The organism is Marinobacter sp. EVN1, assembly GCF_000475375.1.
GTDB classification, from domain to species: Bacteria; Pseudomonadota; Gammaproteobacteria; order Pseudomonadales; family Oleiphilaceae; genus Marinobacter; species Marinobacter nauticus.
Genome location: NZ_AXCB01000008.1, coordinates 1 through 98,851, shown reverse-complemented (window position 1 = coordinate 98,851; position 98,851 = coordinate 1). Strand labels below are relative to the sequence as shown.

The 98,851-nt window shown below is 57.6% G+C and carries 83 protein-coding genes, 1 tRNA gene and 3 pseudogenes; 29 read left to right on the top strand and 58 right to left on the bottom strand.

The window, feature by feature from the left end; all coding sequences use genetic code 11:
* Positions 1–92 precede the first annotated feature (92 nt).
* Positions 93–1,316 (top strand): sensor domain-containing diguanylate cyclase, encoded by a 1,224-nt coding sequence (locus Q674_RS24420; RefSeq protein ID WP_023008039.1) that lies wholly within the window; start codon positions 93–95, stop codon positions 1,314–1,316.
* Positions 1,317–1,360: 44 nt separating this feature from the next.
* Positions 1,361–2,446 (top strand): annotated as a pseudogene (locus Q674_RS24410) (IS3 family transposase).
* 227 nt (positions 2,447–2,673) lie between these two features.
* On the opposite strand, the gene Q674_RS24405 reads toward Q674_RS24410, so the two are convergent.
* From Q674_RS24405 to Q674_RS24350, 12 genes are all read right to left on the bottom strand, one after another.
* The gene (locus Q674_RS24405) at positions 2,674–3,480 is read right to left on the bottom strand and encodes a hypothetical protein (protein WP_023008034.1); all 807 of its coding nucleotides are present in this window, start codon (positions 3,478–3,480) and stop codon (positions 2,674–2,676) included.
* Between the two features lie 264 nt (positions 3,481–3,744).
* Positions 3,745–4,095, bottom strand: a complete 351-nt coding sequence (locus Q674_RS41280) for an aldehyde dehydrogenase family protein (protein WP_023008033.1) — start codon at positions 4,093–4,095, stop codon at positions 3,745–3,747.
* Positions 4,096–4,271: 176 nt separating this feature from the next.
* Positions 4,272–5,981, bottom strand: a complete 1,710-nt coding sequence (locus tag Q674_RS24395; RefSeq protein WP_023008032.1) for a methyl-accepting chemotaxis protein — start codon at positions 5,979–5,981, stop codon at positions 4,272–4,274.
* A 136-nt stretch (positions 5,982–6,117) separates the two neighbouring features.
* Positions 6,118–6,789, bottom strand: a complete 672-nt coding sequence (locus Q674_RS24390; RefSeq protein WP_023008031.1) for an OmpW/AlkL family protein — start codon at positions 6,787–6,789, stop codon at positions 6,118–6,120.
* 85 nt (positions 6,790–6,874) lie between these two features.
* A complete protein-coding gene (locus tag Q674_RS24385) occupies positions 6,875–8,497 on the bottom strand; it encodes a long-chain fatty acid--CoA ligase (RefSeq protein WP_412535742.1) in 1,623 nt (540 codons plus the stop codon).
* 100 nt (positions 8,498–8,597) lie between these two features.
* Positions 8,598–10,196, bottom strand: coding sequence for a GMC family oxidoreductase (locus tag Q674_RS24380; protein ID WP_023008029.1), 1,599 nt, complete (start codon positions 10,194–10,196; stop codon positions 8,598–8,600).
* A gap of 27 nt (positions 10,197–10,223) precedes the next feature.
* Entirely contained in the window at positions 10,224–11,678 is a 1,455-nt protein-coding gene (locus tag Q674_RS24375) for an aldehyde dehydrogenase family protein (protein ID WP_023008028.1), read from the bottom strand.
* Positions 11,679–11,729: 51 nt separating this feature from the next.
* Positions 11,730–12,248, bottom strand: a complete 519-nt coding sequence (locus Q674_RS41645; protein WP_023008027.1) for a rubredoxin — start codon at positions 12,246–12,248, stop codon at positions 11,730–11,732.
* A 137-nt stretch (positions 12,249–12,385) separates the two neighbouring features.
* Positions 12,386–13,609 carry an alkane 1-monooxygenase gene (locus Q674_RS24365; protein ID WP_023008026.1) on the bottom strand — a complete coding sequence of 408 codons (1,224 nt, stop codon included), beginning with the start codon at positions 13,607–13,609 and terminating at the stop codon, positions 12,386–12,388.
* Positions 13,610–13,913: 304 nt separating this feature from the next.
* On the bottom strand, positions 13,914–15,170 hold the full coding sequence (locus Q674_RS24360; protein WP_023008025.1) for an NAD(P)/FAD-dependent oxidoreductase: 1,257 nt from the start codon (positions 15,168–15,170) through the stop codon (positions 13,914–13,916).
* A gap of 11 nt (positions 15,171–15,181) precedes the next feature.
* Positions 15,182–15,523 (bottom strand): rubredoxin, encoded by a 342-nt coding sequence (locus Q674_RS41640; RefSeq protein ID WP_023008024.1) that lies wholly within the window; start codon positions 15,521–15,523, stop codon positions 15,182–15,184.
* Positions 15,524–15,660: 137 nt separating this feature from the next.
* Positions 15,661–16,881 (bottom strand): alkane 1-monooxygenase, encoded by a 1,221-nt coding sequence (locus tag Q674_RS24350; RefSeq protein WP_200865909.1) that lies wholly within the window; start codon positions 16,879–16,881, stop codon positions 15,661–15,663.
* Between the two features lie 754 nt (positions 16,882–17,635).
* Between Q674_RS24350 and Q674_RS24345 the strand changes: the two genes are divergently transcribed.
* The gene (locus Q674_RS24345) at positions 17,636–19,738 is read left to right on the top strand and encodes a helix-turn-helix transcriptional regulator (protein WP_227501173.1); all 2,103 of its coding nucleotides are present in this window, start codon (positions 17,636–17,638) and stop codon (positions 19,736–19,738) included.
* A gap of 166 nt (positions 19,739–19,904) precedes the next feature.
* On the opposite strand, the gene Q674_RS24340 is transcribed toward Q674_RS24345, so the two are convergent.
* Both Q674_RS24340 and aupA (Q674_RS24335) read right to left on the bottom strand, forming a co-directional pair.
* The gene (locus Q674_RS24340; protein WP_023008021.1) at positions 19,905–23,102 is read right to left on the bottom strand and encodes an Ig-like domain-containing protein; all 3,198 of its coding nucleotides are present in this window, start codon (positions 23,100–23,102) and stop codon (positions 19,905–19,907) included.
* 11 nt (positions 23,103–23,113) lie between these two features.
* On the bottom strand, positions 23,114–24,454 hold the full coding sequence (aupA, locus tag Q674_RS24335) for an alkane uptake protein AupA (protein WP_031209721.1): 1,341 nt from the start codon (positions 24,452–24,454) through the stop codon (positions 23,114–23,116).
* 221 nt (positions 24,455–24,675) lie between these two features.
* Here aupA (Q674_RS24335) and Q674_RS24330 point away from each other — a divergent pair, with 221 nt between their 5' ends.
* Positions 24,676–25,098 carry a TetR/AcrR family transcriptional regulator C-terminal domain-containing protein gene (locus Q674_RS24330; protein ID WP_023008019.1) on the top strand — a complete coding sequence of 141 codons (423 nt, stop codon included), beginning with the start codon at positions 24,676–24,678 and terminating at the stop codon, positions 25,096–25,098.
* A 99-nt stretch (positions 25,099–25,197) separates the two neighbouring features.
* Here Q674_RS24330 and Q674_RS24325 read toward each other — a convergent pair whose 3' ends face one another.
* From Q674_RS24325 to slyA, 4 genes are all read right to left on the bottom strand, one after another.
* Positions 25,198–25,593, bottom strand: coding sequence for an ectoine synthase (locus tag Q674_RS24325; protein WP_011784156.1), 396 nt, complete (start codon positions 25,591–25,593; stop codon positions 25,198–25,200).
* Positions 25,594–25,812: 219 nt separating this feature from the next.
* Entirely contained in the window at positions 25,813–27,444 is a 1,632-nt protein-coding gene (locus tag Q674_RS24320; protein WP_011784157.1) for a DHA2 family efflux MFS transporter permease subunit, read from the bottom strand.
* Complete coding sequence (locus Q674_RS24315) at positions 27,437–28,627, bottom strand: HlyD family secretion protein (RefSeq protein ID WP_198324799.1); 1,191 nt, start codon at positions 28,625–28,627, stop codon at positions 27,437–27,439. The genes Q674_RS24320 and Q674_RS24315 overlap by 8 nt, the downstream gene beginning before the upstream one ends.
* Positions 28,628–28,640: 13 nt before the next feature.
* On the bottom strand, positions 28,641–29,111 hold the full coding sequence (gene slyA, locus Q674_RS24310) for a transcriptional regulator SlyA (protein WP_011784159.1): 471 nt from the start codon (positions 29,109–29,111) through the stop codon (positions 28,641–28,643).
* A 147-nt stretch (positions 29,112–29,258) separates the two neighbouring features.
* Between slyA and Q674_RS24305 the strand changes: the two genes are divergently transcribed.
* A complete protein-coding gene (locus Q674_RS24305; RefSeq protein WP_011784160.1) occupies positions 29,259–29,693 on the top strand; it encodes a universal stress protein in 435 nt (144 codons plus the stop codon).
* A gap of 77 nt (positions 29,694–29,770) precedes the next feature.
* Here Q674_RS24305 and Q674_RS24300 read toward each other — a convergent pair whose 3' ends face one another.
* From Q674_RS24300 to Q674_RS24290, 3 genes and pseudogenes are all read right to left on the bottom strand, one after another.
* On the bottom strand, positions 29,771–30,055 hold the full coding sequence (locus tag Q674_RS24300; protein ID WP_011784161.1) for a type II toxin-antitoxin system RelE/ParE family toxin: 285 nt from the start codon (positions 30,053–30,055) through the stop codon (positions 29,771–29,773).
* A complete protein-coding gene (locus Q674_RS24295) occupies positions 30,048–30,341 on the bottom strand; it encodes a type II toxin-antitoxin system RelB/DinJ family antitoxin (RefSeq protein ID WP_011784162.1) in 294 nt (97 codons plus the stop codon). The genes Q674_RS24300 and Q674_RS24295 overlap by 8 nt, the downstream gene beginning before the upstream one ends.
* 79 nt (positions 30,342–30,420) lie before the next feature.
* Positions 30,421–30,748, bottom strand: a pseudogene (locus tag Q674_RS24290) (helix-turn-helix domain-containing protein); the annotation flags it as partial.
* A gap of 97 nt (positions 30,749–30,845) precedes the next feature.
* Between Q674_RS24290 and Q674_RS24285 the strand changes: the two are divergent.
* Both Q674_RS24285 and Q674_RS24280 read left to right on the top strand, forming a co-directional pair.
* A pseudogene (locus tag Q674_RS24285) lies at positions 30,846–31,258 on the top strand (transposase); the annotation flags it as partial.
* 230 nt (positions 31,259–31,488) lie between these two features.
* The gene (locus Q674_RS24280) at positions 31,489–32,562 is read left to right on the top strand and encodes a phospholipase A (RefSeq protein WP_036149235.1); all 1,074 of its coding nucleotides are present in this window, start codon (positions 31,489–31,491) and stop codon (positions 32,560–32,562) included.
* Positions 32,563–32,608: 46 nt separating this feature from the next.
* Here the strand turns inward: Q674_RS24280 and Q674_RS24275 are convergent, their stop codons facing one another.
* The 4 genes from Q674_RS24275 to Q674_RS24260 all read right to left on the bottom strand — a co-directional run bounded on the left by Q674_RS24275 (position 32,609) and on the right by Q674_RS24260 (position 38,864).
* A complete protein-coding gene (locus Q674_RS24275) occupies positions 32,609–33,730 on the bottom strand; it encodes an ABC transporter permease (protein ID WP_011784164.1) in 1,122 nt (373 codons plus the stop codon).
* 3 nt (positions 33,731–33,733) lie between these two features.
* Positions 33,734–36,517 (bottom strand): ribosome-associated ATPase/putative transporter RbbA, encoded by a 2,784-nt coding sequence (rbbA, locus tag Q674_RS24270; RefSeq protein WP_023008018.1) that lies wholly within the window; start codon positions 36,515–36,517, stop codon positions 33,734–33,736.
* Positions 36,514–37,572, bottom strand: a complete 1,059-nt coding sequence (locus Q674_RS24265; protein ID WP_023011591.1) for an HlyD family secretion protein — start codon at positions 37,570–37,572, stop codon at positions 36,514–36,516. Before Q674_RS24265 ends, rbbA begins: the two co-directional genes overlap by 4 nt.
* Before the next feature lie 413 nt (positions 37,573–37,985).
* Positions 37,986–38,864, bottom strand: a complete 879-nt coding sequence (locus Q674_RS24260; protein ID WP_014420403.1) for a universal stress protein — start codon at positions 38,862–38,864, stop codon at positions 37,986–37,988.
* 146 nt (positions 38,865–39,010) lie between these two features.
* On the opposite strand from Q674_RS24260, the gene gmk reads away from it, so the two are divergent.
* The 4 genes from gmk (at position 39,011) to Q674_RS24240 (ending at position 42,725) form a co-directional block, all read left to right on the top strand.
* On the top strand, positions 39,011–39,643 hold the full coding sequence (gmk, locus tag Q674_RS24255; protein WP_011784167.1) for a guanylate kinase: 633 nt from the start codon (positions 39,011–39,013) through the stop codon (positions 39,641–39,643).
* An 88-nt stretch (positions 39,644–39,731) separates the two neighbouring features.
* Entirely contained in the window at positions 39,732–39,944 is a 213-nt protein-coding gene (gene rpoZ / locus Q674_RS24250) for a DNA-directed RNA polymerase subunit omega (RefSeq protein WP_011784168.1), read from the top strand.
* Positions 39,945–40,119: 175 nt separating this feature from the next.
* Entirely contained in the window at positions 40,120–42,264 is a 2,145-nt protein-coding gene (locus Q674_RS24245) for a RelA/SpoT family protein (RefSeq protein ID WP_031209712.1), read from the top strand.
* Between the two features lie 74 nt (positions 42,265–42,338).
* The gene (locus Q674_RS24240) at positions 42,339–42,725 is read left to right on the top strand and encodes a RidA family protein (protein ID WP_011784170.1); all 387 of its coding nucleotides are present in this window, start codon (positions 42,339–42,341) and stop codon (positions 42,723–42,725) included.
* Positions 42,726–42,728: 3 nt separating this feature from the next.
* On the opposite strand, the gene Q674_RS24235 is transcribed toward Q674_RS24240, so the two are convergent.
* Positions 42,729–43,595, bottom strand: a complete 867-nt coding sequence (locus tag Q674_RS24235; RefSeq protein ID WP_023008015.1) for an NAD-dependent epimerase/dehydratase family protein — start codon at positions 43,593–43,595, stop codon at positions 42,729–42,731.
* Positions 43,596–43,671: 76 nt separating this feature from the next.
* Here Q674_RS24235 and Q674_RS24230 point away from each other — a divergent pair, with 76 nt between their 5' ends.
* From Q674_RS24230 to Q674_RS24220, 3 genes are all read left to right on the top strand, one after another.
* Positions 43,672–44,631 carry a hydrogen peroxide-inducible genes activator gene (locus Q674_RS24230; RefSeq protein WP_011784172.1) on the top strand — a complete coding sequence of 320 codons (960 nt, stop codon included), beginning with the start codon at positions 43,672–43,674 and terminating at the stop codon, positions 44,629–44,631.
* A gap of 7 nt (positions 44,632–44,638) precedes the next feature.
* Positions 44,639–46,714 carry an ATP-dependent DNA helicase RecG gene (gene recG / locus Q674_RS24225; RefSeq protein ID WP_023008014.1) on the top strand — a complete coding sequence of 692 codons (2,076 nt, stop codon included), beginning with the start codon at positions 44,639–44,641 and terminating at the stop codon, positions 46,712–46,714.
* A 116-nt stretch (positions 46,715–46,830) separates the two neighbouring features.
* Entirely contained in the window at positions 46,831–48,201 is a 1,371-nt protein-coding gene (locus tag Q674_RS24220; protein ID WP_014420408.1) for an aminoacyl-tRNA deacylase and HDOD domain-containing protein, read from the top strand.
* Between the two features lie 277 nt (positions 48,202–48,478).
* On the opposite strand, the gene Q674_RS24215 is transcribed toward Q674_RS24220, so the two are convergent.
* The 9 genes from Q674_RS24215 to rpsU all read right to left on the bottom strand — a co-directional run bounded on the left by Q674_RS24215 (position 48,479) and on the right by rpsU (position 61,266).
* The gene (locus tag Q674_RS24215; protein WP_023008013.1) at positions 48,479–48,937 is read right to left on the bottom strand and encodes a DUF2489 domain-containing protein; all 459 of its coding nucleotides are present in this window, start codon (positions 48,935–48,937) and stop codon (positions 48,479–48,481) included.
* A gap of 32 nt (positions 48,938–48,969) precedes the next feature.
* A complete protein-coding gene (locus Q674_RS24210; RefSeq protein ID WP_023008012.1) occupies positions 48,970–51,264 on the bottom strand; it encodes a molybdopterin-dependent oxidoreductase in 2,295 nt (764 codons plus the stop codon).
* A 164-nt stretch (positions 51,265–51,428) separates the two neighbouring features.
* On the bottom strand, positions 51,429–54,620 hold the full coding sequence (gene aupB, locus Q674_RS24205) for an alkane uptake protein AupB (protein WP_023008011.1): 3,192 nt from the start codon (positions 54,618–54,620) through the stop codon (positions 51,429–51,431).
* Between the two features lie 11 nt (positions 54,621–54,631).
* Positions 54,632–55,969 carry an alkane uptake protein AupA gene (aupA, locus tag Q674_RS24200; RefSeq protein ID WP_023008010.1) on the bottom strand — a complete coding sequence of 446 codons (1,338 nt, stop codon included), beginning with the start codon at positions 55,967–55,969 and terminating at the stop codon, positions 54,632–54,634.
* Between the two features lie 298 nt (positions 55,970–56,267).
* The gene (locus tag Q674_RS24195) at positions 56,268–56,822 is read right to left on the bottom strand and encodes a PEP-CTERM sorting domain-containing protein (protein ID WP_022991880.1); all 555 of its coding nucleotides are present in this window, start codon (positions 56,820–56,822) and stop codon (positions 56,268–56,270) included.
* A gap of 210 nt (positions 56,823–57,032) precedes the next feature.
* Positions 57,033–57,109: transfer RNA gene (locus Q674_RS24190), tRNA-Ile, on the bottom strand.
* A 60-nt stretch (positions 57,110–57,169) separates the two neighbouring features.
* Entirely contained in the window at positions 57,170–59,026 is a 1,857-nt protein-coding gene (rpoD, locus tag Q674_RS24185) for an RNA polymerase sigma factor RpoD (protein ID WP_011784189.1), read from the bottom strand.
* A 118-nt stretch (positions 59,027–59,144) separates the two neighbouring features.
* On the bottom strand, positions 59,145–60,896 hold the full coding sequence (gene dnaG, locus Q674_RS24180; RefSeq protein ID WP_023008009.1) for a DNA primase: 1,752 nt from the start codon (positions 60,894–60,896) through the stop codon (positions 59,145–59,147).
* A 154-nt stretch (positions 60,897–61,050) separates the two neighbouring features.
* On the bottom strand, positions 61,051–61,266 hold the full coding sequence (gene rpsU, locus Q674_RS24175; protein WP_007153483.1) for a 30S ribosomal protein S21: 216 nt from the start codon (positions 61,264–61,266) through the stop codon (positions 61,051–61,053).
* Between the two features lie 233 nt (positions 61,267–61,499).
* On the opposite strand from rpsU, the gene tsaD reads away from it, so the two are divergent.
* Positions 61,500–62,555 carry a tRNA (adenosine(37)-N6)-threonylcarbamoyltransferase complex transferase subunit TsaD gene (gene tsaD, locus Q674_RS24170; protein WP_023008008.1) on the top strand — a complete coding sequence of 352 codons (1,056 nt, stop codon included), beginning with the start codon at positions 61,500–61,502 and terminating at the stop codon, positions 62,553–62,555.
* A 12-nt stretch (positions 62,556–62,567) separates the two neighbouring features.
* Here the strand turns inward: tsaD and plsY are convergent, their stop codons facing one another.
* On the bottom strand, positions 62,568–63,161 hold the full coding sequence (gene plsY, locus Q674_RS24165) for a glycerol-3-phosphate 1-O-acyltransferase PlsY (RefSeq protein ID WP_022991893.1): 594 nt from the start codon (positions 63,159–63,161) through the stop codon (positions 62,568–62,570).
* Between the two features lie 141 nt (positions 63,162–63,302).
* On the opposite strand from plsY, the gene folB reads away from it, so the two are divergent.
* Together folB and folK (Q674_RS24155) are read left to right on the top strand one after the other, a co-directional pair.
* The gene (gene folB, locus Q674_RS24160; RefSeq protein ID WP_023008007.1) at positions 63,303–63,674 is read left to right on the top strand and encodes a dihydroneopterin aldolase; all 372 of its coding nucleotides are present in this window, start codon (positions 63,303–63,305) and stop codon (positions 63,672–63,674) included.
* Positions 63,671–64,195 carry a 2-amino-4-hydroxy-6-hydroxymethyldihydropteridine diphosphokinase gene (gene folK, locus Q674_RS24155; RefSeq protein ID WP_023008006.1) on the top strand — a complete coding sequence of 175 codons (525 nt, stop codon included), beginning with the start codon at positions 63,671–63,673 and terminating at the stop codon, positions 64,193–64,195. Before folB ends, folK (Q674_RS24155) begins: the two co-directional genes overlap by 4 nt.
* Here folK (Q674_RS24155) and pgi read toward each other — a convergent pair.
* From pgi to dksA, 11 genes are all read right to left on the bottom strand, one after another.
* Complete coding sequence (gene pgi / locus Q674_RS24150) at positions 64,169–65,830, bottom strand: glucose-6-phosphate isomerase (protein ID WP_023008005.1); 1,662 nt, start codon at positions 65,828–65,830, stop codon at positions 64,169–64,171. The genes folK (Q674_RS24155) and pgi overlap by 27 nt on opposite strands.
* A gap of 47 nt (positions 65,831–65,877) precedes the next feature.
* Positions 65,878–66,726 carry a pantoate--beta-alanine ligase gene (panC, locus tag Q674_RS24145; RefSeq protein WP_011784196.1) on the bottom strand — a complete coding sequence of 283 codons (849 nt, stop codon included), beginning with the start codon at positions 66,724–66,726 and terminating at the stop codon, positions 65,878–65,880.
* Positions 66,723–67,517, bottom strand: coding sequence for a 3-methyl-2-oxobutanoate hydroxymethyltransferase (gene panB, locus Q674_RS24140; protein WP_011784197.1), 795 nt, complete (start codon positions 67,515–67,517; stop codon positions 66,723–66,725). The genes panC and panB overlap by 4 nt, the downstream gene beginning before the upstream one ends.
* A 137-nt stretch (positions 67,518–67,654) precedes the next feature.
* The gene (gene folK / locus Q674_RS24135) at positions 67,655–68,152 is read right to left on the bottom strand and encodes a 2-amino-4-hydroxy-6-hydroxymethyldihydropteridine diphosphokinase (protein ID WP_023008004.1); all 498 of its coding nucleotides are present in this window, start codon (positions 68,150–68,152) and stop codon (positions 67,655–67,657) included.
* Positions 68,149–69,516 carry a polynucleotide adenylyltransferase PcnB gene (pcnB, locus tag Q674_RS24130; RefSeq protein ID WP_014420451.1) on the bottom strand — a complete coding sequence of 456 codons (1,368 nt, stop codon included), beginning with the start codon at positions 69,514–69,516 and terminating at the stop codon, positions 68,149–68,151. Before pcnB ends, folK (Q674_RS24135) begins: the two co-directional genes overlap by 4 nt.
* A 93-nt stretch (positions 69,517–69,609) precedes the next feature.
* The gene (locus tag Q674_RS41275) at positions 69,610–69,897 is read right to left on the bottom strand and encodes a hypothetical protein (protein WP_141068050.1); all 288 of its coding nucleotides are present in this window, start codon (positions 69,895–69,897) and stop codon (positions 69,610–69,612) included.
* A gap of 327 nt (positions 69,898–70,224) precedes the next feature.
* Positions 70,225–71,619 carry a sigma-54-dependent transcriptional regulator gene (locus tag Q674_RS24125; RefSeq protein ID WP_014420452.1) on the bottom strand — a complete coding sequence of 465 codons (1,395 nt, stop codon included), beginning with the start codon at positions 71,617–71,619 and terminating at the stop codon, positions 70,225–70,227.
* 7 nt (positions 71,620–71,626) lie between these two features.
* Entirely contained in the window at positions 71,627–74,590 is a 2,964-nt protein-coding gene (locus Q674_RS24120) for an ATP-binding protein (protein ID WP_023008003.1), read from the bottom strand.
* Positions 74,580–74,756 carry a hypothetical protein gene (locus Q674_RS41270; protein ID WP_011784202.1) on the bottom strand — a complete coding sequence of 59 codons (177 nt, stop codon included), beginning with the start codon at positions 74,754–74,756 and terminating at the stop codon, positions 74,580–74,582. The genes Q674_RS24120 and Q674_RS41270 overlap by 11 nt, the downstream gene beginning before the upstream one ends.
* A 4-nt stretch (positions 74,757–74,760) precedes the next feature.
* Complete coding sequence (gluQRS, locus tag Q674_RS24110; protein WP_023008002.1) at positions 74,761–75,678, bottom strand: tRNA glutamyl-Q(34) synthetase GluQRS; 918 nt, start codon at positions 75,676–75,678, stop codon at positions 74,761–74,763.
* 47 nt (positions 75,679–75,725) lie between these two features.
* The gene (gene dksA, locus Q674_RS24105; RefSeq protein WP_008940629.1) at positions 75,726–76,166 is read right to left on the bottom strand and encodes an RNA polymerase-binding protein DksA; all 441 of its coding nucleotides are present in this window, start codon (positions 76,164–76,166) and stop codon (positions 75,726–75,728) included.
* 172 nt (positions 76,167–76,338) lie between these two features.
* On the opposite strand from dksA, the gene sfsA reads away from it, so the two are divergent.
* Positions 76,339–77,070, top strand: a complete 732-nt coding sequence (sfsA, locus tag Q674_RS24100; RefSeq protein ID WP_023008001.1) for a DNA/RNA nuclease SfsA — start codon at positions 76,339–76,341, stop codon at positions 77,068–77,070.
* On the opposite strand, the gene Q674_RS24095 is transcribed toward sfsA, so the two are convergent.
* From Q674_RS24095 to Q674_RS24085, 3 genes are all read right to left on the bottom strand, one after another.
* Positions 77,054–77,425: a Rieske (2Fe-2S) protein gene (locus Q674_RS24095; protein WP_023008000.1), complete on the bottom strand. Its 372-nt coding sequence runs from the start codon at positions 77,423–77,425 to the stop codon at positions 77,054–77,056. The genes sfsA and Q674_RS24095 overlap by 17 nt on opposite strands.
* On the bottom strand, positions 77,422–77,790 hold the full coding sequence (locus Q674_RS24090) for a pentapeptide repeat-containing protein (protein ID WP_011784207.1): 369 nt from the start codon (positions 77,788–77,790) through the stop codon (positions 77,422–77,424). The genes Q674_RS24095 and Q674_RS24090 overlap by 4 nt, the downstream gene beginning before the upstream one ends.
* Positions 77,791–77,869: 79 nt before the next feature.
* Complete coding sequence (locus Q674_RS24085; protein ID WP_023007999.1) at positions 77,870–79,450, bottom strand: AAA family ATPase; 1,581 nt, start codon at positions 79,448–79,450, stop codon at positions 77,870–77,872.
* A 130-nt stretch (positions 79,451–79,580) separates the two neighbouring features.
* Here Q674_RS24085 and mrcB point away from each other — a divergent pair, with 130 nt between their 5' ends.
* Positions 79,581–81,899, top strand: a complete 2,319-nt coding sequence (gene mrcB / locus Q674_RS24080; protein WP_023007998.1) for a penicillin-binding protein 1B — start codon at positions 79,581–79,583, stop codon at positions 81,897–81,899.
* The gene (locus Q674_RS24075) at positions 81,896–82,477 is read left to right on the top strand and encodes a tetratricopeptide repeat protein (RefSeq protein WP_023007997.1); all 582 of its coding nucleotides are present in this window, start codon (positions 81,896–81,898) and stop codon (positions 82,475–82,477) included. Before mrcB ends, Q674_RS24075 begins: the two co-directional genes overlap by 4 nt.
* A gap of 60 nt (positions 82,478–82,537) precedes the next feature.
* Here the strand turns inward: Q674_RS24075 and Q674_RS24070 are convergent, their stop codons facing one another.
* Entirely contained in the window at positions 82,538–83,476 is a 939-nt protein-coding gene (locus Q674_RS24070; RefSeq protein ID WP_023007996.1) for a DUF4382 domain-containing protein, read from the bottom strand.
* A 197-nt stretch (positions 83,477–83,673) separates the two neighbouring features.
* Between Q674_RS24070 and Q674_RS24065 the strand changes: the two genes are divergently transcribed.
* The 4 genes from Q674_RS24065 (at position 83,674) to Q674_RS24050 (ending at position 86,724) form a co-directional block, all read left to right on the top strand.
* Positions 83,674–84,261: an RNA polymerase sigma factor gene (locus Q674_RS24065; protein ID WP_081698909.1), complete on the top strand. Its 588-nt coding sequence runs from the start codon at positions 83,674–83,676 to the stop codon at positions 84,259–84,261.
* 4 nt (positions 84,262–84,265) lie between these two features.
* Entirely contained in the window at positions 84,266–84,946 is a 681-nt protein-coding gene (locus Q674_RS24060; RefSeq protein WP_031209710.1) for a zf-HC2 domain-containing protein, read from the top strand.
* Entirely contained in the window at positions 84,943–85,338 is a 396-nt protein-coding gene (locus tag Q674_RS24055) for a hypothetical protein (RefSeq protein WP_014420462.1), read from the top strand. Before Q674_RS24060 ends, Q674_RS24055 begins: the two co-directional genes overlap by 4 nt.
* 114 nt (positions 85,339–85,452) lie before the next feature.
* Positions 85,453–86,724: a tetratricopeptide repeat protein gene (locus Q674_RS24050; RefSeq protein WP_227501171.1), complete on the top strand. Its 1,272-nt coding sequence runs from the start codon at positions 85,453–85,455 to the stop codon at positions 86,722–86,724.
* A gap of 46 nt (positions 86,725–86,770) precedes the next feature.
* On the opposite strand, the gene hemL is transcribed toward Q674_RS24050, so the two are convergent.
* From hemL to Q674_RS24025, 5 genes are read right to left on the bottom strand one after another with little or no spacing between them, the layout of a single operon-like run.
* On the bottom strand, positions 86,771–88,051 hold the full coding sequence (gene hemL / locus Q674_RS24045; RefSeq protein ID WP_014420464.1) for a glutamate-1-semialdehyde 2,1-aminomutase: 1,281 nt from the start codon (positions 88,049–88,051) through the stop codon (positions 86,771–86,773).
* A gap of 12 nt (positions 88,052–88,063) precedes the next feature.
* Complete coding sequence (thiE, locus tag Q674_RS24040; protein WP_023007992.1) at positions 88,064–88,732, bottom strand: thiamine phosphate synthase; 669 nt, start codon at positions 88,730–88,732, stop codon at positions 88,064–88,066.
* Positions 88,720–89,481: a bifunctional hydroxymethylpyrimidine kinase/phosphomethylpyrimidine kinase gene (gene thiD / locus Q674_RS24035; protein ID WP_023007991.1), complete on the bottom strand. Its 762-nt coding sequence runs from the start codon at positions 89,479–89,481 to the stop codon at positions 88,720–88,722. Before thiD ends, thiE begins: the two co-directional genes overlap by 13 nt.
* 41 nt (positions 89,482–89,522) lie before the next feature.
* Entirely contained in the window at positions 89,523–89,945 is a 423-nt protein-coding gene (gene hemJ / locus Q674_RS24030) for a protoporphyrinogen oxidase HemJ (protein ID WP_011784219.1), read from the bottom strand.
* 3 nt (positions 89,946–89,948) lie between these two features.
* On the bottom strand, positions 89,949–91,724 hold the full coding sequence (locus Q674_RS24025) for a chloride channel protein (RefSeq protein WP_023007990.1): 1,776 nt from the start codon (positions 91,722–91,724) through the stop codon (positions 89,949–89,951).
* A gap of 154 nt (positions 91,725–91,878) precedes the next feature.
* On the opposite strand from Q674_RS24025, the gene argC reads away from it, so the two are divergent.
* The 4 genes from argC to erpA all read left to right on the top strand — a co-directional run bounded on the left by argC (position 91,879) and on the right by erpA (position 94,530).
* Entirely contained in the window at positions 91,879–92,916 is a 1,038-nt protein-coding gene (argC, locus tag Q674_RS24020; protein ID WP_023007989.1) for an N-acetyl-gamma-glutamyl-phosphate reductase, read from the top strand.
* 9 nt (positions 92,917–92,925) lie between these two features.
* Positions 92,926–93,666: a DUF6776 family protein gene (locus Q674_RS24015; RefSeq protein WP_022991911.1), complete on the top strand. Its 741-nt coding sequence runs from the start codon at positions 92,926–92,928 to the stop codon at positions 93,664–93,666.
* A gap of 1 nt (position 93,667) precedes the next feature.
* The gene (locus Q674_RS24010; RefSeq protein ID WP_023007988.1) at positions 93,668–94,114 is read left to right on the top strand and encodes a bactofilin family protein; all 447 of its coding nucleotides are present in this window, start codon (positions 93,668–93,670) and stop codon (positions 94,112–94,114) included.
* Positions 94,115–94,197: 83 nt separating this feature from the next.
* Entirely contained in the window at positions 94,198–94,530 is a 333-nt protein-coding gene (gene erpA, locus Q674_RS24005) for an iron-sulfur cluster insertion protein ErpA (RefSeq protein ID WP_011784224.1), read from the top strand.
* Between the two features lies 1 nt (position 94,531).
* Here the strand turns inward: erpA and Q674_RS24000 are convergent, their stop codons facing one another.
* Complete coding sequence (locus Q674_RS24000) at positions 94,532–95,632, bottom strand: anhydro-N-acetylmuramic acid kinase (RefSeq protein ID WP_023007987.1); 1,101 nt, start codon at positions 95,630–95,632, stop codon at positions 94,532–94,534.
* 2 nt (positions 95,633–95,634) lie between these two features.
* Entirely contained in the window at positions 95,635–97,014 is a 1,380-nt protein-coding gene (locus Q674_RS23995) for an OapA family protein (RefSeq protein ID WP_023007986.1), read from the bottom strand.
* Positions 97,015–97,318: 304 nt separating this feature from the next.
* Between Q674_RS23995 and tyrS the strand changes: the two genes are divergently transcribed.
* A complete protein-coding gene (gene tyrS / locus Q674_RS23990; protein ID WP_023007985.1) occupies positions 97,319–98,521 on the top strand; it encodes a tyrosine--tRNA ligase in 1,203 nt (400 codons plus the stop codon).
* The last annotated feature ends 330 nt before the right edge of the window (positions 98,522–98,851 follow it).

Here is a 98,851-nt window from a genome sequence, read left to right as displayed (position 1 = left end):
TTTTGCCGTTTAAACCCAAGATGGGCAAATATCAGCAGTTATTCAGACCTTCCCTAGCCTCTTAATGTTAAATTTTTGCCGAAACCCACGCCATGGCGCTTCCCCATTTTACCAGCCACCTCATGAACCTGCGGTGGCCACACCGTGTCCTGGTGGTGACTTCTCTGTCCGTGATCGCCGCCGGAATGATCGCCCCCCCATTGTTCATGTTATTTGGCGGCACCTTGGGCCCGTCAATCCTGGCCACTGCCCTAATCACCGCGGTCTTGGTCGCGTCGCCGGTGGTGTACATCCTAGTGATGGTCGGGAAAATCGCCCAAGAGGCCACGCGCGTCGCTGCGCGTCGTAACGAGATTTTTCAGTCTCTGCTGGAGAGTAGTGCGGTCATGCAGAAAAACGACCGAGTTTCGGCACTGCTGGACGACATGTTGGTGCGACTGCATCAGCTGTGGCCCGACAATCATTTCAGCATCGTTTGGGGCAGCGGCCGGTCGACTATGGTGCGTTTTTTTTCCTCTCACGGCATTTCCAAAGAGGAAAAGCGCATCCTGATTCACAACAATCATCGACTCCTAGAATCAGGCCAGGCCGAGGTGGTGGTGCAGCTCAAGCGGGTATGTGGGAACGAGGGTCGGCACTGGCAATTCTTGCCCCTGCATGGCCGCAAGGGCTTGGTGATCGGCACGCTGGCTGTAAAGGGGCTGTGCCTGTCACGAGCCGACGAAGAAATCATCTCCCTCTTCCTGGATCAGTCGGCGGCGGCCATCCAAAATAGGCTGCTGACTATCGAACTGGAAAAACTTGCCAACATCGACAGTCTTACCGGTGTCTATAACCACAACTATTTCAATAAAGAACTGGAACGCCAGATCGAACTCAAGGAAGGCAATCAGGGTATTGATTTCTCACTTCTGGTGGTGGACGTCAACGGACTCAAGGGGCTGAATGACAACCTCGGACACTTGGCCGGGAATCGCCTGATCAGCGCCGTTGCCGACCTGCTGCTATCGAGTTGTCGTGAAGAGGACTGCGTGGCGCGCATCGGCGGCGATGAATTCGCGGTGATCTGTCCAGGAACCAGACTGGACCAGACACAATGCCTGCTGGAACGGATCAGTCGGTGCAGCCAAGCACAAATACTGGATTTCGACGATCACGAGGACGAGGACTTTCGCCGCGTCCCGATCCAGTTCAGCATCGGCGTGGCCTCTTCTTCGGAAATCCTGAATGCTCGTTCCGTGTTAGGCTTGGCGGATAAACGCATGTACGAGAACAAACGGGCCTTTTATGATAATCCCACCGAAAAACAGCGGTGATCAAAAGTAGACTTTTCCGTAAGCTACACGCAGGGAGATTCTGCATCAAGAAGTCACGTTTTTCCGACAGCCAGTTCCTGTCGATACTCAAGCAAGCCGAGAACGGCGTACCGGTTCCGGAGCTTTGCCGTGAGCACGGCGTGAGCAGCGCCAGCTTTTAAATGGCGCGCCAAATTCGGCGGTATGGATGCGTCCATGATGGCCCGCTTGAAGGAGCTGGAGGACGAGAACCGTCGGCTCAAAAAAATGTACGCCGAGGAGCGGCTTAAGTCGGACATTCTCAAGGAAGCCATCGAAAAAAAGTGGTAAAGCCGTCTCGTCGTCGTGAGATGGCGCAGAAAGCCGTCAATGAGAAGCGTGTTAGCATTCGCCTGGCGTGTTGGATGTTCAGCATCAGTGAAACCTGTTACCGCTACCAGGCTAAGCTCAGCGACGAGAACGCAGAGATTGCCGACTGGCTGATCCGATTGACCCATAACCAGAAAAATTGGGGCTTCGGGTTGTGTTTTTTGCATCTGCGTAACGTTAAGGGTTTTGGCTGGAACCACAAAAGGGTGTACCGGATTTACCGGGAGCTGGAACTGAACCTGCGTATCAAGCCCAAGAAGCGTCTGGTCCGTGAAAAGCCGGAGCCTTTGGCCGTGCCGGAAACGATCAACGACAGTTGGTCGATGGACTTCATGCACGACCAGCTCAATGACGGACGCAGTTACCGGCTGCTGAATGTAATTGATGACTTCAACCGCGAAGGCCTTGGCATCGAGGTGGACTTCTCGCTGCCGGCAGAGCGTGTTATCCGATCACTCGACCAGATCATCGAATGGCGAGGCAAGCCGCGCTCCATTCGCTGTGACAACGGCCCAGAGTACATCAGCGGCAAGCTGTCAGCCTGGGCCGAGAACCGAGAGATCAAGCTGGCGTTTATCCAGCCTGGCAAACCCCAGCAGAATGCCTATATCGAACGTTACAACCGAACCGTGCGTTACGACTGGCTGGCACAGTATCTGTTCGACAGCACCGAAGAAGTCCAGGATTATGCCACTCGTTGGCTCTGGCACTACAATCATGAACGACCCAATATGGGACTTGGAGGGATTACCCCTCAACAGAAGTTGGCCATGATGGCCTGAGGTCTACTTTTGAACCCCGTTAAAAATGGGGGGATTACCAGGGCAATGGCCACCAGCACGGAAAAGCCGGCGATGAGCCGGGCGCGGATGGTTAGGTTGGCGAAAAAGTGCTTCATGGATGACCTCCGTATTCGATGCTAAGCAGTTAGGCCGCAAACAGTCATTCTACGACGAAGTTGACCTGCTTCACGTCACGGAGCGGGCCTTAACTCAGGCGGGACGGGATACTATGCGGTTAATAAGGCGATGGCTTCATGCAGGCTCTTCAAAATACCTCGGGAATAATGATCAATTAAAAAAGGCACATTATTGTCATTGAAGTTGATATAAGAACCGCGGATAAACATCCACTTGGTCTGGACACTGTCTATGGCCTTTTTCAGTTCCCCACTGGAGGGGGTCTTCACAAGCTTTTCAACCAATTGATCAAATTGTTTTGCCTGTTGATCAAGGGCCAGCTCCGAATCGGCGCCCTGAAAGCTTTCGGCAACGGAAGAGTTTGAGCGTGCGGAGTATTTAGACATCATCCGCGCCATCATGACCGCTGCAGAACGTGCAATCTCGACCCTTTCGTCGGGGTTGGCCCCCACGCCCTCACGAGCAAGATCGTACAGTTCTGATGAAATCGTGCTCAGAGTGACTGTTTGGTCGGCCATTTCCGAAAGGAGTCTCAAGTCCGGGTAACCACGCTGGCGCACATCATTGATGTTCTGGCGCATGAGTTCTTTGAACTTGTCGAATTCAGTGACGAGTTGCTGGGTCTGCTCCTCGCTCAAGGCGCTGGACTTGTCTTCAGCAATGGCATTCATCGCACTGTTGGCATTGTTGATTGCTGCAACTATTTCGTTCAGAGTGGTTTTATCACCGCTGGCGCTGTACTGATAATAGGCGCTAAGGGCAATAAAGTTAATAATACGGAAGTCGTGGAGTTGTGACAGAAATCGAGTTTCGTCAGCCTTCACTGTCAGGGAGACGAAAATCAGCGCAATAAGGCCGGCAGTGAGCGACCGGGTTTGGGTTCGAGCGTCTTTCATCGGATGAAAATCTCCTTAATTACAGTTATATTTTTGTATCCAGATCAGTCCGTTGGCGCGACTCGCTAAATTCCGATTCGCGAATCTGCGCTTCCCGAGACGACCTCGCTTCTGATGTTGTCAAAAAGCTCGAAGCCTTGTACGGTGAAGACCCGGACGGCCGCGAGGACGACTGACGCCGCTGGACGAACCGAACGTGCACGGCTCCTGGAGCTGTTTGATGAAGCCTTTGCCGGTGGTGCAGCCCGATACAAGGTCGCAGAGCTAACAGATATCAGCGAGTGCACATTGAAGCGCTGGCGAAGCTCTGACGGTCGGGTTGCTTTTCCGCACATTCCAATCGGCAAACTCCTTTTCGCGCTTCTTTAGTGTCTTTGCAGCCTTTCGGACAATCGCGGCTCTTTCACTAAATGGTATTGCAGCCCACTTCTTTTGTGCTCTCTCGGCCACCTGCGCAGCAGCGACAACATCCTCGCCATTTGCGATGCCCGGAACACTAAGACGATCGCCATTGGACGGATCGATAACATTGGAAACGCCACCCCCTGCCTCTACCCAACCAGAACTAAATATTTTTCCAGCCCAAATATGGACCTCTTTCCTTTCTCGCTGCATCACGCCTCAGGGAATTACTATCCGGTCAGTCCAATCTATATCCTAGACGTGAAAAGCCTGCAATGGTGGAGCTTTGGGCGATATAATGGCACTTCGCACCTATTCACCCAGTCAGTGCTCTCAACTCATGCGTACTTTTACTCGCCAACATTCCCTGGCGGAGCAACTGGTTCTTGCTATTGCTTTGAGCCCCCACTGGCCTTAAACCACTCGAGCAGATCCTTCAGCTCGGCGGCAGTCCTTGCAAGCTGATCTGCCGCCGTATTGATCTGCTGACTGGACTGCTCTGTGTTCGAGGTAATCTGGCTTATACGACTGACCTGGTCCAGTATCAGATGGGCCCGCTTGGCATTTTCCTGGAGAGTTTTTGCGATGTCTTCGTTGTGTGAACGACCGTCACTGGATGAAGCAATGATACCTTGAAACGCCTGTTCCAGCTCTTGAGTGACATCCAGTGCCTCACGGACTTCCGATTGACAGAGTTCCATGGATGTTGTGGCCTGAGAAACCTGCGTCTCGATCGTTTCCAGAGCTTTGGCGGCGTCCTGCGTGGCCTCCTGGGTTCGTGTTGATAACGCCCGCACCTCATCGGCAACCACTGAGAAGCCCCGGCCGTGCTCTCCGGCCCTGGCCGCCTCGATGGCCGCATTCAGTGCCAGCAGATTGGTCTGTTCGGCAATGGCCTGGATTGTGTTGACCACTTCGTGGACACGCGCGCTGGCCTGGGAGAGAGCTTCCGTTGTCTGCGAGGACTGGCTCACCGCCTGTTCTATGCGGCTCATTCCCGCTACCGCCCGGCTGACGCTGTCCCCGCCTGCTCTGGCCAGCGTTTCAGTCCGCATCGATACGTCTCGGGTTTCCCTGGCTTTGTCAGCGACGGTTGCTTCGCTGTCCGACATCTGCTGAACGGAGCCGTTGACCGCTTCGATCCCCCGCGACTGATCCTCGGCGCCCTGAAGCAGGCCGTCTGTCGTTGCCGACAGCTCTTCGGCACTGCTGGCCAGGGTCTGGGAGATGGTATGGCTTTCGCTGACCACACGGCTCAGCTGTTGCTGGAGACAGTTGGTCGCCTCTAGGATCTGCCCCATTTCTCCAGGTGCAGTGTACTGCCTCGAGTCGAGATGACCCTCGGCAAGGCTCTGAATCGTCTCCACCGCCTGATTTACCGAGCGGTTCATGGGACGGACAACCAGCCACGCCACGATACTGAGTACCAGCATCCCCAGGATCAATACGGCAAAGAGAACTGTCGTGGCCAGGGAAATCGCGAACTGCGAGAGATTTCCCGTAAGTTCCGAGAACTGATGCGCCACTTCGTTGACCTGTCTTTCTTTGGCATCGATTTCCTGGATGATCTCCTCCCGCTGCGAGGGATCGGCGGCGTTCCTGAGTTCGGCCGCCAGAGCGAGTATCTGCTCCGATATCTCGGAGGCTTCGCCCGACAGGGAAACCAGACGCTGGGCGATTGGGTTACTCTTCAGGATCCTGAGCCGCAGAATTAGGGCGCGGGCCTGGTCAGGGTACCTCACTTCCTGGAACGTTTGTTGTATCTTTCGTGCGAACTCCGAGGTGCTGCTGGTTTCAAGGAGTTCCGGCGTCGCCGAGAACAAAGCGCTGTAGGCCAGCGCGCGTCTGAGACGATCCTCGAATTTCTGGTAGTCACTCTCATTGTTGGTATTGACGTACTGGTGCAGACTGGAACTCGCCCTGAACACGTTAACCGTATGGGTTCGTTCAGCCCTCGAGATCAAAGTCACCACATCGAGCGTGTTGAACACAAAGAACGACACCGAGCCAGCCAACAGGGTCACCACGACGCCCAGTCCGACAAGGAAATAGACCCGGTGCCGTATCAGTCCGAACCATTGCTTTATAGAGTCAATCATGGGTAACGGTTCTGTTAGTTGATTAAAGAAAACGTCTGCAATCGGAGGTGTTACCACCTGATGCGTATCAACCTCTCGCTCGCATCGACCGATCGCAGGGAAACTTTAGCGGCAAGACCCACCCCAGATTCTTTACTTAGAAGTGGTATGCGACACCGATACCCACGATAGTGGGGTTTACTCTCACTTTCGCCTGAACAGGGGCAGGGCCCAAGTTACCGGTGATATCTGCCTTAAAAGGCGCATATCTTACATCAAAATTTGCCGACCAGTTATTATGCATCTTCCAGCGAAAACCAGCTTGAACGGCAGGGGCCCAAGTATCTTCAACATCAAAGTCGGTTAGTGCGCGATCCTTCTCATCTAAAAAGAGAATCCGTCCTACACCCGCTCCAAAGTACGGAGAGAAGTTGCTACCCGTTAAGACATGATACTGAAGCGAAAGAATTACCGGACCATAATCTGTTTGACCAAGAAAAAGACCGGAGAGAGACTCTTCGCCCTGGAGGTCCGCACTAGCGGGAATGCCGCCAAAAATGTTAAATGCCAGCTGATTACTCAGAAAATACGACACGTCGAATGAAACGGTCGTATCGTTGTTAATAGACAGGTTGGAATTTGGAACGGGGGCACCCCCCGCAGAGGCTGATCGCAAATCTTCATCGGTTAAAACTCTAGTGGCATTCAGTCCAACCACCCAGTCGCCTCTACTGTAAACCGGCTCAGATTGAGCGTTGGCCAGGCTCGCAGCAAGTGAAAGTAAAAGGAACGCCACTAACGAGACTTTACTAATTATTTTAGGTTTCATTTTTTTATTATCCTTTTTGGTATTAAAACAAATTGGCTTTAGGTAAAACTGCAATTTTTCGTAACACAAATGCCACTCATTGATGCTAGCTTGCCGGTTTATTGACTAATACTTCCCCATACTCAGAACGCAGCTTGTTTTTTAATACTTTCCCCGTGGCATTGCGTGGCAATCCTTCCACAAAGATCGCGCGATCCGGGATCTGCCACTTGGCGACTTTCCCCTGATAATGAGCAAGAAGTTCCTCCTCAGTAATATTTGCGTCGGGTATTTTTACTGCCAACAGGATCGGTCGTTCGTCCCATTTATCATGGGAGGCCGCCACTACGGCAGCTTCATTGATGGCAGAATGGCCCATTGCGATTCCCTCCAATTCGACTGTAGATATCCATTCACCACCAGATTTAATAATATCTTTTGAGCGGTCACGTATTGTCATAAATCCATCATCATTGATCGAAGCAACATCACCTGTCTCGAACCAACCGTCTTCCTCAAGAGTCTGATTTGGTTCAACACCGAAGTAATCGGCTACCACCCAATGACCACGGATGCGGAGATTTCCCTGAGCAATGCCATCTTCGGGCAGTTGATGACCGTCTTCTCCTACAATTTTGAGCTGCACCCCGTAGGGAGGCCGTCCCTGGCTTTCACGGATTTTGTTTCTTCCTTCCTCCGAAAGAGTATTGTGTTTCGACAGCAGTGCGTTGACGGTTCCGATCGGTGATGTTTCTGTCATTCCCCATGCATGGACAACTTCTACGCCATACTTACCACGAAACTCCGACATCATTGAGGGCGGACAAGCGCTACCCCCTATCACCGTCCGTTTAAGCGACTGTGCCGAGGAGCCAAGCTCGTCCAAAGCCGAGAGAAGTCCCTGCCAAATCGTAGGCACACCCAGCGCAATCGTTACGCTTTCTGAATCGATCAGCTTGACCAAACTTTGCCCATCCAGGCCAGGACCAGGCAACACCAGTTTGGCTCCAACCATCGCCGTAATGTAGGGTACCCCCCACGCATTTACGTGAAACATAGGAACAACCGGCATCACCACGTCCCGTGCCGATAAATTCAGTGCGTCGGGTTGAGCAGCTACCAGCGCGTGCAGAACGGTGGAGCGGTGTGAATAGAGCACCCCTTTGGGATTTCCGGTGGTGCCCGATGTATAGCAGAGGCTTGAGGCCTGGTTTTCGGCGATTTCAGGCCAATTCGCGTTAGGCGTTCCTCGCTGGAGAAACTCTTCATAAAACAACAAGCCTGGAAATTGCGCTGCAATTTCTTCGTCCGGTTCGGACATCAATACAAATTTCTCAACCGTCTCCAGTCGGTCTCGGATATTTGAAACAATGGTAAGGAACGTTTTGTCAAAGAATATGACTTTGTCTTGAGCATTGTTGATAACGTAAACGAGTTGTTCTGGAAACAGTCGCGGGTTAATGGTGTGACACACCATCCCGCCACCAGAGATGCCAAGATAACATTCCAGGTGCCCCACGTTATTCCAACAAATGGTCGCGCACCGATCCCCCTGGACATAGCCTGCCGTTCGAAGCGCTGACGCAAGTTGTCGCGACCGCTCCGAAACAGTTGCCCAGTCAGATCGACTGGGATTTCCATCCGTTCCTATCGACACAATCTCAGCGTCTCCATGGTAGCGAGCAGCATGGTCGATCAAGGAATTCACGGTGAGCTCCATGTTCATCATTTGGCCAAGCACGTTTATCTCCTGTCGTTTTTGTAGTTGGTTGACGCGAGTATCTGGCGTCATTAAGGTCCAATGTAGAAGGCATAATCCGGGTTTGAACCTAAACATTTCCCAAGAGGATGTCGGCTGCATTTTCGGCAATCATCATGGTGGGTGCGTTGGTGTTACCGGCAACCAAACTGGGCATTATCGAGGCATCGACAACTCTTAGCCCTTCAATCCCTCTGACTTTTAATTCCGGATCAACGACTGAATCCGGATCCGCGCCCATACGACAAGTGCCAACGGGGTGGTAAATAGTCTCTGCATTTTCCCGGATAAAGTCCGCAATCTGATCGTCCGAGGACACAGAGTTTCCGGGCATGACTTCTCGCTTACTATGCAAAGCCATTGTCGGTGCCGCGAGTACTCGTCGCCCGAATTTAACGGCGGAAATCATTGTCTTGATGTCTTCGGGGTCACTCAGATAATTGGGCTGAATCAACGGATCGGCTAATGGATCAGGGCTTTTCAGTCCAATAAAACCCCGGCTTTTGGGCAGCAGATCGCAAATGTGTAAGGTGTAGCCATACCCGGTCATCACTTTTCGCCCATGATCCTTCAAAAAAGTTGGCAAAAAATGGAATTGCACATTCGGTCGTTCACACGAAGGGCTGGATTTAACAAAGCCTCCTGCCTCGGCTACATTACTGGTGAGAAACCCGCGTCGCGCAAAAATATAGGAAAAAAGTGCGCTCACTCCCCGAAGCAGGAAGCTGGGGGCAACACCAATAGGCAAACGTGAGTTCGCCGCGTGCATCAGCGTAATATCCAAATGATCGACCAGATTCTTGCCCACCTCAGGAAGGTGATGGACCAGAGGGATTCCGTGTTTCCGAAGCTCTTCGCGATCACCGATTCCGGAAAGCAAAAGTAGCTGTGGTGAATTAACCGCCCCGCCGGACAAAATGACTTCACCGCCATTATTGAGTCTGAGCTGGCGATATTCGCCCCCTTGGTTCAGTGTCACCCCAACCGCCCGCTGGCCATCCATTACCACCCGGGTTACCCGAGCGTCCGTTAGCACATCGAGGTTAGGCCGTTTCTCTGCGCCACGCAGAAACGCCTGCGCCGAACTCCAGCGCCGACCATTTTTTTGTGTCACCTGGTAGGGGCCCAGTCCCTCTTGCGTTTCGCCATTGAAATCCGTGTTCACCGGGACATCCACATGGGGAGCGGCGCGAACAAAATCCCGACTCAACGGATTGACCGATCTGAGATCGCTTACGCTGAGTTCACCGCCCTTGCCATGGTAAGAATCCGGGCCGAAACGTTCGTTATCTTCCAGCCGACGAAACAATGTTAATGCGCGGTCCCATCCCCAAAGGTCGGTCCCGGCAGCTTGCCCCCAGCGTTCATAATCGGCTTTGTGGCCTCTGATATAGACCATGGCGTTGATAGAAGAGGAGCCGCCAAGTGTCTTTCCCCGCGGCCAGAACAGTCGACGCCCCTTGAGGTGTTCTTGAGGTTCGGTTTCGAAAGCCCAATTCAGCTTCTTGCTATTGGCAAGAAGTGCAATGCCTATGGGCATATGTATGAGCGGGTTCTTATCCCCAGGCCCCGCTTCAAGCAACGCCACTCGCTTCGAAGGATCTGCAGTAAGCCGGTTAGCCAATAAACAGCCAGCTGATCCCGCACCAACAATAATGTAATCGTACATAATACCTCTCTTGTTATTTGATTATGCTCAGCCCAAAATACGAACAGCAGCATCTATGAGCCGCCGGACCCAGCGTGTATAGGGAGGAAAAAGAAGGTGGATAAGAGAATGCTTATCCTCCATCAACGCCTTTTCATGCGAAAAAGCGCGGAAACCGTATTCACCGTGTGCCGCCCCTATCCCGGAATTATTCACTCCACCAAAAGGCAGGTCCGGATGTAGAAAATGCACGACTGTAAGGTTGACCCCTACAGCGCCGGAACTTGTTCGTTCGATAATACTCCTGGCAAAAGACTTGTTTTTGTCGAATATGTAAAGCGCAAGCGGTTTAGGGTTATCGTTGATTTTCTTGATAACCAGATCAATATCGTCGAATTCAATAACGGGTAAGATCGGGCCGAATAACTCCTCACGTGAAATATCCATGTCGCTCGATACATTTGAAATCAACGTCGGAGCAATAAAATTCTCTTCAGCATCTGTAACACCGCCTTCAAAGACTCTTGCACCTTTGTTTTTGGCATCATCTATCAGGTTTGAAACTCGCTGGAAATGACGTCGATTTACAATCCGGCAATAGTCGGCGGTCGATTTCTGGGCTTCTGGTGTTTTTCCATAGACTCGCCCAATTTCCGTTTTAAGTGCTTCATTGAATTGATCTGCGATATTAACGTGCACAAAAACATGATCTGGGGCGATGCAGGTCTGGCCATTATTGGCAAACTTCCCCCAGACAATGTATCGGGCAGCCTTCTTGATGTTGGCATCCGGGCCTACGATGGTCGGGGATTTCCCGCCCAGCTCCAGTGTCACTGAGGAAAGGTTCCTGGCAGCAGCCTCCATGACCAGCTTGCCTACCGCAGGGCTACCAGTGAAGAATATGTGGTCGAAGGGCAGGGCCAACAGTTTCTGGGCTACAGCGGCATCGCCTTCAATCACCGAAACAAGATCGGGGGGGAAGGTTTCGGCGACAATGTTGGCAATCACCTTTGAGGTGTGGGGTGTCATTTCCGAGGGTTTGATGATAGCTCCGTTCCCCGCAGCCAACGCTGAGACGAGAGGTCCGAGCGCAAGATTGAGAGGATAATTCCATGGCGCGATAATTAAACACACACCCTTTGGCTCTGGCCGAACATAAGACCTCGTACCCCAAACACCAATGGATGCAGCCACTCGCTTCGGACGCATCCATTTACGCAAGTGTTTTTTAGTGTGTCGAATTTCCTGAAGCACCGGCAGGAGTTCAGTTAATTTGACTTCTGGAGCGGGTTTTCGAAAGTCCGCCGCGCAAGCCGCAATGATGTTTGATTCGTAGCGTTTAATTGAATCCCGCAGCTGGTCGAGCTGCGCTATTCGAGCCTCTAAGGTAAAACTTCCGCGACGCGCAAGTTGTGCCCGCTTTAGGGCCGCGAACGTTGAATCAATCGTATCGCTGGTTGACACATTGGGCAGCCCAACCTCCGCCAGACTAGCAATCTGCATTATAAAATCACCTCTTTCCGAACGAGACTGTTGTTATTTTAAATCGGATTATTAGTCTTCATAGAGGACATAGTCCTCTTTTGTGGCACCACAGTCCGGACAGCACCAATCGTCTGGAATATCTTCAAAACGTGTGCCGGCAGGGAAGCCTTCGGCTTCATCTCCGAGAGCTTCATCGTAGATATGGCCGCAAGTGATGCAGACCCACTTCCGATAGGTATCTTTTTGAGTCGAGTCTTTGGGCGATTTTGAAGAGGTAGGCTTCGGTTTCGCTTTGGGCTTTGTTTTATTTTTAGCTGAAGGAGTAGATGCGTCCGTTGCTTTCTGCGATGCTCCCTCGGTCTTAGCTTGGCTGGCAGTACGGACCGCTATATTGGTTGCGGACACCGAAAGTTCCGGGTTCGCTTCTTGAAGCGCAACGAAGTCAACCTTATCCCTGACGGCACAGTCTGGACAGGACCAGTCTTCAGGAATTTTTTCCCATGTCGTTCCTGCAGGAAAGCCTTCGTGCGGATCACCAACCACTTCGTCGTATACATAACCACAATCAGGGCATTGATATTTAGCCATTTAGAGCACCTTTCAAACGATATTATTGTCTTTGTTTTGGTAGCGCCCGACGCGCACCCTCTTTCAGGTGCACGTCAGAGGCTCTTTTTCTGCAACGTAAATAAAGTAAACGAGGTATATAAGTTCCGATTAGCCGATCATTTAGCCGCGGCGGTATCGACTGATTCAGAATCAGTCCCACCAAATTTACGCTCATAGAATTCACGCTTGCCGGGTTGAATCTGAATCTTATCGAGATCTCCTTTAGCCCAATCCAGCACCCGGTGGTCCATTATCGAACGAAACCATGAGGGAAACATTGCGGCCAGGAACATCCCGGGATATCCCGATGGTAAGGAAGGCAGGTCTTTGAAGTCGCGAAGCGATTGATAGGACCTTGTAGGATGGGCGTGATGGTCGGAATGTCGTTGCAAATGAAACAGAATCAGGTTCGACATAATATGGTTTGAGTTCCATGAGTGGTGCGGTTGTTGACGCTCATAACGTCCATCCGACATCTTCTCGCGCAGCAATCCGTAATGCTCAATGTAGTTGGCGCTGGTCAGCTGCCACCAGCCAAAGGCCATCTGGATGGGCAGGAAGATCAGCATTAACGGACCAAAAAACGCCAGCAATGCGGCATACAGCACAACCGTCAGAATCATCGGCTGAAGTACTTCGTTCTCCAGGCTCCAGACACTCTTTCCGCAACGGCTGAGGCGCTGTTCCTCCAGAGCCCATGCCCGCTTGAAAGCACCGGGAATTTCACGCAGTGAGAATGAGTAAATGGACTCACCCATGCGGGATGTCGCCGGGTCCATCGGCGTTGCCACATCACGATGATGCCCCTTGTTGTGCTCAATGAAGAAATGACCATATCCGACCACGGCGAGTACAAGTTTGGCCATCCAGCGGTCAAACGTTTCTTTTTTATGGCCGAGTTCGTGGCCTGTGTTCAGAGCCAGACCATTCACGATTCCCAGGGACAGGGCCAATGCGAGGAATTCAAAAACATTCATTGAATGCGTGGCGACCCACCAGCAACTGACAATCAGGGATGCGTAGTGAACGGGCACGGTCAGGTAGGTCAGCACCCGATAGTAACGGTCCTGTTCAAGCCGGGGCACGGCCGACTCGGGTGGATTGGAACGATCCTCTCCGAACATGGCATCAATCAAGGGAACTGCGCCATACCAAAGGACCAACACCAATCCGTACCAGATACTCCATCCAGTCTGGGATACCAGGTAAAGACCAATAAGAGGCGTCGCTGGCCACAGCACAGAAAGGACCCACAGGTGGCGCTTTCTGTCCACATAACCTTCGGCATCAGGCTCTTTCTGAAGAGACTCTGTTGTTAAGACATTTTCTGACATTGACATTAGGATCACCTTGTTGTTATCAGATTCATCATTTTCTACATCTTGTTTTGCATCGCGCGAACACCGAATCATTCAGGTGAACGGGCTGGTTGCGCACGCTTACAGGATTTGCCAGAACTAGAAGTCAAGCAACTACCCGAACGGGTAGGTTTGGTGCCAGATATCTGCCAATATGCTTCATCCCGTAGCGCGCTCACGTTTCGTTACGATCGCTTAAGTCCGACAGGCTAACGCTATCCATGGGCTTGCAGGGTTCACAGCCTCCTCGTTCAAGGCAAGTTTTGGGTATCACTCTGCTCGGTCGTCAAGATAAGGCCTGTGGACTGCTCACCAAGGACTTCAGTTCGATATCCGGATCCCTCAGCATTTCAGGATTGACCTTCCTGCGTTGTTGAACGAGTGTCTTGCCGACCATAAAAGCGATGGGCAGGTTGACCGCGTCAACAGCAATGACACAACCGTCGCGGAGATAGAACACCGCAAATCCCTTATCCTTGTCGGGGCTGCCGCGAACCACACGCTGATCATGACTCTGGGATAAGCCCACCATCTGCAGGCGCACGTCATACTGGTTCGACCAGAACCATGGAGCGCTATTATAGGGCTTCTCCTCGCCCATCAGGGTCGCCGCCGCTGTCCGGGCCTGATCAACCGCGTTGGCGACGGACTCGAGGCGTTGCATCTTCTCGAAGAAAAGATTCCGGTGGCGCGTGCAGTCGCCGATCGCCAGAATGGCGGGATCTTCTGTGCGGGTAAACTCGTCAACAATAATACCGTCGTCACAGGGCAGGCCGGCGGCCTCTGCCAGGGCGGTTTCCGGCACGACACCAACTGAAACGAGCACGATGTCGGCCGGTACAGTACCGCCGTCCGCCAACGTCACGCCAGCCACATGCCCCTGATCGCCCGCTTCGAAACCGGTTACCGCCGTGTTCAGACGCAGATCCACGCCGGCGTTGCTGTGTTTGGTGTAAAAGAACTCGGACATTTCCGGACCCGTCACGCGCTGCATGAGACGCTCGGCGGCTTCGAGCACCGTGACATTAACACCTTTTTTGATCGCGCTGGCTGCCACCTCAAGGCCGATGTAACCCCCACCCACGATGACCAAGCGCTTCCCCGGAACCAGTTGTTCACGCAGGGCATCCGAGTCAGCTATGTCATGCAGGTAATGAATGCCCTTCAAGTCAGCCCCGGGTGCGTTCAGGTGTCGAACGTGTGACCCCGTGGCCAGGACCAGTCGATCGTATTTCAACGTGCTCTGGTCCGACAAGTTGATGGTCTTGTTGTCCCGATCAATTTGTTCGACACGTACACCTAGCCGCAATTGATGGCCTGCGTTCTCATACACCGAGCGCGGCTTCAGGTACAGAGACTCCTGATCAACCTCTCCTGCCAGGTAGTTCTTGGACAGAGGCGGCCGTTGATAGGGTGGGTGTGGTTCTTCGCCGACCAGAACCACTTCATGTTGATATTTCTTTTGCAGCAAGGTTGTCAGGAGCGCACCTGCTGCGTGCCCGCCGCCAACGATGACTGTCGTCTCTTTCTGTTTGTTTGCCATGGCCTGTATCTTTAGTCTTTGGAGGATTTTGAAGAGGCAGGCTTGGATTTCGCCTCAGGCTTTGTTTTATTCTTAGCTGAAGGGGTGGATGCATCCGTTGCTTTCCGGGATGTTTCGTCGGGCTTGGCCTGGCTGGCAGGGCGGGCCGCTGAGGTGCCGGATTCGGACACCGAAGGGTTGGAGTTGGATTCCTGAAGCGCTACGAAGTCAACCCTATCCCGCACCGCACAGTCCGGACAGGACCAGTCTTCAGGAATTTTTTCCCAGGCCGTTCCGGCAGGAAAGCCTTCGTGCGGATCACCAACCGCTTCGTCGTATACATAACCACAATCCGGGCATTGATATTTAGCCATTTAAAGCACCTTTCAAACGATCTTGTTGTCTTTGTTTTGGTAGCGCCCGATGCGCACCCTCTTTCAGGTGCACGTCAGACGCTCTTTTTCTACAACGTAAGTAAAGTAAACGAGGTATATAAGTTCCGGCTACCCGCTCATTTAGCAGCTGCGGTATTGGCCTGTTGATGGCCCGTCACACCAAATTTATGCTCATAGTACTCACGCTTGCCGGGCTGGATCTGAATCTTGTCGAGATCTCCTTCCGCCCATTCCACCACCCGGTGATCCATTATCGAACGGAACCATGCGGGAACCATTGCCGCAAAGAACATTCCAGGGTAGCCCGAAGGTAAGGAAGGAAGGTCTTTGAAATCGCGAAGCGATTGATAGGCCCTTGTCGGATGGGCGTGATGGTCGGAATGCCTCTGCAGATGAAAGAGAATCAGGTTGGACATGATATGGTTCGAGTTCCATGAGTGGTACGGTTGTTGACGCTCGTAACGTCCATCCGGCATCTTCTTCCGCAGCAGGCCATAATGCTCAATATAGTTGGCGCTGGTCAACTGCCACCAGCCAAAGGCCATCTGGATGGGCAAGAAGATCAGCATTAACGGACCAAAAAACGCCAGCAATGCGGCATACAGCACAACCGTCAGAATCATCGGCTGAAGTACTTCGTTCTCCAGGCTCCAGACACTCTTTCCACAACGACTGAGGCGCTGTTCCTCTAAATCCCATGCCCGCTTGAAAGCACCGGGAATTTCACGCAGTGAGAATGCGTAAATGGACTCGCCCATGCGGGATGTCGCCGGGTCCATCGGCGTAGCCACATCACGGTGATGCCCCTTATTGTGCTCAATGAAGAAATGACCATATCCGACCACGGCGAGGACAAGCTTCGCCATCCAACGGTCAAACGTTTCTTTTTTATGGCCAAGTTCGTGGCCTGTGTTCAGAGCCAGGCCATTCACGATTCCCAGGGAAAGGGCCAATGCCAGAAACTCGAAAACACTCATTGGTTGCGTGGATACCCACCAGGCACTGACAATCAAGGCGGCATAGTGAATAGGAACCGTCAAGTAGGTCAGTACCCGATAGTAACGATCCTGTTCAAGCCGAGGCACAGCCGACTCGGGGGGGTTGGAAAAATCCTCTCCAAACATGGCATCAATCAAGGGAACTGCGCCATACCAAAGGATCAACACCAATCCGTACCAGATGCTCCATCCGGTCTGGGCGACCAGATAAAGGCCTATAAGAGGTGTTGCTGGCCACAGCACAGAAAGGATCCACAGGTGGCGCTTTCTGTCCACATAGTTTTCGGCACCAGGGTCCCTTTGAAGGGACTCTGTTAGTACATTTTCTGACATTGACATCAGGATCACCTTATTGTTTTCAGATTCATCATCTTTTTACGTTTTGTTCTGCATCGCGTACACCGGACCACCAGGATGAGCGGGACGGTTGTGCACAGTGACAGGATTGGCTATAAACTGAGGTCAGACAACTACCCGAACGGGTAGGTTTGGGTCAGAGATCTGTCGATATGCGTCATGCCCTGGCGCGGGCGCGTTCCGGGGTGGCAAAGCAGGAGACTTGACTGTCATGACACGCCATAGCCTGGAAGATTGGTGCAGAAAGATGTCCGCCCGGATGTGGGGTCGTCAGCGTTTCATTACTCAAGGCTGTACAGACCGCCAGCGCCTGAGTGCTTCCGCGGTGCCTGGAGCAAAAGTCGTTCTGTACCGGGCTCCGCCGGGCTACGGAAAATCTGTACAGGTAGCCCTGGCAGCGAACATCCGCGATCCGGAACACGAGAGTGCCGTCTATATCAATAGACGATCGTACCCGGACGCACGGGATGTCACTGACAGCCTGTTTGCGGCGTTGGTTTTATATCAGCTTGAAGGACCTGAATCCCGGGGAGCGCTGAAAAGCGACACCGACACCATCGAAGCGCTTCGGGATGCCTTATTCAATGCAAAAAAGACCATAAGAATTTGCCTTGACGGGCCCGGTGAAGGGGCAGATAACGGGGATCTGATTGAGGATCTGATCTGCGAAACACCGGGCAATGTAAAATTTTTTATTGCGCCTGGCAGCACCGGGGCGTTGCCACGTTTGTCGCTGATGACGGGTGTTGTGACCTATGGTGCTGATGAGCTTGCCTTTACAGAAGAGGAGCTGGAGGAGCTTGGTGAGGTAACGGGTATAGATGGCCTCGAAGCAGGCAACATGATACAAGCCACCGGCGGATGGCCCGCACTCGTCAGGCTGATGTGCCAAACCCCGAACCCGGACCTCCCGCCCGCATCCTGGCCGGAAACCCGCTCGTATTTCAGGGACAATCTCTTGTCCGTGCTACCCGATAATGCGCGAAGGTTTGTTTGCAACGCAGCGATGCTCGAGGAGATCAGCGCTGAATGCTATGACTATGTCTATAAAACGCAACAGGCTGATCAGGAAATTTCGTTTCTTAACGAAAAATTTGCACTTTTAGCCCCCACCGCCTCCTCCGGCAAGCGCCTGACCATGCACCCTGTGCTGAGAGAGTATTTGCGCAGTGTGTTTAGCGCCACTCAACGGGAGCGCCGTTCGTATGTACTGAAACGCGTCGCCTTCTGGCATTGGCGCAGGGGGGAGTACCTCCATTCAATCAACGTCGCCCTGGAAGCCAGTGACCATCGCTGGGCGCGCGTGGTCAGTGACAGCATTATTCTGGACGTGGCGCTCCGGCAAGGTGAAATCGAAGTGCTTCGCACATGGTTTGAAAAGGTGCCGGCCCGCACGATAAAAAAAATCGCTTCCTTAAGCATAGGCTATGCCTGGACTCTGTATTTCAGCCAGCAAGCGCGGCAGGCAGAGGAAATGCTGGCGAGTTCCCGCCATCCGATTTCCAGGGGGCTGGGCAGCCTTGATGAGGAAGGGTGGCGGGAACTGGTTAAGGCAATAGGTAAAGCCACACACGATGAATTGCCGGAGAGTCAGGCGCTCTGTGAAAAGTGGATTGACGCCTTTGGCGATCGCAATATGGTCGGTAAAGGCGCGGCCCTTACATGCCAGGCATTCATTGCCTCCAGCGATCGCCGCTTTGAAGAGTTAGAAGAACTATTGCACAGAGCGGCGGTGGCCAACCAGTCATCCAATCAACTCTACGCGTTTATCTGGCTTAAAACGGCGGAAATCCAGACAGAATTGTTCAAAGGCGACATGGTCCGGGCAATGTACCTGTTGCGTCAGGCGAATAAAACCGCAGAAAAGATTGGCGTACCAAAAAGCTTTTTAAACAAGATGCTTGGTGTTCTTGAGTTACAAATTCTGCTCGAACAGGATCATCACCAGGTTTCCCCGGAATCTGCACAGATATCCTTTGATTTCGCCTTGAATTATGGCGTTACCGACATTCTGTGGGGATGTACACAGACCTGCAGCCGTTTGCTGTACCACCAGGGATTCCGGGACAGAGCCATGGCCCTGTTGGAGCAAGCCCGCCTGGCCGCCAGCGAGCGCGAGCTCCCGCGCCTCAATATCCTGACGAAAGTTCAGCTGGCTGAGTTCACTCTCCTGAACAACGAGGAATTGGAGCCACCGATACTTCCCGATGAATCCGAGCTGACATTTACGCCGAATCAAAACCGGGCCATTCAGGCGCACATTGCTTTAGTGCGCTCAATGTACAGGCTAAGGCTTGGGAAGCAGTTTGGTGTGGCCGGGAACTATGCCAGAGAGGCGCTTCAGGCTGCCAGTGCCATCTCAGATGCCAGAACCAGGGTCGCCGCTCAGTATTGCCAGGCCCTGGCAGCCTTTGCCCTCGGTTCCTCAAAACCGGCGAAGCGCATGATGCTTGATGCCAACCTGCATGCGGAGCATCTGAATTGCCACTTTACACCGCTGTGGATAAAAGAAGCGCTGCTTTCCCTGAGTCCCCTTGCCCGGAATCTTTTTGATGACCTGCCGGACACCGCTGAAGCAGCCACTACAAAGGACCCGGAAGTCCGGGCAGGCGACCTCAGCGCTGCACCGGTACCGGGACATACCGACTCCGTTATCACGGTCAGGCAGATTTCCATACTGAAGTGCATAAGTAATGGAATGACCAACAAAGCGATCGCTGAGCGGCTTCTTGTGACCGAGGATGCTGTCAAATGGCATCTGAAGAAGATTTTCAGCGAACTTGGAGTAACCAACCGGGTTCAGGCGGTCACTGAAGCGCGACTGCGCGGACTCTTATAGTGAGACGTAACCGGTGCTCTGCTGGTTGCGGAGCCGGGGTATGGGCAGGGGTGTATGGGCAGGGGTGTATGGGCAGAGAGTGCCACCTTTTCGCGGCGCTGGCAGGCGGCCCGGCTTCGCCGGGCAAACAAAAAGCCCTGGCTGGTAAGCCAGGGCTTTTTGGGGGTTACTGCTGTGTCGTTGGTGAGAGATAGGTGAGAGAAAGCTTACCTTCAGGGATTTCAAGACGGATGACGGTGTTTGCGTTCAGTCCCAGCAAATCGATGAGCGGGTTACAAAGGTTAGGAACCAGACTGCATATACCACCTACATTGTTCGAGTTGAGCTTAATATCTCCCCGCACTTCAACGTCAATCGGGACCTTCTCGACATTAAGCAGTTGGATCTGTATGCGGCCATCCGGGAGAAAGGTCACAGGCCCTCTCAGCGTCAGGCGGTCACCACCCAGGTCGTGAATGGGATAGCTGCGCAGGTTATGGTCAAGATAGGCCGGGCCAATGCTCGGGTTGAGGTAAGGTGCATCCAGATAGACGTCCAGAATGAGCTCGAAGGTAAACTGACCCTGATCGTTGGTATAGAGAAAGCCATTCAGCGGTTCCACATTGCCATTGGCATCCCTTGGGTATCTTATGCGCATCATGAGCGGGCCGGTCGGGATACGTTCGTTGGCCTCAATGCCGGTGTTTGCGATATTGAACTGGGCAAACAAATCCAACAACGTAGTATCTATTTTGGCCCACACATCGGTGGATGTGGTGGCTAACACAGAGGGCAGAATTTCCACCGGTACCCGGCCCTGCTCATCCGGCTGTCCTGCTACGATGGTATCGAGCATGGCTGTCAGATAAATGAACTTGTCTTCCGGGCAGCTTTCCCCGACTTCACATCCAATTCCAGCGTCAACAACAAGAGAATCCTGTTGAGGAGGATCCAGTGAGCTGACCCCATTGGATGCCAGGCCTACCGCGTTGGCAACGCTTTCTCCTGCTTGAGAGCCGGCCTCAAGATCTTTTGTATAGTCCAGATCCGCATTGGCATCGGCCGCCGGCAGGTTTCTCAGCGGCAGGTAGGTGGCATTCTTTTTCTCGATGCCGGTGAAGTAGTTCACCAGCGCCGTGCCGCCCTCGGTTCTGTGGGTTGCCTCCCATTTATCCTGGGTGAGCAGGACGGTTTGCAGAGGCAGCCCCGCGGCTGACTCTATCGCGGAGTCATTGGCATTCAGCGTATAGCGGTAAAGCCTGCCTGTCTCCCACGGAACCAGGGGCGTAATGGTCAGGGACCGTGGCTCGGTGGTGAGGGTGTATTCGGAGATATCAAGTTTTTCCCATTGGCCAGTATCCGTTTGCCTTTCAACGGTCAGACTGTCGCCGGGGATGATGGTTTCCGGGTTCATGTTCTGGGAGAAACGGACGATAATGGGCTTGTCGGTTTCGAGTTGACCAATGGGTAGCAGGTCGTCATCGTCTTTGCCCCCGGTACAACGTCCCTGGTTACCATTACTGACATTCGTATCGGTAATATCTTTGGCACAGGGGAACCCCGGGTGGGTTATCAGGGCAAGCGGTGACTGGTCCGTTGGCGTGCCCGGTTCGGTCGGGCTGAGTTGGAAGGGGAGGGCAACCTGGCTGGCAAAGGTGTTTCCGGCCAGATCCCGCAAACCGGACCCGTTTTGCGACGAGGCACCATCGGGATTGAGCCTGAGAACGTAGGCCGGACCATGCTCCAACGGCTCCACGGGATCAATGACAACACTGCCGCCATTGGCTTTCAGGTTCGCATCAACCGGTACTCCATTCTTTTCCAGCTGAATGTTGTCTGAATGGATGGATGAGGGGAGCAGCGGTTCGTTGAAGTAGACCACCAGATTATCGCCCGGGCGAAGCTTGTCCTGATTATCATCCCCGGGCACCCAGCTCTTGATGAAGGGCGCTTCGGTGTCCGCGAAGCCGGCCTGCAGCGGGGCATCTTCGACGTTGCGGAAGCCGTTCAGCTTGAAGGAGATCAGGCCTGAGGCCGTGTCAATGCCCATCACGTCCGGCTCAATAACGCCAACGGCTTCGATGCTCAGCTTGCCGTCCTCGACGATGGCGGTACCCACCAGCTGCACGTGCATGAGCTGCTGGCCAAGGGCACCGTTGGCAATGGTGTTCCCGGTATTGAGGGCCATATCGACGTAGAGTTCGAGCGATCGGGGTGCATCCACTGCATCGGTGTAGGGATTGGGCATCAGGAAGCCATTGGCGTCCGAGAGAAAGCGAACCTCGACGGCGTCGGATTCAAACCCGGCCGGTACGGCACCGGCGACCTTGACCACTACGGAACTCCCGGTCAGCAGGGTGCCCCGGTCGATCCTCAGGGGAATGCTCTGGCCGGCCGCTTCAAATTTGGGAATAAAACCCAGCTCCGCGAACACGGTGCCGGTGACGGCCGTCGGGTTGTCCGGGCCCAGGAGGGGAGAACTCAGGTTCACCGAGTTGTAATCCTCGCCCGTCAGCGGTAGCTGGCCAGACAGGGTTTCAGCAGCCTGGGCCATAATCTGCCGCTTGCCCGTCGGGGAGCGGGAGTCGATCGGGTTGAAGGTCAGTGTGCGATCTTCGGACAGGGCATCATCGAGCAGAGCGCTTTTGATGCCGGTAGTCACTTTCAGGGTATAGGTTTTGGTGGGGTCCAGGTAGCCTTCCGGGTCCACCGTGACCCGGTGACCCCTGACGTATACTTCGGCATTCACCGGTTCACCGGCCTGGTCCGTCAGGCGGATGGTGTCGCCGTAAACCACCGATTGCGGGTCGACGGGCTCGGTAAACTGAAGCCGGAATGTCGTGAAATCCGTGACGGGGTAGTCGCTTCCTCCGTCCGGAATGGTCCGCGCCAGTTCAAATCCGGTGCCTTCGGTCTGGCTCAGAATCGGGCCGGATGTGGCCGGTGCTGTCCTGAATCGGATGCCATCCGCGGTCAGTGACACCGGTGTGCCGCCAACCTCAAGGCCCTCTGCGGTCAGGGTGTAGCTGGTTCCCGGCGCAAGCGCCGTGTCCGGCTTTGCCGCCAGCCCCATCTTGTCTTCACCAGTGAACATCACGTCGGTGAGGGTAACCTCGTTCCCGGTGGCATCCTTCAGGACCAGGACATCGGGAAGGTCAGTCAGCGGTGTATCGATGGACTTGTTGAAGCGCAGGAAGACCGGTGCTGTTGTGGGGACGGTGGACGTGACACCGGGCTGATCGCCGCCGGGGGACGTACTGTCAGCCGGATAGGTAAATGTCAGCGATCCGGGTGTCGGAGCCCGGGTAACGGTCTGCTTGTCTCCGCTACCCCCGCAGCCTGCGAGTGCTGTGGTGACAATCAATGCAATGGTTGTTTTTTTCATGCCGCACCTCTTCAGAATTTCAGCGTAACCGAACCGCTGAACACGTGAATGTCGCCGTCTGCGGTAACGTCTTCTTCATTGCCGTTATAGTCGACAATGGTGAAATCACGCTCTTGCAGCTTCTGGTACTGGTAACCAAGGTCCACGCGAACGGGGTAGGCCAGAAGACGGGTGCGGTTGAATGTGGCGCTTAAGCCAAGCCCGACAGAAATCTTGTCTGTGTCCAGGTAGTTGATTTCCGGGTTTCGGGTGGTTTTCAGAGGGGATTCTTCATAGGCGACGCCGGCACGCAAACTGAAGTTATCGTTCAGCATAAACTCGCCACCGAGACGGGGAATCAGGGTGTCGTCAAACTGCATGCGGGCAGCAGGGGAGAGGCGGTTCTGATCCTTGATGGTGTCGCTGGCAAATTCATCTTCCAGTTCTGACCAGTTCTGTTGTTCTACGCTGCCCCCGATACGCCAGCCGTCACCCTGATACTGGGTACCAATGACCCAGGTTTCCGGCTGAAAGGAGTCGATCGTGGTGACCGCAAGCGCAAGCCCCGGGTCGGGAATCGTCTGGTCGACAATGACGTTTGCGTCGACACTGGTGGAAGCCGATGATTTTGCGCGGTAAGCCAGGGCCGTTTCCCAGCCGCTCAACCAACAGCCGCTTTCAGAGCAGAAGGTTTTGCCCCAGTCGATGGAGGTACTGAGGATCGACTTTACAGAGGGTTCGGCATTGACTGACAGGCGCTCACGCCGTGTCTCACCGGCCAGGTTCGATATCGTATCGAGCTCGGCCGTGGCTTCGAGGGTGACCCTTGCCGAGATGCCGGCATCAATGCCCCGCCAGATATTGGTGGCACCACCGATATTGAGGAACAGGGGTTCCTTGCCATACTCCATGAACTGGCCGCTTTCCGATGTGTTTGAACCGAAGGCCAGCAGTTCCTTGCCATACTTCTCCACTCCCGCGATGAAGCCAAAGTAGATGGGGTGCTTGAAACGGGTCAAGGAAGTAAGATTTGTTTTCATGCCGATCAGCACATGCTGGCTCGGCGAGTCGGCGAGTACGTCGCCATCCCGCAGGGGGCCATCCACTCTCAGTTCCTGTTCTGCATGAAGCAGGCCTAGGGTCAGCTCTCCCCGGGGATCTTTTGTCAGATAAGCCGGGTTATAGTAAGTGGCAGACACCTGATCGTTGAACATAGACAGGGATTGCGCTGTAGCCACGTCGGCTGCCATTACCCCGTAGGTGGTGCCGATGTTGCCCATGCTGGCCTGAGTGGGAAAAGAACCCCCAGCGGACAGAATTGCGATTGCAAGGCAAGAGGTAGGGCCCTTAGTAAAAAGGGGAGTCTTAGGCATTAATATGCTCCGTTTTCTCGTTATTGTTGTCAGTACATCTATACAGCGCTTGTTGAGGCGGTCAGATGCTGTTCAGCAAAAAAGCTTACTTAAACTGTTTTTTCGGAACATTGGCCCTCTTGACGCCACAGATCGTCTTTAACTCAGCCAGGCTTTTTCGTGAGAAAGGTTTTGAAAGGACGTCGCTCAAGTAGATTGCCGAAGCGCTGCTTGTCGAGCTGATGCGCCGGGGAGTCGACCTGGTTACCGCAGAGGTCGAGTCGGCTTACGCCAGCTCGGACGACCCGGTTGAGCGTTTGCGTCTTTGTATCAACGCACATCTGCGAGCCCTGTTGTTAGGTTCGGATGCGGTTTACGTGCTGTTGTTTGAATGGCGGGCGCTGGGCCCGGAGGCTAGTAAGGAAATCATCGAACTGCGTGACCAGTACGAGTCCCTATGGGCCGGTATCCTCGAAACAATGATTGCGCAGGGCGTGGTCCGGAAGAATGTTGACGGCCGTTTGCTTCGCCTGATCGGCCTTGGGGCGCTCAACTGGGTTGCAACCTGGTTCGACCGGAACGGAGTCCATTCACTCGACGCCATTGGTGATTTTATCTGGCAGATCGCTATGGACGGTGTCATCAATAAAGGTGTCCAGGCATGATCTGGATTCGCCGGCATGGACGTACCAGTCAAAGCAACAGCGCTACCGCCAGCAGTCGCTCTGGCAGTGTCCCAGCGATCAGATCGGCAGTCAGTCGGATCAGTTATCGCTGCTGTCCGACAGGTAGGCGCCGTCCTCGTCATGGACTTCCTGGCCGGTCACCGGCGGGTTGAAGGCGCAGATCAGGCGCATGTCCTCGGTGCCACCGTACAGGGTGTGCTTGTCGTGGTTGTCCAGGGCGTAGAGGGTACCGTCGGTAATCTCGTGAACTTCACCCGTGGCGAGGTCCTTGATGCGCCCGTTACCGGCAACGCAGTAAACGGCTTCCAGGTGGTGCTTGTACCAGAAAGTGTGCTCGGAGCCTGCCTTGATGATGGTTTCGTGGAAGGAAAATCCCATTCCGTCCTTCTTGAGCAGCAGGCGGCGGCTGGTCCACTGCTTGTCGCTGACTTCACGCTCGGTACCAATGATGTCCTGAACTTTAACGATTTTCATGGGCGTATCTCATGGTTGGTTGGTCAGAATCGGGTGAAACAACTTTATAGTATAAACATTAGGCATCTATATATTTCAAGTGGCCCTTTCCTCCTGCCACTGGTCATACCCCTCTAGCGCTTCCCGGCTGTCATTGCCCGGTGTGGCCCGCTCCGCACGCCGCGAGAGGCTTAACGTACGCTATTTTCCGTTTCGTGAGGTGGCCCCTTGACACGTGCGTCACCGACTCTGCTGAATCGCGTTCTGCGACGATGGCGGGTGACGCATGGCCTCGCTGGCCGGCAGCGCCGGAGGCGTGGACCTCCGGCGCATCATCAGCGCCGGAACAAGGGCGGCCAGGAAGATCGCGCCGACGATAAAGAAGCTGTCCCGGTACCCCAGCATGTTGCCCTGGCTGTAGATCACGCGGCCAAGATAGTTCATCGCCCCGGCCTGGCGTATCGCCTCCGGCACGCCAGCCTGTGCAAACAAGCCGGTTACTTCGTGCAGCATAGCGGTCGTTGCACTGTTGCCTGCATGCTGTGCCGCCGTGAAGCTGTCTACGTAGAGCTGAGATCGCCGCTCCAGAGCGATGGAGAGCAGGTTGACACCAAACGCCCCGCCGAGTTGGCGCACGAAGTTGATGGCGCCGGAGCCCTGACTGAGTAGCGTCATGGGGAGCGCCTTGAGGGCGCCGGCGTTCAGGCTCGGCATGATGAAACCAAGGCCGATACGCCCCAGCATGATCCACCAGGCGAACAGCCAGAACGAGGTATTGGTATCCACGTTGCTCATAAGAAACGATGACAACGCGAAAATCACAAGCCCAAACATGACCGTGGCATAGGCGGGTGTCCTGTCAGTCAGCCGCCCCGCGATGGGGAAGACCAGGGCCAGAATCAGCCCCGCCGGCATTAGCAGCAGGCCCGAGCGGGTCGGCGTGTAGCCCTGGATCGTCTGGACGAACAGCGGGATCAGGAAGGTCGAACCGAAGATGCCTGCTCCGAAAATGAAGGCCACGACGGAGGCGCCCGCATAGACCCGGTTCGTGAAGAGCTTGAGATTGAGCATGGGTGCGGACGTGCGCAGCTCCCAGACGATGAAGCCGATGCCCGCGACCAGGGCGATGGCGAAGTCGCGCAGGATGGGGTCGGAGATCCAGCCGTCACGCTGCCCGTTCGACAACCCGTTGAGCAGGGTCACGAGAAACACCGTCATCAGTCCAAAGCCGATCCAGTCGAATTTGCGCGGCGGACCGGAGGTTGCGCGCCCCGGCATCAAGATCGCGGCCATAAACAGGCCGATGAAGCAGAAGGGCACGGCCATGAAGAAGACATAGCGCCAGCTGAAGCTGTCGACCATGATGCCGCCAAGCGTCGGGCCAAGCGCCGGGGCCAGCACCACGCCGATGCCGTAAATTCCCATGGCCGACCCGCGTTTCTCCGGCGGAAAGACCTGGAAGATCGTCTGCATGGCGAGCGGCTGGAGGATGCCGGCCGCGCCGCCTTGTAAAACACGGGCCAGGATCAGCACGCCCTCGGCGGGGGCGAGCCCACCCATGATGGAGGCGGCGATAAAGATGGTTATCGCCAACATAAAGGTCGCGCGCTGGCCGAGGGTATCGACCATCCAGGCATTGAGCAGCATGGTCCCGGTCATCGCGGCGAGGAAGCCGGTGGAGAGAAGTTGCGCCTTGTCCTGGCCCATGCCGAAAGCGCCCATGATATCCGGCAGGGCTACATTGACGATGGTGGCGGTCAGGATAGTGGCGATCGTGCCCATCATGACCGTCGCTGTGACCAGCCAGCGATAGGACGGGCCGAAACGGGCGAATAGCCCCTCGATACTGTCCGGCCGGGGCGCGCTAGTCATCGGCTCTCGCCTCCAGCTCCACCATCATACCCGGCTTGAGTTCGCCGCCGTCCTGCTGCACCGCGATGCGCACTGGCAGGCGCTGGGTGATCTTGGTGAAATTGCCGCTCGGGTTGGGGTTGGGCAGCAGGGCGAACTCGCTGGTGGCGGACTGCCCGACGCGCGTGACCCTGCCCTCAAAGCGCCGCCCCGGCAGGGCATCGACAGTGATCATCACGCTCTTTCCCGGCCGGAAGAAGCGGATGTCGGTCTCCTTGACGTTCGCTTCGACACGCACCCGCTCGGGATCATGCACCATCAGCAGGCGTTGGCCGGGGGTGACATATTCGCCCTTGTCCACAAATACCCGGTCCACCACGCCGTCGAATGGCATGACGATGGTGCGATCTTCCAGGTCGAGTTCGGCCTGGGCTTTTTGTGCACGTAGCCGCTGCTCCTCCGGGCCGAGTTCGGCGAGCTGGGTGCGCAGCACCGTGAGTTCCCCGCGCGCGGCTTCAGCCTCGGCCAGGGCGGCGCGGGCATTTTCCAGGTCCGCCTGGGCGCTCAATGTCTGCTGCTTTGCCGTCTCCAGCGCCGCCCGCGTCTGGTCCAGGCGCGCACGGTTGATGGCACCGCTCGGCGCCAGCTTCTCCGCCCGGTCATTCTCCTGTCTGGCAAGATCGAGTTGCGCTGCCGCTGCTGCCAACCTGGCCTCTGCCGCCCTCACCGCTGCCTGTTTGGCGGTAATGCGGCTCTGTGTCTGACGGTCGGTGAGTGCGATGCGCGCTTCGATCTCCTCGCGGCGGCGGGCAATCCCGGCGAGTTGCGCGTCAAGCGCCTCGACACGGAGACGGCTTTCCCGGTCGTCGATCCGGATCAAAACCCTGCCTCTCTGCGCGGCATCGCCATCGGTCACTTCAAGTACCGTCACCCAACCGGGAACCCGGCTGCTCATGGCAACAATGTCGGCGGCGACACGGGCATCCGTCACAACGACATGGGTGAGCTGCTGATACAGCCACCAGCCGCCACCTCCGAGAACGATCAGCGTCGCCAGGATCGCGCCATACCATCGCCATGGCCGAGGGCGGGCAGGAGGTAAAGCCGTCTCTGACTCAGCCTCCCTCTTCTTGTCGGGGGCGGTGCGTAGATCGGTTTCCTGATCGTCGTCCTGGTGTTCCCGGTGGGTCATATGCTGGTTCACGCTCTAGCTCTCATCAGTTTTTGTCCACAGGCTGCATCGCCCTTGGGGTGCCGCCCAGCTTGTCGGCGATCTTCTCGAAGACCTTCAGACAGGTCGCCACCTCGGCATGGGACAGGTCGGATAAGATTTCCGCCCGCACCGCCGCTGTGGTAGCTTCGATCCGTTCCAGAACAGGGGCAGCCTCCGCACGCAGGTGAACCGATTTGGTGCGCCGGTCGGCGGCTTCCGTGCGGCGTTCGATCAGCCCCTCCGCTTCCAGCCGGTCCAGCGCGCGTACCAGGGTCGGCCCCCGCACCCCGACCGCCTCGGCCAATTCACGCTGGGTTGCCGCCTGGGGCAGGCGAGAGAGATGTAACAGGGTCAACCAGCGGGACTCGGTGAGGCCAAAGGTGGCCAGCCGCCGGTCGATTTCGGCGCGCCACAGCCGGGCGACCAGCCCGAGGCGAAGGCCGAATTGTTCCTGATCGTGAAGTGGCTTCGTCATCTCATTGCCTGCATCATTATGTAGCTGTACTATAATCAATAGATAGCTAAGTATCAAATGGCGAGGGATGTAGCCCCGAAGGCAGCACTGTCTAGAGCAGAGGACCGGGAAAGGCGTTCCATCCCGATCACAGAAAGGAGCACCACGATGTACAGGACGATCCTCCTAGCCTATGACGGCAGCCGGCAAGGCCGTGAGGCGCTGGACCAGGGGGCCGAGCTGGCTTCGCTTTGCCAGGCTCGTGTCTATCTCCTCGCCGTCGTCACCCATGAACTGGGTGTCGCGCTCGCTGAAGCGGCGGCACCCTCAGACCTGCCGGAGCGAGAATATCAGGAAGTGCGCCGCGTGCTGACGGAGGGCGCGGAAGCGCTGCGGCGGGCGGGGCTTTCCGTCGACACGCGCCTCGCTGCGGGCAACCCCGCCGAGGAGATCGGCCGAATGGCGCACGAGGTCGGCGCGGATCTGGTCGTGGTCGGTCACCGTGAACAGAGCGCGATGGCCCGGTGGTGGCACGGCTCCGTCGGCGCTTCGCTGCTCGCCCACGCGCCATGCAGCCTGCTGGTGGCCGTTGCGGACCGGTAGTTGTCAAGGAATATGTCGCAGGGTCTTCATCAAGGTCTTCGCCGGCTAGGCTGAGGAGAAAGCCCTTGATTCAGGTGTTAATCGGTTGGCGGCCACTGCTGCGCAGCATGTAACACGCGCAGTATTCGTACCGTCAAGGCATCCTCCTGGTACACGAGGATATAGTTCGACCAGGCGACGAGTTCCCGGGTCCCTTCAACCCGACCAGGGCGGCCTATTGTGGGGAACTCCGGCAGCTTTTCAGCTTTCATCTCGATATCATCTTTTACGCGCTGTGCTGCATCGGGATTGTCATCAGAGATGTAATCGACAATCCCTAGCAGATCGGTACGAGCCAGTTCCAGCCATTCCAGTTCAGGCACGGCGACGCTTTCTGTCGATCAACGCTTGTGCCTCATCCATTACCTGTTGATGAGGAACGGTAGGTCGGGCATCAGCCAGGGCCTCTTTCACTTTATCGCGGAACCAGGCGTCATGGGCTTCCGGATCAGCCGTTAACCCAACGGGCAATCCGCCCTCTTTGGTTACGCGGGTTAGAAGGATGCGGACGGCATCTGATACCGTCAAGCCGAAGCTGGCGAGCTTTTCCGCTGCATCAGCCTTCAGCTCGTCGTCCACACGAACGTGCAGCATTGAAGTGTGAGCCATGATGAATTCTCCGTTTGTCATGCGTAACTCTACTTTGTATCTCAAATGCGATACAGTCAAGCTGTAGATATTAGCAAAATCACTGCGTTTGGTCAGATGCCAGTATTTTATAGATTGTTGACCGGCCTATCTTTAACCTCCTGGCGATCTCCGTAGCCCCCACTCCCTGGCTGTGCAGGGCACGGACTCTATCCTTGTCCACCCTGGGTTTACGGCCAAACTTGACCCCTTTGGCCTTGGCCTCCAGGCGGCCCTCGTTGGTGCGTTCCAGTATGCGCTGACGCTCGGGCTTGGGCCACGGCCGACAGGATGGTGACTACCATCTTGCCCATGATCCCCTCGGTGCTGATCCCATCGTCGAGGAACCGGATAGCCACACCCATGTTGTCGAACTCTTTGATGAGCTGGCCCGGAGTTGCGTCAATACAAGATCGAATAGCACTGGGATGACATTATTCACATTGCCGGTTCGCTCAAACTGGGGACCGTGCAGGCCTCCGTGGGATGCGCTGGAAGCGTAACTGGAAGCGTTTTACCCCAAAGGCGGTGGGCCGGGGGCGCCCACCCATGGGCCTGGGACGAATGTTGCGGCTGTATGTTAGTGGCCCCAACAGTGCTTTGGCTTCTCGGACCAAGGCATCGAGGATGCGATTTACGACAATCAGGCGATCCGGCGTTTCGTTGGCATTGACCTTGGCCGGGAGTCAGCACCGGATGCGACCACCTTGCTCAAGTGTCGCCGATTGCTGGAGCGCGAAGGGCTCACCGGCAAGCTGTTTGAGGCGATCAACGCTCATCTGGCTGGGCAGGGGCTGATGCTACGCGAGGGCACCGTGGTGGACGCGACGCTGCTTGCCGCATCGCCGTCCACGAAAAACCGGGCCAGAAAACGCGATCCGGAAATGCACCAGGCTCGCAGCCTGCTTCACGGCGAAGAAACAGACGTTATGTACCTGTGCTGGGTTGTGTCAGCCAGCGGTTAAGCTAACATCCGGCACAAGCTGATTTTTCTTCTGCTGGCATTGAGCCTGCTGGGGTCCGGATTTGCAGCATTGCCAACACCTGGATCAGCCTGACCGCTGCCAATTGAGAAGACGCGATGAAAAGATATCCTTACGGTTTTTCAGCAGCCTGGGCGCTTACGCTGATGTTCGCGATGGCCAGCCCCACGGTGGCAGCTCAGGCTGCACCGGATGAACAGAAAGAAACCGTTAACTGTGCGTTGATCCGGGACGGCATCCAGCGACTTGCCTGCTATGACGCCCAGAATGACCCCATTGCCGCCAGAAAAGCGGCGGACGAAGACACGTTACAGCAGGCGGATGAGGAAGCCGCTATTCCGGTGGCTGATGATGCCCGGCGGGAGCAGATCGTCAGCGATGCTCTTGAGGACGACTCAGACACCGGTCTGATGACAGCCCTGGTGGATAATTACCTGACCGCGGAGAAGGCAATTTTTTCATTCACCGGCAGTTTTGTGACCCACCGCCCCAACTACATCCTGCCATTCACCTATGTGGACGACCCTAACCCAAGGCCCACCAGCCCGAGACTGGGCCCCGCCGGCTATGACTTCGCTCTGGAAGAGGAAGAGGCGAAATACCAGATCAGTTTCAAGATTCCACTGCTGACTGGCATTTTTGATGATCGAACCACCTTCTGGTTTGGCTATACCCAGCAGTCCTACTGGCAGGTGTACAACACCAAAGACTCCGCTCCCTTCCGTGAAACCAACTACGAGCCCGAGATTTTCTTCCGGCACCGGCTGGACTGGGATCTTGGGCCTGGCACTCTGAGTGCGGTGTCTCTGAGCTTCAATCACCAGTCTAACGGTCAATCAGAACCCCGGTCGCGCAGCTGGAACCGGATCATGGGCACCGCGGCTTACAGCTATGACCGCTGGCTGTTTATGGTTAACCCCTGGTTCCGGCTGCCGGAGAGTGGCAGCGATGACGACAACTCGGATATCGAGAAGTATCTCGGACATGGTAGTTACCACGCGGTTTACAAGCTGACAGAGGACCGCACGTTCTCGCTGAAGCTTTTGAACAATATGCGTTCTACCAATCGGACGTCGGTGGAGTTCGGGTACAGTTTCCCGATGGGGGATACGATGAAGGGCTTTTTCCAGTACTACAACGGGTATGGGGAGAGTCTGATTGATTATAACGAGCGTATCGAGCGGTTTGGCGTGGGGATTCTGCTGAATAACTGGTTCTAGTCGGAGTGTGCCCGGCGCAACTCCACGCTGCCATGCATCAGGTCCGTCAGGCCATGGTGCTGAGTGTTCGCCGGAAGCGGGTCAGGGCCAAGGCAAAAAGGGTACTCCCGATAACGGCGATGGCCAGGAATTGCGGCCACACGGTGGCGAGGCCCGCGCTACGATACAGAATGGCCTGGGCCAGCATTACAAAGTGGGTGTTGGGCGCGGCGAGCATGATGTACTGGACGGCCTCCGGCATGCTCTCGCGCGGCGTCGAGCCCCCGGAGAGCATCTGCAGCGGCAGCAGCACCAGCATCAGCAGCAAGGCAAACTGCGGCATGGACCGGGCGACGGTGCCCAGGAAGATGCCCATCGAGGTGGTCGCGAACAAATGCAGCGCAGTCCCGACCAGGAACAACGCGAGCGAGCCTTCGATGGGCACGGACAGCCAACCCTGCACCACCGCAGTCAGTGCGAAGGCGGTGGCGGCAAGGACGACCAGCGCCATCGCCCATACCTTGCTGCTCATGATCTCGAAAGGCGTGACCGGCATGACCAGCAGATGCTCGACGGTGCCGTGCTCGCGCTCACGGATGAGCGCCGCGCCGGTGAGGACGATGGAGAGCATGGTCACGTTATTGATGACCTGCATGATGGCGCCGAACCACGACTTGTTGAGCTGGGGATTGAAGCGCATCCGCAGCGCCAGATCGACCGGCAACTCCGGAACCTCGCGATAACGCTGCGCGAAGGCGCGCACCTCGTCGGTGACGATGGTCTGGATATAGCCGCTGCCGGTAAATGCCTGGCTCATGCGCGTGGCATCGACGTTGAGCTGGACCGTGGGCCGCTGCCCTGCCAGCAGGTCACGCTGGAAGTTGGGCGGGATGTCAAGAGCGAAGGTGTCGAGGCCGGCATCCATGCGGGCGTCCATCTCGGCCTGCTCGATCACCTCGGGGAGAACAAAGTACGGCGGGTAAAAGGCGCTGACGATGCGCCAGGACAGCGGCGAGCGATCCTCATTCACCACCGCGATCGGCGCCTTGTTGAGGGTCTCCGGCATGGCCGTGGCCGCCGTGTAGACGGAAACGGTGAAGGCGTAGACGATCAGCACCAGCATGATCGGGTCGCGGACAAGGCTGCGCAGCTCCTTGACACCGAGATGGCAAATATTGGCAAGGCGCATAGACTATCGCTCCTGCTTCTTGAGCAGCGCGGCGGACAGCCCGATCAGGACCGGCACGGCCAGCGCCAGTGGGAGAAAGGCGCCATGCAGGTCGGAGAAGTTGAGGGCCTTCGAGAAGGTGCCGCGCGCGATCGTCAGGAAATGCGTGGTCGGATAGACCTCGCCGATCAGCCGGCCCATCCCTTCCAGGGACGAGACCGGGTCGATCATGCCGGAGAAGTTCGCCGCCGGCAGGATGGTGAGCACTGCCGTGCCGAAGATCGCCGCGATCTGGCTGCGCATGAAGGTGGAGATCAGCAGCCCCACGGCCGTGGCGGCACCAATATAGAGCAGCGCACCCACCGCCAACGTCAGGAAGCTGCCCTTCAGCGGCACGCCGAAGACGGTCACCGCGAGCAGCGTGAGCAGCAGGAAGCTCAGGAAGGACAGGACCACGTAAGGGAACTGCTTGCCGAGCAGGAACTCGAGCCGCGTAGTGGGCGTGACGTAGAAGTTGGTGATCGAGCCGAGCTCCTTCTCGCGCACCACGCTGAGCGCCGCGAGCATGGCCGGGATCAGCATGAGCAGCAGCGGGATCACCGCCGGTACCATTGCCACCAGGCTCTTGACGTCCGGGTTATAGCGGAACCGGGTCTCGATATTGACGAGCCCCGCCAAAGCCTCGCCGTAGCCGGCCTCGCGCGCCTTGGTCGCCAGCCAGTGGGCATGAATCCCCTGCACATAGCCGCGGACGGTCTCGCCCCGTGTCGGCATGGCGCCGTCGATCCAGGCGCCGGTCTCGACCCGCCGGCCCCGGGCAATGTCGCGCGCGAAGCCCGGCGGGATCTCGATCGCCAGACTGATGTCGCCTTCGCGCATTCGCCGGTCAAGATCGGCATAATCGGTGATCGGCGGCCGCTCGACGAAGTACCGGGAGCCGCTGAGGTTGAGCGTATAGTCGCGGCTGACGGTGGTCTGGTCGCGATCCAGCACCGCAAAGGTGAGATCCTCAACATCGAGGCTGATCCCATAGCCCATCACGAACATGAGGATGACGCTGCCGAGCAGCGCCAGCGTCAGCCGGATGGGATCGCGGCGCAGCTCCAACCCTTCACGCCGGGCGTGGCTGATCATGCGCCGGGGATCGAACATGCGCCGCCAGCCCTGGGGTTCGCCATGGCCTGCCGACGCGTTAACCGTATCGAGCGACGCTGTTTGCTCCTCTCCGCCTTCGCCCTCCCCCGACGCCTCCTCCAGATGCGCGACGAATGCCTCTTCCAGGGTCTCTGCGCCCCGCTGCTGTACGATATTCGCCGGCGTGTCGGTGACCAGCACCCGGCCCGCATGCATCAGCGAGATGCGGTCGCAGCGCTCGGCCTCGTTCATGAAGTGGGTGGAGATGAAGATGGTCACGCCGTCGCGGCGCGACAGCTCGACCAGCTGGCGCCAGAAGGCGTCGCGCGCCACCGGGTCGACGCCCGAGGTGGGCTCGTCGAGGATCAGCATCTCGGGCTTGTGGATCATGGCGACCGCCAGCGACAGGCGTTGCCGGTGGCCGAGGGGCAGCTGGCCCGGCAGACTGTCCACCACGGCGGTCAAATCGAAGCGTTCAACCATTTCGTCCACCCGCCCTGAAATCTCGGCAGCGGGCACCTGGAACAGCCGGGCATGCAGCTCCAGGTTCTGCCGCACCGTCAGCTCGGTGTAGAGCGAGAAGAACTGCGACATGAAGCCGACTCGGCGGCGGGTCGCGAGGTCGTGCGGGTCCACCTCGTGTCCGAACAGCCAGGCCCGGCCTTCGCTCGGCGGAAGGAGGCCGGTCAGCATCTTCATGGTCGTGGTCTTGCCGCAGCCGTTGGAGCCGAGAAAACCGAAGATCTCACCCCGGGGGACACGCAGGTTCACATGATCGACCGCGATGAATTCGCCAAAGCGCATGGTCAGATCCCGGGCCTCGATCGCGGGGTCGCCATCGTCTGCCGACCGCGGCGGAATCTCGACCGGCCGATAATTGCGGCGCTTGTCTTCCGGCAGCAGCCGGATGAAGGCCGCCTCCAGCGAATCCGCTCCCGTGCTGTGCAGCAGGCCTTCGGGCGTGTCGCTGGCCAGCACCGCCCCACCGTCCATCGCTGCCAGCCAGTCGAAGCGTGCCGCCTCATCCATATAGGCGGTGGCAACCAGCACGCTCATGCCGGGCCGGGAACGACGGATGCCGGCGATCAGATCCCAGAACTGTCTGCGCGAGAGCGGATCGACACCGGTGGTCGGCTCGTCGAGGATGAGCAGGTCCGGATCGTGGATCAGCGCGCAGCAGAGGCCGAGCTTCTGCTTCATCCCACCGGATAGTTTGCCCGCCGCCCGATCGAGAAACGGCTTGAGCCCGGTGGCCCCGGTCAGCACCTCGATGCGGCGCGCCCGTTCGCCGCCGTCATGCCCAAATAGGCGCCCGAAGAAGTCGAGGTTCTCGAACACCGTGAGTGTCGGATAGAGGTTCCGTCCCAGGCCCTGTGGCATGTAGGCGATACGCGGGCCGACTCTGCGGCGATGGCGCGCATCGGCCATATCGCCGCAGAGCACCTCGACTCGTCCTGTCTGGACCGCGCGGGCGCCTGAGATCAGCGCCAACAGACTGGACTTGCCGACCCCGTCCGGGCCGATCAACCCGGCCATGCAGTTTGCCGGGATGTCGATCGTGACCTCGTCGAGCGCACGCGCCTTGCCGTAGCGCAGGGATACATCGCGCAGGCGGGCAACCGGCACGTCAGCCCCCCCGTCATCCTCGATCAGTGTATCTGCCTCCCGGCTCATTGCGGCAGTCTCGTCTGCAGTTCAGGCGGCCAATCCACCCGCGGGTCGAGCCGCACATAGGCCATGCCCGGCAGGCCGGTCTTGACCTGGAGGAGGTGCTCTCTGAGCAGGTCCGGGGCGATCCGCGCCTTGATGCGGAACATCAGCTTCTGGCGCTCTTCTTGCGTCTCCACCGTCTTGGGTGTGAACTGCGCGACGTCCGCCACGAAGGAGATTTCGGTCGGGACCACGTATTGCGGGGCGGCGTCGAGCACGAGCCGCGCCTCGGCCCCGAGCGCGATCCGCCCGGCCTGTTCTGTCGGCAGGAAGAAGGTCATGTACACATCGGTGAGATCGACCATGTTCAGCACCACGCCGCCCGGGGAGAGAACCTCACCGGGCTGAGCGACACGGTACTGGACACGCCCGTCACGCGGCGATTTCAGCACGCTGTCGTCGATATCCGCCTGAATACGCTGGAGGGTGGCCCGCGCCGCTTCCACCGAGGCCTCCGAAGCAATGACATCCGACCTGGCCCGCCCTATGGCGGCTTGCGCGGCCGCCGCCTGCGCCTCCGCGGCGCCGACCGCAGCCTTCGCCGCCGCAGCCGCGGCACGGTCGTCATCGAGCTGCGCCTCGGAGGCGGCATTTTTTGAGGCGAGCTCCCGGGTGCGGGCAAGCCGTTTTTGCGCGGCGTCGAGCTCGGCCTTCCTCTGGGCTATGAGCGCTTCGGCGGCCTGCTTCTCGGCCTCACGCTGGGTCACCAGGCTTTGCGCGGTCTCGATGCCGATGAGCGCCCGTTGCAACTGCGCCTCGGCCTCCCGGAGCTGCGCCTCCAGAACGGCCGTGTCCATTTTCGCCAAGACCTGGCCGGCGCGGACGAAGTCGCCCTCGTTGACCAGGATCTCCCGGATCCGGCCTGCGGTCCTGGCTGCGATATCGATCTCGACCGCCTCGATCCGGCCGTTTCCGGCGGCGAATCCGTCGGGCAAGTCCTGCGGTTGAAAATGCCACCAAGCCCAAACGCCCAGCCCAATGACAATCGCAGCGGCGACGCCTCGAATACCTGCTTTCATGAATTTTTTCACGTCTTGGATTGCTCCACGCCAGTTGGCTCACTCATTCTTGACCATTGAATTCAGGCTGAGCGCGATCTTTGTAGACCCACATCTTAAGCTGTATCTTACGCACGAACCACAGCAATTAGGCTGATCCACATCATTTTTGTCGACAAACAAATATCCGGGCGAGATTCCCAGTTTCCCTATTATCCCAGTTTATAATCATGGGTAGTAACTACGCGGACTGCTCAGAGATAGAGTTTCTATCCATGGGTAGTAAAATGGGTAGTATTGAGCGGCGATGGCTGTGAAAAATACACCAAGCAACTGTTTATAAATGCTTTTTAATTTTTATTCGTCGAGCAGGTGCAGAATCTGGAGTGAGGTATAAGCCGGGGCGATTGGTGCCTCCCCGGCGTTCGTGCGGTTTACTCCGCCGGCTTGATGGCGAGCAGGTCGGTCCGCAAATGCGTCAGCACCTTTTCGGCCGTGTTGCCGATGACACGGGCGGCCAGGCCGGTTTTACCGGTGGTGCCGATGACGACCATGTCGGCCTTGATCCGGTTGGCAACACTGGGAATGATCTTTTGAGCAGGGCCAGATTCGATGTGGACCTGTTCCGGCATCAGGTGCCAGGTGTTGCACAGGTGTTCAATCTGCGGTTTCAGGGCCGCTTCCCGTTTTCTGGCGTGGGCCAGAGGGTCGATGATGTCCAGGTCGGCCAGAACCACCGAGGTATGAAGTGCGTGCACCAGGTGCAGCTCTGTTTCCAGAGCCTTCGCCAGATGCCAGGCGCGATCAATGATGCGATTGTTCAGGGCTTTCTTCACGGGCTTGTCGGAGCTCAGGTCCACCGCCGCCAGGATTGGCCGAGCCTTGTTCCATTTGTTCTCCGCCACCAGCATCACCGGTGACGGGCACTCGCGAATCAGGTGCCAGTCGGTCGGGGTATACAGGAAGGTTTCTGAGCGATGGCCCGTCTTTACCACGACACCAACGTTCTCTTTCTGGCACTGGGCAATTACCCACAGGTGAATGTGCTTTTCCCAGACCGTTCGGGCATGGATCTTCAGATCATTGCAATCGGCCAGCGCCAGCATCTGTTCCAGCCATTTCTGGCGATGTTCCATGAGCGCCTGTCGGGCCCGTTGTTGTACCTCCGGATCGCCCGGCAGTGCATCCAGATATTCATGCACAAACGCCACGACCTCCACCGCTGCGCCCGTTGCCCGGGCCAGTGCCACGCCACGGGCGAGGGCGGTTTGGTCTTTATGGTGGTGATCCATGATGATCAGGAGTTTTTCCATGGCGGTATCCGTTTACTGTGGGTGTTTGCTGCCATACTAACAGCTGAACCCGGGCCGGGATGCGGAGATAAGTCAAACCCCGTATAATTTGCCGCTTTCTGGCCATGCGTGTTGGCCGCAAACTGTTGTTCAGGAGTCTTCAAGCCATGAAGCAGGCCGGTGGGCAGGGTACTCTGTTTGTGATTTCCGCTCCTTCCGGCGCGGGCAAGACCAGCCTCGTGTCGGAAATGCTCCGTCAGGATTCCCGGTTGGGGGTGTCGGTATCCCACACCACTCGCCCGATGCGCGATGGAGAGCAGGATGGCGTGAACTATCACTTCATCAGCCGGGATGAGTTCGAGGCCATGATTGCCCGGGGTGATTTCCTGGAGCATGCGGATGTTTTCGGCAACTACTATGGCACCTCCCAGGTGTGGGTGCGGGAAACCCTCGCTACCGGGCAGGATGTGATCCTGGAGATTGACTGGCAGGGGGCGGAACAGGTGCGCCGGCTGGTTCCGGAATGTGTGAGCATTTTCATTGTGCCGCCCTCGGCTGAAATCCTGCGCCAGCGGCTTGTTGGCCGTGGTACTGACGCACCGGAAGTCATTGAACGGCGGCTGTCGGAGGCGGAGGAAGAGTGCCGGCACGCGGTCGAGTTTGATTACCTGGTGGTCAACGATGACTTTGCGGTGGCTTTAGCTGATCTGCTGGCCATTGTCCGCAGTCAGCGGCTGAAAATGGCCACCCAGCAGGTTCGCCACGGTGAGTTGCTGCGGGACTTGTCCGCTCACGGGTGATGGTGGTTTTCACTGTATACAAATTGAGCCGGGGCCAGTAAACTACGCGGTCTGCTAAATCAGTGATTCTTTTTGTTCGGGGAAGATAATGGCACGAGTTACCGTTGAAGATTGTCTGGAAAACGTAGATAACCGATTCCAGCTGGTCATGCTGGCCACCAAACGCGCCCGCCAGATCGCCACCAAGGGTGCCGAGCCGATGGTTGCGGAAGAGAATGATAAGCCGACCGTTATTGCCCTGCGTGAGATTGCAGAAGGCAAGGTGACCCGCGATCTTCTGCTGGAAGAAGACGACGACTGAGTTCGTCCGGTCGCCGGCGATGCGTAAAAATACGTGCCGGTAACTGAGAAGCATTGAAATCTGCCTCCGCAGTTTTATAGTGTAACTATAGATCCTGCCAGGAAGGACAACGGAAGCCCGGATGCACGCATTCGGGCTTTTTTGTCCCCGGTACACTGACAACGATGGAGGCGCGGTGGTCGCAGCAGAGGCAACGGTAGAAGAACTGGCCAGAGAGCTCAGTTCCTACCTCGATACCAATCGCATCAATCAGGTGCGACGGGCTTACTATTACGCCGAGCAGGCCCACGAAGGCCAGATGCGTAAAAGCGGCGACCGTTATATTACCCACCCCCTGGCTGTGGCCGGAATTCTTGCCGACCTCCGGCTCGACCATCAGAGCCTGATGGCAGCCATGCTTCACGATGTCATTGAAGATACCGGCATTCCAAAAGATGCGCTGGCGGAACAGTTTGGAGAGGATGTGGCCGAGCTGGTAGATGGTGTCTCCAAGCTGACCCAGATTGAGTTCCGCTCCCGGGCGGAGGCCCAGGCGGAAAACTTCCAGAAGATGACCCTGGCCATGGCCAAGGATATCCGGGTGATTCTGGTGAAGCTGGCGGATCGTCTGCACAACATGCGCACCCTTGGCCCAATGCCGTACGAGAAGCGCCTGCGTATCGCCACTGAAACCCTTGATATCTATGCGCCCATTGCCAATCGCCTGGGCATGCATTCCATCTGTACCGAGCTTGAAGATCTGGGCTTTTCCTCACTCTATCCCATGCGCGCCAAGTACATTTCCAAGGCGGTGGAGAAGCTTCGTGGCAGTCACCGGGAGATCATTGAAGACATCCGGGGAAAGCTGCAGGAAAAGCTGGAGGAGCGTGGGCTTCCGGGCCGCATTCTGGGGCGGGAGAAACACCTGAACTCCATTTATAACAAGATGAAGTTCAAGCAGAAATCCTTCCATGAAATCATGGATGTGTATGCGTTCAGGATTATTACGGATACCGAGGACAACTGTTATCGCATACTTGGCGCCGTACACAGTCTTTACAAACCCCTGCCCGGGCGTTTCAAAGATTACATTGCCATGCCCAAGTCGAATGGCTATCAGTCCATCCATACCACCCTGTTCGGCATGCACGTGAACATCGAGATCCAGATCCGGACCGAGGAAATGGAGCACATTGCCAACAATGGTATTGCTGCCCACTGGATGTACAAAAACGAAGCCTCCGGCGTGACCACCATCAATCAATCCCGGGTAGAGCGGTGGGTGAAGGGGCTCATGGAAATGCGCGAACGCGCGGATGATTCCATGGAGTTCATTGAACACGTCAAGGTTGACCTGTTCCCGGACGAGATCTATGTGTTTACGCCCAAGGGCCGGATCATGGAGCTGCCAAGCGGGGCCACCCCGGTGGACTTCGCCTATGCAATCCATACCGATATCGGCAATGCCTCTGTGGCGTGTCGGATCAATCGCAATCTGGCATCTCTGAGTCAACCGCTGCAAAGCGGGCAGACGGTGGAAATCATCACCGCGCCTGGCGCCCGCCCGAATCCTGCCTGGCTCAGCTTCGTGGTGACCGGCAAAGCCCGAAGCAGTATCCGGCATGTGCTGAAAACCCGTAAGCGGACCGAGTCCATGGAGCTGGGTCGCACCCTGCTCAAACGTTCGCTCAAGGGTTTTGGTGCCAAACTGTCGGATATCAGCGATGCCCAGAAACAGGCGGTGGTTAATCACAACCAGGTCAACAGCTTTGATGATCTGATCAGCGATATTGGTCTGGGTAACCGTATGGCCTATCTGGTGGCCCGTCAGTTGGTGTCCGGCAATGACGTGATGGACGCGCCGGCCAACCTGGAAAACGCCCCGGACAGCAAGCAGGGCGCCGTCACCATACGCGGCACCGAAGGGCTCTTGGTACGCTTTGCCAATTGTTGCAAACCCATTCCCGGGGACCCGGTGGTTGGTGTGATGGACTCCGGCAACGGCATGGTGATTCATTCAGATACCTGTTCCCGCCTGCCGGAGGACGATGAAGGCCGTGCCCGGCTGACCCACCTGAAGTGGGCCAAGGACATTACCGATGAATTCTCGGTGGAGCTTCGGGTTGAACTGGAGCGCCAGCGCGGGGTGATTGCCGAAGTAGCGAACGCCGTTGCCATGGCAGACGGAAACATCGAGCGCATCAGTGTGGAAGACCAGAACGCGCGCTTCGGCATCGTCAGCCTCGTGGTGCATGTGAATGGCCGCAAGCATCTGGCGCGGGTGATGCGCAGGGTCCGGAACATTCGTGCAGTGACCCATATCGGCCGGGTTCGGCACTGAGACCTTTGCGTGGTTGACAGTGGCTACGCCCAAAGGTGACGATTGGCGTTTTGGAAAAGAGGAAATTGCAGGTCATGACCAACAAATCTGTTATCCAGACCGAAAACGCCCCTCAGGCGATTGGTACCTACTCTCAGGCTGTTAAAGCCGGGGACACCGTGTATCTGTCTGGCCAGATTCCGCTGGACCCGGAAACCATGGAAGTGGTGGCGGGCGACTTTGCCGCCAAGACCCGTCAGGTGTTCGAGAACCTGAAAGCCGTGTGTGAAGCGGCCGGTGGCGAGCTGAAGGACATCGTCAAACTGAATATCTACATGACGGACCTGGCCAACTTCGCCACTGTCAACGAGATCATGGCCACCTATTTCCAGGAGCCGTATCCGGCACGCGCCGCCGTCGGTGTAGCCGCGCTGCCGAAAGGCGTTCCGGTGGAAATGGAAGCCGTTATGGTGCTCAGCTAAGCGTCAGAGCTTGCTGATCATCTCCCGGTACCCCGCCCGATAGTCGGGGTACCGGAATTCAAAGCCACTCTGAAGCAGTTTTCGATTACTGCAGCGCTTGCTACCGGCCCGCCCGCCTTTACGGGCGCCTTCCACCGGGGCTTTGCACGGCACCTGAGTCCGCACCCAATCAACCACCTCATCCAGCCGAACCGGCTCGCAATCACTGGCGACGTAAAGTGGCTCCAGGTCCTCACCGTTCAGGGCTTTTTGCGCAAGCCATGCCACAGCGTTGGCGGCATCCACTTCGTGTATGCGATTGCTGAAAGGCGCGGGTGGTTGGGGATTCATGCGGCCTTCCAGGACTTCCTCAAGAAAACGCTGACGGCTGGGGCCATAAATGCCACTGAAGCGAACAACGGTGGCTGGATGCCCGCTGTTCAGGGCGGTACGTTCGCCCTGGAGGATTTGTTGACCAGTGAACCGGTCCGGATCGGCAGGGCTGTTCTCATCGACCCAGCTGTCATCATTCTGCGCAAAGACGCTGGTGCTGCTGATGAAGATCAGCCGTTTGAGGGATTGCTCACCGATGACGTTGAGCAGGTTCTTGAGGCCAGTGACATAGGCTTGATGATAACCCTCTTCGTCATAGCTGGATGGCGTCAGGCAATAGACGACGATGTCCAGGTGTTCCGGAAGCTTGCCAGCCATGGATTCCGGGTGGGTCAGATCTGCCCCGATCCCGGTCACTCCCTGGGGAACCCGATCCGGGTTGCGGCGCAGCCCGTATACATCTCCGGCGCCCAGCAGAACCGTGGCAATGTCACCTCCGAGCTTGCCGCAGCCCGCCACCAGAATTTGTGCCTTTTGCTTGTCATCAGTCATTGCCATAGACAATTTCAATCCTTATCCTTTGGCTGATAAAGTAAGTGAAACTTCGACCTGAGTACGTCAACCGGAGCTCACCATGACCCTCACCGAGTTACGATACGTTGTTACGCTTGCCCGGGAAAGGCATTTTGGCCGTGCCGCAGAGCGCTGTCATGTCAGCCAGCCGACCCTTAGCGTTGCGGTTAAAAAGCTGGAGGATGAGCTCGGTATCCCATTGTTCGAGCGCAGCAAAAGCAGTATTCGGGTGACCGAAGTTGGCCAGCGTATCATTGAGCAGGCCCAGCGGGTTCTGGACCAGGTGGGCGTGATCAAGGATATGGCGCAGGACGGCAAGAATCAGCTCAATTCGCCATTGAAGGTCGGCGCGATTTACACCATCGGACCCTACCTGTTCCCGCATTTATTACCGGAGCTGCGCAGAGCGGCGCCAGACATGCCCCTGTACATAGAAGAGAACTACACCGCCAGCCTGCGCCAGAAGCTGCGGCACTCAGAGTTGGATGCCATCATCATTGCCCTGCCGTTTGAAGAGCCGGAAGTAGTAACCCTGCCGCTTTACGATGAGCCGTTTGTGGTGCTGCTGCCAGCAGATCATCCGCTGACAGAGAAAGAGCAGGTGACGGCCGAAGAGATGGCGAAAGAGCAATTGTTGCTGCTCGGGCCCGGCCACTGTTTCCGGGATCAGGTGCTGGAGTCATGTCCGCCCCTGGTGGATGCCATCACCAAACGGGCGGATAACGGCAGACCGGAGCTGGTGACCGAGGGCAGTTCGCTGGAAACCATCCGGCACATGGTGGCCTCCGGTCTGGGAATCACGGTACTGCCGCTGTCGGCCGCCACTGCCATCAAATACCAGGAAGATATCCTTGCGGTGCGGCCTTTTGCGGCGCCGGTGCCTTTCCGAACCGTGGCGCTAGCCTGGCGTGTAACCTTCCCGCGGCCCAAAGCCATCGATGTACTGTCACTGGCGGCTAGCCAGTGCCGGGTGATAGAAAAAGCCAAAACCGACACACCGGCGGTTGCTGAAAGCGCCTGAGGGCCGTATGACGTCACTGGAGGACATCCCGGTAACCCAGCTCAAGGGCGTAGGAAGCGCCCTGGCGGAAATACTTGCCAGGCTGGGCATCCACTCCATTCAGGATCTCCTGTTCCATCTTCCCTACCGTTATGAAGACCGCACTCGCGTAGTGCCCATGGGCAGCCTGCGTATCGGCGATATTGCTGTGGTGGAAGGTGAGGTCATGAAGGCCGACCTGGTGATGGGCCGCCGGCGCAGCCTGCAGGTGACGTTGCGGGATGACACCGGGTTTCTGGTGATGCGGTTTTTTCACTTCAATGCCGCCCAGAAAAACCAGCTTGCTGAAGGCACGCGAGTACGCTGTTTCGGCGAAGTGCGACCGGGCCGGGCCGGTTACGAATTCTACCATCCGGAGTACCAGACCAATCCACCTCCCATGCCGTCGGCCGAACAGGCGACGCTCACGCCGGTGTATCCGCTGACCGAGGGCATTCAACAGCCCCGGGTCAGGGGGCTGTGTCAGCAGGCCCTGAGCTATCTGGATCGCTACCCCATCAAGGACTGGCTGCCCCCGGCACTGCTGGCGGACTACCAGTTGCCCGGCATAACCGAGGCTGTTCGCCTGGTGCATTTGCCTCCGGCCGGCGCCCCGGTGCATCTGCTGGTAGAGGGAAAGCACCCGGCTCAGCAGCGGCTGGTGATGGAGGAGTTGCTGGCGCATCAGCTTAGCCTGTTGCAGGTCCGGGAGCAGATACAGGCCCGGGAGGCCTTGCCGCTGCTACCAGCGGGAGACCGGGCAGAGCGATTTCTGGAGCAACTGCCGTTTAGTCTGACCGGTGCCCAGCGCCATGTGATGGCCGATATCCGGCAGGATCTGAGCCAGCCGGTGCCGATGCTTCGCCTGGTTCAGGGTGATGTCGGCTCGGGAAAAACCGTGGTCGCCGCTCTGTCGGCCCTGCAAGCCATCGAAGCCGGCGCCCAGGTAGCCTTGATGGCACCTACCGAAATTCTGGCGGAGCAACACTATCAGAACTTCCGTAATTGGCTGGAGCCATTGGGTGTGGAGCTGGTCTGGTTGTCGGGGAAGGTGAAAGGCAAGGCCCGGCAGTCAGCATTGAATGCGGTCGCCGAGGGCCGTGCTCAGATTGCCATTGGTACCCATGCCCTGTTTCAGGATGACGTGGTATTCCAGCGCCTGGCGCTGGTAATTGTCGACGAACAGCACCGGTTTGGCGTGCACCAGCGGCTGGCCCTGAGAGAGAAAGGGGTTGGCGGAACGCTGGCGCCGCACCAGTTGATCATGACGGCGACGCCCATACCGCGAACCCTGGCCATGAGCGCTTACGCCGACCTAGATACCTCCGTGATTGATGAGCTGCCACCAGGGCGTAAGCCCATTGAAACGATTGTGCTGCCGGAGAGTCGCCGGGACGACATCATTGAGCGGGTACGCAAGGCCTGCAGGGAAGGGCGGCAGGCCTACTGGGTATGCACTCTGATTGAGGAATCCGAGGCGCTTCAGTGCCAGGCGGCGGAAGTGACCGCCCAGGAGTTGGTTGAGAGGTTGCCGGACCTGTCCATTGGCCTTGTTCATGGCCGCCTGAAAGCCCAGGAAAAAGCCGCGGTAATGGAGCGTTTCAAAGACGGTGAACTGGACTTGCTGGTAGCTACCACGGTGATCGAGGTCGGCGTGGATGTGCCCAATGCCTCTCTGATTATTATCGAGAACCCGGAGCGGCTCGGGCTGGCGCAGTTACATCAGCTGCGGGGCCGGGTTGGCCGCGGTGAGCAAGCCAGTTTCTGCGTGCTGATGTATCACCCGCCCCTGTCCAATAATGGCAAGGCCAGGTTACAGGCGCTGCGGGACAGTCAGGATGGTTTCTTTATCGCCGAAAAGGATCTTGAGATTCGGGGGCCTGGAGAAGTGCTGGGTACTCGCCAGACTGGCTTGATGCAGTTTCGCCTGGCCGATTTTGAACGCGACAAGGGTTGGATTGAACCCATTCGTGACATGGCTCCGAGCCTGATGAGGGAGCCTCGGGTAGTCTCAGCACTTATCAGACGGTGGCTGGGTGAGAAAATTCGTTATGGCGACGTATAGTGTTGATCATGAATTTCATACCGCCTGTGCTCGTGGCCGATATTGGCCTGTTAATGTCGCGTTAATGACTGCAAAATGCATGAAAACTGATTGATAACCTTTGTCCGGAGAATGCTATGGAACTTCCTGTTGTGGTACAGCAGGCACTTGGTGATAACGCCCCCGGTGTATCGTTCCGGAGCGTAAGCCAGATTGATACCGGCCATTTGCTCCGAATGGTACTGCTCAGCGACGATCAAGGTAATCTGCAGGCCATCTGCCGTCGCAACGATATGCTCGATCTGGAAGCCCTGAACAAGCGTCTGGGGCGGGATCTGAGAATGATGCAGCGGCGCGAGCAGGTTCGGGTCCGCCAGAAAGCCGGGCTTCAGGAGTTGCCGGCGCTGCCATCACTCACCGGTTGGCCGACCGTAGTTGACCGGCGTGTGGATGAACTCGAGGCGGTCGCGCTGGAGTTGGGGGAACAGGACCTGGGCCTGATGATGCCGGGGGAAGATTTCCGCCAGTTGACGGCAAAGGCCGCCCGACACGATTTTGCGGTGGATACCGCGAAAATATCCGTCAATCTTGACAATCACGCCGCCGACCGTGACCAGCTGCATTCCGCCATCAAAAAGTTCACCGGCTTGCGTATTCAGCAGCGACTGGAGGATACACTGGAGCTGCCACCCTTGCCCGAGACCGCTCAGCGCATCATTCATCTGCGGGTAAACCCCAATGCGGTAATGGGGGATCTGGTTGATGTGGTGGAGAGCGACCCAAGCCTGGCAGCCCAGGTCGTGAGTTGGGCATCATCATCGTTCTACGCCGCTGCAGGGCAGGTGCGTTCCGTCCACGATGCGGTGTCCCGGGTACTGGGTTTTGATCTTGTGATGAACCTGGCCATGGGCCTGGCGCTGGGGCGTGCCCTGAAGCACCCGAAGGATCATCCGGACGGTTATGTGGATTACTGGCAGCAGGCCATCTGGCAGGCTCAGTCTGCGGGTATTCTCGCGAGCATGATGCCTCGAGGGCAGCGACCTCTGTTTGGCCTCGCCTACCTGGCGGGTTTGCTCCATAACTTCGGGCATCTGGTACTGGCTCAGGTGTTCCCGCCGCATTTCAAGCTGGTCTGCCGGTCGCTGGAGGTGAACCCGCACATTGATTCCAGTGTCATTGAGCATTACCTGCTGGGGATCACCCGGGAGCAGATTGCGGCGCAGTTGATGGAAAACTGGGGTATGCCGGACGAGGTGACACTGGCTATTCGCTACCAGAAGAATCCTGCCTATGACGGGCCTCACAATGTATATGCCCGTCTTTTGTGGCTGGGGCGGCAGTTGCTGACCGAGCGTGGTGTTGCCTTGGGCGCAGGTGAGCCGGCAACTCAGGCCGTTTATGATGAGCTGGGTCTGGACAGAGAGCTGGTTCAGGAACAGTTTGATGAGCTGGTGCGCCGAAAAGACAGCATTATGGCCATGGCCGGGATGATGAGCCAGGGCGGATAAAAAAGGGCCGGCCTTTGAGGCCGGCAAGTTCACCCGCTTGTTGCAGAGTCGTCCAAACTTGTCAGGAGAAAACAACGGGGAGGCTGTTCCAGTGTGGTGGGAGCGGCCTCCTGTTTTTAAATTTAGACAAGCTCCGGGAAAAGGAAAGGTGACCGAATGCAGATTACATAAATGAGCATGGTGTCAGCTTTCCTTGAGGCTTAAAGCTATTGATTTGCTTTGACATATTTTTGAGGCGGGCGTCCGGTCAGTAACAAAAAGTTACAAAACCCTGGCGTCAGTCAAAACGATGATGCCGGATTGCGGTAGCGGCCCGACGGATTTCATCGGAATACTCCCTTTCCAACGCAAACCGTTCTTTGTCCATTTCCCGGATGGTCGCGGAGTCGGTATTCTTCCTCGCCCGATGGGTGGGCATATGCTGAATCTTGTCGTGCACCGTCTGGAACACCTGAAAGGGTGGTTTTTCCAGCAGTTCCGGGGCCAGGTAATCCAGCAGACCCTTGAATCTCAGACAGGCCTCGGAATACTCCACCTGGTCTTCCTCTACCGCCATGGCGATAATCCGGATACTTTCAATCATTTCGTCCCGACGCCGGGCCTGAAACTCCTCGGTTTTCTTCTGGCGCAGCCGCTGTTCGGACAACAGCCTGGATTGGCGCCAGATATACACCAGTAACACACCGATAATAACCAGCCCGATGGCAATAAAGACCAATTGCAGCCCTCTGGGCATGGTTACACTCCTGTTTGTTCAAGAGGCCGCTATCAGGCCTGTTTCTGTTGAGGTTCGGGTTGCCAGACTCTGACATCAACCGCCTGGCCGTTCAAGACCGAGGTTCCCGAAACCGGATCCACCAGGGCATCATCCAACAGATCGTTGATGCTGACCCCGGCGTGGGACGATGCCACTGATTGGCCGGTGCCTGATCGATGGTGACCCCAACCGTGGGGGATGGACACCACACCCGGCATAATGTCCTCGGTGATTTCCACCGGGATCACCACGTCTCGCCCCTGAACCGAAACCTCGGCATGATCTCCGGGGTTCAACGCTCGTTTGCTGGCATCGTCCGGGTGGATAAGCAGGGTGCAGCGGCCTTTGCCTTTGACCAGGCGCTGGCTGTTGTGCATCCACGAGTTGTTGCTGCGGACATGGCGACGGCCAATCAACAGCAGGCCGTCAGCGGTGGCAGATTCAAGGGTAGCCTGCATGCGCTCCACATCCGCGAGATAGCGGCGAGGTGCCATCTGAATCAGACCATCGCGGGTGAACAGCCGCTCCGGTAACGCCGGTTGCAGGGGGCCGAGGTCGATGCCATGCGGTGCGGCTTTCAGAGCAGAAAGTGATAGGCCTTTAGGTAATTCATCCCAACGTCGATTGAGTGGACTCAGCCGGGCCAGACCTTTGAGAGGGTTACGCTCCGGAAGAATGTCCATCACCAGTTCGATGGCGGTTTGGGCGAATGGGCGCACCGGGCCGGCGTCGGCACCATAGGGGCCTGTTCGCAAGAGCAGATCCAGAATAGGATCTGGTCCCAGTTTTTTGAACGCCCTCCAGCCCATTTCCGAGCGTAGGGGCAGGCGCCCGCCTTTGCGCTGTTTTTCCAGTCGGTGCGCCAACTCCAGCAGAATCTGCCAGTCGTGGCGGGCGTTGGCCGCCGGCGGAAACAGTGCTTCGCTGTATTTGGCCACGTTGCGTACGGCAAACTGACTGAAGATCAGATCATAGTGACTGCGCTCCAGGGCCGCCGTTGGCGGCAGAATGACATCAGCATGGCGGGTGGTCTCGTTCAGGTAGTAATCCACGGACACCATGAAATCCAGCCCCTCCAGGGCCGACTCCAGTCGCTGGCCGTTAGGGCTCGATAGCACAGGGTTGCCGGCGACGGTCACAAAGGCACGGACCTGACCTTCGCCAGGTGTAAGCATTTCATCGGCCATGGTGCTGGCCGGGTACTCTCCCCCAAATTCCGGTAGGCCGCGAACCCGGCTGTGGCGCTTACCGAAATGCCCGCGCTGACCGGACATGGCGCCAAGCGCCACCAGATCCACCGCCGGTTGGGTAAACAGTACGCCACCGGGTATATCCAGCTTGCCGGTCAGGATATTCAGGCAGTAAGCCAGCCACGTGGTGGTACCGCCAAACGCCTGGGTGCTGGTGCCCATTCGGGTATACAGGGCTGCCCGTGGCGTTTTGGCCAGCTGTCGTGCCAGCTGTCGGATGGCCTCAGCCTCAATGCCGGTGTGTCTGGTTACCGCTTCCGGTGAGAACGACAGGGCGGCCAGGCGCAGAAGATCCACGTCTTTCACCAGCCGCTCGGCCGCGCCGGGGTCCACCAGGTTCTCTTCGAACAGAGTGTGTACCATGGCCATCAGCAGGAAGGCATCGGTGCCGGGTCGGATAAAATGGAATCTGTCGGCCAGGCGGGCGGTTTCGGTGCGTCGGGGGTCGATAACGACGAGTTGACCACCGCGTTGCCGCAGTGCTTTAAGGCGGCCCCGGATGTCCGGTACGGTCATCAGGCTGCCGTTCGAGGCCATCGGGTTGCCGCCAATACAGATGAACAGATCGGTATGGTCGATGTCCGGAATCGGAAACAGAATCTGGTGACCAAACATCTCCAGGCTGGCCAACATGTGCGGTAGCTGGTCGTTGGACGTGGCAGAGAAGCGATTCTGGGTGCCGATGGCCCGCAAAAACGGCATGGTGGTCATCAGCGCGCCGTGATTGTGAACATTGGGGTTGCCGAGGTAGACCCCGATACTGTTCCGGCCGTAGGTTTTCCGAATTCCATGAAGCTTCTCGGCAACCAGGTCAAAGGCGTCCTCCCAGGATAGCTCTTCCCAGCCCTGGGCAGTTTTGCGTATCGGCTTCTTCAGGCGCTCCGGGTCTTCATGCAGATCCTGAAGTGCGACGGCTTTGGGGCAGATGTGGCCCAGGCTCAGAGGATCCTGATCGTCGCCCTTGATACTGGTGATTTTGCCGTTGTTGACCTCAATGGCAACGCCACACATGGCTTCGCAGAGGTGACAGGTGCGGTAGTGGACGCCGTTTTCCATGCAGGCTCTCCCGGAATTCTTGTTGTTTGGTTTCATATTGCAACCAGATTATCAGGAAAACGACCCGGAATGAAAAACCGATTGTGATTGTGGCCCCAAAAGGCCCATAAAAAAGGCCAGTCCGGAGACTGGCCTGAGGAGGGTAGACCTGAGTAACCCGTGTTCTATTCGTACTGAGCCGGAATTTCCTTCACCGGGTTGGATATAAAATTCAGGTAGACGCCTTGCTCGGGGATGATCAATGGGATTTCCGTATTGATGATTCCGAGGGCGACAGCCTCTACGTCGATGTGGGGGACATTGAAGTTCCGTTGTTCGATCTGCATCCGGCCGTCATCAAAGAACACCACACGCCCTTCCAGTTCCAGAGTGAAAGGATAGCCAAAGAGGTTGTGAGTCAGTGGCAAGTCTGTGGGAATTCCGAGGATGGACGCGGTTGCCTTCAACCCGGGGGCATCAAGAAACAGCTCGGCTTTGGTTTTGAAAATCGTCTCACCCTGATCATTCTCGGTGATGTAACCCGGAATCAGGCTGTTTCTGGCGCAGGATGCTCCCGTACATTCAGGATCGTCCTTGGCGTAGCGCATTCTTAATACCTGGGGCCCGGTGCTGGAAACCGTGCTCAGCAACGACAGGTGAACGTCGAGAGACGTGGTCGCCAGTTGGGTTGGGTAAAGCAGCACTTTGACGGCGTCTCGCCCGGTGTCGGGATCCACGGTAGGTCCAATAACCTCCGTATTCAGAGCGTAGGTCTGATAGATGAATTTTTTGCGGGGGCAATCGGCACCGTCAACCGCACAACCAACCCGGGCATCCTCGGCATGGTCCTGGGTTACGAGCAGTTTTGCGGCGTTTGCCGAGGGCAAAAAGCCTTCACTATCGCTCCCCTGGTGATTAAATGGCTCAAGACACGATTCGCTGCCGAGGTCATCGCAGTCAATCGCAAGATTCGAATTGGTGTCCCGAATCGGCAGATTCCGCAGCGGTGTGAAGACTGTGGAGCGCGCTTCTGAACCGGTAAATACGATCTCAAGATTATCAGGGCCATTGTTCCCGTCACCGTCATTGAGGCCTTCCAGCAGATCCGTTTTCAGTGGTATGCCGTCCTCGTCGCAAATCGACGTGTACTGTCCAGGAGTGCAAGTGCCGCTCTGCTCTGAGGAGGCCAGAATGTAGCGGTAATGCGCACCGACCTGCCACGGCTGCTCTGGGTAGAACCGGATGCGCTGGTTGTTTTTCTCTAATCGGCCTGCCACCTGTTGGTTCAGGACGGTAACGGTACCGTTTGCTTCCTGTGCAATTTCCTGAACGGTAAAGGTCTCACCGACGATGACTGAATCCAGATCGAGAGACTTGGAAAACACGACCGTGATTGGCCGGTCCGCCGGCATTTTGCTGACGGGTAACACGTCACCGGCGTTGTTGGCGTCGGCGGTCCAGCATTTCCCGAATACGCCGTTTTCCAGATCCAGGGTGTTTTCGTAGTCGGTTTCACATGGGTAGCCAGGGTAGGTCGTCAACGCCAGGGGGAATCCTTTATTTCCCGGGCTACCGTTTTCTTCAATGCTATCGAGCTCAAAGCTTAACGGAGAAACCATCGCGCGGTTGCCCGCCAGGTCTGTAAGTCCGTCGACAGACACGGAATACGGTACGCCATGCTTCAAGCCACCCTGCGGATTAAGCACAAGCGCTGTTCCATCCAACCGAGCCTGAAGGTTAGTTACCGGTGCACCGTTTTCAATGAGTTCGACACCATTCTCGACAGATGCCGGATCAAGCGGCTCATCAAAGAACAGAATGATCGGGTCACCCGGGCGCTGCATGGACTGTCGGGTTGCCGGAACGGCATTCGCAGGGCCGGGCATCCAGCTCACCAGGCTGGGTGGTGTGGCATCCAGTTCCCGCAGGTTCTCGGCATCCAGTACCGAGTCGGCATCGGTTGCGGCCTGCAGATGGAAGGCAATGGTGGAATCGGTGAATTCCTGACCCAGCAGGTTTGGTTCCACCATGCCGATGGCGTCGATGGTCAGAACGCCGTCCCGAACCAGAGCAATGCCGCGCAGTTCAACCCCCATCAGATCCTGGGACAGCGCGGCATTCGGCTGTGCTGCCTCCGTGTTCATGGATACGTCCATAAACAGGGTGATATGCCGCGGGGCATTGATGTCATCGGTGTACTGGTTCGGGCTCATGTAGCCGGATGCATCCGAGAGCATGGTCACTTTGATGGTGCCGGTTTGCTGGTCTTCGCCGGTCGCGGCATCCAGAACCTGTACCTTGCCACCCACGAGTACGTTCAGGCTGGTGCTTTTCAGCACACTGCCCTTGGGAATGCGCAGCGGCAGTGCTTCGTCAGCATCAAACGCCGGGGCGTATGCGAGCTCGGCAAACAGGTCCCCGGTTTGTTGAGAGGGGCCGGCTTCGCCCTGGAGTACCGAGTTGAGCGTTACCGCATTGAGGGCCTGGCCGTTGAGCACAGAGCTCAGCTCACCGTTGCCGGAATCTACGGCGGTTTGTTGCAACACAACCGTTGGGCCGGTCTCTCTCGGGGTAAAGGTGAATTCCCCGGTGAAGCGGTTGTCCTCACTGCTGTCGGTCAGGCTGGCGAGGTTGGTCAAATGCAGGGTATAGGTTTCACCGGTGTCGAGAATATCCTGCTTGCTGCCGCACTGCGACAGTTCGGGGGTTACGCAGGGGTCAACCGTAATGCGGTTGCCTTTAACCAGTACCGTCGCCGGAACCTCTTCACCGCTGGCGTCCTTTAACTGAATACTGCCGCCGAGTGATTGCCATTCAGGATGGACCGGTTGCGTCATGGCAAACCGGAAGGTCGAAAAATTCATGGCCTGGAATGGGCTGTCGCTGGCGGGTACTTGCCAGGCAATGTCGAAAGTGTCTGCGGTGTTGGCCAGCCCCGCGAGACCCGCATAGGCGCCACGGGTTGCGAACTGGATGCCGTCATCACCAGTAGCGTTCGGAGTAGTGATTTGCCGGCCGCCCTCGGCGGCCAGCGGCTCCTGGAAGGTTACGGTGAATTCTTCGCCGGTCGCAAGCGGGTTAGCAGGCTCAAGCTTCAGACTTTTGCCATTATCGATCAAGGTCACGGTAAATGGCTGGGGCTGGTCGTTACTCTGCAGGGTGATCTTGTTCTGCAGGGTCGCTTCATCATCAGTAATCGCATGAGAGAAACGCAGCACGATATCCGCTTTCGGGCTGATATCAGCCTGCCCATCCATCGGGAAGGAATAGACCATCGAACCGGGTCTGGGTTTTTCGTCAATGGACTGTTTGTCGCCACCACCGCAGGCGGCCAGCAAAATGGCCGGAATCAGTGCCAGGGTCTTGTTGTACTTCATGGCAAGCCTCCTCAGAACTTCAGGGTGATGGATCCGCTGAATACGTGGATATCACCATCGGCAGTGACACTGGTTTCGTCACCGTCGTAGTCCACCACGGTGAAGTCGCGCTCCTGCAGTTGCTGGTACTGATAGCCCAGGTCGAGGCGCACCGGGTAGGCGAGCAGGCGGGTGCGGTCGTAAGTGGCACTGATACCAAGGCCAACCACCAGTTTGTCGGTATCCAGGTAGTTGAGCTCCGGATTACGAGTGGTTTTAAGGGGAGACTCTTCGTAGGCAACACCGCCACGAAGGGCGAAGTTCTTGTTCAACTGATATTCGGCGCCGAGGCGAGGAATCAGGATGTCGTCGAAACCGATGCGGTTTCCGGAGGCCACGGAACCCTGATCCTTGATGGAGTCGCCGCTGAATTCGTCTTCCAGTTCCGACCAGTTCTGTTGTTCGATACTGCCGCCAATGCGCCAGCCGTCACCCGAGTATTGGGTACCGATGGCGATTGTTTCAGGCTGGAATGAGTCGATGGTCGTCACAGCCAGGCTGAGCCCGGGATCCGGGATGGTCTGGGTCACGATGATGTTGGAGTCGACCGTGGTTGAGGCCGAGGACTTCGTCCGGTAGGTCAGCGCCGTTTCCCATCCGTTCAGGAAACAGTCAGATTCAGGACAAAATGTGCTGCCCAGATCGATGTTCGTGCCCAGAATGGTCTTCAGAGAAGGCTCGGCATTGACCGCAAGGCGCTCACGGCTGGTTTCGCCGCCCAGCGTCGAGACGGCATCAAGATTAGCGGTCGCTTCGAGCGTTACCCGAACCGAAGCACCGGCGGAAATACCGCGCCAGATCGGGGTTGCACCACCGATGTTAAGGAACAAAGGTTCTTTCCCGTATTGAAGGAACTGTCCGCTCTCGCTGGTTTCAGAGCTGAAAGCCAGCATCTCCTTACCGTACTTTTCCACGCCCGCAATAAACCCGAGATAGATGGGGTGCCCGAACCGGGTGAGTGACCCAAGGTTGGTCTTCATGCCGATCAAAACGTGTTGGCTCGGAGAGTCCGAGACAATGTCACCGCTGGCGTTGGGATTGTCGGAACGCAGCTCCTGTTCGGAATGAAGGATACCCGCCGTAAGTTCGCCACGAGGATCTTTCGTCAGCGCTGCCGGATTGTAGTAGGTGGCAGAAACCTGCTCATTGAACATCGAAAGGGACTGGGCGGTGGCCACATCGACCGGCATTACACCATAACTGGTGCCCAGGTTGCCCATACTGGCACTGGTGGGCATGGACAGGGAGGCGGAAACTGCTGCAACGGCAAGGGATACCGCCCGTACTGAGAATCGGGGGGAAAGAACCATGTATACACTCCGTTCACTCATTGTTTTTGTGCTCAGTCCCGAGGGATTCCTTTCAGGACTGGTACGCTTGTTCAGGTTTTAGTGTATGAGGCTTGTCTGATCGGGACGTTGGCATTTTTGACACGACAGAGTGTCGGTAGAACCACGTACCTCAAGAATTGTCTAAAACGGCCGAAAACTCATGAGCTTAAAAGGTGGGCTTCTGTGTATTTCTGTTACTTAATGTTTGCGGTTTTGTGAACGGGCACAAAAAAGCTCCCCAAGGGGAGCTTTAGTGGCATGTAAAAAATGTCGACACTCAGGCGGATTTTTGTAACTTTCTTCTGATTGTGAGCATGCCCAGAATGCCAAGTCCCAGCAGGCCCAGTGTTCCTGGCTCAGGAACCTGTACAGGAACGGACTTGCCAAAGATCGCTACATGAGAAATGGCGCCTCTGTTCGGATAAAAGCCCTGAAGATCCAGTACGTCCTGGCCATTCCAGCTGCCGATGTTGAACAGGTATTGTGGCTCGTTGCCGTCTTTGACAACCAGGTAACACTCAGGGCACACAATGTAGTCCGGGCCATCCCAGCTGATCACCGCGTTGTTAGGGTCTCCGGTGAAACTGGTGGAGTAGAAGGATTGGTAGGAGCCTTCTTCCGGGCCTTCGTAGTTGGACTTGTAAAGCAAAGTGAGGTCGGACGTTCCAAAAAGGGCTGCAACGTCACCGGCGTCAAGCGCTGGATTTGGGGGGCCTACGTCGACAGTTTTGTCGGCGTCTGCGGGGCCAAGGATCAGGGCCATAGCCCCAGCAGACCAGGTTAATGCCAGAGCCGCAATAACGTGTGTTATCTGCTTTGTAATCTGTTTCATTTTTCACCTTCTCTCAGGGCAAGCCCTGAACGCAGTGCGGCGAAGCCGCGATCTGTACTTACGTCTGACTTTCAGCACAGTGTGTGCCAATAGGATTATTTGACGTTAAAACAGAGGCTTGGGCAGTGCTTAAGAGAAGGTTGGAGGCGTATGTGTAAATAAGTTGGACAGGAGTGAGTTGGGTGCGGGTTGGGGGAGGAGTTTGGGAGATGGTGGGCCCAGCTGGACTCGAACCAGCGACCAAGGGATTATGAGTCCCCTGCTCTAACCAACTGAGCTATAGGCCCGGAAAAGAAAACGGGCGCCATTATACCCACGAGGGGTAGCGCCCGCTACTGTCTTGGGGATTAACCGTTGCCCTGGTCGTCAATGAAGCCGCGCAGGTGATCGGAGCGGGAAGGGTGGCGCAGTTTGCGCAGGGCCTTGGCTTCGATCTGACGGATACGCTCCCGCGTAACATCGAACTGCTTGCCGACTTCTTCCAGAGTGTGGTCGGTGTTCATCTCGATACCAAAGCGCATGCGCAGTACTTTGGATTCCCGAGCGGTCAGGCCGGCCAGCACGGAGCGGGTGGCTTCGCGCAGGCCTTCAGCCGTGGCTGAATCCACTGGCGACAGAGCCTGGATATCTTCGATGAAATCGCCCAGATGACTGTCTTCGTCGTCACCAATGGGTGTTTCCATGGAGATCGGCTCTTTGGCGATCTTCAGCACCTTGCGGATCTTGTCTTCCGGCATGTCCATGCGCTCGCCCAACTCCTCGGGTGTGGGCTCGCGGCCCATCTCCTGCAGCATCTGGCGGGAGATGCGGTTGAGCTTGTTGATCGTCTCGATCATGTGCACCGGAATCCGGATCGTGCGGGCCTGATCCGCGATGGAGCGGGTGATGGCCTGGCGAATCCACCAGGTAGCGTAGGTGGAGAACTTGTAGCCACGACGGTACTCGAACTTGTCGACCGCCTTCATCAGGCCAATGTTGCCTTCCTGGATCAGATCCAGGAACTGCAGGCCGCGGTTGGTGTATTTCTTGGCGATGGAAATAACCAGACGCAGGTTGGCCTCAACCATTTCCTTTTTGGCGCGGCGGGCTTTCGCCTCGCCGATCGACACCCGGCGGTTGATTTCCTTGATGTCGGCCACGTCCAGATCCACTTCGGTCTGAACGTTCTGGATGCGCTTCTGCAGGCGAACGATTTCATCTACACGCTCACCGATAGCGGCCGCATAGGGCTTTTTGGTGGCGGCAATTTCGCCGGCCCACTCAAGATCAGTTTCGTTGCCCGGGAACCATTTGATGAAGTCTTTGCGCGGCATTTTGCAGTCGCGTACACAGATCTGCATGATGGCGCGCTCATTCTCGCGGACCAGGTCGTTGGTTGAACGAACGACGTTCACCAGTTCGTCAAACGCCTTGTTGGCCAGCTTGAACGGGGCGAAAACCTGGCCCAGTTCGTTCAGGGCTTCCTGGGTTTTCTTGTGCCCACGGCCGTGTTTGGCCAAGGCCTTCTCGGCAGCGTCCAGCTTCTCTTTCAGCAGCTCGAAGCGCAGCCGGGTTTCTTCCGGATCTGGCCCGTTGTCGTTGTCGTCTTCGCTGGAGGTGTCGTCATCGTCGTCATCGCTGCTGGTATCGCTGTCATCAGCAGAGGTGTCTTCGGTGCTGGTGTCTTCACCCATGAACGGCTCGGCGTCGTCCGGGTCGAGGAAGCCGGTGACGATGTCGCTGATGCGACCTTCATTCTCGATGATGCGGTCGTAGGCCTGAATCACGGTGCCGGCGGTGCCCGGGAAATGTGCTACAGCGGCCATGACATCGCGAATGCCTTCCTCGATGCGCTTGGCGATGACAATTTCGCCTTCGCGGGTCAGCAGCTCAACGGTGCCCATCTCGCGCATGTACATGCGCACCGGATCGGTGGTGCGGCCAGCGTCGGTCTCAACGGCGGCAAGAGCAGCAGCGGCTTCGGCGGCAGCAGCTTCGTCGGCAGTGGAGTCACCTTCGGTCATCAGCAGGGTATCCGCGTCTGGTGTCTCTTCGCACACCTGGATACCCATGTCGTTGATCATCCGGATAATGTCTTCAACCTGATCCGGATCTGCGATATCTTCCGGGAGGTGATCGTTTACCTCGGCGTAAGTCAGGTAACCTTGTTCCTTGCCTCGTGCGATGAGGTCTTTCAAACGTGATTTCTGCGAATTGCCTGACATAGACACCCTGTGAACTCGCTTTTAAAAAGGAAAAAAGTTAAACAGCCATTATAGCTGTCGCTCGGTTGCGCTGCCACCGAATGGTTAGATGGTGATCAGGGCAACAGGTTTCAAGTGCTCAGCTTTCAGCCTTCGGATTTAACGTACCGGCGCTGAGCGTTCGCAGCTCCTCCCGTTCTTCCGGGGAAAGCTGTGCCAGGTTCCGGAGCAGTGTTGCCAGCCTCTGCTGACGCGCGGCCTCTTCATTCGGGCTTAACAGCTCTCTGGCAGCCGCCAGTGTGCTTTCCCGGGCCGGTATGTGCTCCAGTTCGTCAAACAGGTTGTAAAACCTGTCCCTGGCCTGTTTGTTCGTGGCCAGCCCCGCGACCAGTGTCTTGCGGGTCTGAATTTTTTCGTCCAGTAACCAGCGGGCAAAACGCCCCGCGCGTTCAAGCTGCCGGGTGCTGTCTGCCAGAGCTTTCACTTCGGTTGCCAGTTCCGGTGCTTCCAGCAAGGCCAGGCACAAGGTGCTGTCTTTGCTGAGTTTTACGTCAATCCGCTCTTCCGTGGGCCGGCTCTGGCCTTCACCGCGCCAGCCCCGTGCCTTGTAATTCTGGCCCTGCTGGCGGTTCTGCCACTGGTTGCGGCCGCCGCAAAGGCGGAGCATTTCGTGCCACATGGCGTCCCGCAACGTGCTGCGGGGCATCTTGTTCAGCAAGGGCTCAACCCGTGCCCGAAGTTCGCCTCGGTGTTCGGGCAACTGCAGATCAAGGCCCTCGCTCTGGCGATCAAACAGATAGCGTGAGAAGGGTGTGGCGCCCTCAATACGCTTCTGAAATGCGTCCGGCCCTTCTTTGCGCACCAGTGTGTCCGGGTCTTCGCCTTCTGGCAGCATGAGGAACTGCAGGTGCAGCCCGTCTGCCATCAGTTCCAGGGCATTCTCCATGGCCCTGTCCGCTGCCCGAAAACCTGCCTGGTCGCCGTCAAAACAGAACACGATATGCCGAACGTGCCGAAGCAGTGCGGTCAGGCTGTCCTGGTTGGTGGCCGTCCCCAGAGTCGCCACCGCGTAATGGATGCCGTGCTGGGCCAGCGCAATCACATCCATATAGCCTTCGACCACCAGCAACTTGTCCAGTTGTCGAATGGCTTGCCGGGCCTCGAACAGGCCGTAGATTTCCCGGCTCTTGTGGAAAACGTCCGATTCCGGCGAGTTAATGTACTTGGCCTTGTCGTCACCCAGCGTGCGCCCGCCGAAGGCGATGGTTTTGCCTCGGGTGTTCCGGATGGGAAACATAACCCGGTTGCGGAACAGATCCCTGGGGCGGCCGTACTGGTCCGACACCGTGCGGGTCTCAATCAGTGGTGCTTTTAGATCCTTCGGGGCGGCGTCGTAAAGTGCCGTGCCGGTGCCCGGTGCAAAACCAATCTGATACTGCTGGATAATGTTTTCATCCAGTCCCCGCTGCTTCAGGTAGTCCCGGGCATAACCGCCTTGCTGACTGGTCAGTGCTGAGTGATAGAACCGGTTGGCAAACTCCAGGGCATCGGTCAGTGTCCGCGCCTGTTGCATTTCCTGTTTGGCAGCTCGGTCGTACGGCACTTCCAGCCCGGCACGCTTGGCCAGTTCTTCTACCGCTTCGGTAAAACCCAGGCCCTCAAATTCGCGAACAAAGCTGATGGCATCGCCATGGGCTCCACAGCCAAAGCAGTGATAGAAGCCTTTGTCCGGTCGAACGTTAAATGATGGCGTCTTCTCGTCGTGAAACGGGCAGCAGGCCTTGTAGTTGGCTCCGGCTTTTTTCAGCGTGATGCGCGAACCGATCAGCTCCGCCAGATCAATGCGATCCAGCAGGTCTTCAACAAAGCGTTGAGGGATCAATCCGCTCATGGTGGCTCCACTTCAGCCGGGGTGCCGGGTGCGAAGGCATTTTCGCCATAGCCAAAAATGCCGCCGAAGCCAGGCCTCGGCGGCATTTTCAGCTTGCCGGGTGGGGCGAAACGCCGTTCCGGCAATCAGTTGTGCAGTCGATGCGCGCCTGAACTCAGTACAGACGCTCGAACTTGCGCTGTTCCCGCTGAAGCTTCTTGAGATGACGCTTAACGGCAGCAGCTGCTTTACGCTTACGAACAGCGGTCGGCTTCTCGTAGTGCTCACGACGACGTACTTCAGACAGTACACCGGCCTTCTCGCAGGAACGCTTGAAGCGACGCAGTGCTACGTCAAACGGCTCATTCTCTTTCACTTTAACAGCTGGCATTCGAAAATCACCTACCTGATAGATTCGGTTTCAATTTGTTCCGTCGGCCAGTGCCGTACGGGCTCGATCCCTGGTCAGATTGGCTAAAACTCGACCAGTGCTAATTTAGGGCGGCAATGATAGCCGCTGGGCTGGCCAAGGTCAATCACTGTTCAACGAAACTGCCGGAAGCTTTCGGGTTTCTGCTAAAATGCCGCCCACGTACCCGACACCCCTTGGATGTAGTGCCCATTATGCTGATTCTTGGTATTGAAACCTCCTGCGATGAGACCGGTGTAGCCCTGTTTGACGCTCAGCGGGGACTGCTGGCCCATGCCCTTTACAGTCAAATCGGTATGCACGCCGATTATGGCGGCGTGGTGCCTGAGCTGGCCTCCCGGGATCATGTCCGCAAGCTGCTTCCTTTATGCGATGAGGTACTGGCTCAAGCCGGTAAAGCCCGTTCCGATATCGAAGGTATCGCCTATACCGCCGGGCCGGGGTTAGTGGGTGCCCTGATGGTGGGCGGCTCGGTGGCGCATGCCTTGGGGTTTGCACTGGGGATTCCGGTGTTGGGCGTGCATCATATGGAAGGTCACCTGCTGGCGCCCATGCTGGAGGACAATCCGCCGGCGTTCCCGTTTGTCGCGCTGCTGGTGTCCGGTGGCCATACCCAGTTAGTGCGGGTGGATGGCATTGGTGAGTACCAGATGCTGGGTGAATCGGTGGATGATGCCGCCGGCGAGGCGTTCGATAAAACTGCGAAAATGCTGGGGCTGGATTATCCGGGTGGCCCCCGGGTAGCTGCCCTTGCGGAAAAGGGTCGAGAGGGGCAGTACCGTTTTCCCCGCCCGATGACCGATCGTCCCGGCCTGGATTTTTCCTTCAGCGGGCTGAAAACCTACACCCTGAACACCGTGAACGACGCAAAAGATAAAGGCACGCTGGATGAGCAGGTAAAAGCAGACATTGCTCTGGCGTTCGAAGCTGCAGTAGTTGATACCCTGGTCATCAAATGTCGCAGAGCCCTGGAGCAAACCGGGTGTAAGCGGTTGGTCATTGCCGGCGGAGTCAGCGCCAACAAGCGATTGCGGGCGGCACTGGAGACCATGGCAGAAAAGCTGCGTGGTTCGGTTTTCTACGCTCGTCCGGAGTTCTGCACCGACAACGGTGCCATGATTGCCTATGCCGGTGCGCAGCGGCTAAAGGCCGGTCAGCAGGATGGCGAGCGGATTGTGGCGGTCCCCCGGTGGCCTATGAACACTTTGCCGCCAGTGGCGGAACCGCGTCAGAACGGCCTCGTGGACTAGCCTGATCAGACGCTAGAGCCCGGTTTCCCGCCCCTGGGCCAGGCGAATCAGGTTGTTGCGGTGACGCACCACAATCAGCAGGGTCAGCAGTCCGAACAGGGGCAGGGTTTCCGGTTCCAGCAGGGCGCTGATGAGCGGGCCGCTGGTGATTGCCACCAGAGAGGCCACGGCTGAAATGCGCCAGCGCCACATCACGCCCAGCCACAAGCCTGCCATGATGGCGGTGGTGAGCGGTGCCAGCGCCAACCCTGCCCCGAGAGCCGTGGCAACACCCTTGCCGCCTTTGAACCGATAGAAAGCCGGGATCATGTGTCCGGTCACCGCGCACAGGGCAATCATGGCCTGCACCAGAATGGACATACCAAGACTGTGGCCGAGCCAGACGGGCAGCCAGCCCTTGAACGCATCCAGCGCCAGGGTTGCCAGCGCAGGTTGCCAGCCACCTGCCCGGTACACATTGGTGGCTCCGGGGTTGCCGGAACCCAGGGCGCGAGGATCTGGCAGTTTCCAGAGGCGGCACACTGGTATCGCGAACAGCACGGAACCCGCCAGATAAGCGCTGGCGCAAAGCAAGACAATCGCAACGGGTTGGCTAAAGACGTCCATGGCGTAACCGCTGTACAGAGACTGGGCCCTGTGTTCTGTGAGAAAATGCCGCCCGCATCAAGGCAGGCTGGTTGTCCGTCACAGTATCGTCTGCCTGTGTAATATTCAATCAGCCATCAGTGGAAGGCTCGGGAGACCGGTTTGGCAAATGGCAAATGGGACACAGTCCTGATCGAAGGACTGGCGGTGGAAACCGTGATCGGGGTGTACGATTGGGAACGCGAAGTCACACAGCGGCTACTGGTGGATCTGGAGCTGGCGTGGGATAACTCGGTGCCCGGCGCCAGTGACGATGTTGCCGACGCACTCGATTACGCAGCCGTCAGTGAGCGGGTCAGTCAGTGCCTGCAAACGCTGCAGCCCGAGTTGTTGGAGCGGGCCGCAGAGGAGGTAGCCCGTTTGTTGCAGAACGAATTCGGCGTGCGTTGGCTGAGGCTGACGTTGAGCAAACCCGGTGCTGTGCCGGCCGCACGCTCGGTGGGCGTGAGAATTGAGCGGGGTGAGCGGGCATGAAGCGGGTATACATCAGTATCGGCAGCAATATTGAACGCTATCGTCACGTCAGCGCGGCGCTGGATGCGCTGGCCGGTTGGTTTGGAGACCTGGCCATTTCTCCGGTTTACGAGAGCGAATCGGTAGGCTTCGATGGCTCGGATTTTCTGAATCTGGTGGTGGGTGTGGATACCGATATGTCGGTAGGAGAGCTTTCCCGGTGCTTCAAAAAACTCGAGGCAGACAACGGCCGCAAAGCTTCGGCGCCCAAGTTCAGTCCAAGGACTCTGGATCTGGATATTCTCACCTGGGGCGATGCGACCGGCACCCTTGACGGGGTTGAACTGCCCCGGGCTGAAATCCTAAAAAATGCATTTGTCCTGAGGCCGCTGGCCGATATTGCTCCGGACGAGTTGCACCCTGTGTGCGGAGAGAGCTATCGCAGCCTCTGGCAGTCTTACCAGAAGGATCAGAAGCTCTGGCCCGTCGACTTCACCTGGCAGGGGCGGCAGATCTCAAGTTCCGGAGCGGGCGCGGAATAACCGGATCAGGTTGTCGGTGGCGCTGTCTCCAGCGCTGCCATCTTCACTCTCGCCACGCAGTTTCGGCAGGATTTCACTGCCAATCTGTTTGCCCAGCTCCACGCCCCATTGATCAAAACAATCAATATCCCAGATCACACTCTGCACGAAGGTGCGGTGCTCATAAAGTGCAATCAGCGCCCCCAGGGTGTTCGGCGTCAGTCGTTCCATCAGCAGGATGTTGCAGGGCCGGTTGCCGGGAATGGCCTTGTGTGGGGCCAGCTGACGGGCGGCATCACCATCAAGACCGCCGGCCAGCAGTTCCTGCTCGGCCTCTGCTTCGGTCTTTCCAGCCATCATGGCTCGTGCCTGAGACAGGCAGTTGGCAAACAGGGTGGCGTGGTGGCTGGCCACTGGATTGTGGGACGTCAGGGGAATGATGAAGTCGGCAGGAATCAGCCGGGTACCTTGATGAATCAGTTGGTGATAGGCGTGCTGGCCGTTAGCTCCTACGCCGCCCCAGAGCACAGGCCCGGTGTGGTAATCCACGCTGGTGCCATTCTGGGTTACGCGCTTTCCGTTACTTTCCATATCCAGCTGCTGGAGGTGCTCCGGCAGGTATTTCAGATATTCGTCATAGGGTAGAACAGCATGGCTCTCGGCGCCCCAGAAGTTGTTGTACCACACGCTGAGCATGGCCATGATGACCGGCAGGTTTTCCCGGTCGGGCGCTTCTCTGAAATGGGTGTCCATGGCATGGGCGCCGGCGAGTAGCTCCCGGAATGATGCCATGCCAAGCGTTAACGCAATTGGCAGGCCGATGGCAGACCAAAGGGAGTAGCGGCCACCTACCCAGTCCCACATGGGAAAGGTGTTGGCCGGTTCGATGCCGAACCGGGCCGCTTCTTCGACGTTGGCCGTGACTGCCATGAAATGCTGGGAGACCGAGGCTGCGTTGCCACCATTATCGAGAAACCATTGTCGGGCGAGCAGGCTGTTCTCCAGCGTTTCCTGGGTGCGGAAGGATTTTGACTGCACCAGAAACAGCGTGGTGTCCGGATTCAGGCATGCCAGGGTTTCGGTAATGTCGGTGCCATCGATGTTCGCGACAAAGTGACAGTTGATGGAGCCCTGCCAGTAAGGGCGTAGCGCCTCGACGGCCAGCTTCGGCCCGAGAAACGAACCTCCGATGCCAATACTGACAACGTCGGTAAACCGGGCGCCGGTGTGGCCGGTGCGTTCACCACTGTGAATGCTTTCAACCAGCGCTTTCATCTTCCCCAGTGTGCGATGGATTTCGGGAATGATGTTGTCGCCGTTAACCCGAACCTCGCCCTGTTCACCCTCACGAAGGGCGGTGTGCAGGGCGGGGCGTTGTTCCGTGAGGTTCACCAGACCGCCCCGGAACAAGGCCGTGCGACGTTCCTCCAGACCACAGGCCCGGGCCAGGTTGAGCAGAGCCTCCAGCACTTCGTCCGTCAGCCGGTTGCGGGAGAAATCCAGCGACAGGCCGGCACCCTCTACCAGGTAACGCTGGGCACGGCCCGGATCCTGCTGAAACAGCTCCCGCATGGGTAGATGTTCGAGCCGGGCTTTGGCGTCGTTGAGAGCTTGCCATTCTGCTCGGCTGGTGAGCGCAGGGTGTTTCTCAGGCATCAGGGGGTCCCTTCCGTTGTCTGGGGGTGAGGCTCCATAGTAAGGTTTCAGCGCGTGATCGAGAGGTTATCAATCAAACGGGTGGTACCCAGGAACGCTGCGACCAGTAGTGTGAGCTCGCGGTCATCCTTGCTGGCGGGCTTCAGGGTCAGGCTGTTGACGATGTTGAAATAGTCCGGCCTGAGCCCTGCCTCAGACAGTGCATCGCGTGCCTCCTGCTCGAGGATGCTGTAGTCGGTGCGTCCCTGTGCCAACTGGTCAGCGGTATGACGGAGTGTCCGGAACACCACCGGAGCGATGCCCCGCTCCTGCTCGGACAGATAGCCGTTACGGGAGCTTTTCGCCAGGCCATCGTCTTCCCGCACCGTCGGCGCGCCAATCACTTCCACCGGAATCATCAGATCCCGGGCAAGTTTGCGTATCACCGCCAACTGCTGAAAATCCTTTTCGCCAAACACGGCAATGTCGGGCTGAACCATGTTGAACAACATGGTAACCACGGTGGCCACGCCTTCAAAGTGGCCCGGCCGGCTGGCGCCACAGTGGCCCTCGCTGACTTCGGGAACCACCACCTTGGTCTGATTGGCGAGCCCTTCCGGGTAGATCTCTTCAACGCCCGGGGCAAAGACCAGAGTATTGCCCGCTGCCGCCAGCTTTTCCTGGTCTTCAACCAGGGTTCGCGGGTAGGTGTCCAGGTCTTCATTGGCGCCGAACTGCATCGGGTTCACGAAAATACTGGTGACGACGATATCGGAGGCCTCGGCCGCCTTGCGCACCAGCGAGATATGGCCCTCGTGCAGGTTGCCCATGGTGGGTACCAGACCGATGGTCTTACCCTGCTGGCGATAGCCCCGCAGAATCGTGCGCAGTTCTTTGAGTGAGTGTACGGTTCTCATGCCTTGAACGTATGCTCCTCGGCTGGGAAAGTGCGTGCTTTGACGGCTTGGGCATAAGCCGCAATGGCTTCCGGGATGGAGTCGGTCTCGGCGAGGAAGTTCTTCACGAAACGGGGTTTGCGGCCGGTGGTGACGCCCAGCATGTCGTGCAGTACCAGTACCTGGCCATCGGTATCCGAGCCTGCTCCGATGCCGATGACCGGCGCCTTCACGGCCTGGGTGATACGAGCGGCGAGCGGGGCCGGTACACACTCCAGAAGGATGAGATCGGCGCCGGCGGCTTCCAGTTCGCAAGCATGCTCAATCATGGCCTCGGCGGCCTTCTCATCACGTCCCTGTACCTTGTAGCCGCCGAACTTGTTGACGAACTGTGGCGTCAGGCCCAGGTGGGCACAAACAGGCACACCACGTTCACTCAGGGCTTCGATGGTGTCCTTCATCCAGTCGGTGCCTTCCAGCTTGACCATGTGGGCGCCGGCGCGCATCAGCTCCGCAGCATTGTCCAGTGCATCGGCAACGGTACCGTAGGACATGAACGGCATATCGGCCATGATCAGGGCGCCTTTGTTACCGCGGGCGACACAGCTGGTGTGATACACCATCTGATCCATGGTGACCGGGAGCGTACTGTCGTGGCCTTGCAGCACCATACCAAGAGAGTCGCCAATCAGGATGACATCAACGCCAGCCTCGCTGACAACCTGAGCAAAGGTTGCATCATAGGAGGTCAGTGCAGAGAAGGCTTCGCCTTTTTGCTTGTATTCCCGCAGGGTATTGATGGTAACTGCCATAGAATCCTTGCCTTTTGGGTGGATGGGCCAGTTTTGGACCGGGGTCGACCGGTGCTCAGAGCGTTAATGTAAATCCCGGGTATATCAGACACAAGAGTAGCATGGTCTTCCTCACCTGGATGCCATAAGGAACCTGGTCAGGGGTGCGCCTGGGCTGGCAGCTTGCGCAGCTGGTTGTCCGGGCAATCTCGGCGCAGTTCCGCAACGGTGGTGCCGTCCGGCAGTGCCAGTTCCGGGGCCAGGTCCAGCAGGGGGTGCAGGACGAAATCACGGTTGGCCAGTTCCGCGTGGGGAACGGTCAGGCGCGCGTCGTTGAGGGTTGTCTGACCAAACAGCAGCAGATCCAGATCCAGGGTGCGTGGTCCCCAGTGCCTCAGCCGCTCACGGCCGTGGGCCTGTTCAATAGCTTGCAGGCAATCCAGCAGTTCGTGGGCAGAAAGATCGGTACGCAGATGAACGGCACCGTTAACGAAATCTGGTTGATCCTGCGGGCCGACGGGGCGGCTGGCATAGAACGGAGATTGCGCGACCAGTGTGGATTTGGGTAAGCCCGCAAGTTCCGACACGGCTCTTGCCAGTTGGGCTGCAGGCTGTTCCAGATTGCTGCCCAGCCCAATATAGGCATCGACTGTCATGGCTGGGGCGGTTTTCTTGCAGGTTTGCGCTTGCGACGGCGCTTTTTCGGACCACCGGAGCCCAGCTCGGAAAGCATTTTTTCCTGCGCACGCTCATCCGCCTGCTGGAATTCCGTCCACCATTGCCCGAGGCCCGGCTCAATTTCGCCCGCGGCTTCCCGCACCAGCAGAAAATCGTAGGCCGCCCGGAAGCGCGGATGGGTCATGGTACCGAACGCACGTTTGCCCTGGCGACGGGGTAGCCGCATCTGCAGTTCCCAGATTTCTTTCATGGGGCCCGAGAAACGTTTAGGTATTGCGGTTGCCTGCACCTGGCGCCCGATTACCTTGCCGATGGCGCCGTGCAGCGCGGGCTGAACCGGATCGCCATTGTCCTGGCGCCTGCGCCATTCCACCTGCAGAGCCGGCCAGAGCATGGCCGCAAACAGGAAATACGGGGTCACTGATTTGCCCTGGGCAATCCGGGCATCGGTGTTGCGAAGGGCTTGCAGTATCAGTTCATCGGGTTCGCCGGCATCCAGTGCCCGGGCGGTCTCCGGGAACAGTGGGGCCAGCAGCCCATAATCCTGAAGCAGGCGATAGGTTGCCTCGCCGTGGCCGGCGGAGAACAGTTTGAGGACTTCATCGAACAGCCGGGCCGGAGGGATGTGCGCCAAGAGCGGGGCCAGCTCCCGAATGGGGGCCTCTGTTTCCGGTTCAATCTCAAAATCGAGTTTGGCCGCAAAACGAATGGCGCGCAGCATTCTCACGGGATCTTCCCGATAGCGGGTTTCCGGGTCGCCAATCAGGCGGATCTGACGGTTTTTCAGATCCTGCACGCCGTTGGCAAAGTCGATAATGGAGAAATCCCGGATGCAGTAATACAACGCATTGATGGTGAAGTCGCGCCGCAGTGCGTCTTCTTCCTGATTGCCATAGACATTATCCCGCAGTAACAGACCATGTTCACTGGTCTTGTGCTCGTCGTCGGCCAGGTCGTCATCGGTATCCCGGGCATTACCACGAAAGGTGGTTACTTCGATGATTTCCCGCCCAAACACCACGTGCACAATGCGAAAGCGGCGACCAATCAGGCGGGAGTTCCGGAACAGGTCGTGAACTTCTTCGGGTGTTGCGTTGGTGGCTATGTCGAAGTCTTTGGGTTGTCCGCCAAGGAGAATGTCGCGAACGCCACCGCCCACCAGATAGGCCTCGTAGCCGGACTTGTTCAGACGGTGCAGTACTTTCTTGGCCGGTTCACTGATCATGGAGCGGGAGACATTGTGCTGATCCCGCGGGATCTCCTGCCGCTGGTAGTGGCGGGCTTTCTTCTTCCCGTTGCCGGGAATGAAGGAGCGTAGTTTTTCAACAAGTCGTTTAGGCATGGAATTCCGTGTTTGCGAAGCGCAAAAACGGGGATTTTAACGGTTTGCGCAGGAATTGCACATGTTTGACGGAAATGCCAGTGAATAAAGTGGTCATGGAGGCCTGTTGAGGGAAGGCTGTTTTTGGCAGTCCGGAAAATCAAAAGGCGGATCCGTTTTCACGAATCCGCCCTGAAAGCGTTGACGATCTGCATTGTTTTTGTTGTTGCCGGGATTCTTTTTGATTCTTTTACCCCACTGTGTTGTCCCCAAGATAAGGACCTTAAGCAATGCAAACGGAAAGCTTTGAATACATAGAGCGGCCAGGAACACGGTGCGGGTTATGGGAGTATCTGCAGTGTCGCCTGGAAGACGATTCTTCTCTACATCTACAACTCGCACGTGTCGTGGGACCCCTAAAAAGCATAGTACCCAAAACACTCAGTTCGCTTGCACCCTGTTCTTGTTTTTGTTGCCGGGCGCTCGTGCAGCTATTTGTTTTTGTTTTGGCGCTGCGTTGTCACTTTTGTTTTTGTTGTTGTGCGCTTATTAGAGTGCAGTGGTCGTGCCAGTTTTTGAAAAGTCTTGTTAAACAAGGGGTTGTGAAAATGAGGTGTGTAAGTGTTACCCCGTATCTCCTGAAAGTGTTACTTGGGTCTCATGATCTGGACAGGAAGTGTTACCGAGAGGAACAGGTGGTAACAACTGATTCTAGGTTCATTCTTTGGGTCAGGCTTTTTTGCGGGGAATGCCCAGGCGTTGCCGACGCTCCCAAAGTGACTTCCGGCTGATGCCCAGCTTCTGTGCCAGCTCGGTCTCGCTCATCCGGTCCTGATTTTCAAGCACAAAGTGTTGGAAGTAATCCTCCAGCGACAGATCGTTGGACGAATCGACATCCCTTGCAGGGGTTTGTTCATTATTGCCCTCAACCAGTGTTTCCGGGATGTATTCGTCGGCGGAGTCGCTGTCCAGGTCCAGTACCGCCGGGGTAATGACATCGCCATCGGTCAGGATTGAGGCCCGTTCGATGGCGTTTTCCAGTTCCCGGACGTTACCGGGCCAGCGGTAGCGTTCCAGGGCCTGCATGGCCTCCGGGCTCAGAGACAGCTCCGGACGGCCAAGCTTGCTGGCCTGGCGTTTCAGGAACCGGCGGGCCAGGCCCAGAATGTCGGCACGACGTTCCCGCAGGGGGGGGATGCGGATCTGCATCACGTTCAGCCGGTAGTAAAGGTCTTCCCGGAACTCGCCGGTTCTGGTCATGGCTTTCAGGTTTCGGTGGGTGGCGGCGATCATCCGCACGTCCACGGTCCGGCTCTGGGTGGAGCCCACTTTGCGAATCTCGCTTTCCTGCAACACCCGCAGCAATCGGGCCTGGGCTTCGGCAGGTAGTTCGCCGATTTCATCCAGGAACAGACTGCCGCCGTCTGCCGCTTCAATCAGCCCGGTGCGGGCCGAGACGGCGCCGGTAAAAGCGCCTTTCTCGTGGCCAAACAGTTCCGATTCGATCAGGCTTTCGGGAATGGCAGCGCAGTTTACGGAGATGAGCGGTTTGCGGGCTCGCGGGCTGAGCAGGTGCAGAGCCCGTGCCGCCAGTTCCTTACCGGTACCGGATTCGCCCTGGATAAGCACTGTGGTCTCGGTGGGGGCGACTTTGCGAATCAGGGTGAACACCTTCTGCATGGGCTCACACTGGCCAAACATGATCTCGGATGGGTCCGAGTCGGGCCCGCTCGTGCTGGCGGCATCACCAGAACCGGTTGTTTCATCGGAAGCCGAAGACTTGCGTGCCAGAATATTCTCTACAGCCGCGAGCATTTCGTCATGGTCGAAGGGTTTGGCAATGTAGTCCACGGCGCCCATCTTCATGGAGTCAACCGCGGACCGCAAACTGGCATAACTGGTCATGATCAGTACCGGCGTGTTGGGGGCGCGGTTGATCATTTCCGTACCGGCGGCGCCTGGCAGGCGCAGATCGGTGATGACCAGGTCGAAGCTGTCCGGGTCGAGGCCCTCGGCTTCTTCCACCGAGACAGCATCTGCCACCTCATAGCCGGCGTGCTGGAGAAGTTTGCGAACCGCCGAGCGGATAATGTCTTCGTCTTCAACAATCAGAATACGGGGCATAGGGTGTTCACGACCTTTCGTTCGGGCTGCTGTAACCGCTGTCGGTATCAGGCTCGTAGGCAGGCAGGCGGAGTCTCACGCAGGTGCCCAGGCCGGTTTCCGGATTGGCCGGGCTTTCCACCTGAATGTTGCCATAGTGCTCTTCAATGATGCTGTACACCAGTGACAGGCCAAGTCCGGTTCCTTTGTTGGGGGCCTTGGTGGTGTAAAACGGTTCGAAAATATGATCCAGCTGGTCTGCCGGTATGCCGGAGCCTTCGTCAATGACCTCGATGATAGCGGAGTAGCCGTCGGCCTTTCCAGCAACCCGGATGGTGCCGCCGTCCGGGGAAGCGTCCCGGGCATTGGCCAGCAGGTTGATGAATACCTGTACCAGCCGTTGTTCATCTCCCAGCACCTGCAGGCTGGCGGGGCACTCGTTCAGAAAACTGATGCCGAGCCCCTTTTCGCTGAGTGACAGCAGGTTGATGGATTCATCAATGCAGCGGTGCAGGCTGACCGGCTCATAACGGTTGGCATGGGCGTGGTTGCCGGTACGTGCGAAGTTCATCAGCGACTGCAGGATGGTGGAAATGCGTCGGGTCTGCTGCTGGATCTGGTCTGCAGTTTCCAGAATGGACGGATCATCGGTTTCCAGTTTCAGGTTCTGGGCCAGAGACGAGATGCCGGTGACGGGATTACCGATTTCGTGAGCGACGCCGGCCGCGAGGCGCCCCACGGAGGCCAGTCGTTCGCTGTGCATCAATTCATCTTCCAGCAAGCGGGTTTCGGTCTGGTCCTCCACCAGGATGATCGAGCCGCCTTCGGTGTGATCCGGGCCGCTCAGTGTCGCCTTGTGCAGGTTCAGCCAATGTGGCTTGCCGCGAAGATCCAGCCTGTGCTTGTAGCGGTGCAGGTCGTCGCCTCGATTGAAATCGTCCAGCAGGGCGTGCCAGTGCTCCGGCAGGGCCAGCAGCTTGGCCCCGACCACTTCCTCGGCGGAAATGTTGGTGAGGCTTTCCATGGCATGATTCCACATCAGAATCTCGCCGTCTTCACCCACTGAACAGGCGGGGATGGGCAGGTTCTGCAGGGTCTGCCGGTAGTGGCGGCGAAGGTTGTCCAGTTCGCCGGCCAGGCCGGTGAGCTGATTCTGGTAATCGCCCAGCGCTCGCTCCACATAGCGAATATCCTGCCCGGTACCTCCATGGGTGAGCGGTTTGAAGCCCAGGTGGCGCTTGACGATGTCCCGGGCGACCGAAGGCCCCAACAGGCCAGACAGGTTGATTTCCACTTGATCCCGCAACCGCCGCAACTGGTAAGGCCGGAACTCGACATTGGGGAGCTTGAGCTGGTTCAGGGCCCGCTCCACTTCCCGGCGGGCGACCCGGATGCCCAGTGGCTCGGCCAGTTGCTGCACGAATTCGTTGGAGGATGCCGCCAGCAGTTCCCGCCGCTGCGGCCGGGACAGGGCGCCTAGCGAGCACGCCTGAGCGGCACTGGTTTCCTCCGGTGATGCCGGGCTGAGAATTGAGACCAGCGCGAACACACTGATGTTGGCGGTCAGGCTGACGAAGGTGAACAGGTGCCAGTTGTCGTAGCCGGGCGTAACCGGCAACTCAAGCCAGGACAGGATGTCTGCCGCCACCGAGAACGGCAACACCAAGGTGATCAACCAGATGAACAGGCCGGTAAACAGGCCGGCAATCAGGCCACGGCGGTTGCCTTCCGGCCAGTAGATAACGCCAAGCGCGCCCGGCAGCAGCTGCAGTGTGCCGGAGAGCGAGATGGCGCCCAGAATAGACAGGTCCAGGTGCTGGCCAATGGTTTCATGGAACAGCAGGGCCAGAAACAGGATGACGGCAATCAGTAGGCGTTTGACCCACTGCAGCCAGCGATAGATGTCACCTTGATCCCGGGGCGTCTTGAGCGGCAGAACAACGTGGTTAAGCACCATGCCGGACAGGGCCAGGGTACTGACGATCATCAGTCCGCTGGCGGCGGAAAGCCCGGCAATGTACATGGCCATGGTCAGGACGGGGCTCTCCAGGGCCTGGGCTACGCCGATACTGAAAAAGGCCGGCGGAGCGTCAACCGACAGCGCCTGGCCACCCCAGACAATCAGCGGCACCGGCAGGCCGACCAGCAGCAGGTACAGTGGCAATCCCCAGCTGGCCTTCGCGAGGGCACGGGGGGACGGGTTCTCACTGAAAGTCATGTGGTACATGTGGGGGAGCACCAGGGCCGCGGCGAACGACATCAGCAGCAGTGCCCGCCAGCTTCCGTCATTAATTGCCATGGTCATGGTGGCTTCCGGATGTGAAGTTTCCGCCAACCAGGCCTCAAGCCCATTGGTACCACCGAAAACCGAGAACAGGATAACGCCGCCTAAAACCAGGAGGGCAACCACTTTCACCAGGGAGTCGAAGGCGATGGCCAGTACCAGCCCCTGATGGTTGCCGGAGGCCTGATGGCGACGGGCACCAAACAGCATGGTGAACAGCACCACGATCAGGCTAAACATGACGCTGATAACTTTCGGCGGCGCATCCGGGGCGAGCAGGCTGGCGGAAACCGAGACTGCCTGAATCTGCATGCTCAGCAAGGCCAGAATGGCTGCAGCCGAACACAGGGTGACCAGGGTGCCCGCCCACTGGCTGCGGTAACGATAGGCGAAAAGATCGGCCAGCGACGTCAGTTGGTAGGCGCGGCCTATGCGGAGAATCGGGTTGAGCAAAACCGGTGCCAGCAGGAAGGCGCCGCTGATGCCCAGGTAATAGGCCAGGAAGCCGTAGCCGGAGTCCGCCGCCATACCAATGGCGCCGTAGACGGCCCAGATGCCGGCATAAACCCCAAGGCTAAGGGTATAGATCAGTGGGTGGCGAACCCAGCGGCGCAATAACGTGCCCCGTTCGGTGCCCCAGGCAATGCCGAACAGAACGATCAGATAAAACAGGCTGGCCAGGAGCAGGCCGGTGGCGCTAAAACTCATTGGGATCCCGCCGCCATTCCAGCCAGAAACCGATAGCAATCAGCCCACCCCAGATCACGAAGGGGCTGTACCAGGCATTCTCCGGCGATGTCCACCAATCCAGGATATTGGGCGAAAAAATGTAGATAGCCAGTACCAGCAGAAATACCAGGCGGTAGATATACATCGGGTTATCGGTCCGAAGGCGAAAGTGTCCCGCCGGTTATACCACGGGCCTGCCCGGATGTCAGGGGAATGGCGCTCCGTTGCCAGTGGGCCTCGGCCCAATTGAGAACTTCTTCAACCGTGGCACGAGCGAGTGTCGGCTCCGGTTGCTGCCCCATGGCCTGAAGTGCCAGAAAGAGATTGCGGGCAGGGTGATCGTCATCCAGGGCCGGAGCGTGGGTCTGCTTGCTGAGTTTCTGGCCTTGTTCATTGACGATTACCGGAATGTGCAGCCAGTGGGGTGGCTCGGCACCCAGGGCCCGGAAGACCTGTTGTTGCTGCGCGGTCATGTCGAGCAGGTCAGAGCCGCGAACCACATGAGTGATGCCCTGGTCGATATCGTCGACAACGACTGCCAGCTGATAGGCGTAGAAACCTTCCTTGCGCAGAATGACCGGATCGTCCAGTTCGGCGTGCACCATCTGTACCTGGGGGCCAAGCAGATCGTCCTGCCAGTGACTTGCTTCATCTTCGAGGGCAAAGCGAACGGCGTATGGGCCATCCCCGGGGCTGGTGTCACCTCGCCGGCACCGATTGGGATGGTAGCCGTGGTTGTCTTTGAGTTGTTTGCGTGAGCACCGGCAGCGATAGGCTTTGTCCTGCGCCAGCAGAGTTTCGATGGTGCGCTGGTAGGCGTCATGGCGCCGGGACTGAAAGCGGACGGGCTCGTCGGGGAAAAGGCCGTGGCATTCCAGTGAGTGCAGTATCTGGCCGGTGGCTTCCGGGGGTTCCCTTAGTGGGTCAAGGTCTTCGATGCGAACCAGCCAGTCACCGCGGGCATGCTTTGCTTCCAGCCAGCTGGCCAAAGCCGTTACCAGGGAACCAAAGTGCAGTGGGCCGGTGGGGGAAGGGGCAAACCGCCCGCGATAACGTGAAGTCGCCATAGGCGTAGAAGGGCCGGCGGAGGACACGCCGCCGGCCCGGGGAAGCGTCAGATGCCGGTCTGGCGTTCGCGAATCTCAGCCAGGGTCTTGCAATCGATGCACAGAGTGGCCGTCGGACGGGCCTCCAGACGACGAATGCCGATTTCCACACCACACTGGTCGCAGAAACCGTAGTCGTCCTTGTCGATACGATCGATAGTCTGGTCGATTTTCTTGATCAGCTTCCGCTCGCGGTCGCGGGTGCGTAGTTCCAGGCTGAACTCTTCTTCCTGGGTTGCGCGATCGCTGGGATCCGCGTAGTTTGCTGCGTCTTCCTGCATGTGGTGCATGGTGCGGTCGACTTCTTCCATCAGCTCCTGCTTCCATTGCAGCAGCAGATCTTTGAAGTGCTGGAGCATTTCCGCACTCATGTATTCTTCACCCTTCTTCATTTCATAAGGGGTGAAGTTGGTAAAACGTTCGCGTGGTTGTTCTGCAGTGTTTGCCATTGAACCCGGCCTCTTGTTTGTACTTCACAAGAACGCTTTGCTTCCCTCCGCGCCAGTGTGGCTGCGCGGTTTTACCCTGGATAGCATTCGTCCTGAAACGGGAATTTGCGGAAAATAGCAGATAAGTCACAGGGGTGCCAGCCTTGTGACACGTACTTTTTGCGGAGAGCACATGAAGTTTCCTGAACCTTTGGTAGAAGGGCGGCTGATTCGCCGCTACAAACGCTTCCTGGCGGACGTGCAATTGCCGGATGGCTCCGAGGTAACTGCCCACTGTCCCAACACCGGTTCCATGCTTGGGTGCCAGCCGGAAAATGCCCGGGTGTGGTTGAGCCGGAGTGACAATCCCAAGCGTAAGCTCCAGTACACCTGGGAGTTGGTGGAGACGGAGCCGGGGGTGCTTGCCTGCGTCAATACGGCCCGCCCCAACGCTCAGGCCCGCGCCGCTATCGAAGCCGGTGTGGTTCAGAGCCTGGCCGGCTACGCTTTTTGCCGGGCCGAGGTGCGTTACGGTTCGGAGAAAAGCCGGATCGATCTGTTGTTGTCGGGCCATGATCACGATCCCGATGCCTGGGTGGAGGTAAAAAACGTTACCCTGGCCGAGGGCGGGGAAGGCTATTTCCCGGACGCCGTCACCGAGCGTGGCCAGAAACATCTGAGGGAGCTAATGGCTCAGGTTCAGAACGGAGACCGGGCAGTGCTGTTTTTTGTGGTGAACCACACCGGAATCGAGCAGGTCCGGCCTGCGGATCATATCGATGCCCGCTATGGTCAGCTGCTTCGAGAAGCTTGCGAAGCCGGGGTAGAGGTGATTGCCTATCGGGCCGCACTGGCCGGTGAAGATGGCAACCCCTCGGGGCGCCTGGAACTGGTTGAGGAAGTGCCGGTCAGTCTGGAACCCTGACCTGCACCTCACCCTCTTCAAGGCGAATGTCCAGGGTGGAGAGTGCATCGCCCTGGCAAGGGCCCGCAATGCACTCACCGGTACCGGGTTTGAACAGGGCACCGTGGGTGGAACACTGGATAAACAGATTGTCGCTGTCCATGAATCGGCCCGGCATCCAGTTCAGCTCAATGCCCAGGTGAGGGCACAGGTTGAGGTAGGCTCGGGGTGTGGTGCCATCCAGAAAGGCAAAACCGGTGAGGGGCATGCCGGCCGGTTCTTTCGCTTTCTCTTTCAGGCGAAATTCCAGGAACTGGCCGGGAACAAGCTCACTCGCCGCCGCGACGGTTTGCCAGTTGGCTGCGTGGGCACTCATTTGGGCAGGATGGCGTAACGCATACGGGTGCCGTGGTTGAGTGACATCACGATTTCGTCGGCTTCCAGGCGGTGCGGGAAATAGCAGCCGGATATCTTGGCGCTGGCAATGCTGGCTCCTTCCATTCTCGATTTCGAGAAATCGATGCCGCGGAGGTCGGCGCCGCGGAAGTAGCCATGGCGGAAGTCCAGGCCCTTTGCGTCCATGCCACGCAGGTCCAGTCCGCGGAAATCGCCATGGGCGAAGCTCGGAAGCTCGCTCAGTTTGGCTTTCTCGGCATTAAAGGCGTCCATATCCTCGCTACGGAGCAGGTCGTACAGGGGGTGGTCTATATGCTGGAGATCGCTTTCCTGAATATCGTCCATCTTGCACCTCGCACGGACAGCAGGGTTTGTTTTTAGTGTCAGTATAGTGCGCCCTGCCAAAATGGCAGGGCAGCTCGGATCAGGCCGGCCCGGCCATGCCCAGATGCTGGCGGATGCGATCAGCAACCGCCTCGGCAACGTGCTCATCCTCGGTGTGCAGGTGCACCGTGTGGGTTTTCTCCTCAGTGGTCAGCGGCTCAAACCAGCTTTGCTGAGCATCCAGCAACTCTTCCGTTGCCTCCGAGGCATCACCTTTGCGTTTGCGCACCCACTCTCGGCGCAGAGCTTCCGGCGCCTCGCAATGCAGCAGAGCGAAGGGGACCCCCTGATTTTCGGCCACACCGGCAAACTGAGCCCGCTCCTTCTCTTTCAGGCAGGCCGCATCGACAATGACAGACAGCCCTGAAGCCAGCAGCTCTCCGGCCAGCTCTGCCAGATGCGCGTAGGTTTTTTCGGTTGCTTCCGGGCTGTAAAGATCGGTACCCAGGCCCGATTTGCTGTCGTCCAGGGGCCCCAGACCGTGCAGGCGCTTGCGCTCTACGTCAGAGCGCAGCCGGATTAGCCCGAGTTCCTCCGCCATGGCGGCACTCACGCAGGTCTTGCCGCTGGCGGAAAGGCCGGTGGTGGCCAGCAGGTAATGATTCGGTATGGCGCCGTAATCCTCCGCCAGTTGGGCGTAGCTCCGGTAACGCTGCATCAGGTCGGTTTTTTCGGCCTCGCTCAGGTTCGGGTTGCCCAGGGTGAACAGGGCGATTTTGGCCCGCACCATGGCGCGGTACGCCTTGTACAGGGGGAGCAAGGCCAGGCCTTCAAAATCACCGCGGTATTCCAGGTAGGTGTTCAGCACCCGGTTCGCCAGCGCCGGTTCCTGGCGGGATTCCAGGTCCATAAGCAGGAAAGCCAGATCATTCATCACGTCGATCCAGCGGAACGGCTCGTTGAACTCGATGCAGTCAAACACCGTCACCTGATCATTGAACACGGTAATGTTGGCCAGGTGCAGGTCGCCATGACATTCGCGCACCAGCCCGTTTTCCCGTCTGTGGGCGATTAAGTCCCGGCAGCGTTCGAAGGTGGTGCGGGTCCAGTCTTCCAGGTTGTCCAGCTGCGCCAGTAACCCGGCATCATCCAGCATGGGGCGGATCTGGTCGAAGTTTTCCTGCATGGCGGCATACACCGCCTCCGGGGTGCCCAGGGGCTTTTCATCGGCGACCGGTGGCAGGCTTTTGTGAAAGTCTGCAACCTGGCGGGCAAGATTGGTGAGCAGTTCTGCAGGCAGGTCGTCGCGTTCCTGGCGCACATCAAACAGCTGGCTCTGATCGAACTGGCGCATGCGAATGGCGTACTCGAAAGGGGTGCCGTCACCGCCCAGGCGAGGTTGCTCCGGGGTACCGGTAATAGGCACCACCTCCAGATACAGTTCGGCCGCCAGACGGCTGTTCAGGCGCAGCTCTTCCTCGCAGAAGCGTTTGCGGCGTTCCAGGGTGGAGAAATCCAGGAACCCGAAATCCATGGGTTTCTTGATCTTGTAGGCAAAGTCACCGGTGAGCAGAACCTGTGAGATATGGGTCTCAATCACGCGGAAATCCTTAACCGGATGATCGTAGAGTTCCGGGTTCTGCAGTGCCTTGATCAGTGTATCCGGGCCGTTGGCGCTCACGTTGTGCTCCTGGAATCCTTGAAGTTGTTGATTTTTCGTTTTTTGGAGGGCTCCACTATAACGGGCAGATTACAGAAATAACACACACCAGACCTGCCGATAGCGGTGCCCCCTTCGATATAATCCTGCCATGAGTAAAAAAACGCCTCCCCGCAAGAAAAAAACCGAATCCAGTCCTCGCCGCAAACGCTCCGGTCTCTGGCGCTTGCTGTTTCGCGCAGCTGCCCTGTGCCTTGTGCTGCTGGCGGGATGGATGGTCTATCTCGATGCCGTAGTGACCTCTCGCTTCGAAGGACGTCGCTTTGAAGTGCCCTCTCGGGTGTACGCCCGGCCCCTGGAACTCTACGACGGTGCTGGTATCAGCGCCGCCGCGCTGGTCCGTGAACTGGAGCTTGCAGGCTATCGCTCGGGCGACGGTCGTCGGCCCGGAACCTGGCAGCGAAATGGCGACCGTTTTGTCATCAGCATCCGGGGTTTTTCTTTCCCGGATGGCAAGGAGCCCAGACGGCGTCTGTCACTGGTGGTTCGTGGTGATCGGGTAGATTCGTTTTCCGTGATGGAGGGTGACAGCTCTCCGATTGTTCGGCTGGAGCCGGCTCAGATTGGCGGAATATACCCCTCCCATCGGGAGGATCGGATTCTGGTGGAGCTGGATGAGGTGCCCGAGTCCATGATTGCCGGTCTGATGGCTGTGGAGGACCGGCAGTTCTACGAGCATTTCGGCATCGCGCCACTCTCCATTGCGCGGGCGATGGTGGCGAACATCAAGGCCGGTCGAATAGTTCAGGGCGGCAGTACACTGACCCAGCAACTGGTGAAGAACTTTTTCCTGACCCGGGAGCAAACCCTTCTGCGCAAGGGCAACGAAGCCCTGATGTCGGTATTGCTGGAGTTGCATTATGACAAGGACGACATCCTCGAAACCTACCTGAATGAAGTTTATCTGGGCCAGGCAGGCACTCGCAGCATTCATGGTGTTGGCCTGGCCAGCCAGTTTTTCTTCGGCGAGTCGCTGAAGGATATTGATGTCCACCAGATTGCCCTGCTGATTGGCATGGTCAAAGGCCCCAGTTATTACAATCCGCGCCGGCACCCGGAACGGGCCAGGGCGCGGCGTAACCTGGTGCTGGACGAGATGGCTGAGGCCGGGGTTATTTCCGGGCAAGAGGCCAGGGAGGCGAGTGCAAGGCCTCTCGGCCTCAGCGCAAAACCGTCCTATACCGATAATCGCTACCCGGCCTATATCGACCTGGTACGCCGACACCTGGCGCGGGACTACCGGGAGGAAGACCTGCAGAGCGAGGGCCTGAGAATATTCACCACCCTGAATCCGGAAGTTCAGCAGGCCGCTGAGAAGGCGGCAACCGATACCTTGCCTCGCCTGGCGTCGGGTGAGGTGGCCGAGGCGCTGGAAGCGGCGGTGGTTGTCACCGCCAAGGATACCGGCGAGGTGTTGGCGCTGGTGGGGGGCAAAGACCCCCGCTTTGCCGGTTTTAACCGGGCAGTTGACGCCCGGAGGCCTATCGGTTCGCTGGTGAAGCCGTTTATCTACCTGACGGCGCTGTCTCAGCCGGAGCGCTACACCTTGATTTCGCCGGTTCAGGATAAGGCCTTCACCCTCGAGTTTGACGATGGTCGGCGCTGGCAGCCGCAGAACTATGATGGCAAGGAGCGTGGCCTGGTGCCCTTGCATGAAGCTCTGTCCCGCTCGTACAACCTGCCGGCCGTGCGTGTAGGGCTGGATGTGGGCATACCGGCGGTGCAGGAGACGCTGAGGGCCTTTGGGGTGACCACGCCTATTTCGGATTATCCGTCGATGCTTCTGGGCTCCATTTCCCTGTCGCCGGTGGATGTCGCGCAGCTGTATCAGGGTCTGGCAACCTCCGGTTTCAATACGCCCCTGCGTACCATTCGGGAAGTCACCGATGCTGCGAATGAGCCTTTGTCCCGGTATAGCCTGAAAGTGGATCAGGTGGCCGATCCTGCCGCGGTGCATCTGGTGCAGTATGTTATGCAGGAAACCATGCAGGAAGGCACGGGCCGGTCAGCCTACTACCGGTTACCGGATTCCCTGACACTGGCGGGCAAGACCGGTACCACCGACGATGGCCGTGATTCCTGGTTCGCCGGTTTCAGCGGCGACCTGCTGGCGGTCGCCTGGGTCGGCCGTGATGATAACGGCCCGACCGCGTTGAGTGGGGCTTCCGGCGCCTTGCCGGTCTGGTCTGCCACCATGGCGCAGATTCCCCAGCACGGTTTCTCACCGGTGATGCCCGATGGCGTTCAGTATCACTGGGTGAACCCGGGCGAACAGGCGCTGACCGGCGAAAACTGCGACAATGCCCGGCTGATTCCGTTTATCGCCGGCAGCGAGCCGGAACAGCACACAGGCTGCAACGGCAGTCTTGGCCGGCAAATTCGAGGTTGGTTTGAAGGATTGTTTCAATGAATAAACAAGTGATTATACGGTCAGCCTGTCTGGCCCTGTTTGTCGGCCTGGCCGGTGGTTGCGCCACGGGGCCGGGTGGCGGCTCCATCTATGTGCCCGTGGGGGGCGATGACCGCCGTTCGGCGCCGAAACCACCACGCACCAATATTCCTGATGAACAGGACGAACAGGTATGGCGCAAGAGTGAGCAACCGACGGTCACTGAGCCGGACTCGCCGAGCACCCGGGCGCCCAGCTACAGCGAATCCGGTGACCAGTTGCCGGCCGCCGCACTCACGTTGGTGCGTGATGCCGATCAGCGCCTTCGGCAGGGTGATTCCGCCGGCGCCATCGCCCGACTGGAACGTGCCCAGCGCATTGCGCCAAGATCTTCCGAAGTCTATTTCAAGTTGGCCGAGGCTTACGTTGCCGGGGACAATCTGGGGGCTGCGGAGCAGTTTACTCTGAAGGGACTCTCGTTGGCGGGCAACGATGAACGCATGCAGCGTTCAGGCTGGTTGCTGCTGGCGGATATCCGCCGGGCTCGCGGTAACGTGGCGGGGGCCGATCAGGCTGAGGCCAGGGCTGCGGCGTTGTAACTCGGGTTGACGGAATGAATGTTCAGAGACCGTCCCTGGTCTCTGAACGCCACAGCAAAATCAGGGCTGTGGTATGGGGTCTGCCACGGTTGTTTCACCGGCAACAACGGAGACGTTCTGTTGCCCATCAAACTCCAGAGCTTCATCGGTCTCGTTGTTGTCCAGCTGGCAGCTGTAGGCGATGGTGTACTGGCCTTCGGTCAGGAATGCTGCGGTCCACTCATAGAGTGATCCGGATTCCTGAGCGGTGACCGGAACCACCATCAACGGGTTGGTGCCATCGCGAGTGACGTTCAGGTCAATCGGTTCGACATCAGCGCCTTCGTAAACGTAGACCGCACCGTCGTACTCGCAATCCGCCAACGTGTCTTCTACGTCGTCAGTGCCTCTTGTTTGGGCAATCGTTGCGTAATCAACGGTCCCCTCAATGGCGCCAACCTCCAGGTTGTCCACGAGTCGAAGCACGGGTTTGAGCATGTAGTCGGCCAGGGCCTGCCCCTGTGGGTCGACAATGGATTTGCGCACATCAAAATCGATGGTGAAGTTGTTGCTGGAATCAGCCGCCACCACGAAGTCGCCTTTCAGCTTCAGTCCGCTCTGCTCACCTGAGGGAACGGCAAGGGTGAACTGGCTGTCGCCATCGCTTTCTTTGGTCACGTAGGAGTTGTCGGTGTCGATAATCAGCCGGATTTCGTTATAGACCCCGGCCGGCACTTCCTCGTTGGTGATCAGTGGCTCGGTTACACCGCCTTGCAGCGTGAGCAGGTCAACCACACCGGTTTCATCGAGGCTGAACTCCAGCCAGTCCCCGTCGGCCGGCTTGAGCCGGATGGCATTGAACGCAATGTTGACGCTGGACAGCTCCATGGTCGGAGCGTCGGTCAGTCCAACGGAGACCGAGCCGGTCTCACCCGATGATGAGGAACCGCCGCTACCACCGCATGCCACCAGTGCGCTGGTCAGCGCAGAAACGACAAATACTCTGCTCAGTTGCTTCATAAAACCCTCCGGTTTTTTTGGTCCAGTTCTGGCCTGGTCGTTGGGTGCCAGTCAGAACCTAACGCTGAGGGTTCGAGAAAGGTTCCGGTTGTTTCATTAACATTCGGCCATTAATCCGTCATTATCGCCTGGAGTGCACTCAGGGCGGGCGTGAGATAGACTGCCCTCTTACCAAATTTCGATCAGGCAGTTGGTCTTTGGCAATTTTCCCTTTTCGCCCCTCCGCGCAGAAACGTTTCCATCGGTTGGTTCAGCCCCACCTCGAGGGGATGTATGCGTTTGCCTACCGTTTGACCGGAACCCGTCAGGACGCTGAGGATCTGGTGCAGGATGTGGTCGTCAAACTGTATCCCCGATTATCCGAACTGGAGACGGTGGAACAGCTTCGGCCCTGGCTGAACCGTGTGCTTTATCGTCAGTTTGTGGATTCGGTTCGCCGCAGGGGGCGCCGTGCCGACCGGGCAGCCAGTGAACTCATGGAGGCGGACCACCAGGCGGATTGGTTCGATGCGCTGGAATCTGATGATGCCACGCCAGAACTTGTCTTCGATCAGTCGCGCCTCGGCTTCATGCTGGAGGAGGCTATGGACCGGCTTTCGCCAGATCAGAGAACCTTGCTGCTTCTGCATGATGTTGACGGCTGGCGACAGGAGGACGTGGCCGAGGTACTGGGTGTTGCGGTTGGTACCGTGAAGTCGCGATTACATCGCAGCCGCGCCACGTTGAGAAAATACCTGCAGCAGCGCATGGAACCGGGAAGCGACGTCCGGCGTGTTGAGGAGTGAGGTGATGACCATGTCCTGTCCAAGCATTCGATCACAATTACCTGATTATGTCAGGGCGACACTCTCCGAGAATGAGGCGGCAGTGGTGCGTGAGCATTTGCAACGTTGCCCTCGGTGCCGGCGTCGTTGTGATATGGAAGAAGTGTTGATGTCCCGGATGGCGGCGCAGTTTGATGTGCCTCCGCCGGCCCCGGATTTTGAATCGCGGGTGTTTGGGGAGTTGTCTTCCGGTTCGGGCCGGGGTGTACACATGGCGTGGGGTGGTGCGGTGGCGGCAGCACTGGCATTGGGGTTGTTCATCGGGCAGTCCGGACTGTGGCAACCTGATGAGGCTGTCGCTGTGGCGGAGGTGGTGGACACCTCCGTTGTCGCGCCCGTGGAGAGAACTGTACGCCTTGCATTCACGGCGGGAGAGCCCCTGGATGACGTTACCCTTACCTTGAATCTGCCACCTCATGTGGAAATCGCAGGCTTGCCCGGGCAGCATCAGGTGCGCTGGCAGGTGAGCCTGGAACAGGGTGACAATGTGCTGGCATTACCCCTGCGGATTATGTTCCCCGGGGACGGCGAGCTTGTTGCCGAGCTGGATGCTGAAGGCCGACAGAAAGTTTTTCGGGCCACCATACCCGATTACCCGGGGGCGAGCCGGCATGCCCCTGTGGATGTTAAGGAGCCTGCAACATGAGTGGTTATAACGGATCCCTTGGCTTCGCAACCGCTGGCCTTATACTTGCCCTGATGTCCGCGCCGGCGTTTGGCCGGGACGATCTTGACGTCACCATGCGGCTGGTTGGTGAGAATGAGGACGTAACGGAATCGGTTGCCCGTGAAATTCGGTTACCGGAGCTACCGGCACTGGAGCGTCGTTCCTCCGGGCTTGGACGTGGCGATGGTGAGCCGCCGGGCCAGCAAATTCGCGAGCAGGCCCGTGAAAAAGGGCGGGATTTTGGTCAGTCCATGTCAGAGCGTGCCCGCGACGTTCGTGAAAACCGGCCGGAGCGGCCTGGTTCCGACAAGCGCCCCGATATTGATCCTGGCAAAAAGCCGGAACTCCCGCCTCAATCCTCGAAGCCGTAACTCAAAGCTTGTGGTAACCTCGGTTTCCGTCAACGGTTTTCTATTTATTGACTGAACCCGGGGTTGTTCTTGCGTCTCCTCTTCATCTTTTTGTTTCTTCTCGGTCAGCCCCTGTTGGCCCAATCCGCTTTCTCTGATGGGGCAAGCGAAGCTCTGGCCCAAGGCGTGGTCCAGTTTCAGCAAGGCAACCTTGGTCAGGCCCGGGAAAGTTTCCAGTTGGCTGCAGAGCTGGGCGTTCAGTCTCCCTCACTGCATTATAATCTGGGCGTGGTCTGTTATCGGCTGGGGGATTATCCGGCGGCCCGGCAGTGGTTTTCCCGTTTACTGGACAGCGACGATCGCGCCTTGGCCACGTACAACCTGGGCCTGGTCGCCCTTGCTGATGATCGGCCAGGGGAAGCCCGTAAATGGTTTGAGGAGAGCCTTGCGGCATCACCACCGGAATCTGTCCAGCGTCTTGCCGAGCAGCAGTTGGCAAAACTCGACGGCCTGGCACTTCTTCAGGGCGAGCGCCGAGTGGATGCCTACGGCTATTTGTCCCTCGGCGCAGGTTACGACAGCAATCTTTCGGCAACTCCTGAAGACTCCGCCAGTAATCAGGGAAGTGCGCTTGGCGAAGTGATAGCCGCCGGTTCGGTTGACTATGCATTGGATGCCCACCGTTGGCTCTCGCTGGATCTGATCGCGTTTGCCCGACACTATGCCGAGGACGGCGATTACGATCAGCAGTTGTTACAGGCGCGCTTCGGTGTCATGCGTGCCTGGGGGCTTTGGGCGGTTGGTATTCGGCCCGTGGTGTCGCGTTCGTGGCTTGACGGAGATAGTCTGGAAACCCGCTGGGGTGCTGAGTTTCTGGCCCGGTCTGCCGAGTGTTCACCTGCCGAAGATCTGAGGTGTGACGTGGCGTTTGCCGTGGAGCAGGTGAATGGTGGTGACGGCTACCAGGCCTACGATGGCCAGTGGTACCAGCTGAAGGCAGGGCTGGGTTATCCGTTTGGTGATCTGGACCTGGCAGGCGAGTACCGCCTGGAACTGAACAACCGGCAAGATCTGGACGTGCCCGAACGGTTTGTCAGCGTATCGCCCACAAGGCACGAGCTTATACTGGAAGCGAATTACCAGCTGTCGTCGGAATTGGCCCTGGCGGGTGAGCTATCGGTTCGCCACAGTCGCTATGGCAAGCCGCATCGCTGGGTTGAGTCGGGGATGTTGGTGGAGCGCAGGCGGGAAGACGTCCTGACCGGAGTAGGGCTGATGGCTGAGTATGATCTCACTGCGCGCTGGTTATTAAGGCCGCAATGGTTTTTCCGTCATCAGCAGAGTGAGCTCAACGAATACGATTTTCGTCGGCATACGCTGTTGCTCTCCCTCGAGGGCGTATTCTAGCCCAGCCGAGGTTTGCCCCCGGATTGATCCCGGGGGCAATGGTGCCTCACAACGTTTTCATGACCTTGCGCGCAGCTGCCAGAGTGAATTCAATATCCTCATCTGACAACGCTGCGGTAGTAAAGCCTGCCTCGAATGCTGAGGGCGCAAGGTAAACGCCTTCCTTCAGCATGCCCTGGAAGAATGCCTTGAAGCGTTCCACGTCACAGGCCATCACCTGGTCAAAGCGCGTGATGGATGGTTCGGTAGTAAAGAAGAAGCCGAACATTGCACCCGCGGACTGAACCGCCAGTGGGATGCCGGCTTCATCCGCTGCCGCCTTGAAGCCATCCTTCACCCGATTGGTTTTTTCCGTCAGCCGATCGTGGAACCCGGGCTCGGAAATGGCATTCAGCGTGGTCAGCCCGGCGGTCATTGCCAGCGGGTTACCGCTCAGGGTGCCGGCCTGATAAACCGGGCCCAGCGGCGAGATATGCTCCATGATTTCGCGTTTGCCGCCGAATGCACCGACGGGCAGGCCGCCGCCAATCACCTTGCCCAGAGCCGTCAGGTCCGGTTTCACCCCGTAGAATCCCTGGGCGCCGCCGAGCGATACCCGGAAACCGGTCATCACCTCATCGAAGATCAGCACGGTGCCGTGCTCATCACACACTTCCCGCAGCGCTTCCAGGAAGCCGGGCACGGGCGGGATGCAGTTCATATTGCCGGCTACGGGCTCAACGATAATGGCCGCGATCTGGTCGCCCATCTGGCGGAAGGTATCACGAACCTCGTCAATATCGTTGTAGGTCAGGGTCAGGGTATGCTCCGCCAGGCTGGCCGGAATTCCCGGTGAGTTCGGTACACCCAGGGTCAGGGCGCCGGAACCGGCTTTGACCAGCAGGGAATCTACGTGGCCGTGGTAGCAACCTTCGAATTTCACGATCTTGTCGCGGCCGGTGTAGCCACGGGCCAGACGGATGGCACTCATGGTGGCCTCGGTGCCGGAGTTGACCATGCGCACCAGTTCGATGGAGGGCACCAGTTCGCACACCTTTTTCGCCATCTCGGTTTCAATGGCGGTCGGGGCCCCGTAACCCACACCCAGATCGACCTGTGCGTGCAGCGCCGCTTTGATGCGGGGGTCGGAATGGCCCAGGATCATCGGGCCCCAGGAACCAATAAAATCGATGTACCGCCGGTCATCCTCGTCATAGAGATAGGCGCCCTCGGCGTGTTTGAAAAAGACCGGAGTACCGCCAACACCACGGAATGCCCGTACCGGGGAGTTCACGCCGCCGGGAATGTATTTCTGGGCCTGTTCAAAGAGGGTTTCGGAATGATTCACGGTTGTCTCCTGTTATTCGGAAAGTGAAAAAAGTGGATGATGCCGGGCGAACAGACGGTTAAATGCCTTGGCCCGGGCTTCAATGTCTGAGGGTTGGCCGCAGAACAGGCCGCCCACTACGGCAACCAGGTCTGCCCCGGCACGGATCAGGGGCTCCGCATTGTTGCCGGTGATTCCGCCTATGGCTGTAATGGGTAACCCGAGGCCTTTTGCCTCGGTTAAAACGTCCGGCGAGGCCGGGGGCGCACCTGGCTTGGTGGCCGAATCGTAAAAGCGGCCGAAGGCCAGGTAATCCGCACCGCCGTCAGCGGCTGTCTGGGCCAGATTCAGGCTGTGATGGCAGGTGATGCCGATAATGGCATGCTCCCCGAGCAAGCGCCTGGCGTCGACCAGTGAGCAATCATCCTGACCCAGATGAACCCCAGCGGCGCCGACTCTGACGGCAAGTTCCGGGTCGTCATTAATCAGTAACGGAACGTCGAACCCTTGGCACAGGCTGTTGAGGTTCCTGGCCTGAACCAGCCGTTCAGAGGCTGTCGATCCCTTGTCCCGATACTGAACCAGCCGCGCGCCTCCGGCCAGAGCCGCCTCTACCGAAGCAATCAGGATGTCGGCAGGCGTCAGCCGATTATCGGTGATGGCGTAAAGACCGGGTCGAAGCTGAGACTTTACCGTTCCCACAGAATACCCCGGTCGGGAACCCGCTGGCCCTGGCCAACCGTCAGTGCATGCAACAGCGCCCGATGCACGTAATTCTGCGCCTGGGAAATCGCGGCTCTTGGTGACAGTCCCATGGCCCGGCCGGCGGCAATGGCCGCTGCCAGCGTGCAGCCGGTGCCGTGATATTCATTGCCGCCAACCCGTTCCACCTCCCATTCCATGGGCTCCGGGGCGTGGTTATACAGTGTGTTGATGATGTGGATGCCGGTGCCGTGGCCGCCGGTGGCAAGCACGGACTCACAGCCCGTCTGCAAAAGGTTGCGGGCGGCCTCTGCCGGATCGTCGCTGCCGCCGAGCTGAGCCAGTTCAATGCCGTTGGGCGTAATCATTTCAGCCCTGGCAAACAGTTTGTCTTTCATGGCTGTGACAAGCGCATCATCAGCCAGATCGCCACCGCCAGCCGCCTTGATCACCGGGTCGACAATCAAAGGCACGCCCGAATGCTTCTGCACAAACTCCACCAGTACCTCCACCACTTCGGCATTTCCGAGCGCCCCGGTTTTGATGGCGTGGATGGGCGTATCCTGGGCAAGGCACTCCAGTTGCTGTTTGATCAGGTCCGGGCTGACGGGCTCGGCGCCATATACGTTGCGGGTGTCCTGCACGGTCAGGCAGGTGAGCACGGGCAGCGGATGGGCGCCGATGGATGTGATGGCCTGTATGTCTGCCTGTATGCCGGCGCCACCAGACGGATCCAGCCCGGAGAGCACCAGTACGTGGGGGCGGGTGAAGCTTTTGATGGACGATCTCCTCAGAATGGTTTAACAACAGCAAGAATCACGACAGCGAGCAGGACAAACACCGGCAGCTCATTAAACCAGCGGTAGAACACGTGGCTACGGGTGTTCTGATCATCCCGGAACACTTTGACAAGGTGACCACAGTAGAAGTGGTAGATGATCAGCAAAGCCACCAGCGTCAGCTTGGCATGCAGCCACCCCTGACTGAAATAGCCTGACCAGTTATAGCTGAGCAGCCAGACACCGAATACAACCGTGGCGACCATGGAAGGCGTAGTAATGCCACGGTAAAGCTTGCGTTCCATCACCTTGAACCGCTCTTTGCCTGGTTCATCCTCGCAGGCGGCATGATACACGAACAGTCTGGGCAGATAGAAAATGCCGGCGAACCAGCACACCAGGGAAATAATGTGGAAGGCTTTCACCCAAAGCATTCGTTAACTCCGTCGGTATTGGTAGTAGCTTTCGATATCCGTTTGCAGCACAACACCATAAACCCGTTGAATCATGGGGGCCACATGGCGTTGTACGTATAGTGCCTCAGCTTGGGTGCTGTCGAATTGATGCAGGGCTTCTTCCAGCGTTGCCTGGTACTGTACCGGTGCCACATCCCGCCGGTTGGCGGGGATTTCCATCAAATCAATGGATTCCGGTAATTCGGTGCCTTCCTCGGCGGCCTGCTTCTCGGTGTCCTCAAGAAAGCGGGCCAGATCGACGGCCGGTAGCAGGGCGGTGGGGCCATTGCTGCCTTCCACCAGAAGCCATTTCGGTTCCGATTTCAGGGCTTTCTTGGCTTCTTCAAGCGTGAGCGCGCGCTCGGTTCGAAGAATATTCCGTTCCATGATGGCGCCAACCGAAACCCGCCTCAGTGCCTGGATAACGGGGGAATTCTGGTAGCTCAGGCCCTGGCTCTTGAGGATGGTCAGGAATAGCGATTTCTTGCCGAAAGCTTCGCTGGTTACCAGGCTGGCGGTAGTAATCATCAGCATGCCTGGCAGTATGATGTTCGGGTTCCGGGTGAGCTCCATCAGCGCCATCAAAGCCGCCAGTGGCGCCTGCAGCACGGCGCCCATCATCGCCCCCATACCCAGCATGGCGTAAAACCCCACCGATGAGGCAATGTCCGGGAACATCTGGGCGCCGATCAGGCCCATGGCGCCGCCCAGGGTGGCGCCCATGAAGATGGTGGGGCCGATAACACCGCTGGGCATACCCAGTCCAATGGACAATCCGGTGATGATCAGCTTGGCGCTGCCCGCGCCGATCAGTAACCAGAATCCGAGTTCACCGTGAATGGTTTCGCTCACCGTATCGTAGCCGATGCCCATGGTTTCCGGGATGACCAGGGCGAAGGGCACCATCAATAGGCCGGCTACGGCAATTCGTAGCAACACCGGGCGGTGATGGTAACGGCCCATACTGTCTACCAGTTGGATAAATCCGGCCGCTGCGATGCCGATAATAACGGCAATGGCGAGAATCCAGGGGATCTCCAGCAGTGAATTCATGGTCAGAGCCGGGACACTGAACGCCGGTTCGGTGCCATAAACCGCCTGGGTGACGATGGCAGCGCTGACCGCGGCCAGGATGATCGGAGTGAAGCCGGCAATGGTGTATTCCATCATCACCACTTCCATGGCGAAAATCACGCCGGAGATGGGAGTGTTGAAGGAGGCGGAAATGGCAGCGGCACAACCGCAGGCGACCAGCGTACGAATGCTGTTGTTGGGCAGCCGCATCCATTGCCCGAGCAGGCTGGAGAAGGCCGCGCCCAGATGGACGGCGGGCCCCTCCCGGCCGGCGGATTGCCCGGTAATGACCGTGGTAACGCCGGAAACAAACTGAACCATGGCGCTGCGGAAGGAGATGTAGCCCTGATGGTAGTTCAGCCGCTCCATGATATGAACGATGCCGACTTTGCGATCGTGCAGGGCGAGTTTGTGCAACAGCAGCCCCAGCCCCAGAGCCCCCGCCAGTGGCAGAAGACCGCGGGTGAGCAGATCCAGCTCTTCGAAACTCTCTGAGCCCTGGCCCGGCAGGAAATGCTCCAGTGGCCATTCAATAGCGAGTCGGAAAAGCAGGATCACGCCGCCGGTCACAATGCCGGACAGCAGGCCAAGAACCGCCAATTGCGGTAAGGCATCAACGCCGGAGAGCTTCCGCCGGAATACGGGGATCAGATTCTCGGTAATCTGTTGCCTGATGCTACGCATTGGCGGGGTGTTCCGGTTGGAGTGTCGGGATCATCAGCAGATTTCTGACAACATTGTAACGGCGGGCCCGCAGGCTGCAATAAGTCCTTGGTTTATCATGTTAGACTACGTGCCCTGACTTCCCAATTCTGTCCAGACCACGTTGGAGATAAGAGTGATTAAAGTAGGCATCGTCGGCGGAACCGGATACACGGGTGTAGAGCTGCTGAGAATTCTGGCTGTCCACCCGGAAGCAGAGGTTATCTGCATCACCTCGCGATCGGAAGCGGGCATGCCCGTGGCCGATATGTATCCCAACCTGCGAGGCCATTATGAGCTTGAATTCTCCGAGCCCGACGCATCGGTGCTGGCGAGCTGTGATCTGGTGTTTTTTGCCACGCCGCACGGCGTTGCCATGCGCATGGTTCCGGAATTGATGGCCTCAGGTGTTCGCGTGGTCGACCTGTCGGCGGACTTCCGCCTGAAAGATCTTGATACCTGGGCAAACTGGTATGGCATGCCCCACGAGAGTGCCGACTGGGCCGAAAAAGCAGTGTACGGCTTGCCCGAGGTGGCGCGCGAGGCCATTCGTGACGCTCAGTTGGTTGCGAATCCAGGGTGTTATCCGACAGCCGTGCAGTTGGGATTCCTGCCGTTGCTGGAAAAGGGCCTGGTCAATCCGGCAAGGCTGATAGCCGATGCCAAGTCTGGCGCCAGCGGTGCCGGCCGGCAGGGCAAGATTGGCATGCTTCACGGTGAGATAGGCGAGAGTTTCAAGGCCTACGGCGCTTCCGGGCATCGGCATTTGCCGGAAATTCGCCAGGGCCTAATGGCCGCTGCAGGGAAAGGCGTTGGTGTTACCTTTGTGCCGCATCTGATACCGATGATTCGCGGTATTGAAGCCACGCTCTATGCCGAGCTCGATAATCCTCAGGATTTTGACCGCCTTCAGGCACTGTATGAGGCGCGTTATAAAAATGAGCCGTTCGTTGATGTCATGCCGTTCGGCAGTCATCCGGAGACTCGCAGTGTTCGTGGTGCCAATCATTGCCGGATGGCATTACACCGCCAGGAAGACAGTAATATCGTGATCGTTTCATCGGTGATCGACAACCTGGTAAAAGGCGCCGCCGGCCAGGCGGTTCAGAATATGAATATTATGTTCGGCCTGGATGAAACCATGGGGCTGAACGCTCCGGCTCTGCTGCCGTGAGGTCGGGCCGTGAGTGATCCTCGAAAACCGGCGGATGAATACGTTGTTATCCGCCATCGGCCAGGTTACCGGTTACGTCGCAGCCTGATTCTGCTGGCATTTACCGTCATCGCCGCCGTGGCAGGATATGCCGCTGGGCTTGCCCAGGGAGGCTTCCGTTTCAGCTCGGCGGAGGCGTCTGCCGAGCAGCTGGTGGAGGAGGTGGAGAACCTTCGGGAGCAATACCGGGAGGCACGTCAGGGGTTGGTGAATCTCGAACGTGGGCGCGCGATCGATGAACAGGCACTGCGGGAGGCACGAAACACGATTGTCGGCCTGGAAACCCGCATCCTGGAGCTGGAGGCGGATCTTACCTTCTACCGCAATATCATGGCGCCCTCGGAAACCAGCAAGGGCCTGCAGGTAGACAGTTTTACGTTGAGCCCGGCCAGGGAGTCTGGTGTTTTCGATTTCAAAATGGTGCTGACTCAGGTTGGCAACAACAAGAGCTATATTTCGGGTCTGGTGGCCGTAAATGTCATCGGTCGTCTGGATGGCGAGAAAGAGGTGATTGCGCTGAGAGATCTGTCGGATGAGATTGATGATCTGGGCGTGAAATTCCGGTTCCGCTACTTCCAGGATGTGGAGGGCAGCCTGCGCCTGCCTGAGAGCTTTGAGCCCTATGAGATTCAGGTCGTTGCCCAGGCGGAGGGCCGCAAGGCATCCCAGGCTGAACGAACCTTTGATTGGAAAGATTTAACGGAGAATTGAGATGCTTGGCAAGAAAAAGCAGAAACCCCGCCGTTCCCCCGGCCATTTTGACACCCTGATTTCCGGCAAGACCACCGTTGAGGGCGACGTTCATTTCTCCGGTGGTCTTCACGTGGATGGCACCATCAAGGGCCGGGTTGTGGCCGAAGAAGGCTCCGATGCGGTGGTGCGTTTGTCAGAGGTGGGGGAAATCGTTGGCGACGTCGTGGCTCCCCATATCATCATCAATGGCAAGGTAAAGGGTGACGTGCATGCCTCTGCCCACCTCGAGCTGGCAGAGAAAGCGGTAGTTACCGGCAATGTCTATTACCAGTTGATTGAGATGGCCATGGGCGCCTCGGTCAACGGCAACCTGGTGCGCAAGGATGAAACCAGTGGTTTGCTGACGCATGAGCAAAAGCAGCCAGATAGTTCAATCACAGGTGAAGATGAGGACAAGTCCGAATAGTTGATTGTTTTAGTCAGGAATACCATAATTTCCTGACAGCAATATCATGCCGGAGGCAGACTTTGAGTGTAGTTCAGCAACAAATGGCCACGCCGTTGTTTTTCACCGACAACGCAGTCGCAAAGGTGCGTGAGTTGATCGAGGAGGAGGAAAATCCCGATCTCAAGTTGCGTGTCTTTGTCACAGGCGGCGGCTGCTCCGGTTTCCAGTACGGCTTCTCGTTTGATGAAAGTCAGGAAGAAGATGACACCGTCATAGAGCGGGATGGGGTCAAGCTGCTGGTGGATTCGATGAGCTATCAGTATCTGGTGGGCGCGACTATCGACTATCAGGAAGGGCTGCAGGGTTCACAGTTTGTCGTTCAGAACCCCAATGCGAGTTCGACCTGCGGTTGTGGCAGCTCATTTTCCATCTGAATCAGGGCGGATAAATTGCGCCCAGTATTCTCTCGCCCGAAGCGCCGGTGACTTCGGGCACGTTGCCCGGTAACTGAAGGATGGTTTGTCGGGCCAGCCAGGCGAACGCCACCGGCTCTACCCATTGAGGGTCAAGACCAAGATCCGCCGTGGTGTGCAGTGCGGCGGACCCAAGGCCTACCTTGAGCTCTCTCATCAGTAATCGATTGAAGGTGCCACCACCACAGGCATACACGGCCATGTCCGCATTTTCCTGTGGTAACTGCTGGAGAATGGTGGTCACGGTCAGTTGCAGCAGGGTTCTCTGCACGTCCTCGGCGGGTATCTCGTCGAAACGCTGAAGATGCGTGCGCACCCAGTCGATGTTGAAACGCTCTTTGCCCGTACTCTTCGGAGCTGGTTTGCTGAAGTAGGCGTCTGACAGCATGCTGGCAAGCAGTTCGGAATGGGTCGCGCCCTCACTGGCCATGTGGCCGTCTTCATCAAAATGCCGACCGGTCTGGTCCAGGCACCAGGCGTCCAGCAGAGCATTGGCCGGGCCGGTATCGAAGCCGACGACCGGCTTTCTCGATCCGGCCGGCAGCCAGGTGATATTGGCAATGCCGCCGAGATTCAGAATGCATCTATCCTGAGTGGCTGAGGCAAAGAGCCAGCGATGAAAAGCGGGTACCAGAGGAGCGCCCTGTCCGCCGGAGGCAATATCCCGGCTGCGGAAATCGGCAACTGTACTGATCCCCAGACGTTCGGATAGCCACGCGGCATTGCCGATCTGAAGGGAAAAGGGCGCATTGCCGGCTGGTTGGTGGCGAATGGTCTGGCCATGGCTGCCGGCGGCCCGTATCTGTTTTGGGCTAATTCCCGACTGTTTAATCAGTTGGGCACCGGCTTCCGCAAAATGCTGGCCAACCAGGGTATCCAGTTCGCCCAGCTCATCCGGGTCAGCCTGGTTGCGTGTTGCCAGCAATAACCGCTGGCGCAGCGCGTCGGTGTAGGGCAGAGAGATGGTTTCGTGGACGGCCAGGCTGTTCGTGTCGAAAGACACCAGCACCGCATCAACTGCGTCCATGCTGGTGCCTGACATCAGGCCTAGCCAGTAGTCCATGCTCAGTTGTCCGAGGCCAGAGCCAGCTGCTGATTGCTTTCGCGGAACACGTTGAACTGTGCCAGGCGCTGCTCGGTGAACTTCTGGAACCTTGCCATCTCGCTGTCCGGCACCGGCTTGGCGTCGGGGAGTTTGACCGTTCTCGAGTTTCTCGGCGCACCGTTGATCCGGAATTCGTAATGCAGGTGGGGGCCAGTCACCATGCCGGATGAGCCGACGTAGCCAATGGTTTCGCCCTGCTTGACCCGGGTACCGTTCTTGATGCCTTTGCCCAGTCGGCTCATATGGGCATAAAGCGTTGTGATATTGTCGCCATGCTGCAGTACAACCGTCCGGCCGTAGCCGCCTTTCCAGCCAGCAAACTTCACCCGGCCGCTACCGGCTGCCTTGATTGGGGTCCCCGGAGGTGCGGCGTAGTCGGTACCTTCGTGTGGGCGAACCACATCGAGAACCGGGTGGCGACGTTGCAGGTTAAAGGGCGAGGAAACGCGGGCGTTGATCGGCACTCTCAGGAAGGCCTTGCGCATGCTCTTGCCGTCGGGTGAATAGTAGTCACTTTCTCCGTTCGCATCGGTATATAACAGCGCAAGGTTATCTTCTCCCCGGTTGATAAAGCGGGCAGAGAGAATTCGGCCGGTATCAAACTTTTCGCCATCAATATAAAGCTCTTCGTAAACCACTTCGAAGCTGTCGCCTTTTCTGACATCGTATACAAAGTCGATGTCCCAGCCGAAAATGCCGGCCAGTTCCATCGTCAGGCGATCATTCAGGCCGGCGTCTCTGGCTGAGAGGTATAAAGACCCGTCGATAACGCCTGCGGCGAATGCCGGTCTGGCTTCAGGTTCGCGAACGACGGTCTCACCAAGAAAGCCATCTTCCGTGCGCGCGATTTTGAGGGACTCCAACAAAGAGCGTTGGAGTTCAATCGCAACCAGTTCGCCCTCGGAGTTCACGCCGAACCGGATATCCTCGCCGGCATAAAGGCGTTGGAGCTTGTCGGCCTCGCCGTCACCGTGAATCACCGAAAGCATCAGGCCGTCGTTAAATCCGGCTTTCCGGAACAGCGTGGAAAGCGTATCGCCAGATTTGATGGTGAATTCCTGCCACTGAATATCAGGCTCGGGTGCAACGTCTGCCTGAGCTGCCATTGGTTGGCTCTGGCTTTCAGTTGTTTCGCTTGTTGTCTCAGCCTCCGGAGCGGCGGCTTGGGTGCTGGCTTCCTGTGAGGATGCCCCGGAAATCAGGCCCTGTTCCAGGTCGACGGTGTAGCTCATCCGCTTGGCTTCAACGTCTGCACTTGGGCTCATCAGGACAGCAGCAGAGACGATCACCGTGGCGGCTGCCGCCAGGGTAATGTGTGTTTTGGGGAATGTTTTCAGCACGTGGCTCACCCGTTTTAATCGGTAATCCAGTAATTTGTACCGGCTTATTAAAGCGCCAGGTCAAGTATAGACCAACAGAGTACCGCATATAACAGAATTGCGACAGTGTCCAACATTACAGTCTAGCGGCTGCGCTGGTCGTACAAACTGTGCCGCCACTGGTATAATCCCGGGCTTTTCATGCTCTGATTGGTCGTTTTCTGAGCATTCCTACTGTACCAAGGGTGCCGGTAACTCACAGATTTCTTTTGTAGACCTCTGTAACCGGCTCCCGCTTTATTGTCACAAACGGGGTGAGGGGTTCATGGCATCAATAGATGAAGCGCTGGCGATTATCAAACGGGGTATTGATGAGCTGATTCCAGAGGAAGACCTGGTTGAAAAGCTGAAAGAAGGTCGGCCGCTGCGAGTAAAAGCCGGCTTTGACCCAACCGCGCCAGACCTGCATCTCGGCCATACGGTTCTTATAAATAAGCTTCGCCAGTTCCAGGATCTCGGGCACGAAGTTATTTTCCTGATTGGTGACTTTACCGGAATGATCGGTGACCCCACAGGAAAGAGTGCTACCCGGCCTCCGCTTACTGATGATCAGGTTCGCGAAAATGCGATTACCTATAAAGAGCAGGTGTTCAAGATTCTGGATCGCGAAAAAACCCGGGTTGTCTTCAATTCCGAGTGGATGAGCAAAATGACGGCGGCGGATATGATTCGCCTGGCTGGGCAATATACCGTTGCCCGTATGCTTGAGCGCGACGACTTTACCAAGCGCTATCGCTCCGAGCAGCCAATTGCCATTCATGAGTTCCTCTATCCTCTGGTACAGGGCTACGACTCGGTGGCGCTGGAAGCTGACATAGAGTTGGGTGGCACTGATCAGAAGTTCAATCTTCTGATGGGGCGGATTCTGCAAAAGCATTACGGCCAGAAACCGCAGGCCATCCTGACCGTCCCTATCCTTGAGGGGCTGGATGGTGTCCAGAAGATGTCCAAGTCTCTCGGTAACTATGTGGGGGTCAGCGACTCCCCGGGGGAGATGTATACCAAGCTGCTTTCCATGCCAGATGAGTTGCTGTGGCGCTACTTCGAGTTGCTCAGTTTCAGGCCGATGGCTGACATCAAGCAATTCAAAGCCGCGGTTGCCGGCGGCGAAAACCCTCAGGACTACAAGAAGGTGCTCGCTGAAGAGTTGATTACCCGCTTTCATGATGAGGAGGCCGCAAAGACGGCTCATAAGTCGGCGGGTAATCGGGTTGCTCTCGGTGCGATTCCGGACAACGTACCGGTCGTGGAGGTTTCGCTGGAAGGTCAGGGTGAGATTCCGATGCCTGCGGTTCTGCGTCTTGCCGGTCTGGTAAAGAACGGTGCTGCGGCGCGTGACGTGCTTGGGCGTGGAGCGGTTTATGTGGATGGCCAGCAGTTTGAGGGGCAGCGCATGTTTGTAGCAGGGGATGAGTGTGTCATCCAGGCGGGTAAAAAGAAGATTGCCCGGGTGATAATTGTCGAGTGATTATCGTCGCGTTTTGGCCAATCTGGAATTTTTTCAGATTGGCCGTTGACTCCTCGGCTGAGGTCTGTAGAATGCGCATCTCGCTTGAGGGGAAGGCCACTGAAAAGAGCCGAAACCCGAGCGATAACTGCTTGAAAGCGCTGAAGAAAATGTTTCAGAAAAACTTCAGAAAGCGGTTGACAGGAAGGCGGTTCAGTGTAGAATGCGCGCCTCGAAACAGGCAGTAAGCCGGAGAGTTTTTCGGCGGTTTTCGGAAACGAAAACAGCGAAAAATAAACGGTTGACAGGGCAGCGGAACGATGTAGAATGCGCGGCCTTGATTGAGCAACA

What these genes read in the sequence shown, in the direction of transcription:
- Q674_RS24365 (WP_023008026.1), bottom strand. Translation starts at nt 13,609, where the DNA reads ATGTCAATGTCAGAAAATGTCTTAACAACAGAGTCTCTTCAGAAAGAG.
- Q674_RS24275 (WP_011784164.1), bottom strand. Translation starts at nt 33,730, where the DNA reads ATGCGCCTTGCCAATATTTGCCATCTCGGTGTCAAGGAGCTGCGCAGC.
- Q674_RS24345 (WP_227501173.1), top strand. Translation starts at nt 17,636, where the DNA reads ATGACGGGTGTTGTGACCTATGGTGCTGATGAGCTTGCCTTTACAGAA.
- Q674_RS24380 (WP_023008029.1), bottom strand. Translation starts at nt 10,196, where the DNA reads ATGTACGATTACATTATTGTTGGTGCGGGATCAGCTGGCTGTTTATTG.
- hemJ (WP_011784219.1), bottom strand. Translation starts at nt 89,945, where the DNA reads ATGCTTTGGGTGAAAGCCTTCCACATTATTTCCCTGGTGTGCTGGTTC.
- Q674_RS41640 (WP_023008024.1), bottom strand. Translation starts at nt 15,523, where the DNA reads ATGGCTAAATATCAATGCCCGGATTGTGGTTATGTATACGACGAAGCG.
- aupA (WP_023008010.1), bottom strand. Translation starts at nt 55,969, where the DNA reads ATGGTTCTTTCCCCCCGATTCTCAGTACGGGCGGTATCCCTTGCCGTT.
- Q674_RS24390 (WP_023008031.1), bottom strand. Translation starts at nt 6,789, where the DNA reads ATGAAACCTAAAATAATTAGTAAAGTCTCGTTAGTGGCGTTCCTTTTA.
- Q674_RS24405 (WP_023008034.1), bottom strand. Translation starts at nt 3,480, where the DNA reads ATGAAAGACGCTCGAACCCAAACCCGGTCGCTCACTGCCGGCCTTATT.
- Q674_RS24010 (WP_023007988.1), top strand. Translation starts at nt 93,668, where the DNA reads ATGCTTGGCAAGAAAAAGCAGAAACCCCGCCGTTCCCCCGGCCATTTT.
- Q674_RS24055 (WP_014420462.1), top strand. Translation starts at nt 84,943, where the DNA reads ATGAGTGGTTATAACGGATCCCTTGGCTTCGCAACCGCTGGCCTTATA.
- rpoZ (WP_011784168.1), top strand. Translation starts at nt 39,732, where the DNA reads ATGGCACGAGTTACCGTTGAAGATTGTCTGGAAAACGTAGATAACCGA.
- sfsA (WP_023008001.1), top strand. Translation starts at nt 76,339, where the DNA reads ATGAAGTTTCCTGAACCTTTGGTAGAAGGGCGGCTGATTCGCCGCTAC.
- Q674_RS24360 (WP_023008025.1), bottom strand. Translation starts at nt 15,170, where the DNA reads ATGGCAAACAAACAGAAAGAGACGACAGTCATCGTTGGCGGCGGGCAC.
- aupB (WP_023008011.1), bottom strand. Translation starts at nt 54,620, where the DNA reads ATGAAGTACAACAAGACCCTGGCACTGATTCCGGCCATTTTGCTGGCC.
- Q674_RS41270 (WP_011784202.1), bottom strand. Translation starts at nt 74,756, where the DNA reads ATGTATATCTACCGCCTGGTATTTCTGCTGGTACTGGCTATCTACATT.
- Q674_RS24385 (WP_412535742.1), bottom strand. Translation starts at nt 8,497, where the DNA reads ATGATGAACATGGAGCTCACCGTGAATTCCTTGATCGACCATGCTGCT.
- Q674_RS24265 (WP_023011591.1), bottom strand. Translation starts at nt 37,572, where the DNA reads ATGAAAGCAGGTATTCGAGGCGTCGCCGCTGCGATTGTCATTGGGCTG.
- dksA (WP_008940629.1), bottom strand. Translation starts at nt 76,166, where the DNA reads ATGGCAAACACTGCAGAACAACCACGCGAACGTTTTACCAACTTCACC.
- rpsU (WP_007153483.1), bottom strand. Translation starts at nt 61,266, where the DNA reads ATGCCAGCTGTTAAAGTGAAAGAGAATGAGCCGTTTGACGTAGCACTG.
- Q674_RS24025 (WP_023007990.1), bottom strand. Translation starts at nt 91,724, where the DNA reads ATGCGTAGCATCAGGCAACAGATTACCGAGAATCTGATCCCCGTATTC.
- rpoD (WP_011784189.1), bottom strand. Translation starts at nt 59,026, where the DNA reads ATGTCAGGCAATTCGCAGAAATCACGTTTGAAAGACCTCATCGCACGA.
- Q674_RS24350 (WP_200865909.1), bottom strand. Translation starts at nt 16,881, where the DNA reads ATGTCAATGTCAGAAAATGTACTAACAGAGTCCCTTCAAAGGGACCCT.
- Q674_RS24280 (WP_036149235.1), top strand. Translation starts at nt 31,489, where the DNA reads ATGTTCGCGATGGCCAGCCCCACGGTGGCAGCTCAGGCTGCACCGGAT.
- slyA (WP_011784159.1), bottom strand. Translation starts at nt 29,111, where the DNA reads ATGACGAAGCCACTTCACGATCAGGAACAATTCGGCCTTCGCCTCGGG.
- Q674_RS41280 (WP_023008033.1), bottom strand. Translation starts at nt 4,095, where the DNA reads ATGCAGCGAGAAAGGAAAGAGGTCCATATTTGGGCTGGAAAAATATTT.
- Q674_RS24000 (WP_023007987.1), bottom strand. Translation starts at nt 95,632, where the DNA reads ATGGACTACTGGCTAGGCCTGATGTCAGGCACCAGCATGGACGCAGTT.
- panB (WP_011784197.1), bottom strand. Translation starts at nt 67,517, where the DNA reads ATGGCAGTTACCATCAATACCCTGCGGGAATACAAGCAAAAAGGCGAA.
- gmk (WP_011784167.1), top strand. Translation starts at nt 39,011, where the DNA reads ATGAAGCAGGCCGGTGGGCAGGGTACTCTGTTTGTGATTTCCGCTCCT.
- Q674_RS24340 (WP_023008021.1), bottom strand. Translation starts at nt 23,102, where the DNA reads ATGAAAAAAACAACCATTGCATTGATTGTCACCACAGCACTCGCAGGC.
- panC (WP_011784196.1), bottom strand. Translation starts at nt 66,726, where the DNA reads ATGAGAACCGTACACTCACTCAAAGAACTGCGCACGATTCTGCGGGGC.
- gluQRS (WP_023008002.1), bottom strand. Translation starts at nt 75,678, where the DNA reads ATGGCGACTTCACGTTATCGCGGGCGGTTTGCCCCTTCCCCCACCGGC.
- Q674_RS41645 (WP_023008027.1), bottom strand. Translation starts at nt 12,248, where the DNA reads ATGGCTAAATATCAATGCCCTGATTGTGGTTATGTATACGACGAAGTG.
- tyrS (WP_023007985.1), top strand. Translation starts at nt 97,319, where the DNA reads ATGGCATCAATAGATGAAGCGCTGGCGATTATCAAACGGGGTATTGAT.
- Q674_RS24195 (WP_022991880.1), bottom strand. Translation starts at nt 56,822, where the DNA reads ATGAAACAGATTACAAAGCAGATAACACACGTTATTGCGGCTCTGGCA.
- pcnB (WP_014420451.1), bottom strand. Translation starts at nt 69,516, where the DNA reads ATGCCTAAACGACTTGTTGAAAAACTACGCTCCTTCATTCCCGGCAAC.
- Q674_RS24330 (WP_023008019.1), top strand. Translation starts at nt 24,676, where the DNA reads ATGCGCCGGGGAGTCGACCTGGTTACCGCAGAGGTCGAGTCGGCTTAC.
- folK (WP_023008006.1), top strand. Translation starts at nt 63,671, where the DNA reads ATGAAGCGGGTATACATCAGTATCGGCAGCAATATTGAACGCTATCGT.
- erpA (WP_011784224.1), top strand. Translation starts at nt 94,198, where the DNA reads ATGGCCACGCCGTTGTTTTTCACCGACAACGCAGTCGCAAAGGTGCGT.
- aupA (WP_031209721.1), bottom strand. Translation starts at nt 24,454, where the DNA reads ATGCCTAAGACTCCCCTTTTTACTAAGGGCCCTACCTCTTGCCTTGCA.
- Q674_RS24095 (WP_023008000.1), bottom strand. Translation starts at nt 77,425, where the DNA reads ATGAGTGCCCACGCAGCCAACTGGCAAACCGTCGCGGCGGCGAGTGAG.
- rbbA (WP_023008018.1), bottom strand. Translation starts at nt 36,517, where the DNA reads ATGAGCCGGGAGGCAGATACACTGATCGAGGATGACGGGGGGGCTGAC.
- dnaG (WP_023008009.1), bottom strand. Translation starts at nt 60,896, where the DNA reads ATGAGCGGATTGATCCCTCAACGCTTTGTTGAAGACCTGCTGGATCGC.
- Q674_RS24060 (WP_031209710.1), top strand. Translation starts at nt 84,266, where the DNA reads ATGACCATGTCCTGTCCAAGCATTCGATCACAATTACCTGATTATGTC.
- tsaD (WP_023008008.1), top strand. Translation starts at nt 61,500, where the DNA reads ATGCTGATTCTTGGTATTGAAACCTCCTGCGATGAGACCGGTGTAGCC.
- Q674_RS24260 (WP_014420403.1), bottom strand. Translation starts at nt 38,864, where the DNA reads ATGGAAAAACTCCTGATCATCATGGATCACCACCATAAAGACCAAACC.
- Q674_RS24395 (WP_023008032.1), bottom strand. Translation starts at nt 5,981, where the DNA reads ATGATTGACTCTATAAAGCAATGGTTCGGACTGATACGGCACCGGGTC.
- Q674_RS24375 (WP_023008028.1), bottom strand. Translation starts at nt 11,678, where the DNA reads ATGCAGATTGCTAGTCTGGCGGAGGTTGGGCTGCCCAATGTGTCAACC.
- pgi (WP_023008005.1), bottom strand. Translation starts at nt 65,830, where the DNA reads ATGCCTGAGAAACACCCTGCGCTCACCAGCCGAGCAGAATGGCAAGCT.
- Q674_RS24120 (WP_023008003.1), bottom strand. Translation starts at nt 74,590, where the DNA reads ATGAGTTTTAGCGCCACCGGCCTGCTCCTGGCCAGCCTGTTTTATCTG.
- Q674_RS24320 (WP_011784157.1), bottom strand. Translation starts at nt 27,444, where the DNA reads ATGACTAGCGCGCCCCGGCCGGACAGTATCGAGGGGCTATTCGCCCGT.
- Q674_RS24070 (WP_023007996.1), bottom strand. Translation starts at nt 83,476, where the DNA reads ATGAAGCAACTGAGCAGAGTATTTGTCGTTTCTGCGCTGACCAGCGCA.
- Q674_RS24235 (WP_023008015.1), bottom strand. Translation starts at nt 43,595, where the DNA reads ATGGCAATGACTGATGACAAGCAAAAGGCACAAATTCTGGTGGCGGGC.
- Q674_RS24305 (WP_011784160.1), top strand. Translation starts at nt 29,259, where the DNA reads ATGTACAGGACGATCCTCCTAGCCTATGACGGCAGCCGGCAAGGCCGT.
- Q674_RS24420 (WP_023008039.1), top strand. Translation starts at nt 93, where the DNA reads ATGGCGCTTCCCCATTTTACCAGCCACCTCATGAACCTGCGGTGGCCA.
- Q674_RS24325 (WP_011784156.1), bottom strand. Translation starts at nt 25,593, where the DNA reads ATGAAAATCGTTAAAGTTCAGGACATCATTGGTACCGAGCGTGAAGTC.
- mrcB (WP_023007998.1), top strand. Translation starts at nt 79,581, where the DNA reads ATGAGTAAAAAAACGCCTCCCCGCAAGAAAAAAACCGAATCCAGTCCT.
- folK (WP_023008004.1), bottom strand. Translation starts at nt 68,152, where the DNA reads ATGACAGTCGATGCCTATATTGGGCTGGGCAGCAATCTGGAACAGCCT.
- Q674_RS24220 (WP_014420408.1), top strand. Translation starts at nt 46,831, where the DNA reads ATGGAACTTCCTGTTGTGGTACAGCAGGCACTTGGTGATAACGCCCCC.
- Q674_RS24090 (WP_011784207.1), bottom strand. Translation starts at nt 77,790, where the DNA reads ATGGACGATATTCAGGAAAGCGATCTCCAGCATATAGACCACCCCCTG.
- recG (WP_023008014.1), top strand. Translation starts at nt 44,639, where the DNA reads ATGACGTCACTGGAGGACATCCCGGTAACCCAGCTCAAGGGCGTAGGA.
- Q674_RS24295 (WP_011784162.1), bottom strand. Translation starts at nt 30,341, where the DNA reads ATGGCTCACACTTCAATGCTGCACGTTCGTGTGGACGACGAGCTGAAG.
- plsY (WP_022991893.1), bottom strand. Translation starts at nt 63,161, where the DNA reads ATGGACGTCTTTAGCCAACCCGTTGCGATTGTCTTGCTTTGCGCCAGC.
- Q674_RS24240 (WP_011784170.1), top strand. Translation starts at nt 42,339, where the DNA reads ATGACCAACAAATCTGTTATCCAGACCGAAAACGCCCCTCAGGCGATT.
- Q674_RS24230 (WP_011784172.1), top strand. Translation starts at nt 43,672, where the DNA reads ATGACCCTCACCGAGTTACGATACGTTGTTACGCTTGCCCGGGAAAGG.
- Q674_RS24215 (WP_023008013.1), bottom strand. Translation starts at nt 48,937, where the DNA reads ATGCCCAGAGGGCTGCAATTGGTCTTTATTGCCATCGGGCTGGTTATT.
- Q674_RS24075 (WP_023007997.1), top strand. Translation starts at nt 81,896, where the DNA reads ATGAATAAACAAGTGATTATACGGTCAGCCTGTCTGGCCCTGTTTGTC.
- Q674_RS24210 (WP_023008012.1), bottom strand. Translation starts at nt 51,264, where the DNA reads ATGGAAAACGGCGTCCACTACCGCACCTGTCACCTCTGCGAAGCCATG.
- Q674_RS24125 (WP_014420452.1), bottom strand. Translation starts at nt 71,619, where the DNA reads ATGCCCCGTATTCTGATTGTTGAAGACGAAGACATTATCCGCTCGGCG.